Origin of the sequence: Jiella soli (assembly GCF_020615385.1) — a bacterium.
Lineage (GTDB): Bacteria > Pseudomonadota > Alphaproteobacteria > Rhizobiales > Rhizobiaceae > VKMB-3413.
Window position 1 is genome coordinate 1 of the sequence record NZ_JAJAVB010000008.1, and the last position, 102,555, is coordinate 102,555.

Genomic DNA, 102,555 nt, shown 5'->3' on the forward strand with positions numbered 1-102,555 from the left:
GCGACAACGTGACCATGGACGTGACGCTGATCGTTCCGATCGCGATGGAAGAGCGCCTGCGCTTCGCGATCCGCGAGGGCGGCCGCACCGTCGGCGCCGGCATCGTCGCTGCCATCGTCGAGTAAGTCTCGAAACTGACTGGGCGCGTCCCGGCCCGCCGGGACGCGCCTGTTGTTTGGACGATCGCCGACCGGCGGGCGGGAGCCTTCTCCCGCAATCGAATTGGCTGCTTTGAAAGATAAGCGTTCGGACAGGACCGGTTCGCCGGTCGGATCCGACGAGAGGACGAAAGACATGAACGGCCAGAATATCCGGATCCGCCTCAGGGCGTTCGACCACCGGGTCCTCGACGCCTCGACCCGCGAGATCGTGTCGACCGCCAAGCGGACCGGCGCGAATGTGCGGGGCCCGATCCCGCTGCCGACCCGGATCGAGAAATTCACGGTCAACCGCTCGCCGCACATCGACAAGAAGTCGCGCGAGCAGTTCGAAATGCGCACCCACAAGCGGCTTCTCGACATCGTCGATCCGACGCCGCAGACGGTCGATGCGCTGATGAAGCTCGACCTCGCCGCTGGCGTGGACGTCGAGATCAAGCTCTAAGGAGCGGCATGAACCGACCGGGCCACTGTGGCCCCTAAGGTTCCTCTGAAGAGAGAACGAGAAATGCGTTCAGGTGTAATAGCACAGAAGGTCGGCATGACCCGCGTCTACAACGACGCCGGCGAGCATGTTCCGGTCACCGTCCTGAAGGTGGAAAACCTGCAGGTCGTCGCCCAGCGGACCGTCGAGAAGAACGGCTATACCGCCGTCCAGCTCGGTGCGGGTCTCGCGAAGGTGAAGAACACGTCGAAGGCCATGCGCGGCGTCTTCGCTCAGGCCTCGGTCGAGCCGAAGCGCAAGATGGTCGAGTTCCGCGTCTCCGACGACAACATGATCGATGTTGGCGCCGAGATCACGGCCGATCACTTCGTCCCCGGGCAGATGGTCGACGTCACCGGCACGTCCATCGGTAAGGGCTTCGCCGGCGCGATGAAGCGCCACAACTTCGGTGGCCTCAGGGCAACCCACGGCGTGTCGGTCTCGCACCGCTCGCACGGTTCGACCGGACAGCGCCAGGATCCGGGCAAGGTCTTCAAGAACAAGAAGATGGCCGGCCATATGGGTCAGGTTCGCGTGACCACGCAGAACCTCGAGATCGTGCGGACCGATCCTGACAAGGGCCTGATCCTCGTGCGCGGCGCGGTGCCGGGTTCGAAGGGCGGCTGGATCGAGATCCGGGACGCCGTCAAGGCGACGCTTCCGGACAACGCGCCGAAGCCGGCTGCGCTGCGCCAGGCCGCGAACAACGAGACCGCCGATGGGGCCGCGGAAGCTTCCGAGGGAGCGGAATAATGGACATCACCATCAAGAACCTCGACGGCGCCGATGCCGGCACGGTGACACTCGCCGACGAGATCTTCGGTCTCGATCCGCGCGAGGACATCCTGCAGCGCATGGTCCGCTGGCAGCTGGCCAAGCGGCAGCAGGGCACGCATCAGACGCTCGGCCGCGCCGACATCGCGCGCACCGGTGCCAAGATGTACCGCCAGAAGGGCACCGGCCGGGCCCGTCACGGCGCGGCGCGCGCTCCGCAGTTCCGCGGCGGCGGCAAGGCCCACGGCCCGCAGACGCGCAGCCATGCGCATGACCTTCCCAAGAAGGTGCGGGCGCTGGCGCTGAGGCATGCGCTGTCGGCCAAGGCGAAGTCGGGCGGCATCGTCGTCATCGACGAGCTGATCGCGTCGGAAGCCAAGACCAAGGCGACAGTCAAGCGGCTGCAGGGTCTCGGTCTTGCCAACGCGCTGATCATCGGCGGCGCCGAGCTCGATCAGAACTTCGCGCGGTCGGCTCGCAACATTCCGCATATCGACGTTCTGCCGGTGCAGGGCATCAACGTCTACGACATTCTCCGCCGCCAGACACTGGTTCTGTCCAAGGCTGCGGTCGAGGCTCTTGAGGAGCGGTTCAAATGATCGATCTGCGCCATTACGACGTCATCACGAGCCCGGTGATCACCGAGAAGTCGACGCTTCTGTCGGAATCCAACCAGGTGGTCTTCAACGTCCCGAAGACGGCGACCAAGCCGGAGATCAAGGCGGCGGTGGAGAGCCTCTTCGGGGTCAAGGTCACCGCGGTGAACACGCTGGTCCGCAAGGGCAAGGTCAAGCGCTTCAAGGGCCGGGTCGGCCGCCAGAGCGATCAAAAGAAAGCCGTCGTCACGCTGGCCGAGGGCCAGTCGATCGACGTCTCGACCGGCCTTTGATCGGGACCGGAGGAACTTAAGCCATGGCACTGAAGAATTTCAAACCGAACACGCCGAGCCAGCGCCAGCTGGTCATCGTCGATCGCTCGGACCTGTGGAAGGGCAAGCCCATCAAGTCCCTCACCGAGGGCCTGACGCAGAAGGGCGGCCGCAACAACACCGGCCGTGTGACCGCGCGCTACCAGGGCGGCGGCCACAAGCGGACCTACCGGATCGTCGACTTCAAGCGGCGCAAGCTGGACGTGGTCGGTAAGGTCGAGCGGATCGAGTACGACCCGAACCGCACCGCCTTCATCGCGCTGATCAAGTATTCCGACGGTGAGGTCGCCTACGTCCTGGCGCCGCAGCGCCTGTCGGTCGGCGACGAGATCGTGGCAGGCCTGTCCGGCGTCGACGTCAAGCCCGGCAATGCGATGCCGCTCTCGGCGATCCCGGTCGGCACCATCATCCACAATGTGGAGATGAAGCCGGAGAAGGGCGGCCAGATCGCCCGGTCCGCCGGGTCCTACGCCCAGCTCGTCGGCCGCGACGCCGGCATGGCGATCCTGCGCCTCAACTCGGGTGAGCAGCGCCTCGTCCCGGCCTCGTGCTTCGCCACGGTCGGTGCGGTATCGAACCCGGACCACGGCAACATCAATCTCGGCAAGGCCGGCCGGTCGCGTTGGCTCGGCAAGCGCCCGCACGTTCGCGGCGTGGCCATGAACCCGGTCGACCATCCGCATGGCGGCGGTGAGGGCCGGACCTCGGGCGGCCGTCATCCGGTCTCGCCGTGGGGCAAGCCGACCAAGGGCAAGCGGACCCGCCAGAACAAGGCGACCGACAAGTTCATCATGCGCTCGCGCCATCAGCGTAAGAAGTAAGGGGAACTCCAAATGACACGTTCCGTCTGGAAGGGCCCGTTCGTCGATGGCTACCTTCTGAAGAAGGCCGACAAGGCGCGCGAGAGCGGCCGCAACGATGTGATCAAGATCTGGAGCCGGCGCTCGACGATCCTGCCGCAGTTCGTGGGACTGACCTTCGGGGTCTACAACGGCTCCAAGCACATCCCGGTCGCGATCAACGAAGACATGATCGGGCACAAGTTCGGCGAGTTCGCTCCGACGCGGACCTATTACGGCCACGGCGCCGACAAGAAGGCGAAGAGGAAGTAACGATGGGCAAGGCGAAAGCCGAGCGTCAGCTGAAGGATAACGAGGCGAAAGCAGTCGCCCGTACCATCCGCGTCAGCCCGCAAAAACTCAATCTCGTCGCCGCGATGATCCGCGGCAAGAGGGTCGACATGGCGCTTGCCGATCTGACCTTCTCGCGCAAGCGGATCGCCGAGACCGTCAAGAAGACGCTGGAAAGCGCCATTGCGAACGCCGAGAACAACCATGACCTCGACGTCGACGCGCTGTTCGTCGCCGAGGCCTATGTCGGCAAGTCGATCACGATGAAGCGCTTCCACGCTCGCGGTCGAGGCCGTGCCAGCCGGGTCGAGAAGCCGTTCTCGCACCTGACGATCGTGGTGCGCGAGAGGGCCGAAACCGAGGAGGCCGCATAATGGGTCAGAAGATCAATCCGACCGGTTTCCGGCTCGGCATCAACCGCACCTGGGATTCGCGCTGGTACGCAAACACCGGCGAGTACGGCGATCTCCTGCACGAGGATCTGAAGATCCGCGGCTATCTGCTCGAAGAGCTGAAGCAGGCGGCGGTCTCCAAGGTCGTGATCGAGCGTCCGCACAAGAAGTGCCGCATCACCATCCACTCGGCGCGCCCGGGTATCGTGATCGGCAAGAAGGGTGCTGACATCGAGAAGCTTCGCAAGAAGCTCGCCACGATGACCAAGGCCGAGACGCACATCAACATCGTCGAGGTCCGCAAGCCCGAGACCGATGCGACGCTGGTTGCGCAGTCGATCGCCCAGCAGCTGGAGCGCCGTGTGGCCTTCCGCCGTGCGATGAAGCGCGCCGTCCAGTCGGCCATGCGGCTCGGCGCCGAGGGCATCCGCATCAACTGCGGCGGCCGCCTCGGTGGTGCGGAGATCGCCCGCACCGAATGGTACCGCGAGGGCCGGGTGCCGCTACACACGCTGCGCGCCGACATCGACTACGGCACGGCCGAAGCCGTGACGGCCTACGGGATCTGCGGCGTCAAGGTGTGGATCTTCAAGGGCGAGATCCTGGAGCACGACCCGATGGCGTCCGAGCGCCGCCAGATCGAGGGCGACAGCCATGGTGGCGGCGGTGGCCGTCGTCGCGAGCACGCCTGAGCGGCTTTGAGAATTCGGAGTAGACAAGATGCTGCAGCCAAAGCGCACGAAGTACCGGAAGGCGTTCAAGGGACGCATTCACGGTGACGCCAAGGGCGGGACCAGCCTGAATTTCGGCGCGTTCGGCCTCAAGGCGATGGAGCCGGAGCGGGTAACCGCCCGGCAGATCGAGGCGGCCCGCCGCGCGATCACCCGCCAGATGAAGCGCCAGGGGCGCGTGTGGATCCGGATCTTCCCGGACCTGCCGGTAACGTCAAAGCCGACCGAAGTCCGCATGGGTAAGGGCAAGGGCGGCGTTGACTACTGGGCCGCGCGCGTTCATCCCGGGCGCATCATGTTCGAGATCGACGGCGTGCCCGAGGATGTCGCCCGCGAGGCCCTGCGTCTGGGCGCGGCCAAGCTGCCGGTCCGCACGCGCTTCATCCAGCGCATCGCCGAGTAAGGAGAGTTTGACGTGAAAGCTTCCGACGTCACCACTATGACTCAGGACGAACTCACCGATGAGCTCGCCAAGCTGAAGAAAGAGCAGTTCAACCTGCGTTTCCAGCGGGCCACCGGTCAGCTCGAGAACACCGCCCGCGTGCGCCAGGTGCGCCGCGACATCGCGCGGATCAAGACGATTTCCCGCCAGAAGGCGGCGAAGGCCGAGGCCTGAGGACCAAACCATGCCGAAACGCATTCTCCAGGGGACCGTGGTCTCCGATAAGAACGACAAGACGGTGGTCGTGCTGGTGGAGCGCCGCTTCACGCACCCGCTGTTCAAGAAGACGGTCCGTCGCTCCAAGCGCTACAAGGCGCATGACGAGACCAACCAGGTGAAGGTCGGCGACATCGTCTCCATCGAGGAGTCGCGGCCGATCTCCAAGGACAAGAGCTGGGTCGTCGTTTCGAGCGACGCTCAAGCAGCCAGTTAATCTCATGGCCGGTGAGGCGCCCAAGGCGCGCATCCCGGCAGCTAGCTCTGAAGGCGGCCTGACATGATTCAGATGCAAACAAACCTCGACGTCGCCGACAATTCCGGTGCGCGCCGTGTCATGTGCATCAAGGTTCTGGGCGGCTCGAAGCGGAAATATGCCTCCGTCGGCGACATCATCGTCGTCTCGGTCAAGGAGGCCATTCCGCGCGGCCGCGTGAAGAAGGGCGACGTGATGAAGGCCGTGGTGGTCAGGACCGCCAAGGACATCCGTCGCGCCGACGGCTCGGTGATCCGGTTCGACCGGAACGCCGCCGTCCTGATCGACAACAAGAAAGAGCCCGTCGGCACGCGTATCTTCGGCCCGGTTCCCCGCGAGCTTCGCGGCAAGAACCACATGAAGATCGTCTCGCTGGCGCCCGAAGTTCTATAAGAGGAGAGCGGACGATGCAGAAGATCCGCAAGGGCGACACGGTCGTCGTGCTCGCCGGCAAGGACAAGGGCCGGTCGGGCGAAGTCATGAAGATGATGCCGAAGGACGACAAGGCGCTTGTGCGCGGCGTCAACATGGTCAAGCGCCACCAGCGCCAGACGGCTTCGCAGGAAGCCGGCATCATTTCGAAGGAAGCTCCGATCCACCTGTCGAATCTCGCGGTCGCGGACCCGAAGGACGGCAAGGCCACCCGGATCGGCTTCAAGATCCTTGAGGACGGCACCAAGGTGCGCGTCGCCAAGCGCTCCGGGGAAGAGATCAATGGCTGAGACCGCAACCGCCTACGAGCCGCGGCTGAAGCGCGTCTATCGCGACGACATCCGCAAGGCGCTCCAGGAGGAGTTCTCCTACAAGAGCGAGATGCAGATTCCGCGCATCGACAAGGTCGTCATCAACATGGGCGTCGGCGAGGCCACGGGCGATTCCAAGAAGCCTTCGGTTGCCGCCGAGGACCTCGCCCGGATCGCCGGCCAGAAGCCGGTGATCACCAAGGCCACGAAGTCGATCGCCGGCTTCAAGGTCCGCGAGGGCATGCCGATCGGCTGCAAGGTCACGCTGCGGCGCGATCGGATGTACGAATTCCTGGACCGTCTGGTCCAGATCGCACTGCCGCGGGTTCGCGATTTCCGCGGCCTCAATCCCAAGAGCTTCGATGGCTGTGGCAACTTCGCCATGGGCATCAAGGAGCACATCGTGTTCCCCGAGATCAACTACGACAAGGTCGATCAGATGTGGGGCATGGACATCATCGTCTGTACGACGGCGCAGAACGACGACGAAGCGCGCGCCCTTTTGAAGGCGTTCAACTTCCCGTTCCGGCAGTGACCGGTCGCCAGTAACGGCAGACGAGCAAAGGACGACAAAATGGCCAAGAAGGGCATGATCGAGAAGAACAAGCACCGCGAGAAACTGGTGGCGAAATACGCCGCCAAGCGGGCTGCTCTCAAGGCGATCACCAAGAATGCCGACGCTCCGATGGACGAGCGGTTCCGGGCGCAGCTTGCGCTCGCCGAACTGCCGCGCAACGGGTCGAAGGTTCGCATCCGCAACCGCTGCGAGGTGACGGGTCGCCCCCGCGCCTATTATCGCAAGCTCAAGATGAGCCGTATCGCGCTGCGGGAACTCGGCAACAACGGCCAGATCCCCGGCATCGTCAAGTCGAGCTGGTAAGGAGGCATCGTCATGGCATTGTCTGATCCGCTCGGCGATATGCTGACCCGAATCCGCAACGCGGTCATGCGCAACAAGTCGTCGGTGCTCACGCCGGCGTCCAAGCTGCGCGCGCGCGTTCTCGACGTCCTCAAGGAAGAGGGCTACATCCGCGGCTACACCGAGACCGATTTCGGCAACGGGAAGGCGGAGTTCGAGATCGAGCTGAAGTATTACGAGGGCGCGCCGGTCATCCGCGAGATCGCCCGCGTGTCGAAGCCCGGTCGCCGGGTCTACGTTTCGGCGAAGACGATCCCGCAGGTCGCCAACGGCCTCGGCATCTCGGTCCTCTCCACCCCGAAGGGCGTGATGGCCGACCATAGCGCCCGTGAACAGAATGTCGGCGGCGAGGTGCTCTGCCGCGTCTTCTGACGCGGCAGCACGTTCGCCCTACGAACGGACAGGGTTTCGAAATGTCTCGTATTGGTAAGAAGCCGGTCGCCGTCCCCGCCGGCGTGACCGCAACCGTCGAGGGACAGACCGTCAAGGCCAAGGGGCCGAAGGGCGAGCTTTCCTTCGTGGTGAACGACGAAGTCCTGGTCAAGATGCAGGACGACGGGATCATGGTCGATCCTCGCGACCAGTCGAAGGAGGCGCGCTCGAAGTGGGGCATGTCCCGCACGATGATCGCGAACATCCTGGCAGGCGTGACCAAAGGCTTCGAGAAGAAGCTCGAGATCAACGGCGTCGGTTATCGTGCCTCCATGCAGGGCAAGAACCTGCAGCTGGCACTGGGCTTTTCGCACGATGTGATCTATCAGGTGCCGGAAGGCATCCAGATCCAGGTGCCGAAGCCGACCGAGATCGTGGTCTCCGGCATCAACAAGCAGCAGGTCGGCCAGGTCGCGGCGGAAATCCGCGAATATCGTGGTCCCGAGCCCTACAAGGGCAAGGGCGTGAAGTACGCGGATGAGACGATCGTCCGCAAGGAAGGCAAGAAGAAGTAAGGTCCGTCATGGCTACCACCAAGGAAATGCTGCGACGCCGGGCCTCGCGTATCCGCCGCTCGCTGAAGAAGGTGGCGAACGGCCGTCCGCGTCTGTCCGTGCATCGCTCTTCGAAGAACATCTATGCCCAGGTCATCGACGACGATGCCGGCCGCACGCTCGCGGCCGCTTCGACCCTCGATCCGAAGCTGCGCGAAGCGCTGAAGACCGGCGCCGACGTCGCCGCCGCTGCGGCGGTCGGCAAGCTCGTCGCCGAACGTGCGAAGGAAGCGGGCGTCACCGACGTCGTTTTCGATCGCGGCGCGTTCATCTACCACGGTCGGGTCAAGGCCCTGGCCGATTCGGCGCGCGAAGGCGGGCTGAACTTCTAAACCCATCCATGCCGACGGGCGGATCCGGAACACCGGGCCGCCCGTCGGCACGATTTCGCTGCGGGCGCCAAGTGCGCCCGTCAACTTTGGACGCCTCCGGAAAAAAACAAGGAACAGGATATGGCGCCTCGTAACGATCGCAACGATCGCCGCGACGATCACGACGACGGTTTCGTCGATAAGCTCGTCCACATCAATCGCGTCGCCAAGGTGGTCAAGGGTGGCCGTCGCTTCGGCTTTGCCGCTCTCGTCGTCGTTGGCGACCTCAAGGGCCGCGTCGGCTTCGGCCACGGCAAGGCCCGCGAAGTGCCCGAGGCGATCCGCAAGGCGACTGAATCGGCCAAGCGCGACCTGATCTTCGTGCCGCTGCGCGATGGCCGCACGCTGCATCACGACGCTTCCGGGCGCCACGGCGCAGGCAAGGTGCTGCTGCGCACCGCCGAGGCCGGTACCGGCATCATCGCCGGTGGTCCGATGCGCGCCGTGTTCGAAGCGGTCGGCATGCATGACGTCGTCGCCAAGTCGCTCGGCTCCTCGAATCCGTACAACATGGTTCGCGCCACTTTCGACGCGCTGAAGAACGCGACGCATCCCAAGGATGTCGCCGCTCGCCGCGGCATCAAGTACTCGACGCTTCAGGCCCGCCGCCGCGAAGCCGTCGGCGCCGCCGCTTCCTCCGCCGAAGAGTGATCGCCCGCGGGGCCGCGAGACGCGGCCCGCGCCTTGATTGAAGGAGCCAAATCATGGCCAAATCCAAATCCGCGGGCAAGACGGTCACCGTCGAACAGATCGCAAGCCCGCTGCGTCGCCCCGCCGATCAGCGCCAGACGCTTGTCGGCCTCGGGCTGAACAAGATGCATCGCCGCCGGACGCTCGAGGATACGCCGTCGGTTCGCGGCATGATCGCCAAGGTCGCCCATCTCGTTCGGGTGGTCGAAGAGGCGTAAGGGCCTGTCCCGGCCGGTGGCCTGCGCTGCCGATCCGGGTGTCACGGAACACGAATTGCCAGGGCATTCGCCGGCAAGGCCCGATGCAGGCCGGCCGCCGGATGCTTCAGGAGACAAGTCATGAAACTCAACGAGCTTTCCGACAAGGACGGCGCCACCCATTCCCGCAAGCGTCTCGGACGCGGCATCGGTTCGGGCAGCGGCAAGACCGGCGGTCGCGGCGTCAAGGGCCAGAAGGCGCGCTCCGGCGTCGCCATCAACGGCTTCGAGGGCGGCCAAATGCCGCTCTTTCGGCGCCTGCCGAAGCGCGGCTTCGTCAACATCTTCGCCAAGAACTACAATGTCGTTTCGGTTGGCCGCCTTCAGCAGGCCGTCGACGCCGGCAAGCTCGACGCGAAGGCGCCGGTCGATGGCGCGGCGCTCGTCGCCTCCGGCGTCCTGCGCCGCGAGAAGGACGGCGTTCGCCTGCTCGGCGACGGGGAGATCACCGTGAAGCTGACGATCACCGTCGCGGGCGCCTCCAAGTCGGCGATCGAGAAGGTGGAGAAGGCCGGCGGTTCGGTCACGACCACCGTGCCGGCCAAGTCCGAGGCCCCGGCCGAGGCGTAAGCCTCGACTTGCGTGCGACGTCCGCGCCGCTTATCTGACGGGCTCTCGGCAGCGAAGCCCGTCTTCTCAGCCCGAGGCCGGTCGGCCGCGTGACGCGACTCCCGGCTGATCCGCGGGACAACCGGAGACTTCCACGATATGGCATCGGCAGCGGAACAACTTGCCGCCAATCTCAATTTCTCGGCCTTCGGCAAGGCCGAGGACCTCAAGAAGCGCATCTGGTTCACGCTCGGTGCGCTTCTGGTCTACCGGCTCGGCACCTACATTCCGATGCCGGGCATCAATCCCGACGCTCTTGCCCAAGCCTTCGAGCAGCAGTCGACGGGCATCCTCGGCATGTTCAACATGTTCTCGGGCGGTGCCGTCGGTCGCATGGCGATCTTCGCGCTGGGGATCATGCCGTACATCTCGGCTTCGATCATCATTCAGCTGATGACCTCCGTCGTCCCCTCGCTCGAGAACCTCAAGAAGGAGGGCGAGCAGGGCCGCAAGGTCATCAACCAGTACACCCGCTACGGCACGGTTCTTCTCGCCACCGTCCAGGCCTACGGTATCGCCGCCGGCCTCGAGACGCAGGCGGGCATCGTTGTCGATCCGGGCTGGTTCTTCCGCGTCTCAGCCGTCATCACGCTGGTCGGCGGCACGATGTTCCTGATGTGGCTCGGCGAACAGATCACCTCGCGCGGCATCGGCAACGGCATCTCGCTGATCATCTTCGCCGGCATCGTCGCCCATCTGCCGTCTGCGATCGCGAATCTTCTCGAACTCGGCCGTACTGGCGCGCTGTCGACCATGGTGATCCTCCTGGTCGTCGTCGTCGCGATCGCCTGCATCGCGTTCATCGTGTTCTTCGAGCGCGCGCAGCGCCGGTTGCTGATCCAGTACCCGAAGCGCCAGGTCGGCAATCGCATGTTCCAGGGGGACACGTCGCACCTGCCGCTGAAGCCGAATACGTCGGGCGTCATTCCGCCGATCTTCGCGTCCTCGCTGCTTCTCTTGCCGGTGACGGTCGCGAATTTCTCGAACACGGCGAATCTGCCCGACTGGGCGACGGCGGTGATCGCATCGCTCGGCCACGGCCAGCCGCTCTATATGCTGGTCTATGCCGGGCTGATCGCCTTCTTCGCCTTCTTCTACACGGCCGTGGTCTTCAATCCGAAGGACACCGCCGACAATCTGAAGAAGCATGGCGGGTTCATTCCGGGCATCCGGCCAGGCGAGCGCACCGCGGAATATATCGACTACGTTCTCACGCGCATCACGGTCGTCGGCGCGATCTATCTGGTCCTGATCTGTCTATTGCCCGAATTTCTTATTTCGGCCGCTGGCGTTCCGTTCTATCTCGGAGGCACATCGCTACTGATCGTGGTGAGCGTGACGATGGATACGGTCGCGCAGATCCAGGGCCATCTTCTGGCGCATCAGTACGAGGGCCTCGTCAAGAAGGCGAAGCTGAGAGGGGGGAGACGAGGAGCCAGATGAGACTGATTTTACTTGGCCCGCCAGGAGCCGGGAAGGGAACGCAGGCGCAGCGCCTGATCGACCAGTACGCGATTCCGCAACTATCGACCGGCGACATGCTGCGCGCGGCGGTCGCCGCCAAGACGGAAGTCGGGGTGAAGGCCAAGGAGGTGATGGACGCCGGGCATCTCGTTTCCGACGAGATCGTCAACGCGATCGTTGCCGAGCGGATCGCCCAGTCCGACTGCGCCAACGGCTTCATTCTCGACGGCTATCCCCGCACGCTGAAGCAGGCGGATGCGGTCGAGGCGATGCTGAGGGACCGAAACCTGACTCTCGATCATGTCATCGAGATGCGCGTCGATGACGAGGTGCTGATCACGCGCGTCGCCGGCCGCTATTCCTGCGCCAAGTGCGGCAGCGTTTATCACGACACCGATCGCAAGCCCTCGGTCGAGGGCATCTGCGACCAGTGCGGTTCGACGGAGTTCAAGCGCCGGCCGGACGACAATGCCGAGACCATGCGCACGCGGCTGTGGAACTACTACAAGGATACCTCGCCGCTGGTCGGGTATTATCACTGCAAGGGGCTGCTGCGCTCCATCGACGGTATGCAGTCGGTGGAGGAGGTGACGGCGGCGATCGAGGCGATCGTCTCGCGCTGAGGCCGAAGCGGTACGCGAGTGCCGCTCGGTTGACTTGTCAAGCCCTTTTGATTTATAGCCTGCGCCATACGCGAATCCTTTGCGATCGGCGCGGGTCTTCGTTCGAGGAGATCGGCATCGGTCGTTTTTGGCCGTAGCGGCTCCCGATCTTGTATGGCTGGGGCCCTGTGCCCATCTAATTCTAGGAGAACGACGTGGCCCGTATCGCTGGCGTCAATATTCCGTCCAACAAGCGCGTCGTGATCGCGCTCCAGTACATTCACGGCATCGGCCCCGCCTTTGCCAAGCAGATCATGTCGAAGGCGAATCTCGGCGATGAACGCCGGGTCAACGACCTGACCGACGCCGAGGTTCTGCAGATCCGTGAGTTGATCGACCGCGACTATCAGGTCGAGGGCGATCTGCGCCGCGAGACGGCGATGAACATCAAGCGCCTGATGGATCTCGGCTGCTATCGCGGTCTGCGCCATCGACGTGGCCTGCCGGTGCGCGGTCAGCGGACCCACACCAATGCCCGCACCCGCAAGGGTCCGGCAAAGGCGATCGCCGGCAAGAAAAAGTAAGCTCGCGAGACGCCCTGCGCGCCTCTCGGTCCATATCGGGTTTCGCTCGGGTCTGTGCCTGGTTGTCGAATCCTCGATTGGGAATACGGCTGCAGGACGTCAGCGTTCTGGGCCATCGATTTGAATGAGACGTTGCGGCGGGCAGTTCGGTCCGTCGCAGGTGTAGCCGCCGGAATTACGGCGGTGTCGATATCACACAAGGCAGAGTGAATATGGCCAAGGAAACGCAGCGCGTTCGTCGCCGCGAGCGGAAGAACATCTCGTCGGGCGTCGCGCATGTGAACTCGACGTTCAACAACACGCTGATCACGATCACCGACGCGCAGGGCAACACGATTGCCTGGTCGTCGGCCGGTGCGCAGGGCTTCAAGGGCTCGCGCAAGTCGACGCCGTTCGCGGCGCAGATCGCAGCCGAGGATGCCGCCAAGAAGGCGCAGGAGCACGGCATGCGTACGCTGGAAGTCGAGGTCTGCGGGCCCGGTTCGGGCCGCGAGTCGGCTCTGCGCGCGCTGCAGTCGGCGGGCTTTACGATCACCTCGATCCGCGACGTGACCCCGATCCCGCACAACGGCGTTCGTCCGCGCAAGAAGCGCCGCGTCTGACGCGGCGCCGCCGCGGGGAGCGTTCGGCAGGAGCCGAGCTCGGCCGGGCAGGGCGCTCCCGCTGGCATTCACTGCCGGCTGGGCCATTTCGAGCGACGGACGGCCATGATGGCCGGCGTCGCTCTCGGAATTTCCGGGAAACGAGTTACGCTCCGCGCCGTGCCCCGGATTCAGACCTTTCGCCACGATTGGATGGTGGCGAGGAAACTGAGAGGCATTCCTCATGATTGCTAGCAACTGGCAAGATTTGACCAAGCCCAACCAGCTGGTCTTCAAGAACGACGGCAGCCGGTCGAAGGCGACGCTCGTGGCCGAGCCGCTGGAGCGGGGCTTCGGCCTGACGCTCGGCAACGCTCTGCGCCGCGTTCTTCTGTCCTCGCTGCGGGGCGCCTCGGTGACCGCCGTCCAGATCGACGGCGTTCTGCACGAGTTCTCCTCGATCCCTGGCGTGCGCGAGGACGTGACCGACATCGTCCTCAACGTCAAGGAAATCTGCATCTCGATGCAGGGCGAGGGTCCCAAGCGCATGGTCGTGCGCAAGCAGGGACCGGGCGTCGTGCGCGCCGGCGACATTCAGACCGTCGGCGACATCGAGGTCCTGAACCCCGAGCATGAGATCTGCACCCTCGACGAGGGCGCGGAGATCCGGATGGAGTTCACGGTCAACACCGGCAAGGGCTACGTCCCGGCCGACCAGAACCGCGCCGAGGATGCGCCGATCGGCCTGATCCCGGTCGATTCGCTGTTCTCGCCGGTCAAGAAGGTGTCCTACAAGGTCGAGAACACCCGCGAGGGTCAGGACCTGAACAAGGACAAGCTGACCATGACGATCGAGACCGATGGCTCGATCTCCGGCGAGGACGCCGTCGCCTATGCGGCGCGCATCCTGCAGGACCAGCTTTCGGTCTTCATCAACTTCGAGGAGCCGCAGCGCGATCAGCGGGCCGGCGGCGGTGTCGGTGCGGCGGACGAGCAGATCGCCGAACTCGCCTTCAACCCGGCGCTCCTCAAGAAGGTCGACGAGCTGGAGCTTTCGGTCCGCTCGGCGAACTGCCTGAAGAACGACAACATTGTCTATATCGGCGACCTGATCCAGAAGACCGAGGCGGAAATGCTCCGCACCCCGAACTTCGGGCGCAAGTCGCTGAACGAGATCAAGGAGGTCCTGGCCTCCATGGGTCTGCACCTCGGTATGGAAGTGCCGGCCTGGCCGCCGGAGAACATCGACGATCTGGCCAAGCGCTACGAAGACCAGTACTAGGATCTGACGCCTCGCCCGCCCAAGGCGGGCGGGGCGTTCGCATGCACAATCATTCAAAGGCACGGCGGCCTGTCGCCTCGCGGCAGGGACGCAAAGATACCGACCTCCGGCAACGTCCGGCTTCTTATCCGAAGGAAACACCACCATGCGCCACGCCAAACGCGGCCGTAAGCTCAATCGTACCGCCAGTCATCGTAAGGCGATGTTCGCCAACATGGCCGTATCCCTGATCACCCACGAGCAGATCGTGACGACGCTGCCGAAGGCGAAGGACCTGCGTCCGATCGTCGAGAAGCTGATCACGCTCGGCAAGCGCGGCGATCTCCATGCCCGCCGCCTCGCAGCGTCCCGCCTCCAGGACGATGCGGCGACCATCAAGCTGTTCGACACGCTCGCCAGCCGCTATGCCGAGCGCAATGGCGGCTACTGCCGGGTTCTCAAGGCCGGCTTTCGCCGCGGCGATAACGCTCCGCTGGCTGTCATCGAGTTCGTCGACCGTGATCCGAACGCCCGCGGCGCCGTTGATCGTGAGCGGCTCGAGGCCGAAGGCGAGCAGGACGCGGCCTGATCTGGCAGCGCCCGGGCTTTTCTGCCGGCGCGCATCCGATGGACGGACGTTAGCGATTTGGGGGCCCTTGCGGCCCCCTTTGTCGTTTCGGACGATGTCGATTCGAGAGACGTCGTCCCTGCGGCGATGCAGAAGGACGGCCCGCTTCGATTCGCTCCGTCCGCAGATGCCCTAGATTGAGATCGGGTACGGCTTCGAGAGGATCTCCAGCGTGGCGGACGATCGGGTTCTTCTGACCGGAATTTCCGGCTTCATCGGCAAGCATGTGGCCCTCGCCATGCTTGGCGCCGGCTTCCTGGTACGCGGGACGCTGCGCTCGCAGGGCAAGGCGGAGGCTGTGCGCGCCGCCTTGGCGGAGGCGGGCGCCGATCCGGCCCGGGTCGAATTCGCCGTCGCCGACCTGACGCGGGATGAGGGATGGCAGGAGGCGGCCGAAGGCTGCCGCTTCGTCGCCCATACCGCCTCCCCCTTTCCGGCCCGGCAGCCCCGCGATCGACAGGCGCTTGTCCCCATTGCCAAGGGCGGCACGCTGCGTGTCGTGCGCGCTGCCCTTGCCGCCGGCGCGGAGCGGTTGGTGCTGACTTCCTCGGTGGCCTCCGTCTATTACGGCCATCCGAGGCGCACGGAGCCGCGCTTTGGCGAAGAGGACTGGACCGACGTCACCAATGGCTCGGTCACCGCCTATGCCGTCTCCAAGACCGAAGCCGAACGCGCCGCCTGGGGTGCCGTCGACGGGACTGCGCTGCAGATGGCGGCGATCAATCCTGCGCTTGTTCTCGGTCCCTTGCTCGACGGGGAGGCGGGAACGTCGGCCCGGCTCGTCGCAATGATGATGAACGGACGGCTTCCGGCGGTCCCGAATGCCAGCTTCGGGATCGTCGACGTGCGCGATGTCGCGGAGGCCCATGCGTTGGCGCTGACGGTGCCCGGCGCCGCCGGGCACCGGTTCCTGCTGTCGGGCGGATCGATGACGCTGCTTGAGATCGCCAATGTCATGGCGGCGGAATATCCGGATCTCGCGCGACGGCTGCCCCGCTTCGTCCTGCCCGACGCGCTCGTGCGGATCGCGGCGCTGGTCGCGCCGGAGGCGCGCGCCCTGCGGGCCGAGCTTGGCCGGCGCAAGCAACTGGTCACGGATCCCGCCCAGAGAATCCTCGGACTGTCGTTTCGCTCCCCGCGGATTGCGGTGCGCGACATGGCCGAAAGCCTCGGGAAACGCGGACTCGTTAAGGAAGTCTGAACGAGCGATCTCGACGGCGGAACGGGGTTATCTTACTCTACGGAAATCAGGAGCCGTGGCGGATCCGGCCGTTTACCGTCATCCGGCTGAAATCCGGGACTGTGGCTCCGATGTCATCGTATCGGCCGTCGGCCCGTGCGATAGCGCAGCCGACACTGAAGCGGGGGTCTGCGAGAATCTGTTCGCGATGAGGCAACCTTCTGCGCCCTGGACTATTGTAAGGCAAAAAAGGGGCGTGCGGCACGCAGTCGTGCCAGAGTTTACGCGGTTGAAACAACTATAATGAATGATGCAACAATCAAAAACATCACGGGCCGGAGTTCCATGCGTCGTACCCTGTTGACCCTCCTCGGAGCGATCGCCGCTTTCGGGATTCTGACGGCGAGTTATGCGACCGCCGATCTGCCGGAACAGGTCCCGGCCGCGGCGGCTGCCGATCTCGGCTGAGCCCGCCTCAATCCAGTCTATCGAAAAGAGGGGCCCGCAAGGCCCCTTTTTTGCGCCGCACGTCTGCTCTAAAGCCAATACCGATCAAAGGTGACAGACGAAAAGACGGCCCATGCGCTCGATAGTTCTCGTTCTGGTCGCGCTTGTCGGCATCGGCGGTGCCTTCGCGGTGGCCAACCTCACCGACAGCGGGTCCTGGTCGCTGCGCGGCGATTCGCAGAGTTCCTCCGCCACCGCTGCGCCTGATGCAGGATCCACACACGCCCGAAGCGGAATTGCAGAACCCCGGGCCGATCCGGCTGAGCAGATGCAGGCGCAAGCGGGGGGCGGCGAACTCAGCGCCGCCGGCCCCCGGCCTTCGGTGACGCAGCCGGTTCCGGCAGTGCCCGTGCCCGCGACGGCGCCTGCGGAACAAGTTCCCCAGAGCCGGGCCGAGATCAATCTCACCTTCGCACCGCTGGTTCGCGAGACCGCTCCTGCCGTGGTCAATGTCTATGCCGCGCGCGCCGTGCCGCAACAGCGCTCGCCCTTTGCTGGTGATCCGTTCTTCGAGCAGTTCTTCGGCCAGCGCTACCAGAGCCGGCCCCGAATGGAGGCCTCGCTCGGCTCCGGCGTGATCATCGACCAGTCCGGGCTCGTCATCACCAACAATCACGTCGTCGAGAACGCCGACGAGGTGAAGATCGCCTTTTCGGACGGGCGCGAGTTTCAGACCACGGTCCTCTTGAAGGACAAGGACGTCGACCTGGCGGTGTTGAAGATCAAGGGGAAGGGGCCGTTCCCGACGCTTCCCATCGCCGATTCGGACGATCTCCAGATCGGCGATCTCGTACTCGCCATCGGCAATCCGTTCGGAATCGGCCAGACCGTGACCAACGGCATCGTTTCCGCTTTGGCGCGCAGCCATATCGGCGTCGATGACTTCGGCTTCTTCATCCAGACCGACGCGGCCATCAATCCCGGCAATTCCGGCGGCGCGCTGATCGACATGAGCGGGCGCCTCGTCGGCGTCAATTCGGCGATCTTCTCGCGCTCGGGCGGCTCGAACGGCATCGGATTTGCGATCCCGTCGAACATGGTGAAGACCTTCATCGCCGCCGCCAAGGCCGGCCATGGCTTCCAGCGGCCCTATGTCGGAGCGCAGTTCGCTTCCGTCACGCCGGACATCGCCGAGGCGATCGGGTTGAGCACGCCGACCGGGGCGCTGATTCAGGCGGTGACAAAGAAGGGGCCGGCCGCGAATGCCGGTCTGAAGGTCGGCGACGTCGTCCTCGCGGTCGGCGGGCGCACGATCGACAGTCCGGATGCGCTCTCCTACCGGCTCGCAACGACCGGGATCGGCAAGACCGTCGATCTCGAGATCCTGCGCGGCGAAGATCGGCTGCATGTCTCGCTGCCGCTCGAAGCCGCGCCCGAGATTCCGCCGCGAGACGAGCGCACGCTGTCCGGCAACGAACCCTTTTCCGGCGCGACCGTCCTCAACCTGTCGCCTCGGGTGGCGGAGAGCTTCGGGCTTTCGACCGACCAGACAGGGGTAATCGTCTCGGCCATCGCTGCCGGATCGATCGCCCAGCGTGTGGGCCTGCGGCCGGGCGACATCGTCCTCGCGGTGAACGGCCAGAAGGTCGACTCCACCAGCACTCTTGAGGAATTGTCGCGGCACGATTTTTCCGGCTGGCGCTTCGACATAGACCGCGGCGGCCAGCGCCTCACCCAGTACGTTCGCTGACATGGCGGATCTCTTCGGCGACGATCCCAAGCCATCGCGCCAGACCCCGGCGGAGAGCGCGCCGCGCGCCGCGCCGGTCCCCGCCGACGACCGCTCGCGGCCGCTCGCCGACCGGCTGCGACCGCAGACTCTTGCGGACGTCGTCGGCCAGGAGCATCTGACCGGCAAGGGAGGCGTCCTGTCGCGGATGCTGACGGCGGGAAGCCTCGGCTCGCTGATCTTCTGGGGGCCGCCCGGCACCGGCAAGACGACGGCCGCGCGGCTGCTGGCCGGCGAGGTCGATTACGCCTTCGAGCAGATCTCGGCGATCTTTTCCGGCGTCGCGGACCTGAAGAAGGTGTTCGAAGCTGCCCGGCTGCGGCGCTCCAATGGCCGGCGCACGCTGCTCTTCGTCGACGAGATCCATCGCTTCAACCGCGCCCAGCAGGACTCGTTTCTGCCGGTGATGGAGGACGGCACGGTTGTCCTCGTCGGGGCGACGACGGAGAACCCGTCCTTCGAGCTCAACGCTGCGCTTTTGTCGCGAGCAAGGGTTCTGACGTTCCGCCCGCACGGCCCCGAAAGCCTCGCCCGGCTTCTGGAACGGGCCGAGCGCGCGATGGGCCGGCCGCTGCCGGTAGACGAGGGCGGCCGCGCCGTGCTCCTGCGCCTTGCCGACGGCGACGGAAGGGCGATCCTGACGCTTGCCGAAGAAGTCTGGCGCGCCGCCGGATCGGATGAGATCTTCGACGCCGATGGCGTCCAAATCGTGGTCCAGCGCCGCGCGCCGGTCTACGACAAGAGCCAGGACGGCCACTACAATCTGATCTCGGCCCTCCACAAATCGGTGCGGGGATCGGATCCCGACGCCGCGCTCTACTGGCTTTGCCGGATGCTCGATGCCGGCGAGGACCCGCTCTATCTCGGCCGCCGGCTGGTGCGCATGGCGGCGGAAGACATCGGACTTGCCGATCCGCACGCGTTGACGATCGCGCTCGCGGCCAAGGACGCCTACGACTATCTCGGCTCGCCGGAGGGCGAACTCGCGCTCGCCGAGGCGACGGTCTATCTGGCGAGCGCGCCGAAATCCAACGCCGTTTACGTCGCCTACAAGGCGGCGATGCGGGCGGCGAAGGAGCACGGATCGCTGCTGCCACCGAAGCATATCCTGAACGCCCCGACGAAACTGATGAAAAGCGAGGGCTATGGTGGTGGTTACGAATACGACCATGATGCGCCCGGCGGTTTTTCGGGGCAGGATTATTTCCCCGAGGCCATGGGGCGTCACGACTTCTACCGTCCGACCGAGCGCGGAGCCGAAAAGAAACTGGGCGAACGGCTAAGGCATTGGTCCGAAATACGCCGGAACCGGCAGGAGAGGGGTTGAACGGCGGGAATATACGGGTTTTAAGCGGGTTCGATGTTGCCAAGGCGTTTTCGCGCTCCAAAATCATGGCAACAACAGGGCAGCCGTCGGCGCGCCGCTTCCGCTGCCGGACATGCGCAGTTGCCAGAATCCGTTCGCTACCGCGAGGTCCAGATGTCAGAAGACACCAGCCAACTGGCGGAATATTCCGTTACCGACTACGAAGTCGGACAGGACAATCTGCAGAGGTTCGGGCTGGACATTCACAATCCGGTCTTCCCGATCTCCGCCAGCGTGATCATCGCGCTCGTCGCCTTCACGCTTCTCTTCCCCGGCATGGCCGACGGCTTCTTCGGCTGGCTGCGCCCCGCGATCACCTCGACCTTCGACTGGCTCTTCCTGCTGGCGGGTGACGTCTTCGTTCTCTTCTGTCTCGTCCTCGTCGCCTCGCCGCTCGGCAAGATCAGGCTCGGGGGCAAGGACGCGCAGCCGGAATATGGCTATTTCGGCTGGTTCGCCATGCTGTTCGCCGCCGGCATGGGCATCGGCCTGATGTTCTACGGCGTCTCGGAGCCAATCACCCATTTCACCACGTCGATGGCAGGCGGGCCTGACGCGCCGCTGATGGGCGCTGCTGGCGACACCGAGGCGGCCCGCCGCCTCGGCATGGCCGCGACGATCTACCATTGGGCGCTGCATCCCTGGGCGATCTACGCTGTGGTCGCGCTGGCGCTCGCCTTCTTCAGCTACAATTGGGGCCTGCCGCTCACCATGCGGTCCGCCTTCTATCCGCTGCTGAAGGAGCGGGTCTGGGGCTGGCCCGGCCATCTCATCGACATCCTGGCGGTGTTCGCTACGCTGTTCGGCCTTGCCACCTCACTCGGCTTCGGTGCCGAACAGGCGGTGGCCGGCCTCAACTATCTCTTCGGCGTGCCCGACACGATGCTCTCCAACATCGTGCTCATCGTGCTGATCACCGGCGCGGCGTTGACCTCGGTCGTCGCGGGCCTGGACAGCGGCGTGAAGCGGCTGTCGGAGATCAACATGGTGCTGGCGCTCATCCTCCTGCTCTTCGTCTTCTTCGTCGGTCCGACGGTCGACCTTCTGCGGGGCTTCGTCGGCAACACGGTAGCCTATTTCACGAACGTCATCCCGCTGTCGAACCCGTTCGGCCGCATGGATGACGGCTATCGCACCGGCTGGACGACCTTCTACTGGGCCTGGTGGATGAGCTGGTCACCCTTCGTCGGAATGTTCATCGCCCGGGTCTCCCGCGGCCGTTCCGTGCGCGAGTTCATCACCTGCGTCCTGATCATCCCGACGGCGGTCTCGATCATCTGGATGACCGTCTTCGGCGGGACCGCCCTGACCGAGACGATCGGCGGCTTTTCGGGCATCGTCGATGTCGCGCTCGAGGTGAAGCTCTTCGAGATGCTGGCCCAGCTGCCGCTGAACGCGATCACGTCCTTCATCGGCATCGTCCTGGTCATCGTCTTCTTCGTCACCTCCTCGGATTCCGGCTCGCTGGTGATCGACACGATCACCGCCGGCGGGAAGGTCGACGCGCCGGTTCCCCAGCGCATCTTCTGGGCGACCTTCGAGGGGCTGGTCGCGATCACGCTGCTTCTCGGCGGCGGTCTCGGGGCGCTGCAGGCGGCTGCCATCGCGACGGGCTTTCCCTTCGCGATACTCCTGCTGGTCCTCTGCTGGTCGACCTTCCGTGGTCTTCTGGCGGAACGGCGCCATCCCTTCCTGCAGAACGCTCGCGCCGAGGCGCGCGCCGCGGAATAGACGGTGTTCTCCCGCCGCGGCACCGATTCGCCGCGCCGGGAGAGCGACACCGCCCGGCGATCCGGCCGGGTTTGCGTTGCAGCATTCTCTTTGACCGCATCGCGTCAGCGGCTATAGGGAGATTATGCTCAACGTTCTGATCGTCGCGGCGGGCGGGGGCCTCGGGGCCGCGTTCCGTCATCTTTCCGGCCTCGCGGCGCTGCGTCTTCTGGGGCCGGGGTTTCCGTGGGGCACCGCCTTCGTCAATGTCGTCGGCTCGTTCCTGATGGGTGTGCTCGTGGAAGTGCTGGCCCGGCGCACCGGTGCCTCCACCGAACTCCGCCTGTTCCTCGCCACCGGCTTTCTCGGCGGCTTCACGACCTTTTCGTCTTTCTCCCTCGATGCGGCCGTGCTCTACGAGCGCGGCGATCTGATCCTGGCGGCGGTCTATGTCGCCGGGACGCTTCTCCTCGGCATCGCCGCGCTCTTTGCGGGGCTGGCGCTCGTACGCGGCCTCGGGTGAGCGGGGAGGAGAGGGCGGCGATGCTTCTTTTTGGCCGCGAAGGACGATCAGGCGGTGGCACGGGAAGACACGCTGCGGCGGAGAGAATGGCGAAATGACCCGAAACCAGAAGAAGACGATCCGGCGGTTCGCGATCGCGGTCCCGCTGGTGATCCTCGGCTTCTGGCTGATCCCGGTGATAGCGGGGATCTGGATCGTCTGCGGGCTGATCGACATCCTGCGCAACAAGGGCCGGACCGGCCTGATGTTTTCGCGCTATTTCATGGGCAACGGCATTCCGACCTGGCTGTTGTCGCCCTTCAATCTCTTCGTCGACCTGATCAGCCATCGCAATCCCGGCGTCTGGCGGCCGGAGGATTTCCCGCCGGAATGGCGCGCCGAGATCGACACCGTCCTCGACACGTTCCGGGCGCGCAAGGGCGAGATCATCGCCGACATCGATTCGCAGTTCGCCGAGGGACGGCGGGGCATGTATGTCTATCAGTGGTACGGCAAGCGCTTCGTCGACAACGTCCCGGAGTTCAATCGCGACTTCAAATACGTCAAGACGATCGCCGTCTCGGTCTTCTCGGGCAAGGAATCGACGACCTGGCACTTTGGACCGCTGCGGCTGACCCTGCGCGTGCTCCTCAACCTGACGCCGGCCGACAGCGACCGCGTCTTCATCGAGTGCAACGGCCGCCAGCACATGTGGCGCGACGACCCGCTCTATATCTTCGACGACACGCTGTTCCATCGCTCGGTGAACGAGGTCGACGCGCGCCGCTACAACGTCTTCATGGACGTGATCCGGCCGAGCCCTGTCCCGGGGGTCCTGTCGACGCTACTGATCGGCGTTTCGGCCGTGGCGGACAAGCTGAAGGCCGCCTTCTACAAGAACTGGAAGATGATCGACCGGCGCGGCGAGACGGCCAAGACGCCGGCCTGACGTCCTTGCCGGCCGGCTCGTGCGAGCCCGGTGCGGCGAAGAGATCTCCGAGGGGCGAATGCGCGTACTTCTGACTGGCTCGTCCGGCTGGCTCGGCCGCTTCCTTGCGCCGATGCTGCGCGCGGGCGGCCACGAAGTCACCGGACTCGACGTTGCGCCGGGAACGGAAACCGCCATCGTCGGCTCGGTTGCCGACCGGCCCCTGGTCGATCGGATCTTCGGCGAGCACGGCATTGAGGCGGTGATCCATGGCGGGGCGCTGCACAAGCCCGATGTCGCGCGCTATCCGGCGCAGGCCTTCGTCGACGTCAACGTGACCGGCACGCTGAACCTTCTCGATGCGGCGCGGCAGGCGGGGAACGACCGCTTCGTCTTCACCTCGACGACCTCGCTGATGATCTCGCGCGAGATCCGCGAAGAGGCGGGGGAGGCGGCCGTCTTTCTTGACGAGTCGGTCGGACCGCTCGCGCCCCGCAACATCTACGGCGTCACCAAGCTTTCGGCCGAAGGTCTTTGCCGCCTGCATCATCTGGAGCACGGGATGAGCGTTCTCGTGCTGCGGACGGCGAGGTTCTTCCCCGAGGACGACGACACCCATCGCGATCTCTCGGGCGAGAACATGAAGGCGAACGAGTTTCTCAACCGCCGCCTGTCGGTCGAGGATGCCGCCGCGGCCCATGTTGCGGCGCTGGATCGGGCGGCGGAGATCGGCTTCGACATACTCGTCGCCTCGGCGCCGACGCCGTTCCGGCGGGAAGAGGCGCGGGAGCTGAAGACGGATGCTGTCGCCGTGATCGCCCGCCATTTTCCCGATGCGCCGGCGCTCTACCGCGATCGCGGCTGGCAGTTGCCGAAGACGATCGGCCGGGTCTACGACGCCCAGCGCATGGAACGCGTCCTCGGTTTTCGCTGCCGGACGGATTTCAGGGCGGTGCTGGATGCGCTGCGCGACGGTGCGCCGCTGCCGTTCCATTATGATCCGGCCTATGTCTCGCCGAAGGAAGTCGCTGCTTCGAGCTGATCGTAGGTCCCGGCAGGGCAGAGGGGGGCGCGTCAGGGCCGGACGTCCACCGGGTGCGCGCCATGATCCGTCGGCCCGCAGGGGCACCTTCCATGCCCGATGCGAAGGTGCGTCCTCGCCGACGCCGCCCTTCATTGCCCATTGCCCCGGCTTTCTTTAGGAAACGGGCCAAAGCCTGATCTTCACGCGCGCTGCTTCTCCTGTGCTGCCGATCCGGGCCGAAACGACAAGGCAACTATCCCATGGCGAGCGTCGAACAGAAACGGGTCGAGGAGGACGAGGCGGGCTTAAGGCTCGACCGCTGGTTCAAGCTTCATTATCCGGGCCTCGGTTTCGGCCATCTGCAGAAGCTGCTGCGGTCCGGCCAGGTGCGCGTCGACGGCGGCCGGGCGAAGTCGGACACCCGGATCGAGCCCGGCCAGATGATCCGCATTCCGCCGATCGGCGTCGACGCGAGGCAGCCCACCGGCAAGCCGCTCACGCCCAACACCATGCGCGACAAGCACGATGGCGATGTGCTCGCGCAGATGCTGATCTACGAGGACGACAAGGTCTTCGTGTTCAACAAGCCGGCGGGCCTCGCCGTGCAGGGCGGGTCCGGCGTCAATCGCAATGTCGACAAGATGCTGGAGGCCTGGCGCAGCAAGAAGGGAGAGAAGCCGCGGCTGGTCCACCGGCTCGACCGCGATACCTCCGGCGTCCTCGTCGTCGCCCGCACCAGAGGCGCGGCGGTGTCGCTGACCAAGGCGTTCCGCGAGCGCGACACCAAGAAACACTATTGGGCGATCGTCAAAGGCGTTCCGGTGCCGCATGACGGGCGGATCTCCACCTATCTCGTCAAGGAGCAGACGCCGGACGGCGACCGTATGCGCATCGCCAAGCATGGCGATGAGGGCGCCGACCATGCGCTCACGCACTACCGGGTGATCGACCAGGTGGCGCAAAACTTCTCCTGGCTGGAGATGGAGCCCTATACCGGCCGAACCCACCAGTTGCGCGTTCATGCGGTCCATATCGGCACGCCGATCCTCGGCGACCCCAAATATTTCGAGGCGGACACCAATTTCGAGTTTCCCGGCGGCGTCCAGAAGCGACTGCACCTTCACGCCCGTCGGATCGTCATCCCGCATCCCGACGGCGGCTTCGTCGACCAGATCGCGCCGCTGCCGCAGCACATGGTGCAGACCTTCAACCTCTTCGGGTTCGACGAGGCGGAGCTGAACGACTGATGAAGGCGATCCTCTTCGACTGCGACGGCACGATCGCCGATTCCTGCGGAACCATCTGCACGGTCATGCGCCGTGCCTTTCTGGCCGAGGGGCTGCCGGAGCCGGACGACGCCGCCACCCGTGCGATCATCGGCCTGTCGCTGGAGACGGCGATGGCGCGGCTTCATCCGGACGGCGGGCTCGAGCACCATGTGCGCCTGGCCGGCGCCTATCGCGAGGCCTTCCAGGCCATGCGGCGCGAGGCGGAGCATCGCGAGACGCTGTTTCCGGGCATGCGCGATCTCGTCGACCGGCTGGCGACACGCGAGGACGCCCTGCTCGGCATGGTCACCGGCAAGTCGCGCCGCGGCGTCACCGCGATCTGCGAGACGCATGGGCTGACGCGGCATTTCCTTGCCGTGCGCACGGCCGACGACTGCCCCTCCAAGCCGCATCCGGCGATGGTCGAGGAATGCTGCGCCGAACTCGGCGTCGCGGTCTCGGACGCTCTGGTGGTCGGCGACTCCATCTACGATATCGAGATGGCCCGTGCGGCGGGCGCGCATGCCCTCGGCGTCGCCTGGGGCACGCATGAGGCCGGGCCGCTGGTCGCCGCCGGCGCCTTTGCCGTGGCCGGCGACGTCTCGGAACTCGAAGCCCTGATCGCCGATTGGATAGGGGCGGAGGTACCGGCAGCTGCAGCCGTCGGCGGCTGAGACGTGGGTGGCGAGGCTGGGCAGCGGTCGTCCGGCAGGAGAAGCCTCTGCCGGGTCCGATGTGAGTACGACGATCCGCGGGTCCGGCGGCCTTGTGCCGGCAGTGATCGAGGACGGGTCCTGTCGGATCCGGATATGGCCGCACCATCTGGTGGGGCGTTCGAAGGCAGAGACAGACGATGAAATCCGCGATAGCCCGGCCGGAACTCCCCAAGCGCTTCTACAAGACCGCCGAGGTGGTCGCGGCCGATGACGGCGTCTTTTCCGTCACCCTCGACGGCCGCCCGGTGAAGACGCCCGCCCGCAAGCTGCTCGCCATGCCCGCAAAGGCTGTCGCCGAGGCGGTTGCGCAGGAGTGGCGGGCGCAGGGCGAGCATATCGATCCCGCGACCATGCCGATGACCCGGCTGGTCAACACGATCGTCGACGGCATCGTCGGCAATCCGGAGCCGGTGCGCGACGACATTGCGCGCTATGCCGAGACGGACATGCTGTTCTATCGGGCGGGCGAGCCGGAGCGTCTGGTGACTCGCCAGCGCGAGCGCTGGGATCCGATCCTCGACTGGGCGCATGAACGGCTCGGCGCGCGCTTCCTCCTCGCCGAGGGCGTCATGCACGTCGCCCAGCCGGAGGCCTCGCTCGAGGCCGTGCGCCGGCATCTGGCCCGCACCGAGGATCCCTTCGCCATCGCCGCGCTCCATCAGGCGACGACGCTCACCGGCTCCTCGCTGGTCGCGCTGGCGCTGGCGGACGGGCGCCTCTCGGCGGAAGAGGCCTGGGATCTCGCCCATCTCGACGAGGACTGGAACATCGAGCAGTGGGGCGCCGACGAGGAGGCGATGGCCATGCGGGCGAAGCGCTGGGAGGAGATGCGCGTCGCGGCGCTGATCCTCGGCCGTGGCTGACGCTGCTGCAGCCGGCCGGTGAAGCTTCGCCGGCCGTCCCTGCTCTTGCCTCCGGCACGCGCTGGACGGCAAAGTGCGGCGCGTCGAGGTGGCCGGGACGGCCAGGCAGGTGGAGGATGGATCTATGCGCGACATGCTGGCGGAACTGGAAGGGCGGCGGGAGCGGGCGCGGGCCGGCGGCGGCCAGAAGCGCATCGAGGCCCAGCACGCCAAGGGCAAGCTGACCGCGCGCGAGCGCCTCGCGGTCTTCCTCGACCAGGGCTCCTTCGAGGAGTTCGACATGTTCGTCCAGCATCGGGGGACGGATTTCGGCATGGCGGACAGCCATGTTCCGGGCGACGGCGTCGTCACCGGCTGGGGCACCGTCAACGGGCGCACGGTCTTCGTCTTCGCCAAGGACTTCACCGTCTTCGGCGGCTCGCTCTCCGAGGCCCATGCCGAGAAGGTGCAGAAGGTCCAGGACCTCGCGCTGCGCAACCGCGCGCCGATCATCGGCTTCTACGATGCCGGCGGCGCACGCATCCAGGAGGGCGTCGCCGCGCTCGGCGGCTATGCCGAGATCTTCCAGCGCAATGTGCTCGCCTCCGGCGTCATCCCGCAGATCTCGGTGATCATGGGCCCCTGCGCCGGCGGTGACGTCTATTCGCCGGCGATGACCGACTTCATCTTCATGGTCCGCGACACGTCCTACATGTTCGTTACCGGGCCGGACGTGGTGAAGACCGTGACCAACGAGACGGTGACGGCCGAGGAACTCGGCGGCGCCTCCGTCCACACGGTCAAGTCCTCGATTGCCGACGGCGCCTATGACAACGACGTCGACGCGCTCCTGCAGATGCGCCGGCTGATCGACTTCCTGCCGGCCTCCAACACCTCGCCCGTGCCCGAACTCGACTACACGCAGTCGGTCACCGAGGAGGATCCCTCGCTCGACACGCTGGTGCCGGACAACGCCAACAAGCCCTACGACATGAAGGAACTGATCCGGAAGACTGTCGACGAGGCCGACTTCTTCGAGATTCAGGAGAGTTTCGCGAAGAACCTCGTCACCGGCTTCGGCCGGATCGAGGGGCGCACCGTCGGCATCGTCGCGAACCAGCCGATGGTGCTGGCGGGCGTCCTCGATTCCGACGCCTCCCGCAAGGCGGCCCGCTTCGTGCGCTTCTGCGACTGCTTCGGGGTTCCCGTCGTCACCTTCGTCGACGTCCCGGGCTTCCTGCCGGGCACCGCGCAGGAGCAGGGCGGCCTGATCAAGCACGGCGCCAAACTCCTCTTCGCCTATGCCGAGGCGACCGTGCCCAAGGTCACGCTGATCACCCGCAAGGCCTTCGGCGGCGCCTATGACGTGATGGCCTCGAAGCACCTCCGCGGCGACATCAACTATGCCTGGCCGACGGCGCAGATCGCGGTGATGGGCGCCAAGGGCGCGGCCGAGATCATCCACCGCAAGGATGCCGGCGATCCGGACAAGCTCGCCGCCCACACCAGGGCCTATGAGGAGCGGTTCCTCTCCCCCTTCGTCGCCGCCGAGCGCGGCTATGTCGACGAGGTGATCATGCCGCATTCGACCCGCCGTCGCATTGCGCGGGCGCTGGCCATGCTGCGCAACAAGGACCTCGACAACCCCTGGAAGAAGCACGACAACATCCCGTTGTGAGCTGTCCCGATGGCTGCGTTCGATCCGGTCAGCGCAGCGCATATCTTCCGGCGCGCGTCCGGGCATCTGTCGGATACGCCAGTTAATCGCCGACTGCTGATCGACACCGTCGATGAACGCTTCCTGCTCGGCTCCGACCAGTTCGGGTCCGAGTGGTACGCGCGTGTGGTCGGGACTCAGCAGGTTTGGGTTCTGGTGCGGAACGGCTATATTCGAAATGGTGGTGTCAACGAGAGGCACCGCGTTTTCAATCCGCTAACAGGATTGTCAGCCGAGGAGCCAAGCCATGGCCGAACTGACGAATGAGCAAGCCTACCGGGCGATGTTCGAGTTCCTGAAGCGCCATTGGGAGCGGACAGGCTCGGACGACGTCGGAGCCCTTCTCAGCGATCTGCAGCTCTTCGACGACGGCATCCCGGGCGATCCGGCGGCGCTCGATGATTGGAGGGATTGCGTCGCGTCCGTCCTCAAGACCGAGGGCCGCGAAGCCGCGGAATAGGGGCGGCCAACAGCCAAGCTGTGGCCGATGGCGGCTGGGCCTGCTCCTCCGCCGCCATCTATACGCGGGCCGTCTGCCGGAGCCGTCGTCCTCCTCGCTCAGTGCAGTTCGCCCCTCTTGCCCATCTCAATGATCCGGTCGGCGATCCGCAGCGAGTTCGCGACGATGGTCATTGAGGGATTCACTCCCCCGGCGGTCGGGAACAGCGAGCCGTCGCAGACGAAGAGGTTGTCGATGTCCCAGGAGCGGCCGGCGGCATTGACCACGCTCGACCCGGGATCGTCGCCCATGCGGCAGCCGCCCATCAGATGCGCGGTGCTGGAGGTGTTGTAGAGGCTCTTCGCCCCTGCCGCGCGCAGCATCTCGCCCTGGAATTCCCGGGCATGGTTGGCCATCTTCTTGTCGTTGTCGCAGTAGGAGAAGGTGACCTTCGGGATCGGCAGCCCGATCTCGTTGGTCTCGTCCGACAGTTCGACGCGATTTTCCTCCTGCGGCATGGTTTCACCGACCATCTTCAGGCCGGCCATGTGGTTGTAGTGGCTCATCCACTTGCGAAGCTCGTGGCCGAAGACGCCTTCGTTGGAGACGAGCGAGGTGGCGAAGTCGGTCGGCAGCGGCCCCTGGCTCATGAAGGAATAGCCGCCGAAGAAGTCCTTGCCCTCGTCCTCGTAGTTCCAGTGTTCGCAGACGGCGAGGGAGGGCGGGCCTTTGTACCAGCGGATCTCCTCCTCCATGATCCCCCAGACGGCGTCGTTGAGATGGACCATCAGGTTCTTGCCGACCTGGCCGGAGGAATTGGCGAGACCGTCCGGATGCTGCGGCGAGGCGGAATTGAGGAGGAGGCGCGGCGTCTCGATGGAATAGCCGGAGACGACGACGTTCTTGGCCTTCTGGAAGCGCCACTCGCCCTGGCGGTGGTAATGGACGCCGGTCGCGCGCCCGTCCGGTCCCGTCTCGATCTTGCCGACCATTGCGAGGTCGCGGATCTCGGCGCCCTTCTTCAGCGCCTTCGGCACATAGGTGACGAGCATGGACTGCTTGGCATTGGTGGCGCATCCGATCTTGCAGAAGCCGCGATAGACGCAAGGGGGTGCCTCGCCGCGCGGCGCGGAAAGGGAGGCCGTCGGTGTCGCGCACCATTTCACGCCCATCGCCTCGGCCCCGCGGGCGAGGACCAGGGCGGAGGCCGAGAGTTCGTGTTCCCGGTAGGGGTAGCGGCCGCGCTTCGGGCCCCAGGGATAGCGGATCGGGCCGGCGATCTTCATCGCGTCCTCGGCCTTGGCGTAGTAGTGCCACATCTCGCGCCAGTCGACCGGCCAGTCATGGCCATAGCCGAAGTTGGAGCGCGACTTGAACCATTCCGGGCGGAAGCGCAGCGCCACCATCTGGAAGTGGACGGTCGATCCGCCGACGGCCTGACCGGAATTGTTCGAGCCGAGCTCGATCGGGTGCTCGCCGCCGGAGATGCGCTCCTCCAGCCAGTAGAGCTTTTCCTGCTCGCGCTCGTCGGAGGCGAAGTCCTCGAGCGGGCGGTAGAATGCGCCGGCGTCGAAGGCGACGACGGAATAGCCGGCTTCGGCCAGCTGTGCGGCCAGGACGCTGCCGCCGCACCCCGTTCCGACGATCGCGAAATCGACCGGTTCGTTCTCCGGATACTCCTTCATCGGCACCCATTCGCCGTACCGGAAGACGTTGGGCGCACGGCCTCTGGTCGCGCGGATCTTCTCCTGTGCGTCGGAAACGACGGTGCTCATGGCAGTCCTCTCACCTTCTGCGGCGCCCTGTCTTCGCGCGCCTCCCACGGATCGCGATCGTCCGGGCCGAGCCGGAGATAGCCGCGGGGCGCGGCAGGGCCGCCGAAACCCATCTCGTTCCATGCGGCCGGATGGGCGTAGTAGATCTTCACCGCCTCCTTCAGGAGGATCGACCGGAAGAAGCGCTTCGGCTCGAGGCCTTTCCAGGCCGAGCCGTCGACATCGCCCTCGTCGACGCATTTCAGCAGCGCGTGCTGCTCTTGACGGGAGAGGTCGCGGAAGCCCTTGCCGTGGCGGTGGCGCGCCTCGTGGTCGATGCCGGCAAGACCGCGGCGAAAGGCTTCCCGCTGCGTCGGCGTTCCGGCATAGCGCGTGCCGTTGCTCTTGCCGGCTTCGAGCTGCGCGTCGATCCACGCCTCCACCGGGATCCGCTCGTCGTCGCTTCGCTCCGGCTGCGGCAGGATGCAGTCGATGACGCTGCGCAGGAGTGCGTAAGTCTCCTCGTCGAAGAAGCGGCGTTCGGGCACGTTCTCAAGACGGTCCGCCACGACGCGGCGCGTCTGCTCGTTGAAGGAGGGGGAGGCCCATTTCTCGAGCACCCGATAGTCCGGATAGGGTGTCCGGAAGGGGGAGGCCCCGTGTTCGCGGTCAGTCTCGGCCATCGGACGGATGCCTCCCATGCCGGTCGAGGAGATGGAGGGCGGAGAAGCCCATCAGGGCGAGACCGGCTAGGCTCGGCGGCGCGGCGATCGGCGGGCCCTGGAAGAGGTTCTGCGTCCAATTATGGAAGCCGCCCATGTTGCGGCTGACGCCATAGGCGTGCAGGCCGGTGCCGATGAGGCCGAGCGCGGCGGTGGTCTCCAGCGTCGTGCGGGCGAGCCGTCGCTTGTACGGAACGGGGTCGACGGTCGCCGCCAGCATGGCAACGCCGGTCAGCGGCAGGGCGAGCACCGGCGCATACATCAGCTTGTCATGATAGGCGCCGCGAAAGTGGAGGAGGCCGACCTCGCTGGTCAGCCCGAACAGGCCGGCGGCGGTGAAGAGGCCGAGGCCGCGTCCGGCGCGCCGGCCATGACCCACCTGGCCGAAGCGCTCGCGCCACTCCGCCCGCTCGGCCGCCACGGCGCCGACGCCGGCGGCGCCGGCCAGCGCCAGGGCTCCCGGCGCGCCGAAGGGTGCGCGATAGAACAGATTGTTCCAGGAGAGGCCGCCGGCTCGCGACAGGATGTTCCTGATGTGGAAGCTGAAGCCGAACAGGCCGGTGACGATCGTGCCGCCGAACAGCGCGCTCTTGTAGGTGCCGGCGCGGCTGGTGAAGGCGGTCGCCAACGCCGTCGCGACCGTTCCCGCCGCGACGATCGGCGCGATGAACATCTCTTTGCGGCGGAAATTGCCGCGATAGTGCTCCATCGCGCTGTCGGCGAGAACGCTCGCGGCGAGGAGTGCCGAGCCATAGGCCGCGAGCTGCGCCGCGCGTCCCGGCCGGCGTCCGCCGCGGCTCGCAAGTGCCGTCCCGGCGAGACCGGCGGCAAGGAGACCTGCGCCGGTCACGGCGAGAAGCGTCCCGCTCTTCATGTTGGGCTGGTCGCCGGAGGGAGCCGGTCGGGCATCGTGCGACCAGGCGCGGCCGCGTCGCGGCTCCCGGGTTTCGGCTCTGAACAAGGACACGTTCGCGAAGCTCCTTCCGTTCCGGACGGAGGTTCCGAGGATCCACCGTCACCGGAAAGCCAATGCACGAACGTGTGAGCGGTTCGGGAGACGAATGTTAAATATCGGTTAGACGCAACAACGATCGCGCGCCGCAACGGACCTGCGCCCGGCAGCCCGGGCGCCTGATGTGCAGGCGATCCGGCCGCCGACGAGACTGCCGTGGGCGAGGGGACGACCGGCAGGCGCCTAACCGTTTCCGGCTCAGGCGCCCGGAACGATCACGCCTCATGACGATTGCGAGAGCGAGACATCCTGAACGCCCGCGGGCTCAGCGATCGCATGACGCCAGACCGGAACATCGCGCGTTCCCTTCCCTCTGCGATCCGCCTCGCGCGGCCAAAGCTGAAGGGAGCTTTCCATGGCCAAGACTGTCGGTGATTTCATTCTGGAGCGGCTGCGCGGATGGGGCGTATCGCGCATTTTCGGCTTTCCCGGTGACGGGATCGGCGGTCTCGTCGCCGCGCTCGGCCGCAATGACGATATCGAATTCGTCCAGGTGCGCCACGAGGAGAGCGCCGCCTTCATGGCCTGCGCGCATGCCAAGTTCACCGGCGAGGTCGGCGTCTGCATGGCGACATCCGGCCCCGGCGCGATTCATCTCCTGAACGGCCTCTACGACGCCAAGCTCGACCACCAGCCGGTCGTCGCGATCATGGGTCAGCAGTCGCGCTCGGCGATCGGCGGCAACTACCAGCAGGAGGTCGACCTGCAGACCCTTTTCAAGGATGTCGCCAGCGACTACGTCCAGACCTGCATGTCCCCGGCGATGACGCGGCACCTGATCGACCGTGCCTTCCGCATCGCCAAGGCTCGGCGCAACGTCACGGCTCTCGTCTTCCCGAACGATGTGCAGGAGGCGAAGGCCGTCGATGAGGCGCCGCAGGCGCATGGCACCGTCCATACCAGCGACGCCTACAACAAATGGGAGGTCATGCCGGACGAGGCGTCGCTGCGCGAGGCGGCGAAGCTCCTCAACGAGGGCAAGAAAGTCGGCATCCTGATCGGTGCCGGCGCGATCGGTGCTGCCGACGAGGTGACCGAGGTCGCGAACCTCCTCGGCGCGGGCGTTGCCAAGGCGCTGCTCGGCAAGGCGGCACTGCCGGACGATCTGCCCTTCGTCACCGGTTCGATCGGTCTCCTCGGCACCGAGCCGTCCGACTGGATGATGCAGCATTGCGATACGCTGCTGATGATCGGCTCGCGCTTTCCCTACTCGGAATTCCTGCCGAAGATCGGCAAGGCCAAGGGCGTGCAGATCGACCTCGACCCGACCATGCTGTCAATCCGCTATCCGATGGACGTCGCGCTCGCCGGCGATGCCAAGCTGACCCTCAAGGCGCTGATCCCGCTCCTGAAGCGCAAGGAGGACCGCTCCTGGCGCGGCGAGATCGAGAGCCGCGTCTCGCGCTGGTGGCGCGAGGAGGGCGAGCGGGCCATGAAGGAGGCCAAGCCCGTCAACCCGGAGCGGGTCTTCTGGGAACTCTCGCCGAAGCTGCCGGACAACGCCATCATCACCGCCGATTCCGGCTCCTCGGCCAACTGGTTCGCGCGCGCGCTGAAGATCCGGCCGGGCATGCAGGCCTCGCTCTCGGGCACGCTCGCGACGATGTGCCCGGGCCTGCCATATGCGGTGGCGGCGAAGTTCGCTTTCCCGAGCCGGGTCCCGATCGCCTTTGTCGGCGACGGCGCGATGCAGATGCTGGGGATCACCGACCTCATCACCGTGTCCAAATACTGGAAGGAATGGCTCGATCCCCGGCTGATCGTCTGTGTCCTCTCTAACCGGGACCTCAATCAGGTGAGCTGGGAACTGAGGGCGATGGCTAACTCACCGAAGGTTCCGAAGACACAGGACGTGCCGAAATTCGCCTTCGCGCAGTATGCCGAGATGCTCGGCCTCAAGGGCATCACGGTGGACAAGCCGGAGCAGATCAGCCCGGCCTGGGACGAGGCGCTGCGCTCCGACCGGCCTTGCGTAATCGATGCCATCGTCGATCCGGACGTGCCGACACTGCCGCCGCACATCACCTTCTCGCAGGCGGAATCCTACACCGAGGCGCTCCTGTCCGGCGATCCGAACGAGGCCGGGATCATCAAGCAGACCTTCAAGCGGGTCTTCTCTTAAAGGAGGCCGGCGTGACTATCCAAGACAGCCGCGCCCCGATCGCAAAGATCGGGGCGCGGGCCTTCAAGATCCCGACCGACGCGCCGGAATCCGATGGCACGCTCGAATGGGATTCGACCACGCTCGTGCTCGTCACGATCGAGGCGGGCGGTGAGATGGGCATCGGCTACACCTATGCCCATCAGGCGGCGGCGGTGCTGATCGCCGACAAGCTCGCCGGAGTCGTCTCGGGCCGCAACGCGCTCGACATAAATGGCAGCTGGATGGCGATGCTGTCGGCGGTGCGCAATCTCGGCCAGTCCGGGATCGCGGCGGTGGCGATCTCGGCCGTCGACAACGCGCTCTGGGACCTCAAGGGCAAGCTTCTCAGGGTCCCCGTCGCCGACCTGATCGGCAAGGTGCGGCAGACGATCCCCATCTACGGCTCCGGCGGCTTCACCTCCTATGACGACGAACAACTCGCCTCGCAGCTCGGCGGCTGGGCGGAGGAGGGCCTGTTCGCGGTCAAGATGAAGGTCGGCCGCGACCCGGATGCCGATCCGCACCGCATGACGGTCGCGCGGCAGGCGATCGGCCGGGACGTCGAGCTCTTCGTCGACGCCAACGGAGCGCTGAGCGAAAAGCAGGCGCTGGCCTTCGCGGAGGAGGCGGCGCTTGGCTACAGCGTCACCTGGTTCGAGGAGCCGGTGTCGTCGAACGATCTGAAGGGGCTCCGGCTGATGCGCGATCGCGCGCCCGCCGGCATGGCGATCACCACCGGCGAATACGCTTTCACGCTCTGGACCTTCCGCGACCTTCTCGAGGCGCAGACGGTGGACGTGATTCAGGCGGACGCCACCCGCTGCATGGGCCTCACCGGCTTCATGAAGGCGGCGGCGCTCGCCGAGGCGCATCAGGTGACGATGTCGTCCCATTGCGCGCCGGCGCTGCACCTCCACACCTGCCTCTGCGCGCCCGCTGCCGTGCACATGGAGTGGTTCCACGACCATGTGCGGATCGAGCACAGGCTCTTCGACGGCGCACCCGTGCCGGAGAAGGGCGCGGTCGGCACCAACGGCCGGCCGGGACTGGGGCTGGTGTTGAAGGAGGCGGAGGCGGCTCAGTTCGAGATTTAGGCGACGCACCAGCCTCTTCTTGGAAACGTGGCAGAGGCTGCGCTGGGGGCGGCATCGAGCCCGATGCCGCGATGACGATTGCGTTCTCGTGTACCGCACATTCTTGTCGAAGCGAGGGTACCCTTGAAGTGCCGCATACCGGCCCGGGCATGGTGCCGCAAGCCAGCACCTCCCCGACGTCCCTTTCGTGAGCTGCGGACTTGTCTTAATCTAGTAACTTGCAGAGGGGGAGCGGAATGAATGAGGTTGTCATGACCCCGTCGCAGCAGCACGACGCCGATTTTTATCGCTGGACGCAGGATCAGGCTGCCTTGCTGCGTGGGTTGCCGCGCAGTTCCAATCTTCTCGATATCGATAACCTGGCTGAGGAGATCGAGGACATGGGGCGTGCCGAGATCAAGGAAATCTCGAGCCTGCTTCGTCAAACGCTTGTACACCTCGTCAAGTTCGCCTTCGATCCCAAGGCGCCGTCCGTTGCCCATTGGGTCGGAGAAGCGTCCGGATTCCAGGGTGACGCCGTTCTCGCTTATTCACCTGGACTCGGTCAGCGGCTGGACCTGTCGAAAATATGGAAGGTGGCCAAGAGAAACGCGTCCGACTCATTGGCGGAGTACGGCATTTCGGTTCCGCCCTTGCCCGATGAGTGTCCTCTGACGCTAGATCAACTCCTCGACACAGGTTTCAGCCCACGGGAGGCCGCTGCCGCTGTTGCAGGCTCCGCCCGGCCGCACGACCTCGACCATGGCCCCGCTTAACGTCGCTAAAGCTCTCGTCTGGTGCCCGAGGGATTTCGCCCCGCAAGCTGACGTGGTGCCCGGCTACGCGGCAGAACGCTCGCAACGGTCATGATGCTCCGGTGGCAGTTGCGGCTTCCACACGACCTGTCGACTCCGGCCGCAAGCCGTGCCCGTATCACTAGAACATGTCCGGCGAACATGGGTTCACCGGAGATGTTCTAGAGCCCTGTTTTTCGCATTGTCGGGACGTGAAAGCCGGTTCGGCTTTCACTGGAAGATTAGACGTTGAACTTGAAGTTCATCACGTCGCCGTCGACGACGACATATTCCTTGCCCTCGTCGCGGGACTTGCCTGCTTCCTTGGCGCCGGTTTCGCCGCCGAGGGAGACGTAGTCGTCGTAGCCGATGGTCTGGGCGCGGATGAAGCCCTTCTCGAAGTCGGTGTGGATCACGCCCGCCGCCTGAGGGGCCTTGGTGCCCTTGTCGATGGTCCAGGCGCGGGTCTCCTTCGGCCCGGCGGTGAAATAGGTGATGAGGTCGAGCAGTTCGTAGCCGGCGCGGATCAGCCGGTCGAGGCCGGGCTCGGTCAGGCCCATGGCTTCGAGATAGTCCCCGACCTCCTCCTCCGGCAGCTGCGCGATCTCCGCCTCGATCGCGGCGGAGATGATCACCGAGCTGGCGCCCTGCTTTTCCGCCATCGCGGCGACGGCCGCCGAATGGGCGTTGCCGCCGGAGGCGTCGGCTTCGGCGACGTTGCAGACATAGAGGACGGGCTTGGACGTCAAAAGGTTGAGCGCCCGCAGGAGCCGCTTTTCCTCCTCGTCCATTCCGGAAAGGAGCACACGCACCGGCTTGCCCTCGTTGAGGACCGCCAGCGCCTTTTCCATGACGGGGAGGACGGCGATCGCCTCCTTGTCCTTGCCGGTCGCCTTCTTGCGGGTGGCGACGACGCGGCGTTCGAGGCTTTCCAGATCCGAGAGCATCAGCTCGGTCTCGACCGTCTCGGCGTCGGCGACCGGGTCGACCCGCCCCTCGACATGGACGATGTCGTCATCCTCGAAGCAGCGCAGCACGTGGACGATCGCGTCTACCTCGCGGATATTGGCGAGGAACTGGTTGCCGAGCCCTTCGCCCTTGGAGGCACCGCGCACCAGGCCGGCGATGTCGACGAAGGTGATGCGCGTCGGCAGGATGGCGGCCGACTTGGCGATCCTGGCGATGTCCTTCAGCCGCGGATCGGGCACAGGCACGTCGCCGGTGTTCGGCTCGATGGTGCAGAAGGGGTAATTGGCGGCGGCCGCCGCCGCCGTCTTGGTGAGGGCGTTGAACAGCGTCGACTTGCCGACATTCGGCAGGCCGACGATCCCGCATCTGAAACCCATGGGGGTCATCCTTCGGAAATTCTGGTGGTGCGCCCGAGGCGCCGATCATGACGCGCTGTTTGCCGGCTTCGGGGCGAGCGGTCAACAGCGGCGCTCGTCCCGCCGGTGCGCAAGTCCGATATCGAAGAGACAGGCAAGCACCGGGCGACAACGAGCTTCCTGTGCCGGCGGTCCGGTGGCGGAGCGTGTCCCCGCGAGGCCCGCGCCTTTCCCTCTCCCGTCAGCGCTAAGTCTAACGCCGTTCGCGTTTCATCAGCCCTGTGGTATCGTGCTTGCGGGTTTCTCGCGAAGAAGCCGTTCGAGGAAGGATGGGCCCCATGCGCTTTCTCCTGTTCATCGCACTTTTCATTCTCAGTACGCCTGCCCTTGCGGTATGCGGGGATACGACGAGCCCGGCGGCGCAGGTGGTCAAGAACCACTGGCTGTCGGAGACGGGTGACCCGCGCCAGACCTGCATCTTCTATGGCGACTATTCCGGCGACGGCGCGGCCGATGCGCTGGCGCTCTACTACTTTCACAAGCCCGGCGACGGCGTCGTCCTGGAAGCGGCGATGTTCCGCGCGGTGGGCGGCACCTTCCGCTTCGACGGATCGGCCGACATCGACGGCCAGAACCCGCGGGACGTCCGTTTCAAGAAGGGCGGGATCACGCTGGTGACCACGCTGACCGGCCCGGACGATTTGTGGTGCTGCTCGACCCCGCCGCGGGACTGGACGATCAGGACACCGTAGCGCGAACCGGCGCCAAAGACGGCTTTGCGCGGTGCGTGCCGACAGTTCGGCACATTGCCGGCGGGAGAGGAGCCGCCCTGTCGTGACGATCGCTCGCCCGACCTATTCCTTGCCGCCGAACAGCCGCTTCAGCATGTCGGCCATCGGGCCCTTTTCGGGCACCTTGATCTGCGGTCCGGCGCCGCGCGCCTGGCGAATGTGGCTCTGGCCCTTGGCGGGCTTCGGCGCCGGCTTGGCTCCGGAGTTCGCCGAAGCCGAACCCTTGGCCCCGGCCGGCTCCTCGCGGCCGCCGGTCGCCACGCTGACCTTGTTCATGAACAGGGCGTCCTCGCCCTCGGCCAGCGGACCGATATTGCGGGCGATGGCCTCGAGGAATGGGTCCAGCCATTCGCGGTCGACCTTGGCGAAGTCGCCGAGGACGTGCGGATTGACCCTTTCCTTGGAGCCGGGATGGCCGATGCCGAGGCGGACGCGGCGATAGTCCTTGGCGCCAAGATGGGCGTCGATCGACTTCAGGCCGTTGTGGCCGCCATGGCCGCCGCCGGTCTTGACCCTGAGCTTGCCGGGAGACAGGTCGAGCTCGTCATGGATGACGACGATCCGGTCCGGCTCCAGCTTGTAGAAGCGCGCGGCCTCGCCTACCGAGCGGCCGGATTCGTTCATGAAGGTCTGCGGCTTGAGCAGCAGCACCTTTTCGGTGCCGATCTGGCCCTCGCAGATTTCCGCCGAAAACTTCTTCGACCAGGGCGAGAACCGATGCTCCCTGGCGATCTCGTCGACCGCCATGAAGCCGATATTGTGCCGGTTGCCGGCATAGCGGGAGCCGGGATTGCCCAATCCGACGATCAGCAGCATTCCCCGGCTCCCATGGTCCTTGTCGTGTCAGGTCCGAGCGCCCGGCGCGGGCCGGGCGGTCGATCCTACTCCTCGTCCTCGGCGTCGCTCGCCGGGGCGGTCTCGACCTCGGCCTCGTCGGCCTCACCCTCTTCCGAGCGCAGCGCAGCCGGCGCGGCGATGGTCGCGATGGTGAAGTCGCGGTCGGTGATGGTCAGCGACACGTTTGCCGGCAGCGTGAGCGCCGAAGCGTGGATCGAGTCGCCGATATCGATCCCGGTGAGGTCGATGGTGAAGGCCTCGGGGATCGCGTTGGCCGGGCACTCGACCTCGACCTCGTGGCGCACGACGTTGAGGACGCCGCCGCGCTTCAGGCCCGGAGACTTTTCCTCGTTCTCGAAATGCACCGGCACTTCCAGGGTCACGCGGCTCTTCTCCGAGACGCGGAGGAAGTCGACATGCATGAGGAAGTCGCGGACCGGCTCGAGCTGGTAGTCCTTCGGCAGGACCTGGATCTTTTCCCCGTTCAGCTCGATCGTCGCCACATGTGTCATGAAACCGCCAGCGTGCAGCGCCAGGAAGGTTTCCTTGTAGGGCAGGGCGATCGACAGGGGTTCTTTGTTGTCGCCGTAGATGACGGCGGGAATCATCCCGCTGCGGCGCAGATGTCTGGCGGCCCCCTTGCCGACCTTGTCGCGCGCCTCGGCTTTGACCGTGAAGGCCTGGCTCATGGCTTGTTCCTTTTTCGTCGAGGTGGTCGTACGGACCCCATGCCCGGAACGACGAAAAGCGGTCCGCGCAGTCAAAACCGGCGGGAACCGCTCAACTCCGCGCTGCCTCCAAGGGTGTCTGCGCGGACGCCCGGGCTATAGCGCAAGCCTTCGCCGCGGACAAGGCCGCAGCGGCGGGGCACCAAGCGCGGCGCCGGTCAGAACGGCAGCCTGGAACTCACCTCGAACTGCTGCGAGATGCCCGCGCTGGTCTCCCGCGTCCGGCGGTAGCTGAGCTTGACGTCGATGCCGTCGAAGACCGCGACATCGGTGCCGACGCCGATGCTCAGCCGGCGGTTCCCTGTTGCGGGATCGGTAAGTCGGTGGTGGTTGGCCGCGGGGTTTGCGACGAGCGACAGGGCGCTGCTGCTCGCCAGGGTCTGGTCGCGTCCGGCCTCGATTTCCACCCAGGGCGCAAGCCGCAGCCAGTCCGCGATCCTTGTGGCGAGGAGGGAGGCCTTCACGCCGATCGAGGAGCGCAGCGCGACCTGCGACTGGGCGCGCATGGCGACCGCCTCGTTCGCGGACGCTTCCTGGTAGGGCCGCAGATGGATGGCATCGACGGCCAGGCGCCCGTAAGGCCGGAGCGTCACGTCCCCGGCGCGCTCCTCCAGACCGGCAGAGATCTGGCCGAAAGCCACGCCTGCGATGCGGTGGCCGTTGGCGATCGCGCTGCCGTCGCTCGTCGCCCGGCTGTTGTCGAGCTCGACGCCCCCGAGCCCCGCGAGCCCTTCCACGAACTGCGACGACTTCGGATGATAGGAGCCGTAGATCGCCGCACTGACGCCGGTGGCGCCGATGCGGGTTCCGGCTTCGCCGATCTTGGTCTTGTCGGTGTCGAAGCCGACGCCGACACCCACCGACAGATCCGTGCTCTGCCTGAGGTCGAGGCCGGTGCTGATGCCGCTCGCGACATAGTCGAAGCCGAGTCTCGGCTTTTCCGCCTGGAGCGAGCCGAGGGTGATGTGACCATTGGTCCAGGCATGGGTGTTCCAGCCGCCGCACAGCGCCTTGTCCTTCGCACTGGCGTTCGACTGGAGCCGCGGATTGGCACCCTCGGGCGTTGAGTCCTTGTCGGTGATCAGCCTGTCCCACGCGTCGGCGCCGTCGCGCTGCTGCGAGAGCGACAGGTCGACGCTGAGACGCTGGCAGGTGTCGCCGCGCAACTCGCCGAGGCGATCGCCGAAATTGCTGCGCTGTGTGGCAGCCATCCGCCGTGCGATGTCGTTCTGGCCTTCGAAGCTGCCGACCAGATCGGAATTGGTGGCGAGGGCCGGCAGGCCAGCCAGCCCGCCCGCCGAGGCGGCATCGTCATTGCCGAAGCCCGCGAGAAGCGACACGACTGCAAGGCTCGCCAGGACGGCCCGCAGGGCCGGCCGCCGCAGTCGCTGGCGCTCGTCGCCGGCCTGCGAGGGTTTCTGTCTGACGCGGCCGGTGGCGATGCGGTCGCGGCACTCGATCAGTTCGTCACAATGAGGCGTCATCTCGCATTCCCGCGTTCGATCGTCCTCCTCCTGCCGACATCAATCCTTCCTAAACCCTAACGGAATCTGAACACGAGTCGTTATGTGGCAGGAATCGTTGGGAATTTACCTGCTGTTGCAGGTCCGCATCCAACTGACCGAAGGGCAAAACTGTCGGGGGCGATGAGAGGTGCGGCGCCCTGCCGGCGTCAGAGCAGGTGCCCGGCCTCGGGCGACGTCCACCCGTCCGGCAGGTTCGGATTGCGCGTATAGCCGGGTCCGATCGTCAGCGGCTCGGGCGGCAGCACGGCGTCCGAGAGATTGGAGGTGACGGTGAAACTGTCCTTGAACAGCACGGCGCCGTCGCCGTTCTGGATCAGCTGGACCGTCACCTTGTACGGCTTGCCCTTCTCGATGCCGCGCACCGGGGGGGTCTGCAGGCCGTAGCGCGTGGTGCGCGGAGAGAGCCGGTGTTCGACATGGAGCGGCGGCCCCCCGGCGGGGTTCTCGAAATCGGCCGCGATGATCGAGAAATTCTTCACCGGCTTCTGCACGAGGGCGGTGAAGCCGTAGGTCGCGTCGGCGACGCGGTAGTTGAAGATGAAGCCGGAGCCGGCGATCTTCAGATAGGGCGTCTCGGAGAGGTCCTCGCGCAGCGCAAGGCCGATGGCGAAGAGCAGGGCGACGAGACCGAGGCTCGCCGCCACGACATGGCGAAAGGTGATCCGTCCGAGCCTGTCAAGCATCGCCGCCTCCGCTGCCGGTTGCAGCGAAAGGTTACGCCCAGGCTATCGGGGATTCCAGTCTTTTGTGGAGGCCGGCCGGATGGCCCCGTCCGGCGTCAGTCGAACAGGCTCGAGACCGATTCTTCGGAGGCGGTGCGGGCGATGGCTTCGCCGAGGAGGTTCGCCGTCGTCACCACGCGGATGTTCTCGGTCGCGGTGATCGCCTTGGTCGGCTGGATCGAATCGGTGATCACCAGTTCCTTCAGGCGCGAGGCGGCAATGCGCGAGACCGCGCCGCCGGACAGGACGCCATGGGTGATATAGGCGGAGGCGCTGAGCGCGCCGGCCTTCATCAGCGCGTCGGCCGCGTTGCAGAGCGTGCCGCCCGAATCGATGATGTCGTCGATGAGGATGCAGTTGCGGCCGGTGACGTCGCCGATGATGTTCATCACCTCCGACTCGCCCGGCCGGTCGCGCCGCTTGTCGACGATGGCGAGCGGCGCATCGAGCCGCTTGGCGAGCGCACGGGCGCGCACCACGCCGCCGACATCGGGCGAGACCACCATCAGGTTCGACAGGTCCTGATGTTCCTTGACGTCGCGCGCGATCAGCGGGACGGCGAAGAGATTGTCGGTCGGGATGTCGAAGAAGCCCTGGATCTGCCCCGCGTGGAGATCGAGCGTCATGACGCGGTCGGCGCCGGCCTCGGTGATCAGATTGGAGACCAGCTTGGCCGAGATCGGCGTGCGGCCGCCCGCCTTCCGGTCCTGCCGGGCATATCCGAAATAGGGAAGCACCGCCGTGATGCGCCGCGCCGAGGCGCGCCGCATGGCGTCGATCATGATCAGGAGTTCCATCAGATGGTCGTTGGCCGGATAGGACGTCGACTGGATGATGAAGACATCCTCGCCGCGTACGTTCTCCTGGATTTCGACGAAGATCTCCTGGTCGGCGAAACGCCGGACCATCGCCTGGCCGAGCGGCAATTCCAGATACCGCCCGATGGATTCTGCGAGCTGGCGATTGGCGTTGCCGCTGAACAGTTTCATGGCCTTCTTTCCGGTCGGCGATTTTCCTGACGGGATGTCCTGCCGCAAGCCGATGTCCTTCCGGAAATTTCCTGGCGGGGCTGTCGATCGACCGGGTCAATATCACCGTCGGGCGAAACTTCAACCCGGCCATTTTCGCAGGCGCGAAGAATCCCGTGCAAGGGTTGCGCGGGTGCATGGTCCGGCCGGCGCCTCAGCCGGCCGAAAAGCCGAGGCCCGCGGCTTCCTTGAGGGTGCGGCGAGCAACGTCCTTCAGCGTTCCGGCGCTCACCAGCGACCAGGGATCGTCGGCGGTGCCGGCGACGCGCTCTTGCCCCTGGATGCGGTGGACGCGCTTGTCCTCACGATCGAGCACGTCCCAGACATAAATGAGAGTCGTCTTGCCGCCGTCCGAGAAGGCCGAGAAATAGCCCTTCAGCCGCATCGTCGACTTCGGCCCGTTCGCCGGCCGGATCTCCAGCCCTGCGGCCGGCGCCGCTTCGGCGAGGGCGCGCGCCAGAAGCTCGGCCTTGCGCTCGGGCGCACCGACGACGGGCAGGAACTGGATCTCGCCGCCCTGCTGCGGGCCGCCCGACGGCTCGACCGCCGCGACCCTTGCCTCCTGAGCCGGGACTTGCGGCGAGGGCGCCTCAACACGCGCCGCCTCCGCTTCCCGGCGCTGCGGGAGCGCGGCCGGCGATGCCGCGACCTGTGCCGGTCCCGCGGCAGTGACGGGTTCGCTCGAAGCCGTGCTCGGCGGTGCCAGAAGTGGCCCGCCCCCGGCGATGGCCGGCGGCGGCAGCCGCTGCGGTTCGGCGGATGCAGGGGCCGGCGGCAGGCTCTGATAGGTCGGGGCAGGGGATGGCGCGAGCGCCGCGGCCGAGGTGACGGGTGCGCCGCTCGTCATGGTCGCCCCGATCTCGGCCGGCGGAACCGGGCCATTCGGGCCCATACCGATCGTCATGTCGGAGCCCGTGCAGCCCGACAGGGCTGCCACGAGGAAGAAAACAAGCAGAGGCAGGCGTCGGGCGAGACTGGCGGACACGGGGTGCGACCTCCCTTCAGGGATTACCGGCGATCGTTGCTGGAACGATGCTCTGCGGGCAGTCGCAAAAATCCGTTAAAATCCGCCTCAGATGAGGAAGGTTTTCGAAAACCGCGGCGCTCAGACCACGACAAGATCCAAAGACAGACGCGACAAAGGCTCTGGTGCATCCTCGGTCGTCAGATAGGTACGGCCGAGAGTCATCGCGGTACCGGTCTCCGAGTCCATGATGATCATGTGGGCGAACAGCGTCATCGACGGCATGATCATCTCGCCATTGCCTGCGTGGAACATCGGCGTGTCCATCCAGGATGGGGCGAAGCGGGCACCGAGCGAATAGCCGCAGGCCGCCAGTCGGTGGCGGGCGAGGTCGTGCGCTTCCATCACCGCGGCATGCGCGTCGAAGACGGCGCCGAAGCTGTTGCCGGGTCGCATCGCTCCTTCGACAGCATCGAGCGCTTCGCGCGCGGCGGCGTAGAGCTCATGGTGACGTTCGCTCGGCTCACCGATGATGACGGTGCGCATGAGGCAGGCATGGTACTGCGCCTTTACGCCGGCCCATTCGAGGGTCAGCTGGTCCTGCGCATCGAGAACGCGCCGTCCGGACTTGTAGCGGCACAGAAGCGCGTCGCGGCCGGAGCCGACGATGAACGGGTTCGCCGGATAGTCGCCGCCGTGGCGGAAGACGTGCCCCTGCATGGCGGCGAGGATCTCGGCCTCGTCGGTGCCCGGCCCGATCAGCGGCAGCGCAGCCTCGAATGCGCCGTCGGCGAGATCGGAGGCGGCCCGCACCATCTCGATCTCCGCCGGGCTCTTCACCGCGCGCAGCATCGGGATCAGCGTTGAGGCATCCTTCAGCGAGGCGAAGGAGCCGAGTCGTTCCTGAACCTGCAGGCCGACCTGGCCGGTCATTCCGTGGGTCAGCCACTCGACGCCGATGCGGGCGCCGAGGAGGTCCATGTCGTTGAGCATGTCGCGCAGTTCGATCACCGGATCGGCGGTGCCGCGATCACGCCAGATCGTGATCTCTTCGAGGATCGACGTGTGTCGCGCCTGCCTCAGATCGGCCGAGCGGGTGAGAAGGCGCATCCGGCCGTCGGCCGTCACGACGAGGCACTGGAAGAAGCAGAAGCCGAAGGTATCGTAGCCCGTGAGCCAGTACATCGACTCCTGCGCGAAGACGAGCAGGGCGTCGAGCTTTCGCTCGGCCATCTCGACCATCAACCGGCCGTGCCGCGTCTCGAATTCATCTCGCGAAAAATGCAGCATCAGGCGTCAATCCCGTAGGGTGATCGCGGCAAGCTGGCGACCGTAATCGGGCTCGCCGCGATGGGTGGTGCGGCGGAACGAGAAGAAGGCGTCGGCATCGCCATAGGTGCAGTGCCCGACGAATTCGGCCGACACGCCCGTTGCCGAAAGAACCGACAGAATGAAACCGGGCAGGTCGAACTGTCGCCGATCGGGCGTTTCCCCCGGCGCAAAGAAGCGCTCGCGCTGCGGGTCGCCGCGGACGAATTCCCGCATCATGTCGAGGCCGACCTGGTAGTTCGGCTGGGTGATGGTCGGGCCGAGAACGGCGGTGATGCTCTCGCGCCTGGCGCCGGCGTCTTCCATGGCCGCCACCGTCGCCTGGAGGACGCCGCCGAGCGCGCCGCGCCAACCGGCATGGGCGGCTCCGATCACGCCATGCGCGGCGTCTGCGAACAGGACCGGCCCGCAATCGGCGGTCACGACGCCGAGGCCGAGGCCGGGCCGGTTGGTGACGATGCCGTCGACCTTCGGCCGCTCGCCGGCGAACGGCGCCTCCACGACGATCGCCTCGGCGGAATGCACCTGCCAGGGCGTGACGAGGTCGGACGGATCGAGGCCGAGATGGACCATGGCGCGCGCCCGGTTCTCGGTCACGTCGGCCGGATCGTCACTGGAGCCGATCCCCACATTGAGGCCGGCATAAAGACCGCCCGACACCCCGCCCCGCCGGGTGAAGAAAGCATGGCTAAGACGTTCGCTCGCAAGCGAATCGGCGCGAATGACGTCTGCCTCGCCGAGCGCGGGAGCGGTGGATCTCTCGTTCATGGCGCGGATGGTGGTGGAGGGGGCAGGGGAAGTCAACGATCGACCGTCAGCCCGCGGCGGCAAGGCCGAAGGGCGGCAGGGTCATGGGGCGGGAGGCGGCGCAGACGACCTTGAACAGGCGGCCCATCTCCGATTCGCCCGTTCCGGCGAGACGCTGGACCGCGCGGCGAATCTCGGCCCGGCCGGCCTCGTCGAGCGGAGCGCCGAGGGTGCCGGCCCGTTCCAAAAGCCCGAGTTCCAGAAGAAACTCGCCCTGCTCGACCACCGGCGAGACCGCAAGGCCGGCGGCGCGGAACCTCTCGGCCAGCATGGCGAAGTCGACATGGCTGGTGATGTCGCACTCCCCCGGCCGGTCGAGCGGATCGGCGAAGGCATGGCCATGCACCGCCTGCAGCGTGTCGCCATAGCCGGGGAGCGCATGGCCGTAGTCGATGAAGAGGCCCGCACCACCCTCTGCCGCGATCCGCGCGGCGAGTTCGCCGGCCAGCGCCTCGCGCTCCGGCGAGCCTTCGAGGACCGCACCGGCCTTGGCAGGCATCGCTGCGTACCGGCCGGCGGCATCGGGAAGCTGAGAAATGGCGCCGGATAATACGAACTCGAAGCGTCCGCTCTCCGACACCGACACGCACCGTTCGCGCCAGTCGGTGCCATCGAAGACGAACTGGCGGATGGCGAGGGCGTCGAACAGCTCGTTGGCGACGACGATCAGCGGTCCCCGGTCGATCTCGGCCAGCCGGCGCACGCGCTTGATCGGCAGATCGAAGCGTTCGAGCGCCGCCGCCTGCAGGGCGGCGAGGTGCTCGCTCACTTCCACCAGCCGCACCTGCGCCGCGGCGAGGCATGGCGGCGCGACGCGGCGGACCGTGCGCAGGATGTCGGCCATCAGAGTGCCGCGGCCGGGGCCGATCTCGGCAAGGATGAACGGGGAAGGATGCCCGAGCTGCTGCCAGGCCGAGGCCATCCAGGCGCCGATCAGCTCGCCGAAGATCTGGCTGACCTCTGGCGCGGTGATGAAGTCGCCGCCGCGGCCGAACGGATCCTGCGTGGCATAGTAGCCGTGCGACCGGTCGAACAGCGCGGTGTTCCAGAAGCGGTCGAGCCGCATCGGCCCCTGCGTCCGGATCGTCGCGGCGATGGCTTCGGCAAGCGGCGTCACGGGCGGGCGGGGCCGGCCTTCGAACTGCGCGGGTCGCTGGCGTCATCGGCATCCCGGGGCGCATCCACCGGCGCGTAGCTCGTCTTCCTGGCCGTCGCCATCGCCCAGATCCCGACGAGCAGCATCGGGATGGACAGGACCATGCCCATGGTCAGCCAGCCGCCATAGAGATAGCCGAGCTGGACGTCCGGCATGCGGAAGAACTCCACGAAGATGCGGGCGCAGCCATAGCAGAAGATGAACAGGCCGCCGGTGAAGCGCGGGCGCTTGAACATCTTGAAGCCGTGCGTGGCGATTCTCAGGATGATCCAGAGCAGGATGCCCTCGAGCGCCGCCTCGTAGAGCTGGCTGGGATGGCGCGGCAGCGGGCCGGCATCGGGAAACACCATCGCCCAGGGCACGGTCGAGGGCGCGCCCCACAGCTCGCCATTGATGAAATTGGCGATCCGCCCGAAGAATAGGCCGAAGGGGACCGCGGCCGAGACGACATCGACGAGGCTCCAGAGCGGCACCTTGCGGACCCTGCAGAAGATCAGGATGGCGACGGTGACGCCGATCAGTCCGCCATGGAAGGACATGCCGCCCTCCCAGACCCGGAACACGGCGAGCGGATCGGCCGCATAGCGGGCGAAGTCGTAGAAGAAGACCGAGCCGAGCCGCCCGCCGAGCACGATGCCGAGGGTGACGTAGAGGATGAAGTCGTCGATATCGAGCTTGGTGATCGGCGAGACGCCCCCCGGCCAGAGCCGGGGATTGCCGGCGAGGTAACGGCCGTACAACCAGCCGCACAGGATCCCTGCGACATAGGCGAGACCGTACCAGCGCAGCTGGACGATGCCGAGGTCGAGAAAGACCGGATCGATCTGCGGATAGGCGAGCACGCCGAGTGTCGGAAGAGAAAGCATGGGTCCGCCGGGTTTGGATTGACGTCGAAAGACCGCGGCCAGCGAGCCGCCTAAAGGAGCGGCCGGACAGTGGCCTTATGGCCGAACAGGGTCAAGCTATTGCGACAGCCGGTCCTTTGCGCGCGCCGCCGCGCCATTGTCAATTCGCCGGGCTCTCTCTACCTCAGGAGAAATCGCCACAATGGAGTGCCAACATGCCCAACCGAGCCCCCAACCGTATGCTCGACGAATTTGCGCGGATGATGACCGACGCCGCGGGCGCGGCTCAGGGTGTGCGGCGCGAAATGGAGACGGTCTTCCGCGCCCAGGGCGAGCGCTTCCTCAACCAGCTCGATCTCGTCCAGCGCGAGGAATTCGACGCGGTGCGTGAGATGGCGATGAAGGCGCGCATGGAGAACGAAGCGCTGAAGAAGCGCATCGCGGACCTTGAAGCGAAGGTCGCCGGCGGCGCCTCCGACCCCGCCTGAGGCCTTATCCACAGGACGTCAACAGATTTTCCGCGGACCTTCGGCAAAGCTTTTCTGGACGAAACGCCTTTCGCCAGAGTCGCTTATGCAGGTGGCCGACACTCGCCATGCGCGTGCCGAATGGTTCTCAACATGAAAATAAGGTTAACGCCCTTAGCCTGAAGACTCCCCGTCTGTATGCTGATTCATAAGGGTGATTCGTCGTTGGCGGCGATCCTCATCCAACAAGGGGCGAGCGTCGCGGCGGACGATCGCCCCGAATAATCGCAACGGGGATCTAGATGATTTTGGAAGAGCTTTCCGCACTGCGGCAGTCGCATCCGGTGGATGTGATCGAATGGGTGGCGGCATCGCGGGAATGGGCGTTCGAGCGCTCCTGCGAGGACGAGATCGCGGTAGCGGTTGCCGGGGTCTGGGCGGACTATTCGGTCTCCTTTTCCTGGCTCGACGAGATCGAGGCGCTGCATATCGGCTGCGCCTTCGACCTGAAGGTGCCGCAGCATCGGCGGAGCGAAATCCTGGCGCTGATCGCAGCGATCAACGAGAAGCTCGTCATCGGTCATTTCGACCATTGGGAAAAGCAGGGCGCTGTCATGTTCCGGCACGCGCTGCTCCTGTCCGGCGGCGCCGAGGCGACCGGCCAGCAGGCGGAGCGGATGCTGGTGTCTGCTCTGGAGAGCTGCGAGCGCTTCTATCAGGCCTTCCAGTTCGTGATATGGGCCGACAAGAGCGCCGAAGATGCGCTAGCCTGCACGCTGTTCGAGACGGTCGGCGAGGCGTGATCATGGCGGATGTCGGGACGATCCTGCTCCTCGGGGGCGGCAATATGGGCACGGCCCTGCTCGGAGGCTGGCTGGAGTCGGGCCTTCGGCCGGAAAGCGTGCTGGTCGTCGATCCGACGGTCGGGGACGCGCTCCGCCCGCTTCTCGCCAGAGGAGTCCGGCATGCCGAAGCGATTCCGGCGGAGACGTTCGATATCGCCGTCCTGGCGGTGAAGCCGCAGATGATGGATGCGGCCCTGCCGCCCCTGAAGAATGCGCTGAAGCCCCAAAGCTTGGCGATCTCGATCGCGGCCGGCACGACGGTCGGACTGATCGAGCGGCATCTCGGCGAGCGGCCGGTGGTTCGGGCGATGCCCAACACGCCGGCGCTGATCGGTCGCGGCATCACCGGCGCCTATGCCAACACCCGCGTCGCCGACGAGGGACGCGGGACCGCGGACCAGCTCCTGTCGGCCAGCGGCCCGGTCGAATGGGTCGAGACGGAGGCGCTGATCGACGCCGTCACCGGCGTTTCCGGCAGCGGCCCCGCCTATGTCTTCTATCTCGCCGAATGCCTGGCCAAGGCGGGCGAAGCGGCGGGCCTCCCGGCGCACCTTGCCATGCGGCTTGCCCGGCATACGGTGGCCGGGGCGGGCGAACTGATGATCCGATCCGAGGAGACGCCCGCCAAACTCCGCAAGAACGTCACGTCGCCGAACGGCACCACCCAGGCCGCGCTCGACGTTCTGATGGCCGAGGACGGGCTGGCGCCGCTGATGAGCCGCGCGGTGGCGGCGGCGCGGGACCGGGCCGAGGAACTGGCCAAGGGCTAGGACACACTGGCCGCCTCTTGCGGTCGGCCGGATCATCCGGCAGGACCCGGATCCGAACGCAGAATTGTCCGGGCGGCACGGCGACAGGCTGCGGCCGCCCACCGGGAGAGACTTGGCATGGCTTCGCATGACGAACGGGCGCCGGAAATCGGCTTCGACGACTTCCTGAAGGTCGACATCCGCGTCGGCACGATCGTCGAGGCTGCGCCCTTTCCCGAAGCGCGCAAGCCGGCGATCCGGCTGGTCATCGATTTTGGCGAGGAGATCGGCCGCAAGAAGTCCTCGGCCCAGATCACAGTGCACTACGAGCCCGAGGACCTCGTCGGCCGGCAGGTGATCGCTGTCGTCAACTTCCCGCCGCGCCAGATCGGTCCGATGCGCTCGGAAGTGCTGACGCTCGGCGTGCCGGACGAGGCGGGCGAGGTCGTGTTGCTGGGGCCGGGCCACACTGTTCCCAACGGCGGCCGGATGTTCTGAGCGCACCTGCGCGGAACCACCAAGACGTCGTCGCGGATTCGCACGCGAATTGCAGCGTAAAATTGGCGGAAACCCGGAAAATTAACCGAAGATTCATTGCCTGACTGAAAGATCGTCTTGCGAACGATCGGTCCGGGATCATCCTCGAATGGCCGAGGATCGGCGCCCGCTTCGCCCGCAGCCGACGTGGGAGTTGCAAGCGATGAACGTGAACGCCTATTCCGCCGGATCATTGTCCGACCAGGCGGCGCTGGTGCTGATCACTGATCCGAACGCGTATGGTTCTCGGGGAGCCACGGGCGAAGACGGAACGAGCGCGGGAATTTCGACAAGTTCCTTCGATGCCACCCAGTCGCAGGCGCAAAAGGCGATCGCCGCGATCGTTGCCATCGTCATGCAGGGCAATGGCGATACCTCTGTTTCCGTCACGTCCGAAGAGGGAAGCGTGTCGGTGACCACGGGCGAAGGCAATGACGACATCGACGTTCGGGCCGAGACCGCGCGCAAGATCTATTCCGGCGACGGGAACGATCTGATCAATATCGTCACCCGGGGCGGCTATAGCTATGACGGCGAGGGGCGGATGGCGGACGCCGTGGCGCGTGTCCAGGCGGGCGCCGGCGACGACCGGGTCGCCATCGACAGCCACGGCACGGTGGATTTCGTCTCCGGAGGCGCGGGTAATGACGCTCTGACCATCGCCAGCGGCATCGAAGAAGATGCGGATTCCAACCTGTTTCTCGGCGTGACGCGCGTTGACGGCGACGACGGCGACGACATCATCGCCATCTCGTCCAAGGCGGGCGTGTTCGCGGTCTCCGGCGGCACCGGAAATGACGAGATCCGCATTGCGTCACAGGGTATCGTCGCGGGGGTCGAAGGGGGCAGCGGCGATGACGACATCACCATCGCAGGTTCGGCCGCCGGAATCCGGGGCGGCGCCGGCAACGACGTCATCCGGGTGATCGGCTCGCCCCAGTTCGTCGATGGCGGCGCCGGCAACGACCATATCGTCTTCCAGGGCAACGACCGCACCGCCTCCTCGGTCATCTTCGGACAAGGAGACGACCTCGTCGAGACGGACGGCGCCCTGGTCATCAAGGGCTTGATGGGCGGCGATGCGGCATCCCCGACCAATGTGAGCTTCGCCCGGATTTCGGCCGACACGCTGGTGATCGGCGTCGAAGGCCGCGACGATACCATGACCGTCCACCTGACCGGCGCGATGGCCGCGGCCGACAAGCTGGAATTCGAACTGGATTCCGGCGGCGGCCTGCTCATCCGCCAGGCCGGCAGCACGATCGGCTCGAACCTCGTCAAGCAGTTCTCGGTCAATGCCTCGTCCGGCACAATCTCGGAGAATCCCGTGACACGCAGGGTCCTCGACATGCCGGACACCATCGCCGTCAATCGATAGCCGGCCGCGAAACAGCGAGGGGAGGCCGACCCCGCGAGGGGCAGGCGGAGGACGCGTCATCACTCCGCCTGCCGGACCTGGCGTGATTGCGCCATCGTGGACGCCCGGGACGGATGGGGACGGCTCGGGGCCGGGCAGCGGGTATCGCACGCGGCCGATTCCGAGCGGGCGGTGATCGCGGCCGGCGAGTCGCCGTCTTCCTGCTTTCGCGCGAAGTCTCCGGTGACGAGCCGTCATCGGCATTCGCAGGCGCTGAACCGCCAGTTCAAGCTTGGCCTTCGGCTAGAGCATCGGGCGACGAATCGGCATGGCTCGATGCTCTCGATCTCCTTGGTGGCGCGCCGGGTGGCCGAAAAACCGGTTTCCACTTTTTCGCCCGGCGCTCCAGGAGCGGACTGGCAGTTCCCCACCCATCAGCGACGCGCGCTCTCGGACCCCATCCGTCCCGTCCCGGTTCAGCTCACCCCGGCACCCGGATCAGCGCCCTGAGGCCCCCAAGCTTGCTGTCCGACAGGAGGATGTCGCCGCCATGGGCCCGGGCGATGTCGCGGGCGATCGCCAAGCCGAGGCCGGTGCCGCCGGAATCGATGTTGCGGGCGGGGTCCAGCCGCACGAAGGGCTTGAAGACCTCCTCGCGCTTGTCCGCTGCGATGCCCGGACCGTCGTCCTCGACCGCGATCGTCAGCCAGCGGCCTTCGTGGTTGGCCGAGACCTTGACCCTCTCGCCGTGGCGCATGGCGTTGGCGACGAGGTTGGTGATCATCCGGGAGAAGGCGTCGGGCCGCACCGTGATGCGGGGATCGCCGACGATATCGGTGGTCAGGCGCTTGCCCTTCCTCTCGGCCTCGCTGCGGAACTTCTGCAGGAGCGTTTCGAGGTCGAGTTCGCCGACTTCCTCGCCGGCCTCGCCCTTGGCGAAGGCGAGATAGCCTTCGAGCATGCGCTGCATCTCGTCGATGTCGGAGTTTAGTTCGTCCTGGTCCTCGCCCTCGGGAAGCAGAGCGAGCTGAAGGCGAAAGCGCGTGAGCACCGTGCGCAGATCGTGGCTGACGCCGTTCAGCATCTGCGTGCGCTGCTCGATCTGCCGCTCGATGCGGTCGCGCATCTGGATGAAGGCGAGGGAGGCGCGGCGGACCTCGGACGCACCGCGCGGCCGGAACTCGGACGGCATCGGCTGGCCGCGGCCGAAGCCCTCGGCCGCGGCGGCGAGCGCCTGGATCGGCCGGATCTGGTTGCGCAGGAAGAGGACGGCGATGATCAGGAGGACGAGCGAGGTCGAGACCATCCACACCAGGAAGATATGGGTGTTGGACGCATAGGCCGAGTTGCGGGGGGCGAACACGCGCAGGACGCCGTCGTCGAGCTGGATGCGGATTTCCACGATCCGCGAATTGCCGACCGTGTCGATCCAGAACGGCCGGCCGATTTGATCCTTGATCTCGTCGCTCAAGATGCCGTCGAGAATGCTGAAGAAGGGCTTCGGAGCCGGGGCCGGAAGCGGGGTCGGCGGCAGCAGCGCGACGTTGAGATCGAGCCGCTCGCGGGCGATGTCGATGATCCGGTCGAGTTCCTGCGGGCCGCGACGGTCCTGGACGAGATCGGTGACGGCGGCGACGTCCTGGATCACCGCCTTCGACAGGCGCTGGGTGACAAGCTGCCAGTGCCGCTCCATGAAGACGACGGTGACGACGCATTGCAGGAGCACCATCGGCGCGATGATGATGATCAGCGACCGGGCATAGAGGCCCTTCGGCATGAAGCGCTGGACGAAGCGCGGAACCGGGCGGAGCGGCCCGCGCCAGATGTCGATCTTCGGCAAGGACCACCCGCCCCGGCGCCCGGGGAGGCGAAGCCTCAGGCGCTTGCGCCAGGCCTGCCCGGCCGGCCGCTCCGGGCGATGGCGGATGATGCGCTCCAGGATGGTCACGGGACCCTGTGTCCCGCTCAATCGGTGTTCAGGCGGTAGCCGATGCCGCGGACCGTCTGCAGCCACAGGGGATTGGCCGGGTCGCTCTCGATCTTGCGCCGCAGCCGGTTGATCTGGACGTCGACCGTGCGCTCACCGACCTCGCTCTCGTCGCCGAGAAGGTCCTGGCGCGGGATGGTCTCGCCGGGCTTGGCCGCAAACTGGCTCATGATCTCCTGCTCGCGCTCGGTCAGGCGGATCACCTCCTGACCGCGTTTCAGCTCCCGGCGCGACAGGAAGAAGGTGAACGGGCCGAAGCGGATATGTTCGAGCTTCTGGACCGGAGCCGGGGTTCCGCGCCTGAGGATGTTGTTGACGCGCAGGAGAAGCTCGCGCGGATCGAAGGGCTTCGACAGATAGTCGTCGGCGCCGGCCTCCAGGCCCTCGATCCTATGCTCGGTCTCCGAGCGCGCGGTCAGCATCAAGACCGGCGCATCCCGCGTCTTGCGCATGGACCGGACGAGGTCGATGCCGTTCTCGCCGGGCATCATGACGTCGACGACGACGAGGTCGAAGTCGAGTCCTCCGAGGATCCGCCGTGCCTCCATCGCATCGGCCGCGACGGAGACGCGGAAGCGCTTCTCGACCAGGAAGCGCGAGAGCAGGGATCGGATGCGCCGGTCGTCGTCGACGATCAGGATGTGCGGCGCGTCGTCCTCGAGAAGGGGAGGCGTCGAGGGGGTGGCCGAGACGACGTCGGTCATGTCGGGTCTTTCCAATTGATCTCTTTCCTGGCGAACCAGTCCTGGGCCGCACGCCGGTCGGAGGCCATGCGGCCGAGGAAGGCGCCGACTTGCCTGACGTCGAGCGGCGGCGTCATCTGCAGCGCCGCATCGATTCGCCGGACCTGCGCGCGCGACAGTTCGAGCGTCAGTTCGCGGCCTTTTCGCGTCGGATAGAGGCGGCGCTGCCGGCGGTCCTCGTCGCCGGGCAGCTGATGGATGAAACCCTCGTCGATCAGCTGGCGCAGCACGCGCGACAGCGACTGCTTGGTGATCTGCAGGAGGTCGAGCAGGTCGGCGATCGTCATGCCGGGGGCGCGGTTGACGAAATGCAGGATCCGGTGATGGGCCCGTCCGAAGCCGTATTCCGCCAGAATCTCGTCCGCATCGCCGGTGAACTCGCGATAGGCGAAGAAGAAGAGTTCGATGATCCGGAAATCGACCGTGCCGAGCGTCGGCAGCGGTTCATCCACGATTTCGGCGCGGTCCACCCGCAGCATGTCGTCGGAGGTCAGGGCATCATCCATAAAATAGGTCAGCACCATTGACGTAATTGGCTTCTATTGTTACACGCAGTGGAGAAGCTGGGAACAGCCGTAGAGCTGTCGTCCGCTTCGCTGCGATGGAGACGACCGGAGAGGTCCGCGCTTTCGAGCCGAACCCCGTCTCGGCTGCCAGGCCATGGCATACAATCATCATAGGGAGAACGCCCGGAAAAAGGCGTTGCGAACATCATGAGCGCGGTTCCATTCGATCAACTCGACGGCGAAATCTGGTACAATGGCGAGTTCCTGCCGTGGAAGGACGCCAAGATCCACGTCCTCACGCACGGCCTGCATTATGCCAGCGCCGTCTTCGAAGGCGAGCGGGCCTATGGGGGCACGGTGTTCAAGCTGCGCGAGCACACCGAGCGGCTGATCGAGTCCGGCCGGATCCTCGGCTTTAGGGTGCCCTACACCGCGGACGAGATCGACGCGGCGACCGAGGAACTCCTGGAGCGCCAGGGCTTCACCGACGCCTATGTCCGGCCGATCGCCTTCCGCGGCTCGGAGATGATGGGCGTCTCGGCGCAGAAGAACCGGATCAACGTCGCCATCGCGATCTGGCAGTGGCCGAGCTATTTCGATCCCGAGCAGAAGATGAAGGGCATAAGGCTCGACCTCGCCGAATACCGCCGGCCGGACCCGAAGACCGCGCCGTCGAAATCCAAGGCCGCCGGCCTCTACATGATCTGCACGATCTCCAAGCATGCCGCCGAGGAGAAGGGCTATGCCGACGCGCTGATGCTCGACTGGCGCGGCCAGGTGGCCGAGGCAACCGGCGCCAACGTCTTCTTCGTCAAGGACGGCGTCCTTCACACGCCGAAGGCGGACTGCTTCCTCGACGGCATCACGAGGCGCACGGTGATCGATCTCGCGAAACGCCGCGGCATCGAGGTCGTCGAGCGGGCGATCATGCCGGAGGAACTGTCCGGCTTCTCCGAATGCTTCCTCACCGGCACGGCCGCCGAGGTGACCCCGGTCTCCGAGATCGCCGACTGGCGCTTCACCCCCGGCGAGATCTCGCAGCGCCTCGTCGAGGACTATGCGCGAGAAGTCCAGCCGAAGCGCATGGCTGCGGAGTAGGGGGGCGAGCCGCAGTCTCTCTTCACCGAATGAAACGGGCGTCGTCCGAAGGGGCGGCGCCCGCTCTCATTGCCGCGGGGAAACGCATCATCCGGTTGCCGCGCGGTCTCAATGCAGCGTGCGCGGCAGGGTCTTCGGCGGCACGCCGTCGTCGACGACGTTCTGCCGGTGGAAGATGAAGAGGCCGGCCACGATGATGATGACGGCGCCGACGAGCACCTGCGGCGTCGGCCAATTGCCGAAGAAGACGAGACCGAACACCGCCGCCCAGAGGAGCAGCGTGTATTGCAGCGGCGCGAGCAGCGAGGCCGGCGCGAGCTTGACGGAGCGCGTCATCATCAGATGCGCGGCGCAGGAGACGAGCCCGAGGAGGAGCAGCGCGCCGAGTTCGAAGGCGGACGGCGTGATCCATGTCGTCACGGAAAAGGCCGCGCCGGCGAGCAGCGCGGCAAGCGTCTGCCAGCCGACCAGAACCGCGTCACTCGTGCGGCGGAGGACCCGGGCCAGCACCAGCGTCATGGCGAAGGAGAGGCTGCCGAGCACCGCGAAGAGCGAAGGCAGCGACAAGGAGGCGCTGGACGGTCGAAGCGCGACCACGACGCCGGCAAAGCCGACGAGGATGGCGAGCCAGCGCCGCCAGCCGACCCGTTCGCCGAGAAAGACGTGCGACAGGGCGGCGACGTAGATCGGGCCGGCCATGTAGAAGGTCATCACGTCGGCGAGCGGCATGTTGACGACCGCGGCATAGAAGAGGCCGGTATCGGCCGTGGCGAAGAACGCGCGCAGCAGCTGCAGTCCCGGCCGCTCCGCCTTGAGAAGCTTCGCCGTTCCCTGACGGGCGATAAGCGGGCCGAGGATCAGAAAGGCGCCGAGCGAGCGGATCAACAGGACCTGGCCGACCGAAAAGCTCGCGACGAGCCATTTGCCCATCGCGTCGTTGAGCGCGAACATGAAGTCGCCGACGAGCATCAGGGTGATGCCGAGGGCAACCGGGCCGAGGACGGGAAGCGGGACGGCAAAACGGGCGTTCATCTTCGGGCCTGGAGCAGTCGCACCGATCTCCGCCGGGACCAGAGCCCTTCGCCGGCGGCTGTCGCGGCCGGCCGGCTTCAGTCGGAAGACATCGATGCATGACGGGAATTTGCAGAGCGCATTCCCGCGCCGGCGATTCTCGCTTTACGAGGCTTCGCCGGGCTCGGCAACGGAAATTGCCGGCCCCCTTGCCGCAAGCGGATCTCGCAGCGCGCGCCGGGGGCGTCGACCGGTTACGCGACCGACCATCCGGATCGAAGAAGCCGCAGTTGGCCCATGTCCGAACGAGGTTTTTTCGCACCGGGCGCGGATCGGGTCTATGCCGCCTGCCGGGCTGGCATGTCGCGGGCCATCCGCTATGAGACGGGCAGTCCTCTTCACGAGACGGGCACGCCGGTTGGCGGGGGGCGCAGCGTCCCAAGACCTTTCCGCCCCGTCGTCCAGAGTCCTTAAAGGCAGAGCCATGATCCCTTGGGAACATCTCGACACCGGAGAAATCCCCGGAACCTCCGACGAACTGAAGCTCATGCGCCGCGGGTCAGAATATTCGATCATGCTCGGCCAGATCGAACTCATGAACAGCCGGCTCTCGGGGTCGGAAGAGGCGCTGGCGCGGCTTTCCTGGGAACGGGTCGCCGGGCGCGAGCGCCCGCGCATCCTGATCGGCGGCCTCGGCATGGGCTTTACCCTGCGCGCCATGCTCGCGGTGGCGGCCCCCGACGCCGAGATCGTCGTCGCCGAACTGGTTCCGGCCGTCGTCGCCTGGGCGCGCGGACCGATGGTGCACATCTTCGACGGCAGTCTAGACGACGAGCGGGTGAGGGTGGTCGAGGCGGACGTCGCCGAGGTCATGGATGGCGCTCCCGGCGGCTTCGACGCGATCCTTCTCGACGTCGACAACGGGCCGGAAGGTCTGACGCGCGAGAGTAACGACGCGCTCTACAGCTTCGTCGGGCTCGGCCATGCCAAGTCGGCGCTGCGGCCGGGCGGCGTGCTGGCGGTGTGGTCGCAGGGGCCGGACAGCCGCTTCCTCGGCCGGCTGCGCCAGGTCGGCTTCGCGGTCGAGGAGGAACGGGTGAAGGCGCATCGCGGCAAGCGTGGGGCGCGCCACGTGATCTGGCTGGCGGGGCGGCCCTCCTGACGCGTCACGTCTGCCGAAGGGTTCCTGGCCCCGTCGAAGCATAGGCAGACTTCGCCCCCCGCCCGCGGACTCCGGTGCTGCGATACATGCCGCGAGCGGTGAAGCGATCGCGAAGACCCGGCTTCGCCGATCCGGCGGATAGATGGGGGCGTCACACCGGCGACCGTGTCGCCGCCGGCAGCACCCCCTCGAGGTCGGGAGGGCAGCGCAAGGTCAAACCGTGCGCGCCGTTCCGATCCGGTCGAGCTCCGCTGCGAGCCTTCGTCGATTTCATCAAGGAATGCCGATGGTAGGATCGTCGCCGGCGAGGCGGTGCTGCAGGTCCTGACGCGCGTGGCGATCTCGCCATGGGGCTGACTTCCGCTGCGTTCAGGCCATGTTCAGAGGGTCGAGCGCGCGCCGGCAAGGGAGGTGGAAATGCTTTTGGGTTGCATCGGCGACGATTTCACCGGCTCGTCCGATCTCGCCAACACGTTGGCGAAGCGCGGCATGCGGGTCGTCCAATACTGCGGGGTCCCCGGCGGAAATGCCGATGCGACCGTCGAGGCCGGGGTCGTCGCCCTGAAGTCGCGGACGATCCCGGTCGCGGACGCGGTCGCGAAGTCGCTCGACGCTCTCGACTGGCTCGCCGCGCAGGGGTGCCGGCAATTCCTCTTCAAATATTGCTCGACCTTCGATTCCACGTCCGAAGGCAATATCGGACCGGTCATCGACGCATTGATGCAGCGCCTCGGCGCTGAGACGACCATCGTGTGCCCGGCCTTTCCGGCTGCCGGACGCAGCGTCTATCAGGGCCATCTCTTCGTGAATGACAGGCTCCTCAGCGAAAGCGGCATGGAGAACCACCCGCTGACGCCGATGCGGGACGCCGATCTGCGCCGCCTGCTTGCCCCGCAGACCCGGCAGGGGGTCGGCCATGTGGCGATGCAGACGGTTCTTGCCGGTCCGGACGCGATCCGCTCGGCTCTCGGCCGCGAGCAGCAATCCGGGCGGCCCGTCATCGTGGTCGATGCCATCCGCGACGAGGACCTGTTCGCCATCGGAACGGCGGTTCGCGACCTGGTGCTCGTCACCGGCGGTTCGGGGATCGCGCTCGGCCTGCCGGCCAACCTCCTCGATCCCGACACGCTCGCGGCCCGCCGGACCGAGTGGTGCGGCGACGGCGGCCTCGCGGCGATCCTCTCCGGCTCGTGCTCGGCGATGACGCGGGCGCAGGTCCGGCGCTACCGGGCGGATCACCCGGCGCTGGAGATCGAGGCCGCGCGGCTGCTTGCGGGCGACCAGACCGCCGAAACCGTCGCCGACTGGGCCTCGTCGGCGGCATCGAAGGCCGCGCCTCTGATCTATTCCTCCGCCGATCCCGCGCAGGTGAACGCGGCCCAGACGCGTCACGGCAGGGAGCGGGTCGCGACCGCGATCGAAGGATTCTTCGCCGATCTCGCCCGCAAGCTGACCGAAGCGGGCGTGACGCGCCTCGTCGTCGCCGGCGGCGAGACCTCGGGCGCCGTTGTCGAAGGGCTCGGGCTCTCGGCGCTTCAGATCGGCCCGGAGATCGCCCCCGGCGTGCCCGCCGTCAAGGCGAGCGACCGGCCGCTATGGCTCACATTGAAGTCCGGCAATTTCGGAGGCGAGGATTTCTTCGCGGAGGCGCTGGCGGTTCTCAAGCGGAGGCCGCAATGAGCGAGATGGCGCGGCTGCGCGAGGCGATCGTCGAGTTTGCCCGCTCGCTCTTCGAGCGTGGCCTCACGCACGGCGCGACCGGCAACATCTCGGTGCGTCTCGAGGACGGCGGCACGCTGGTGACGCCGACCGGCTCCTCCTTCGGCCGTCTCGATCCCGCCCGTTTGAGCAGGCTCGACGCCGACGGCCGGCTCGTCGAGGGCGACAGGCCGACGAAGGAAGTCTCGCTGCACCGGGCCTTCTACGAGACGCGCTCCACGGCCGGCGCGGTCGTCCATCTCCATTCGGCGCATTCGGTCGCGCTGTCGACCATGCCGGACGTCGATCCAGACGACATGCTGCCGCCGCTGACGCCCTATGCGATCATGCAGCTCGGCAAGGTGAAGCTTCTGCCGTTCTTCGTTCCGGGCGATCCGGGCATGGGCGAGGCGATCCGCGGCCTTGCCGGCAAACGCGCGGCGGTCATGCTCGCAAATCACGGGCCGGTGGTCGCGGGCCGGGATCTGGTCTCGGCCGTCAATGCCGTCGAGGAACTGGAAGCGACCGCGCGGCTGGCGCTCCTGACGCGCGGTCTGGGGGCCCGGCTCTTGACCGGGGAGGAAATCGGCCGCGTGGTTCGCGCATTCGACGTGGAGTGGGAGTGACACATGCGGTTTTCCGCCAATCTCGGCTTTCTCTTTACGGGGATGCCGCTCGCCGAGGCGATCCGGCGGGCCAAGGCAGCTGGGTTCGACGCCGTCGAATGCCACTGGCCCTATGACGAGGACCGGGATGCCGTCCAGGCGGCGCTCCGCGAGACAGGCCTCCCGATGCTCGGCCTCAACACGCGGAAGGGACCGGGGCCTCAGGATTTCGGGCTGTCCGCCCTGCCGGGCCGCGAGGACGAGGCGCGCGCCGCGATCGACGAGGCGTTCGACTATGGCGCGGCGATCGGTGCCGGGGCCGTCCACGTCATGGCCGGCCGGACCAGCGATCCGATGGCAGAAAAAGTGTTCGACGCCAATCTCGCCTATGCCTGCGACCGTGCCCGCGAGGCCGGGATGACCGTGCTGATCGAGCCGCTCAACCCGCGCGATGCGCCGGGCTATTTCCTGATCGGCCTCGAGAAGGCCGCGGCCACGATCGAGCGCCTCGGCCGGCCGGAACTGAAGATCATGTTCGACTGCTATCATCTGCAGATAACCGGCGGCGACCTGATCGAGCGCTTCGCTGCCCATCGCGGCACGATCGGGCACGTGCAGTTCGCCGCCGTTCCGTCGAGAGCGGAGCCGGACGAGGGGGAGGTCGCCTATGACCGCCTGCTGCCGGCGCTGGAGGCGATCGGCTACGACGCACCGTTCGGCGCCGAGTACAAGCCGCGGGGCGCAACCGAAGCCGGTCTTGATTGGATGGCGCATTTTCGCGAGGACAAGACGTCTCGCGGTGCCGTCTGACGCGGGCGGTCGGGGCGGAGCGTTCGCGATGGCTGATCGCGCGTCGCAAGCCCACAAGGGCAGCGAAGTCCGCGTTCCGTCACGTACCCCCGCAGGGTGGTCTGTTTTGACTCTTGCCGCGGCGCGATAGATGAGACGGGACTGCCTTCGAGCGCGAAACCATCAGCGAGCCCGTCTTGACCCGTCTCAATGCCCAGATCGTTCCCGTAACCATCTTTGCGCAGAACTGCTGCATCCTCTTCGACGAGGACGACAAGCTGGGCGTCGTGGTGGACCCGGGCGGAGACGTCGACCGGATCGTCGAGGCGGTGGAGGCGACGGGGGTCTCGATCGAAGCCATCTGGCTCACGCACGGCCATATCGACCATGCCGGCGGGGCGATGGACCTCAAGGAGCGGCTCGGGGTGCCGATCCTCGGTCCGCACAAGGCCGATGCGCCGCTGCTCGCCGCGCTGACCGAGCAGGCGAAGATGTTTCAGGTGACCGGCGCCGTTCGCAACTGCACGCCGGACCGGTTTCTGGAGGAGGGCGAGACCGTCTCCTTCGGCTCCCATATCTTCGAAATTCTCCACACGCCCGGCCATGCGCCGGGCCATGTGGTCTTCTTTCACCGCGAGGCGCGGTTTCTGCATGCCGGCGACGTCCTCTTCTCCGGCTCGATCGGCCGGACCGACCTGCCGGGCGGCGATCATGCGGCGCTAATCGCGTCGATCAAGGAGAAGGTGCTGCCGCTCGGCGACGATGTCGGCTTCCTCTGCGGCCATGGCCCGGGCGGCCGGCTGGGGGACGAACGCCGCACGAACCCGTTCCTGGTCTGAGGGTCCGCAGAAAAGGGGCTGCTGCGCGGCGGCACCAGTCTACCGCCGCCGCTGCGCCTCCTCGTCTTCCTACTGGCCCGTGCAGAAACGGAGCGAGCCGTCATCGCTGCCGTAGGTGCCACGATCGGCGTCGAAGCTCGCATAGTTCCGCTGACACCAGTCGCTCCAGGCCGCGCTCCACGGGATGAGCCGCGGCTCTCTTGCACGCGCCTCGGCTGCCGCGTCGCTGTTGCGGTCGTAGCCCGATGCGATCCGGATGATCTTCGGCCCGCCGCGGGAGATGATGTCGATGCCGGAGGCGGGGATCGGCCGGCGATCGAGGCGCTCGTGCTCGACATCGATGATCCGGGCGCTCGGCCCGGCGATCGACGTGCCGGCGACCCTGCTTGTCGCGGCAGGCACGGTCACGAAGGAGCTGGAGCCGCCGTCGCCGACATCGAACACCGTGAAGGAGTTGCGCGTGACGGCACGTGTCCGCGGTGTCGGGAGGTCGTGCCAGCCCTGAGCGCGCCCACGACGCTCGATGCGGATCTGTCCATTCTCGACACGGCCGAACGAGCCGCCATCCTCCAGGAACTCTTCGTCCTCGCTGGTGGAATGGATGTCCGGACGGGTCGTCGCCCCTCGGCCGCCCAGGAGACGGGGCGGGCGGTCCGGCAGGACGATGTCGGGCTCTTCTCGGATACTGCCGCCCCCTTCCAGGAAGTCCTGCGGTCCGCTGTCGACGCCGATTCCGATCCTCGGCTGAACGCGTACGCTTCCGCCGTCGCGCAGGAAGCCCTCGTCTCCGTTAACGGGGCCAATGTCCGGCGTTCCCGTGATGCTGCCGCCGTTCTGAAGAAAATCTTCGGCGGGCGCGTGCGGTGTGGTCGTCAGGATCGCAATGCCGGCCAGGCCGGCGAGAATCGTCGATCGGTGGTTCCAGAGCATGACGCTTTCCCATCTTGCATGTGCTTTTGGGGTGCGCGGTGCAGGTTCCATGCCACAGGATTGCGTGCCGTTTTGGCACGCAATCCTGTGGCATGGTTGCGGATGCCGGCCTTCCGGCTCGGCGAGAAGCGTTTACAAGACATTAACTATGTTTCGAGCCGTGCCGAGCAAGATGGTCCTCGGGTGATCCACGACGTTTGTTGCGGCTGAAGTATCGTTTCCGCGTGCCGATCGAGGATGACATCCCAGGCGACGGCGGCCCGTCCCGGTGCCGCGGCACCCTGCAGCCGGGACTAACGTCCGTGAGGGGAGGGCGGTGAGCCGTTGCAAGGACGGTTTCCGCGCTGCCGACGACGCCTTGAACCAGTCGCCGGCATGGACGCTGCGGGTCTTCGGCCCGTCAGCTGCAAAGACACGAGCGCGATGCCTTGGAGATCGACGGCGGAGGCATTGACAGGCCTGCCGCGCCACTTCTATATCGCCCGCGTTCTGTCCGGTGCGCCGGAGCGCGAACGGCGGAGTAGCTCAGTTGGTTAGAGCAGCGGAATCATAATCCGCGTGTCGGGGGTTCAAGTCCCTCCTCCGCTACCATCGCGGCAGCCCCTAGTGGCGTGATCATCTCCTGCATGAATGGCGTGAGATTGGCGTCGATGTGGGCAAGCAGACGGCCATCGTCTTCATCGCGGTACAGCGTGATCTGGTGAATTAGCTCGCGGACAATTGAGCCAAGCTCATCCATGTCTCCCAGCATATGGATCGTCATTTCCAGCTCTGCCCTCGTTGATCGGAGCGGGTTGGTTGTCCTTGCTGAAAGCTTCTCTGATAACCGCTTGATGGCTGTCGGTTGGAGAATGGCATTACCACCAGCCGGCAAGCTGCCGAGCTCCTGGACTAGCTGCTGTCGCTCCCGACCCTGAGACTTCATTCTCGCGTCAATGGCGTTCTGGTCGCCGATCTGGTTTAGGAGCATGTCCAGCAAGCGATCATTGTCTCTCGCGATAGCCTGCAATCGGGCTTCGATCACGGCACGACGGCGGTTCTCGTGCGCGTCCTGGTTGGCGCGCGCCCTTATGTAGCGTTCGGCATAGACCTTGATGGTGTCGGGGCTCGCCAACTCCTTTGTCAGACCATCGATAACCAGCTCCTCAACATCCGCCAGATAGAAGGTTTTAGGATCAGGACATGCCCCGCTATTCGTGTGAGCGGAACAGCGGAGCCTAGTGCGCCCCGACTTATCAACGCCTGCGACTGCCATGCCTGATCCGCACGCGCCGCATTTAATTAGGCCCGACAAGAGCCGCTTAGGGCGGTTGTTAGCTCCTATACGGCCGCCTTTTGCGCGGTGCGAACGTACCGCTATCTGGGTCTGAACAGCCTCGAAGAGATCCTCTGGCACGATCTGAAGTTCGCGGACTTCTGCATGATGCCACTCAGTCCGCTGATTGGGCCTTGAAACGCGCTTCCCTGTCGCCGGATCTTTGACCATCCGGACGCGGTTCCAGACGAGGCGGCCGGCATAAAGCGGGTTCCGCAGTATGCCGGTGCCACGCTTCTCAAAGCCGATTAGCGCAGACGGCGTCCAAAACTTGCCGCGAGGCGCCTTCACGCCTTCTGAGTTCAGCTGTCGGCAAATAGTCTTTGGACTGGTGCCTCTGACGTACTCTTGGAATATGCGCAGTACGTTGGCAGCTTCGTCGTCGACGATGCGCGGCTTGCCGCGATTGGCAGGGTTGGGCCTGTATCCATAGGCTTTGCCTCCTGCCGAGAGACCTTGCTTTACGAGGCCTCCCATACCGCGCTTGACCTTATGGACATTGTCCTCGCGGAACAGTTGGGCCACGAGGCCGCGTAAGGCGACATTGATCGTGGTGGCTTCGCCGTCGTTCACGGCAACAATTTTGACGCCTATGAATTCCATCTGCTTGTGGATGTTGGCCATATCGGCAATGTCGCGGGACAGGCGGTCAAGCGCCTCAACCACGATGACTTTGAAGTCCCCCGCGCGAGCAGCTCGAAGCATCTGATCCAAGCCGTTCCGTCCGTGCAACGAAGCGCCTGAGATTGCCTTATCTGCATAGACGCGCACGATGCAGAGGCCCTCACGGTCGGCGAACGCACGGCACACGTCGATCTGGTCTTCAGTGCTCCGCTCGTTTTGCAGCTCGGTGCTGTACCGAGAATAGATGGCTGCGGGGACCCGGAGATCGCTTGGTTGCTCATCCATCACGCGTCTTTTCCGATCAGAAGAAAAGCCGAGCCAAGGTCTTCGGGGTAGCTCCATTCGGGGTCGCGCGCGCGCGCCCACCGTGTACAAGCGTAGCCTTTGTCGGCCTCAGCCATGATCGCTACTCCGAAGGTCGACGCCGATTTCAACCGGCTCGCGCCTGTTCCGCCTGCCTAGCCGCAGCGAGGATTTGTAGGATTTCCGCGTTCATACTGCCGTGATTTGAAGCGGCCTTGGCTGCAAGCCAAGCCTTTACCTCAGGCGGAACTCGGAAGATCATCTTAGGGTGCTCGGATGCGGTCATAACTGCGCCTCTCCACGACGATATGGCTAAGTGCCATCTCACGTATGGCTGCATGCTCAGCACTTGTCAAATGGCTGTGTGCCATACTAGATCGCCGGCGATGACGACGCGCTCTAGCCAGACCCAAGACAAGTTCATCGTGCGGCTGCCCGATGGAATGCGTGACCGGATCAGCGGCGCAGCGAAAGCGAATGGCAGGACGATGACCGCAGAAATCGTCGCCCGGCTGAAGTGGAGCTTCGACGCGACTTCGGGCTTTTCCACGCACGAGCTGGAAACAGAGGCTCGTTCAGAGCAGGCGGCGAAGCGGCTTATGCGGATTGGCTTGATCGAGCCGGATGCTGATCGGCTAGATGCGATCGAAGCGCGCCTTGCTGACCATGAAGCGCGGGTTGCAGCGCTTGAGAGAAAGGTTGGGTGAGGACGCCTTTTTTGGCCAAGCTGATTGCCTAGCATCGGCCCAGAAACCCACATCGCACGTCACTCTTGGGCGTCATCACCCGACTGGCCTCCTTACGCGCGTCATCTCAAGGTCTCCTATGGGAGAGCCTGATTTTGCCATTCCGGAGGTCGAAGGAGGTAGCCGGGTCTCCGAACTCCACAGGTGAGGCGCTGAAGAGTGCTCCCTTGCGGGTTGCAATATGATGGCTTGTCGCTCTAGCTTGCAGCCGGAAAACGTCAACCTGCATGAAGGGTGACTACGTTCCAATTATCTGATCGTGAACCTCGATGTCAGGTTGGCGTCGCAGTGGGATTTAGCATGACTAATCAGCGAGTTGCCAAGTATGCCGCTGCCTAATCCGGTGGCTCGTCAGCGTGAGGTAGTCTGCCTGCCCGCTGTGGGCCATCACGTTGTCCTTGGGACTGCGGGCAGCGGTAAAACGACGATGGCGATACTGCGAGCCGCCTTTTTGGCAGACCAGGAGATGCCCCAGTCAGGCCCTACGCTATTGCTGACATTTAACAAAGCGCTTGCAGCCTATATTCAAAGCATTTCAGGTGACGTGATCTGTAATGTGAAAGTTGAAAATTACCATAAATTCGCTAGAGGATATCTGAATTTTAGAAAGAAGATGGGTTACAACGCGATAATCAGTGGTTGGGCTAGAGCATCTGCTGTAGAGAGTGCTGTTGAGCAGACAAAAGGTCGCTACAAGCCGCATTCATTCTTTCAGAGGCCTCTAGCCTTCTTTGATACCGAAATATCATGGCTTGCCAAGCATGGAATTCAGTCTTCCGATGACTATAAGTCTCGCGATCGGGTTGGAAGAGCTGAAGCGCGCCTTGAGCGGAAGTTGCGGGATGCCATGTGGGACGTCTACCAGACATATATTCGCATTCGGGCTGAAGCGGGATACACTTATGACTTCGATGACCTGGCTACGGCCGTAGCTGATGAGCTGGAAGTGGACCCCACTCCAAGGCGCTATCGTCATATCGTCGTCGATGAGGGCCAAGATCTTTCGCCTGAGATGTTGCGTTCGCTTTCAGTTGCAGCGCCGAACGATGGCTCGCTTACCTTCTTCGGAGACGTCGCACAGCAAATTTACGGACATCGGATGTCTTGGCGCTCGGCTGGGCTGCGCCCACGAGAAGTGTGGGAGTTTCGAGAGAATTATAGAAACACGCGCGAAATTTCTGCTTTGGGACTGGCTATTGCTAAGATGCCTTATTACGAGGGCATCGTTGATATGGTTGAGCCGATGGCCCCTGAAGCTGCTGGTCCAAAGCCAACCTTAGTCCACTTCGCAAGCGCGCCTGATGAAGTTCCGTTCGTACTCGATCAGGCGAAAAGAACAGCACGAACGCGCTCCGTCGCGGTTCTTGCACGTACGGTAAGGCAGGTCGAAACCTTGAGGTGCGCCGCGCCGTTAACAGCCATCAACCTGAGAGATAACTCGGCAAGCTGGCGACCGGGACCCAATTTGTTCATTGGGACCTATCACTCTGCGAAGGGTCTCGAATTTGATGCGGTAATTCTACCCTTTTTATCGGCAGAAACGCTTCCAGACCCGGCATCTGTGGCAGACCTTGGGCAGGATGAGGCCAAGGCTGGAGACGGCCGTATGTTGTACGTCGGCGTCACTCGCGCTCGACGCGCGCTAATTCTAACGTATAGCGGTGAAATCTCTGAGCTGTTGCCGACAGAAAGTTTGTTATACACAAAGGTGGATCGGTGAATAGCGGCATTGAAGCGGCATCTAAAGCGCGCGGCATCACTCGTCTCTGTCATTTCACTCCCTCTCGGAACCTTCAGCATATCGCTGCTGGGAAGCTAGGAATTCTCGCGACAAGCGCTCTAGAAGGCGATGAGCGGCTGGTATTCAACGCAACTGATCTTGCTCGGTTGGATCAGTGTAAAACACACATCTGCACCTCTATCGAATACCCGAATGGCTGGTATTTCGAGCGCGCTCGCGCTCAAGACCGCCTTTTTATGGATTGGGTCGTGTTGCTGATCAATCCGCGATATCTTTGGGAAGAAACGACGCTTTTTTGCCCGCGTAACGCCGCAGCCGAATACGGTCGATATATCATCCAAGGCATCGACGGCTTCGAAAGTCTTTTCGCTGAGAGGGTGACAGGTACTCGGAACACAGTGTTCCGGCGATCGGAAACGCACATTCCCGCGTGTCCGACCGATCAACAGGCTGAAGTCTTGATATTTGATCGGGTGCATCCTGACGACATTATCGCCGTTGCAGTCCGGAACGAGGAGCAGGCTAGGCTGGAGCGTGTTAGGCTGAGGACGAATGGCGTCGATCCGGATCTCTTCCGATTTGTGGTAGCCGAGCATATGTTTCAAAAGCATGCATTGAGCGCGGCAATCAGAGAAGGTCGCCGACCGGCTGAGCCTATGGTAGTTCCACCCAATGCAGTTTGATAGAACGATATTCAGAGAGGGCGTAAGTCGCTCTGGTCCAGAGAGATACGAAGCAGTCCTCTTGGGTGCAGCTTTCGGAGATGCTCTGGGCTGGCCCCATGAACAACGGGCCAATGCGAAAAGTCAGCAGCCGGTGATCGATGACGTGACGTTCCAGGGTTGGACGAAGCGATCTGGCGGACGGTTCCGGCCCCATGAAGAGCGTATCGGTGCAGGGCAGTATAGTGATGATACGCAGCTCACTATAGCTGTCGCGAGGTCACGTATTTACGCTCCCGATTGGTGGAGGCATCTTGCTTATGTCGAGCTGCCGTTCTGGACGGTTTACCAACGTGGAGGTGGAGGCGCCTCCCTGCGCGCGGCCAAACTTTGGGTCAAGGGAACGGCCCCATGGGAAGCGAGCGACAGCGATAGGCGACGCTACCTCGAGGCAGGAGGAAACGGTGTGGCCATGAGAGTGGCGCCGCACGTGCTTTCGGCGTTCGTAGAAGAGAATTTCGCTGACGTAGCTCGCGACATCGTCGGTGATGGAGTGACGACCCACGGACATCCTCGAGCTCTCGTTGGAGCCCTGGCATTCGGGTATGCGCTCTGGAAGGCGCTTCGGGTTGAGGGCACGCTAGAATATGGCGCGATAATTCAGGAGGTACTTCATGGTCAAAGAGTGTGGGGCGCTGTGCCTCGCATCGCTCACCTCTGGCCCACCTGGCAAGATTGCGTGTCGAGCAACCCGCTATTTCAGCAAGCTTGGGATGAGGCCGTAAACGAAGTTCTTCAGCAGCTTCATGTTGCAGAAGTTGCTCTATCCAATGGAGCTCTAGATTTCGATGATGAGGCAATGCAGCGCATCGGCTGTTTTGACAAAAGGCTGTCTGGCGCTGGAACGGTAGCCGCAAGCGCGGCAATCTTCCTGGCTTCCAAGTACGCAGCTTCCCCGATTGAAGGGGTTTGTAGAGCGGCGTATGCCAGAGGAGCCGATACCGATACAATCGCATCAATGACAGGTGCGCTGGCTGGCGCTGTCAGCGGGCTGGACTGGTTGCGCCCCAGCCTCGACCAGCTTCAGGATGCGAGCCTACTCTCGCAGCTGGCGCTAATGCTCCATGCGGGCGAAGTGACAGACAGGCCTGATGTCGAGAGGGTAGGCTCGAGGGAGCTCAAGCGGCTTCTGGCAAAACTTTCGGCGGGGGATTGTGACGTTGTCCTTCCTATTAATACGCACGCGCGTGTTATCGGGGATGGAGGGGTAACGGGAAGGAGCGACAAATTAGTCGCCAATTCATGGCGCATCCTCGATGAACGCAACCAGACATTTTTTATCAAGACGTTTGAAAAGCGTAATGATGCCTCTCCTCTTGAAGGTGTGAGCTCAGAGGGCGGCCTTCGGAATAAACAGGAAGACGAATTTGATGAAGGCGTAAGTGGATCTCACTCGGCCCGGCTCGCGGGTGTAACCTTAAGTACGGGAAATATAGAGGCGATACGAAGATTTTATAAAAATGTTCTGGGTGTCAATCTCGCGCGAGATACCGGTCGGCTGATACAGCTTGGGAGTAATTTGGCATTAAAGCAGCAGGACGGCGTGAACGTCCCTGCTAACAGCTCGGTTATATATGTGGATGTCGATGACATAGTCATCTGCCGGGATCGGGTAGTCCGGAATGAGCTGCGTCCCGTTTCTGATATTGCAAGGCGCGCGGGCCGTCTGTCGTTTATCTGTTCAGACCCTGACGGTCGCACGGTTGAAGTATTTCAGCGATAGCGCTTAGGTCTCAGAGAAGTCGTGCCGCCGCATTGTCGATGAACAGTTCACCATCGCGGATGTATCGCGTTAGCATGGCCTCGGGGGCATGGCCCGTCTGCTGCCTGATCTTCCATGAAGATGCGCCGGCTTGCGCTGCGCTTGTCGCTAATCCAGCTCGGAGGCTATGTCCCGAATATCCTTCGGGGCCGAAGCCGGCAGCAGACAGCCGATTTCGCAAGATGAACGAAACGGCGTCGCCGGAAAGGCGCTGTGGTACGAGGTGCCCGCAACGGGTGATTGGGCGGAACAATGGCCCGTCGTCAATCGAAGCGGTTTTCAGCCATTCAGATAGTGCCGCCACTGGGCACCATCTCGTTCGTCCGAAGAGGATGACAAACTTTCGGCCTTGACCCGATCGTTCGGCCTTTGCTTGCCGCAGACGAACGACGATGCCCTGACGGACCTGCTCAGGTCGACGTCCAGCCCGACTAGCTCCGACCGGGCGGAAGCCGCCAGCGCACCAACCCGCTATACACGGCTACCCTTCACAACGAGGACTGATTGATAGGTCCGCTGAACTCTCTCCCTATTCGAGCGTCCGGCACACCGCCCGTTTCACTCCCACCACATCGACAACCACGTCCTTAAGCGCCTCGCCAGGATTGGCGCCGGACACCGGTGGCACGCCGTCCACGATGAATTCGGTCGAGCCGAGCGGCTGGTTTTTGGACCCGTAGAGGCTGCAGGCCCCATGGATGTTCATGGGCGCGCTGTAAAAATTGCTAGCCCGGACGAGAAGGTCTCCGCCGCCATATTCTGACGGCTTCCAGTGCACTGCCTCGACGATGAGATTGCCATCCGACGCATAGGTGTCGGTTTCGATCGCCATAGACGACGAACTCATTAGGCAGAAGATGAGAGTTAAGCGGATCATTCAGACCTCCGTACCAATCAAATCCCAACGCGACTTCCGATGCTTGCATGTGCTCCCCCCCCCCCGCACCGCGAAGTCGCCGGCATCCGCGGAAAAGGGGAGGCAGCTCACACTGGTGTAACTCAAAGTCGAGGTCGAGATAGCTGGTTTCGGATTGCAGTTGTGTTAAATCACGGTACACGGATTTGGCCTCAAAGCACTACAGCCGCCGCGTTTCCAACGAACAACTCGCCGTCTCGGATGTAGCGCGCGAGCATCGCATCGGACCCGTGACCTGTCTGAGCCCTAATTTTCCATGACGGAGCTCCCGCCTGGGCCGCGCTCGTGGCAAAGCCAGCACGGAGGCTATGGCCCGAATATCCTATTGGATCGAAACCGGCAGCGGACAGTCTTTCGCGCACGATAGTCGAGACGGCCTCACCAGATAAACGCTGCTCGGCCATCCGGTCGTGGCGGTCAATCGGCCGGAACAACGGCCCCTCCTCGAGTACGGCGGTCGTTACCAACTGGCTGAGAGCCGCCACCGGGCACCATCTCGTCCGGCCGAACGGGATGCCGATCTTTCGGCCCTGGCCGAGCTGGTCGGTCTTCGATCGCCGCAGACGAACGACAAAACCTTGACGAACGTGCTCAATGTCGCCGACGTCAAGACCCACCAGTTCCGACCGCCGGAAGCCGCCTGCGAACCCTATTAGGAGGAGCGCGCGATCGCGGATGTCCTTCGGCCTTTCTCCCATCCCTGCTAGCACGGCGAACAGGTCCTCCCGGAGAAGGGGCTTCGCCTGCCGCTGTGTCCCGCTGTGGCGACGGGCAATCCCGCGCATCGTCGCCTTCACCAGAAAGCTGGTCGTGGGGCTCTGCGCACCGACGACGGCGTGAGCCTTGGCGATCGATGCCAATCTGCGGGAAAGGGTCGCTACCGTGTGCTCGTCGGCATGCGCCGAGAGGTACGCGGCCAGAACCTCATCCGAACAGGGAATTGCCCCGCCCCACCGCTCGAAGTGAGCCAAGTCGGACCGGTAAGCTCGCTTGCTGTTGTCGGAGAGCGAGCTGGCGACCAGCTCGGCGACACCGGTAGGAAGATCATGGGTGCGCGGCGATCTCGGTTTGTGCAATCGATTGCACATGAAGCGACAGGCGGTTGCGCAATCAAACACATGCGCTGCCGACCGTTGATCGGGCGTGCAATTAATTGCACTTGTTCTCGCGAGGTCGGCGAGGCGAGGGAATAGGTCTGGGTCACGGGACTGGTGCCGTATGCGCAACCGATTGCACGTGGAGCCGCTCGCAGCCGTGCAATCAATTGCACTCTCCGCTGCCGGATGGTCAGGTGTGCAATCAATTGCACTCACATCCGGCTGGCGGGTAGCTCGTGATAAGTGAAGGTTATCCGGGGTTAGGCCGTCCGTCACGCCCGTCCTCCCGCGAGCAGAACGGCGTGGAGCTCGCGCTCTCGGACCCCGTTCAGGTGGTCGATGCTCTCCAGGATCGCCGCCATGAGCTCTTTAATCCCGATCGAGGGGACGCCCGCCCACTGCATGTCCGTGTCGAGGCCGAGAGCTTCGAGGTTGTCGGCCTGATCCCAGACAAGCCGTCGCGCGACAGGAGCGGCGTCGGCATAGTAGGCTGCGACCCGCGCCGCGTCACGGTGGCGGAACTCGGGCACGTGCCGCTCAAGGACGCGGCGAACAGCGGCGTTCTCGCGGGCGAAGGTCGCGATCGCCGTGCGGCCCGCTCTGGTGTGCTTGTCGAGCGCGTAGGTCGGCACTCCAGCGACGAACCTCGTTGGCGGGACCGCGACCGGCTTCACCACGCTTGCTGATTTCGACCGTCCGACCTCCTGCAGCAGGGGCAGCATCATCAGCACGATCGGCTCCTTGGTCGCTTTCGCAGCCGCTATGACGGCGTCTCCCATGGCGGCTGACATGCCAGAGCCGACGAGGCCATCGACGAGGCCGCGCAGGTCACCGGCGCCGATCCGATGCTCACCGCCGTTCTCGACGCCTGAGGCGAACCATGTCGCCGTGGCGCGCATGGCGATCGGCAGATCGGCGGCGATGGCCGTTTCGATCCTGGCGGCGACATCCTGTCGTCCAGCTGCCTCGCGACATACCTCCCACTCTGCCCGATGGATCGCCGAGCAGATCAGGTAGTCGGCAGAGCGGTCCTTTGGGGCCTCTGTCAACGCCCGCGTTATCCATCGGGCCACCAAGGCAGTGTCGCCGTACGAACGACGGAGGGACGGCTGGGTGCAGAGCGCTGTCATGGCGACCAGCAGATCAGGCGCGCCGATGCCGATGTCCTCGAATGCGATGACGAGCAGTCGGCGGAAGACGCCGCTCCGACGATGCCGGACAAGAGAAAGGATCGCGCGGTCGGCGACCTCGGTTTCGCCACGCCGGATGGCCTTCTGAAGAGCGGAGCTGGCGATCCATGGATCAGCCGGCAGCGGCTCCAGCGGCACCAGATCAGTCTGCGGGATCAGCTGCTCGTAAAGGATTGATGTGGTTTTCGACAATCGTGCCTCCTTGCCTGTCGAGCGAGGAGGGCCAAAGATCGAGAGACCCCGAGTTCACGTTAGCTTTAGGCGGGGCGAAGGCAATGAGAATTTCGAACATCGGTTATAGCAGCGACGCAAGCGATGCCGGGATTATCGGGACAGCAAGACGGGGTCTCTTCTGATGGACAGCGCTCACCATGGAACGCTGAACACCAGATGGGAGCCAGTTCGAGGGAAACCGTCGCATTTCGCAGGGTCTCCTGGCCATCCCCGAAGCTGTCTCAAAGACAGAAAGACTTTCGCTCCGCGCACAATCTGGGAGCCAGTCGAGGACTAGATGGATGTCACGTCTTTAGATGTACCGCAGTTCGCGCGGCCTAGCCTCTTGCTGCTGTCGAACCCCCACGAAATGCGGCAGGATGCTGTGGACGCAGATTGCCCAATCATAATGTCGCAGCCCTTCTGCATCGACGCGTGCCGGTTTCAGGTGCGAGGGGAGCAGTGATCCGAAATCGGTCACGCTCATGTCGAGGAGGTAGGACAGTTCAATATCGGTCATCGTCTGACCGTACCGGCCCAAAAGGAGCTTTTTGGCGAGTAGAGCATATCGACGGTCATCAGCCGACCGAAACTGCCCATTGAGGCGTCGAGGCCTTTGGAGCTCGATCGGAAGATGGACGTGATCGCGCCGATAGCGCGTTAGCTTGCGCCGGATGTTGATGGCGTTCATTGGGTTACCTGCTGTATAGAAGTTCCGTGTTAAATTCAGCCGAACCGTCGAGAAGAATTTCAAAAAGATTTCTGATCAAATCCGCTCGACCAAACTAATTCGTGTAGATGCGGTCTGTCGGGTAATTTTGACGTATTGAGGATCAATTGTCATGAGCCAATCAAGTTGTGCATCTGACAAATTCGCGCCGATTATGTGCGGCTTGATAAGCTTCCAATATGCAGCGCATCGTTCCCTATATGCCTTCTCTGAAGGTATCCGGAAGCCATAGAACTCCTGAGTTATCTCCTGATATGTCATGAAGAAATCCTCTACACCGTACTCTTCTCTATGGCGCTGGCATTGTGAGGCCATCCGTTGCCACAAAACATTAGCAGCGCTAACTCGCGGCTCGGTGGCCTCAGTGCTGATGGAAGGGGGGTGGAAATCGGATGCGCCTGACATCCCGCTCGACCGAACGAACGCCCCGTTCACTGCGCACCCGCGTCTTCCCTCTATTATCTCGTCGTGCGTCCAGCCGCGTTCCAAACGCTTCCTGATGGTTGACGGCGAAACGCCCTGCAGCTTGGCTAGGCGGGAGGCCGTGTAGACGTCGGCAGTACGGGAGTGGTGAAAGATCAACGTGTCGGATTTGTTGTTGTTCTGCGTCCGCCTGTCCGCCCATCGCACCTTGCCTGGGCCATATTCGGGATCGCTGTTGTCGATCCTGTCCAAAGTCGCTCCGGCCGCTGGGACCGGGCCGACGTGCCGCAGGAAGCTCGGGAAGTCAGAAAACGCAGGATGGATGATGGCCCCGCAAGTTTTGGACCGGCTCTTCATGTTCCTATGAGCCGAAGCCTCAGCTCGGTAGCGGGCTCGAAGCTGCATGCGGGTCAGGCTTTCGCAATGCAGGAGGTGACTGCCGGAGGCGCTTCCACGGTCGGCTTTCTCACGGGCGCGACAGGCTTTTTTCTTTTTCTTATGACAGTGACCCGGTCCGCTTCCGGCTGCGCGAAAGGAGCCCGGTTGCTGCGGGTTCTCGGCGATTTTCTCAGTAGACAGCGGTGTCGCGCAGCTGGAGCAAACTGGGTCGGTAATCCTGCTCGCTCTTCGGCCCGTAGCCCGCGAGTTTGCGTGGTCATATCGGGTCTTCGTTCTAACGTGGGTCATGTGCGTCGCTCCTCAGTGTTGCATCGGGGAAGCGCCGTAGGTAGATTTGCAGTGTTTCAGAAAGCTGCGCCTACGTGGCGTTTCCAAAGCCCCGTCGCGTCAACGGCGGGGCTTCCTTGTTCGGGATTTCGAGGGACCTGCTGCTAAGGTGGCTTCGGTCGCTTAAGACATTTGGAGGGGCGGCCATCAGCTTTTGCCGAGAACGCCCAGGTGGGGCCGTTCCGTCTGCTACGGTCCTCCGCTACCAACGCTCAAAGTCTCCGACCCGGACACATCGGCAATGCATCGCGCCCCAGGACGGCTGTCGATCTTGTCCGCGGACCTTCTCTAAGCCTTACATGCCCATATTGTCGGGCCTCTCGCTGCGTGTGACGCCGAAGCCGAGGATCATTTGGCTGGGTCTCGCCGCGGCAGAGGATCCTCCGAGTACGCTGATGCCAGGCCGCCGACCGGCGAATGGGATGACTCTTCGTCGGTATCGTGCTTCGAAACGCGCTGACGGAGCTATGGCGGGAACAGGTCGTCCGAGCTGCCCCATCAGCGCCGCCTCGACCTCCGGACGCCGACGTCGAAATCTTTTTCGGCAGGACTGGCTCGGGCAGGACATGAGCGGGCGACAAGCTCACCGCCGCGAGCGCAGCCGCGGGTCGGCGGTCGGACCGTCTTCGAGAAGGGGAGGAGCAGGTCGGGGCTGGGACCCGCGGCTGCGCTCGACGACGAGGAGCGATCTTGCCCGTGTCCGGTCGCTTGCAGCGATGGAAGGAGCGAGGAGGTGATCTGCGAACTCAGGTTACGCCAAAGCGTCACATGATCCGCCGGCATATTCAGTCGGCGGAGCGACCTGAGCGCGGCATGACGCGCGGATGGTGTCTGAGGCGCGATTGATTCCTGAGGCGCGTCTTCGGCTTGAGCCATCAGGTGCTGGAGGCGTAGCCGCGCTGATGGATGTATCGGAACCCGCGCCAAAAATCCCGCCGGACTTGCCCGGCGAGACGTTCATCATGACCTGCGGCGGCATCACAACGTCCTGCAAGGGCGGGAGCCGCATGTGACGTCCGTTCGGAGATCGGTGCCCACGACGCTTTCGCGTGCAAGGACGCCGAAAACTTCTCAGGCGGTCTGCAGGTTGACGGCCTTGGGGCCCTTGCCACGCTTGTCCGGCTCGGTGTCGAAGGAGACCTTCTGGTTCTCCTGCAGCCCCGGCAGGCCCGAGGCCTGCACGGCGGAGATGTGGACGAAGATGTCCGCCCCGCCATTGTCCGGCTTGATGAAACCGAAACCCTTCTCGGTGTTGAAGAATTTGACCGTTCCGGTCTGTGCCATTCTCGGAATCCTTATCCCGGCATAAACGTGTCGCCCAGAGGCGGTGGCAGGCAAGTCTTGACTAGGATAGGAACCGATACATCGTAAGCCGGACTGACCGACCAACTCGGGAAAGGCGTTCCCGACACGCAATTCGTCCATTACCCGTGTTCGCGAATTTGCCCGAACAGCATAATTCTTGCTATTGTGTGGCAACGTTTGCAAGTAAAACTTTTCTAACGAGCTTCACGTTTCATTACGGGACGAGGAAGCCTTCCGCACTGCCTCGCCTCCTTCTCCTTCACCAACGAACGACACCTAGTCCATGCCGATTCTCGTCGCCGGTTTCTCGGCCTTCCCCGGAATTCCCGCCAGCCCCAGCGGGGATCTTGCGCGCAGCCTGGGGGCGGGCGGCGAGACGGTCGCCGCAGCGTCAGAAGCGGATGCCGCGCCGGTCCATGCCGTCGTGCTGCCGGTCGAGTGGGGGCGAAGCTGGCCGGTGCTGCGGACCGCGATCGAGGCCGTCAGGCCGCAGACCGTGCTCCTGTTCGGGCTTCATCTACGGTCCGAACGCTTCCGCGTGGAAATGCAGGCCCGCAATTTTCGCGAGCTCGGCCGAGGCGATGCGGTGGAAAGTTTTCCTGCCGGTCCCTCCATTCTCGACGGCCCGGCGACGCTGCCGCTGCGGTTGCCATGGACGCGCGTGGCCGAGGCCCTCCGAGGGGCCGGGATTGCGTTCGAATGGTCGACCCATGCCGGCGGCTATGTCGTGAACGACACGCTCTATCGGCTGGCCTTCGCCGCCACCGCGCTCGGCGTCGAGCGCTACGGTCTGTTCCACCTGCCGATGAGCGACGAGCGCGTGGAGGAATGTGCGCAGGCCGGCGGCCTGCCGGAGGTCTTCCTGAGCCTGCCCTTCGCCGACATCGAGCGCGCGGCGTCGGCGCTGGTCGCAACGATCCGCGACCTCGAGGGCGGCCACGAAACCCGCTGACGCCCGGTCCGCGGATCGCTGCCGCTATCCACTTCGCAGGCGCATGCGGCCTGCCAGCACCCTTTCGCCCCGAGGGAGCGCAAACTTTCCGGGATCTCGAGGGATCGGCACCGCCGGCTTCGGCATTGGCTTCGAGGAACGGCCCAAACGGCCGCAGAATCGAAAGGAAGCCGATCATGATCCGCCATATCCTCTCAGCCGCCGCCGTCGCGGTGTTCCTCCCGGCAGCCGCCTGGGCGCAGTCCTCCCCGCCTGCCTCGGCGCCGATTCCGCAGAACGGCACGCTGGTCGATCCCGGCGAGGGGACGCCTGTCTCCAAGAACATCAAGTCTCCTGGTCTGCCGGGGGTCGATTTCGAGGGAGGAGGCGAGGATGTGCGGGGGCCGGGCGGACTGCAGAACAATGTGGGCGCGGCGGGCATGGCGCTGCCCTCGACCTCCAGCGAGAATCCCGTTCCCATCATGACGCCGGACCAGAAGACGCTGGACGGCGTCCCGGTCGGAGCCGGAAGCCCGGAGTGAGGCTCACCGCGCTTCAGGGATGATGATGATGATGGCGCGGGAAGGCGGGGTTCGGCGAGTAGGGGGCGCAGATTGTCTGCCTCCAGCCGGTGCCGGCCCGGCGATGTCTGTGCCCGGACGAAATGGCTGCGCCACCGCCTCGCGCGGTGACGCAGGAAGAAGAGCCATCCTTCGAGCTGGCACCCGAAGGGCGATGCAGCCTTTCGTCCGCGGTGCGACGTCGGTTCACTCCCTGGAGGGACCGCCGGATCTCGGGACCACAGTTCGGCCAGACTTTATCTTGCACACCGCATTCCGGCTCCGAAGAAATAGTGCCGGAGACGGCCAACAGACCGTTGCATCGATGGCTTTTCGGTCGCGGCTCTGCTGCGGGACACGCAAGGTGTTGATGTCGCAGGCAGCGCCATCGCCCATGAAGGAGTTTCCGATAACGGTTTCGTGACGATTTCGTCTGGCTGCGATGAAACCATTCCCGCGGCCAGTCATTATTCGGTCGATGATGCCGAGATTTTTGGAAGAGAAAGATCTCGCGCAACAACGCTTCAGAAGGATTATGTATTATGAAGATGCTGACTGCAGCCGCTGTTATTGCTCTCATGGCCGGTCCGGCTCTCGCCCAGACCGACAACACCAGCAAGATGGTCCCGGGCCAGACCAACAACACCGGTACCGCGACCGTTGACTGCGAGGGCACGCCGGCCGGCTGCGCCGACGCGCAGGGTTCCGCGACGGGCACCGACCAGTCGATGACCACTGGTGCGACGACCACCGACGGCACCATGGGCACCGATACCTCGGGTTCGGCGACCGCCAACCAGAGTGGCGACACGCCTTCCGATGGTATCGTTCCGGGTCAGACCAGCGAAGACGGTTCGACCGAAGTGAAGTAACCGGGACTGACAGTCCCAAGTGACGAGGGGCCCTCCGGCGATTGCCGGAGGGCCCTTTTTTCGTATAGCCGTCGCAAACCCAGCTACGACCCTGGCCAAGCGAAGAGGAAATCCGCAGATGTCGGAAGAAGCGACCCATTCGACGTTCGACGAAGCGGCTCTCGAAGAGGCCTATGCCCGCGCGCTGCGGCACGAGAAGGCCGGGCGGTCGGACGATGCGGCCAAGGCCTACCGGCAGTGCATCGAGATCGACCCCGAGGATCATGCCGGAGCCCGGCTTCGCCTGGCGGCGCTCGGTCATGAAGAGACGCCGCCATCGGCCGGCGATGCCTATGTCGCGACGCTGTTCGACCAGACGGCCGATTCCTTCGAAGATATCCTGGTGGGCCAGCTCGGCTATGGCGTGCCGGGCCTGATCGCGGAGCGGATCGCAGATGTCGCTCCCGGTCCTTACACGCGCATGCTGGATCTCGGATGCGGAACGGGGCTCGCCGGAAGGGCGCTCAGGCCGCGGGTGGACACGATCATCGGCATCGATCTCTCCGAGGGCATGGTCGAAACCTGCTTCGACACGGGCCTCTACGACCACCTCTATATCGGCGAAGCCGTCGGCTTTCTGGAGGATTTCGAGGAGGACGAGCTGTTCGACCTCATCGTGGCGGCCGACATGCTGCCCTATCTCGGCGATCTCGATCCGCTCCTTGCCGGAATCGCGCGCCGCTCGGCCCCCGGGGGGACTCTCGCTCTGTCGACGGAGACTCTTCCCGATCCGGATTTCGGCACGCGCGACATCGTCGTCGGCCGCGACCACCGCTTTCACCACCGCGAAGGATATCTGCGCGATCGGCTGGATGCTTCGGGCTTCGAAGTTCTGGATCTACGGGACATCACCGTGCGCCAGGAGAACGGTCGGCCCGCGCCGGGCCATCTCGTCATCGCCCGCAAGCGCTGAGCGCCGCGGCCGCCAATTGCGGGAGGTTTTCGGGCGGCAATCGCAATGCCGGCCGCCCTCTCGCCCTCCCCGATCCGTCATGTCCCGCGAAAATAGGCCGGGCATGTGAGCAGTGGGTCGGGAGAGCGGCTCTACCGTTTACTCCCGTTGTTGCCTGATTGACTACGACGGCGCGGACGATCTTCGTCAGCTAAACAGCCTCAACGTCCCTGCCGAGCATCCGCATGAATCCGGACCGATCAGTCTCTCACGCAGTGGGAAACGCAGGCGAGCGACCAATTGCTACGCTTCGATTCCCGTTCGAGCGCTGTCCGCAGGGAATCGAGGGCCGTGTTCTGGGCACGCAGGCGCCAGATAAAGCCTTCGTCTTCGAACAGATCCAAAGCGTCGATGCATGGCGCTTCGACGATGCAGGGAACCTTTTTGAAGCTTTCCTGTTCTGTCATGGACCGCCCCCTTCGCCGCGTTGATAAATTCGGCGCTTCCAAGGCATGGGACAGACGATACAGAAAATTCCCGCTCGTGCTAAGGGATTTTTTGCGTGCTGTGGCGTCGAATCAACAAAACTTGACATCAGCCTTTCGTCGGGCGAGGTCATCCGTTCCGGAGCGTGCGGGCGTGGCGGAATGGTAGACGCAAGGGACTTAAAATCCCTGGGCTTGGCCGTGCGGGTTCGAGTCCCGCCGCCCGTACCACCCGTCTCGTCGGGGTTCTCCCTATCATCCGCCTGTCGCTGATGTGTCGGCGTCTCGGGGTTGTTCCGGCAGCCTCTCCCTCGCTGGCCTGCGGGAAGCTGCACGTCTAGACTGCAGGTCTCTGCTCATTCGGAGATCTTAGGTGTTCAGGCGGGCGATCAAGCATCTGACACAAGGTTGGAAACGGCTCTCGGCGGCGCCGGAGGGCATCGACGCGAAGGCTCCGCCAGCCTCCTGTCCGGCCGAGAGCGAGGCGGTGCCGGTTGCGCGTCTGACCGACGAAGAGCGCGCGGCGCGATGGAACCGCCGCGATCCCGGGAGCCCTGGCAATGTGGCGCTGATGCAGGATCTCACGCTCCCCGAGCGGGAGGAGTTCGCCCGCAAGTTCAAGACGATGGTTCTGTATTTCGGGGACGAGGTGCCGGCGGCCCAAGCGGCCGAGGAGGAGGCGGCGCTCCGCGCGCTCCCGAAAGGCTACGATCTCGGCGAACTGAACGGCCTCAATATCGGCTGCGGCAACCGCACGATCCATCCGGCGATCGTGCCCGTCGACATCATGCGCAAGCCACCGGCGGACCAGATCGCAGGCTCCCATCCCCATCTGTCGGAAAACGCCCTCCTGTCGGCGCCGGACGACCTGCCGTTCAAGGAGGGGAGTCTGGACTACATCGTCGCCCTGCACATGCTGGAGCATATCGGCGATCCGGTGTCGCTGGTGCGCTACTGGCTGTCACTTCTGAAGCCGGGCGGCGGTCTCGGCATCGTCTTGCCGGACTGGCACTACACCTGGGACGCCCGGTTCGACCGGAACACGCTCGGCCACAAATGGAACTGCACGCCGGCCCTGGTGAGGCAGCTCTATGAGGAGCACTGGCGCAACTTGGCAGAACTCGAACATCTGGACACGTATCCCTACAGGATCTCGTTCGATTTCGTCCTGCGCAAGCACGGCACCTTCGCGCCGTTCCGGCTTCCGGACGCGAGCACCTTCAAGTCCGGCTTCCAGCTCGAAAAGGAGGGCCGCTTCCTGCACGGCGAGTGAGGTCGCCTGTGTCGCCCAAGGGTCTCCTCGGGGCTGCGGCGGGGAGGCTTCGCGCAAGACGGGTCCTGCATCGTGCGACGCAGCGCTCGGCCTTGCCGCTTGTATCGTCCCGGCCGGCATGTCTCACTTCGCCCATGCCGGCGGAAAGGACGAGGAGGGATCATGACCAAACCCCTGCAATATGAAGAAATTGCCCCGATCCTGGTCGATGTCGCCATGGGGCGGCGCCCGGCCGACCTGGTGATTCGCAATGGGCGATGGGTGAACGTTCATTCCGGCGAGATCATCCCCGGCACGGATTTCGCCGTCGCCGCCGGTCGGTTCGCCTATTGCGGCCCGGATGCCGGCCACGCGGTGGGGCCGGAGACGGTGGTCGTCGACGCCGTGGACCGGTACGTCGTGCCCGGGCTTTGCGACGCGCATATGCATGTCGAGAGCGGCATGGTGACGGTGACCGAGTTCTGCCGAGCGGTGATCCCGCACGGGACGACCTCGATGTTCATCGACCCGCATGAGATCGCCAATGTGCTCGGCTTGGCGGGCGTTCGCCTGATGCATGACGAGGCGCTCGATCAGCCCGTCAATGTCTGGGTGCAGATGCCGTCATGCGTTCCCTCGGCGCCGGGGCTGGAGGAGGGCGGGGCTGTGCTTGGGCCCGCCGAGGTGGCCGAGGCGATGACCTGGCCCGGCATCATCGGTCTCGGCGAGGTGATGAACTTTCCGGGTGTCGCGGCCAACGATCCCACCATGGTCGGCGAGATCGCGGCGACCCGCAGGGCCGGCCGCACGGTGGGCGGCCACTACGCCTCGCCGGATCTCGGCCGCGCCTTCCACGGCTATGTCGCCGGGGGGCCGGAGGACGATCACGAGGGCACGCGCATGGAGGACGCCGCGGCCCGCGTGCGCCAGGGCATGAAGGCGATGCTGCGGCTCGGCTCGGCCTGGTACGACGTGGCGACCCAGGTCCGCGCCATCACCGAGATGGGCCTCGCATCCCGCCACTTCATCCTGTGCACCGACGACTGCCATTCCGGCACGCTGGTGCGCGACGGCCATATGAACCGCGTCGTGCGCCACGCGATCAGCCAAGGCTTGAAGCCGATGACGGCGATCCAGATGGCGACGATTAACACCGCCGAGCATTTCAAGCTGGAGCGTGAGATCGGCTCCGTCACGCCGGGCCGGCGCGCCGACTTCCTCCTCGTCTCCGACCTCGCGGAACTCCGGATCGACGAAGTCTACGGCCGCGGCGTGCGGCTTGCCGCGAAGGGGCGGCTCGAAGCCGATATGCCCGCCCATGCCTATCCGGAGACGGCAAAGAACACCGTGAAGCTCGGCCGCAGGCTGCAAGCCGGCGACTTCACGGTTCCGGCTCCGGCCGGCGCCGGCGACACGGTAAAGGCCCGGGTCATCGGCGTGGTCGAGAACCAGGCCCCCACGCGGGCGCTGACGGCGGATCTGCCGGTCGAGGAGGGCGCCGTCGGTCCCGACCCCGACCAGGACGTGTGCCGGATCGCGCTCGTCGAGCGGCACCGGGCGTCGGGGGAGGTGGTCAACGGCTTCGTCTCCGGCTTCGGCTATCGCGGCCGCTGCGCCATGGCGTCCACGGTCGCGCATGATTCGCATCACATGATCGTGGTCGGAACGAGCGCCGAGGACATGGCCCTTGCGGCCAATCGCCTGGGTGAGACCGGCGGCGGCGTCGTTTTCTTCGCCGACGGAGAGGAGCAGGCGCTGATCGAGATGCCAATCGCGGGACTGATGTCGGACGAGCGCGCGGAGATCGTCGCCGAGAAGGCCGACCGGCTGATTGCCGCGATGCGGGCGGCGGGCTGCACGCTCAACAACGCCTATATGCAGCATTCGCTGCTGGCGCTCGTGGTGATCCCGGCCCTGCGCATCTCCGACAAGGGGATCGTCGACGTCGAGCGATTTGAACTCGTCGACCTCTTCGTTTGACGGCTTGAGCGGCGCTGTGCGCCGCGCAAAGCCGAGACGTCACTCCGGCTCGCTCGCGGTGTTGCGGGCGGCACGCCGCTGCCGCCACTTTCCCCATTTGACATCCATTCGCCGGCGGAACCGCCGAACCGGGGGGAGATCGACCGACAGGACCAGGAGACCCAGCGGCAGCATCCAGAAACCGAGCACGGGCAGGAAGCCCAGGACGCCGCCGGCGGCGAGGCCGGAACCGATCGCGACGCGTCCTGCGCGGCTCGCCGGCAAAGGAAGGCGTCGGCCGAACAGGGTGATTCCCTGCCGGGGCGCCGCGCCGGTGGTCGAGCCGGGTTCGGGCGCGGTGTGCCGGTGGCTGGCCGCCGATCGCTGGTATGTCACCGTCTGTCCTTCTGCCGTAAACTGCCGTCGCATCGCGATGAGATGGGGATCGGGCGGACCTTTCGCAAAGTCCGGCGGCCCCGATGCGCCAGGCGCGGACTTTTTCGCGATCAACCCTTTGCAAGCACGGGACGGCTTTGCTATAGGCACCCCAGCGCGCTTCGGCGGCGCTTTTTCCCCGGTAGCTCAGTGGTAGAGCACTCGACTGTTAATCGATCGGTCGCTGGTTCGAATCCGGCCCGGGGAGCCAGCTTCAAGGCCAGGACGTCGATCCCCCTCGGGACGATCCGTTCTGGCCTTTTGCTTTTGCACGGCATGGCCGAAGTCGGCGGCGAATCTGCGGCCCGCGCCGGCATCCGCCGCGTCAGCGGCCGGATGAGTCGGCCGCAGGATAGAGCGCCCTTGCGTCTTCCATCAGAGCATGGCGTGAATCGCGTCTCAGATACATCATGTGCCCGCCGAGATAGTCTTTCAGCGTGATCGCCCGCGCCCCGGCGAGCGGCGGCAACTGGCTCACGAGGTAGTGCGAGGCGAAATAGGGCGTGACGAGGTCGCTGAGGCCGTGGGCGATCAGGATCTTCAAATCCGGATTGTACGCACGGGCCTCCTGAAGATCCGGCATGGCGTCGGCATAGCCCTGGTCGCTGCCGCTGTTCCCGTAGTCCCAGCGGCGGCTGATCTCGCCCTCGAGGAGCCGGTAGGTGATGTCCGTTCTGTAGCCGAGATCGTGCCGCACATAGTCGACGAAGGCTGCGGTCCAGATCGGCCCCATGCGGTCGAGCACCGCGTCGGGACCGTGCGGGAAGGCGCTGGCCGGATCGATATCGGGGCCGGCGAGCGTGCCGTCATAGCGGCTGAGGACCCTGCCGTCCTCGCTGGCGAACGCCTTGGTGAAGGCCGAGGGCGAGACCTGACCGAATCGGCGCTGGACGAAATCGAGCGGCAGGCCGATCAGATCCGCCACCTTCGCACTGGCCCGCTCCCTCGTCGCGGCCGGGCCGGCGGCGAGATCGACGAGATATTCGCCGAGCGCGTAGTCCTCCACGGGCTGGAGCCGCTCCTCCAGCGCCGCGCGGTCGGTGATGCCCTCGGCGAAGAAATTGACGGCCGCCATCGAGGGGAGGACCACAGCGGAGGGCAGGATCTGCGACGTCTGATGGCCGAAGACGAGCGACAGATCCAGGGCCGGCGAGATCAGGACGAGGCCGCTCGGCGCGACGCCCGACGCGTCCGGCAGCGCCTTGGCGAGAAGCGCCGCGCGAAAGCCGCCATAGCTTTCGCCGGCGAGGAAGACCGGCGACGTCTGCCGCTCCTTGCGCGACAGATAGAGCCGGATGAAGGCCGCCATCGTCTCCCTGTCGGCGTCGACGCCCCAGAAGTCCTTGTCGTTCTTCGGGTCGGCGGCCCGGCTGTAGCCGGTGCCGACCGGGTCGACGAAGACGAGGTCGGTGAAGGCGAGCCAGCTGTCGGGATTGTCGACGAGGCGCGCCGGCGGTGGCGGAATGCTGCCGTCCCTGTCGAGCGCGACGATCCGCGGCCCGATCGCGCCGATATGGAGATAGGCGGAGGCCGCGCCGGGGCCGCCATTGAAGATGAAGGTGACGGGACGGTCGCGGTCGGCCGGCGTCGCCGTGTAGGAAACGTAGAACATCTCCGCATTCGTCGTGCCGCTGCCGTCCCGGATCGGAAGCGTCGCCGCTTCCGCCTGGTAGGACAGCGTGCGGTCGCCGAGCGTGAGGCTGTGCTGGCTGAGCGAGGCTTCCGGCAGGAGCGCCAGAATGCCGGTGCCGGGGCTCTCGGCTTTCTGCGCAGAGGCCGGCATGCCGGATGCGAGCGCGAAGACAACGAGGCAGAGGAGAGGCAGGATGCGGTGGCGAAGACGGGGGATTGGCTTGGTCATCCGCCGATTCTGTCCGACCCGCCGGGCAGGGGTGTGACACCGGCCTGAAGCGCGTCATCACAATGGCGTCACATCGAAGGCGACGGCCGCAATTTCCTCGGCGCGATAGGGCGCGCCGCAGCGGCGGGCCGTAGGAGACATCCAGGCGGATACGAAAAAGCCGCGGGAGACGACCCCCGCGGCTTCGATGTTCGCTTCGTTCGTCCCGGCGCTTAGCGCTTGGAGAACTGGAAGGAGCGGCGGGCCTTCGCCTTGCCGTACTTCTTGCGCTCCACGGTGCGCGAGTCGCGGGTCAGGAAGCCGCCCTTCTTCAAAACCGGACGCAGGCCCGGCTCGTAATAGGTCAGCGCCTTGGAGATGCCGTGGCGAACCGCGCCGGCTTGGCCGGAGAGGCCGCCGCCGGCGACCGTCGCGATGATGTCGAACTGGCCGTCGCGGCTGGCCGCGACGATCGGCTGGCGCAGCACCATCTGCAGGACCGGCCGCGCGAAATAGGCGGTGTAGTCCTTGTCGTTGACGATGATCTTGCCGGAGCCGGGCTTCACCCAGACGCGGGCGACCGCGTCCTTGCGCTTGCCGGTCGCATAGGCACGGCCGTACTGGTCGAGCTTCTGGACGTGGACCGGCGCGTCAGGCTGGGTCGCGACCTCGGCGGTGCCGAGTTCCTCGAGCGAAGAGAGCTGGGACATTATGCGGCCCTCGCATTCTTGGAGTTCATGGCCTTGACGTCGAGCGTCTCGGGGTTCTGCGCCACGTGCGGATGTTCCGCGCCGGCATAGACGCGGAGGTTCTTCAGCTGGCGACGGCCAAGCGGCCCGCGCGGCAGCATGCGCTCCACGGCCTTCTCGACGACGCGCTCCGGGAAGCGCCCCTCGAGGATGGCGCGCGCGGTGCGCTCCTTGATGCCGCCGGCATAGCCGGTGTGCCAGTAATAGGTCTTGTTGTGGTACTTCTTGCCGGTCAGCACGATCTTGTCGGCGTTGACGATGATGATGTTGTCACCGTCGTCGACATGCGGCGTGAAGGTCGGCTTGTGCTTGCCGCGAAGGCGGAGCGCGACGATGGAAGCGAGGCGGCCGACGACGAGCCCTTCGGCGTCGATCAGAATCCACTTCTTCTCCACCGTCTCGACTTTTTGCGAGAAGGTCTTCATGGGTTGCCCCTCAGGTGTCGATGGGTCTCAACGGCGCGCCATCAGGGGCCGCCATACGAAAAGGGCGGCCGACGGCCGCTCTTCCTGAGGGCTCACATACGGGTCGGCGCGCTGTCTGTCAACGCCAAAGAGCCCAAGAACCTTCCGGCGTATCCCCTGTCATGCAGGCGCTCGAGGGCCGTTGGTATCATGCTACCATAAGATTTCCGTCGCCGGGTCAATGCGGCGGGATGGAATAGGTCGCGACCGCATGGGCGACCGTCACGCCGTCGCCCTCGTTCTGGATCGCCACCTCGACCACGGCGAGGCGCTTGCCGAGCTTCAGGATCGTGCCGCGGCCGAGGAGCGGGCCGGGCTCGGGCTTCCTCAGGAAATTGATGGTGAGATTGGTGGTGACGGCCAGCGCCACCGGGCCGATATGGGCGAGGATCGCAATATAGGCGGCGATGTCGGCGAGCGAGAAGAGGCTCGGCCCGGACACGGTGCCCCCCGGCCGAAGATGCCGCTCCTCGGCCAAAAGCTGCATCGTCGCCGCACCGGGGCCGACGGAAACGACGGAATAGCCGTCGGCCTGCGGGAACTCGGCCTTCAGGAACGCGTCCAGTTCGGCGGCGGTCATGATCGGCTGCAACGGCAATGCTCCTTGCGCTTCGAGGGCAGGGCCATCGTGTGGCATCCCGCCTCTTCCTGGCCTATCTTCGGCGACTGAGCTTGCCAAGCCGCCACCGCAGGGGCCGGACTTCATCCCGGCCGCGCTGTGGCCGCGGCCGGCAGTGATTGCCTCCTCGCAAGGGACAGACTCAGTTTCATGGCAGACATACTCCCCATGGCCGACGCGGCTCCGCATCCGATCGACGTCCAGCACGCGCCGGGAATCACCCGGATCGTCCTGTCCAGCCCACCGGCCAACGCCCTGTCGCTGAAGATGATGGACGCGCTTAGGGCCGCGCTCGACGAGGCCGCCGCGGATGCGGACTGCCGGGTGGTCGTCATCGCCGCCGCCGGCAAGATCTTCTCGGCCGGCCACGACCTCAAGGAACTGACCGCCCACCGCAAGGACGCGGACCGGGGCCGGACGTTCTTCGAGACGACGATGGCGCAATGCGCCGAGCTGATGCAGGCGATCGTCAGGCACCGCTGCCCCGTCATCGCCGAGGTGAATGGGCTCGCCACCGCCGCCGGCTGCCAGCTCGTCGCCTCCTGCGACCTCGCCATCGCCTCGGAGGAGGCGCAGTTCTGCACGCCGGGCGTCAATATCGGCCTGTTCTGCTCGACTCCCATGGTGGCGCTGTCGCGCAACCTCTCCCGCAAGCATGCGATGGAGATGCTGCTCACCGGCGAGACGATCGACGCGCGCTCGGCCCGCGAGTTCGGCCTCGTCAACCGGGTCGTGCCGCCGGAATATCTCGGCACCGTCGTCGGCAAATACGCGACCACCATCGCCGGCAAGTCGGCGCTGACGGTGCGGACCGGCAAGGAGGCGTTCTACGCCCAGGCCGAAATGGGCCTGTCGGACGCCTACGACTATGCGGCGCGGGTCATGGTCGAGAACATGCTGGCGCGCGATGCGGAGGAGGGGATCGGCGCCTTCCTCGAAAAGCGCAGGCCGGAATGGACCGGGCAATGAGCGGGCAGCCATCGGCGGATGCCGGCGCGAGGCCGGCGCGGCTCGTCTATGACGACGCGATGATCCGGACGGTCCTGTCGGAGACGAAGACAATCGCCATGGTGGGCGCCAGCGCCAAGGAGATCCGGCCGTCCTATTTCGTCCTGAAATACCTTCTGGCCAAGGGCTTTCATGTCATCCCGATCAATCCGGGACTGGCGGGCGGACAGATCCTCGGCCAGACGGTCTATGCCGATCTTGCGAGCGTGCCGGAAGCGATCGACATGGTCGACATCTTCCGGTCGTCGGATGCCGTGCCCGGCATCGTCGACGAGGCGCTGGCGCTGGAGCCGCTTCCGAAGGTGATCTGGATGCAGCTCTCCGTGCGCCACGATGGGGCGGCGGCGAAGGCGGAGGACGCGGGGCTGACGGTGATCATGGATCGCTGCCCGAAGATCGAATATGCGCGCCTGTCCGGCGAGATCGGCTGGAACGGCGTCAACTCGCGGGTGCTGTCCTCGAAGAAGCCGACGCTCGGCAAGGGGTTTCAGAGCTTCGGACTGAACCCGGCGCGGCGCGGGTGAGCCGCCGGGCTGCGGCAAGGAGGGGGTAAAGCATGGACGGACGCGTGGTCTCGCTGCGACAAACGCTGAGCGGGGGAGGCCGATGACCATCCGGATCGCGCTCTGGTCGGGGCCGCGCAACATCTCGACCGCGATGATGCGCTCCTTCGGCGCGCGGCCGGACACGGCGGTCTCGGACGAGCCCTTCTTCGGCTGCTATCTCAAGGCGTCCGGCGAGCGCCAGCCGATGGCCGACGAGACCATGGCGTCGATGGATTGCGATTTCCGCTCGGTGCTGGCGGCGATGAAAGGCCCGGCGCCCGAAGGCAAGTCGATCTGGTACCAGAAGCACATGCCGCACCACATGGTGGGCGATGTGTCGATCGCCGACATGCCGGACCATCGCCACGCCTTCCTGATCCGCACGCCGGAGCGCGTCGTCGCGAGCTATGCCGCCAAGCACGAGCTCACGCGCCCGGAGGTCCTCGGCTATGGGGTGATGCGGCGCTATTTCGAACACGAGGCGGAGCGCACCGGCCGGACGCCGGCGGTGATCGATTCCGACGACGTCCTCGCCGATCCCGCCGGGACGCTGGAAGCCCTCTGTGACGCGCTCGACATCCCCTGGACCGACGCGATGCTCCGCTGGACGGCCGGTCCCCATCGCGAGGACGGGGTGTGGAGCAAGCACTGGTACGGACAGGTGAACGCCTCGATCGGTTTCGCGCCTCCTCCAAAGCCCGCCGCCGCGCTCCCCCCGTCGCTTGCGGCGATCGCGGAGGCCTGCCGCGACGATTACGAGGCGCTCTTCCGCCACCGTCTGGTCACGACCGCGGGAGATTGAGGACCCAACTCCCCCGAGAAATCGGAGGCTCCTTCCCGGCGTGCGCGGCGCCCCTGATCTGTTGCGTCCGGACAGCCGATCTGCTCTTCTGACGTTAGGGGATCCGGCGCCTGCCGGAGCCTTCGATGTCGGATTTGGTCAGAGGCGCACTTCCCATGAAGAAGAGCACCGCGGTCTGGTCAAGGATGCTCCCGGCGCTTTCATGGATCGTCCTGTCCGTGATGCTGGCGGCGGGCGCGGTTCGGCCGGCCGCCGCGCAGCAGGTGCTGTCGCAATGGCAATCGACGACGCTGATCAACCTTCTCGGGCTCGAGACGCGTTCGCAGTGCTTTTCGGGCTCGAACCGCATCGAGCGCACCCACATTCTCGGCATCACCGGGGACCAGATCAAACTCGACCAGCCGGTGCAGATCGCCATTCTGAACGATTTGTCGAGACTGCTGGAATCCCAGGGCGGCGGCGCCCGCATCACCAAGGCGGGACTCGGGGTGATCGTCAATCCGGACGAGGAGGCCGATCTCGAACGCCCCGCTATCGTCAGCGGCTGATCTCGGACATCCTGGACGGGATCGGACGCTACTGCCGGTAGGAACGGCCGGCAGCGATCGGAAGGGCATTGGGCGGCGATGCCGCCAAAGGAGGAATCGCAGCCATGTCGAAGGTCAGCACCTGTCTCTGGTTCGAGAGGGACGCCGAAACGGCGGTCCGCTTCTACGTCTCTCTCGTGCCCGGCTCCGGCATCGGCCAGATCCTCCGCGCGCCGGGCGACTGGCCCGGCGGCCGGGCCGGGGATGTGATCATGCTAGAATTCGACCTCGGCGGGCAGAGCTTCCAGGCGCTGAACGGCGGCACGACGGTCACCTACGAGACGGCCGCCTCGATCTCGGTGAGCTGCGCCGATCAGGCGGAGGTCGACCGGCTCTGGGCAGCGCTCACCGCCGATGGCGGGGCCGAGATCATGTGCGGCTGGCTCCGCGACAGATGGGGCGTGCCCTGGCAGATCGTGCCAGAGATCCTGCCGCGCCTCCTGGCCGATCCCGATCCGGCGGTCGCGGCCCGCGTCTTCGAGGCGATGACCCAGATGGTGAAGCTCGACATCGCCGCCCTGGAGCGGACGGCGGCCGGCTGACAAGCGGGCGGGCGGACGCCGGGATCGTTCGGCTGGACCTACTCCATCGGCACTTCGGTGTTGACGAAGTCCGGCACCTTGGCGAGCGGCAGTTCGCGCCGCTGCTCCGGCGCGATCCGGCGCGAGCGCGAGCGCGGGTCGAGCCGCTGCGGCGCCCCGGTCTCGATCGCTCGTTCGATCGCTTCGAGAACGACCATGTCGAGGACGCCTTCCTCGCCGTCGGGCTCCGGCTCGCGGCCACCCAGGATGCAGTCGGAGAAATATTCGGTCTCGCCGCCGAAATGATCGACGACCGGCGCCTTGCGTTCCTCGGTCTTGCCGTCCCGGGTCAGCCGGAAGTCGATCGACGTGCCCTCGCCGAAGCCGAAGGCGGGCGAGGCTTCGATCAGCCCTTCCGATCCCACGATGTGGAAGCGATCGATGTTGTCGGCGGAATAGGAGAGGGTGAAGCTCGCCTGCCGCCCTTCGGTGAAGCGCAGGATGACGCTCACCGTGTCGTCGCAGCCGAGCTCGCGGCCGGTTTTCGAGGCGAAGGCCATGGCCTCGATCGGCTCTGCCTCGAAGAGGTTGCGCACGGCATTGATCGGATAGGTCCCCATGTCCGGCACGGGTCCGGCCCAGTAGCCGCTGGTCGCGCGGTGGTTGGACGCCCTGACCACCTGCGAGAAGGTCGAGGTGAAGAAGCGCGGCGTCCCGATCTCGCCCTTGCGGACCGCCTCGACCACGGCGAGCGTGCCGGGCTCGCAGTGCAGGCGATAGGCGACCATCAGTTTGGCGCCCGACGCCCTGGCCGCCGCCGCGATCGCCTCGGCATCCTCGACGCTCGAGGCCATCGGCTTTTCCAAGAGGACGTGGATGCCCGCCTTCAGCGCGGGCTCGGCGAATTCGCGGTGGCGGAAATTCGGCGTCGCGATATAGACCGCGTCCACCGTGCCGCTCTTCAGCATCCTGTCGTATTCGTCATAGCTGTAGCCATCGAGGCCGTAGCGGGTCCCCAGGCCGCGCGCCTTTTCCGGATCGCCGGTGACGACAGCCGTCATGATCGAGTTCGTCGTTTGGCCGATTCCGGGCATGAACGCTCCTTGCGAGATCCAGCCGGCGCCGACGACGCCGTAGCGGATTTTTCCTTCGAGGCTGGGCATTGGGCGTCCTTTCGTGGGAACGATTTCGCTTCGTGAGGGGCGGCCAGCTCCGTTCTAGGCTGCGCCTGCCCGTCGTCCAGCAGGGGAATCCCCGCTGATGGCGGCAAGTCGGTTCAGGAACGCCGGCATTCCGAGCCCCTGCAAGCGCCGGAGCGGGATTGCAAGCTGCACACCGCAGAGAGATTTGCAGAAGTCATGGCGCAGTGCGCAGACTGGATGATGCAGTGCAAAAGGCCACCCCGCCGCCAACTCAGGCGACGTGGCGAGGCCGCAATCGCAGAAAGGATGCCCGGATGGATCTGATCCTGCGCAACGCCCGCCTCGCGGGTGACCCTGCCGGTCTCGTCGACATCGGCATCGAGGCCGGCCGCATTGCCGTGATCGAGCCGGATCTTTCGGCCGAGGGCGAGACGCTGGATGCCGCCGGACGGCTGGTCTCGCCTGGCTTCGTCGAGACGCATCTCCATCTCGACAAATCCTGCATCATGGACCGCTGCCGCCAGGCGCGCGGCGACATCAAGGAAGCCATCGCGGAAGTCGCGCGGGTGAAGGCGGGGTTTACCGCCGAGGACGTCTACGAGCGCGGCCGCAGGACGATCGAGAAATGCATGCTGCAGGGCACGACCCACATGCGCACCCAGCTCGAGGTCGATCCCGGCATCGGGCTGCGCGGTTTCGAGGGCGTCCGGAAACTCGTCGAGGACTTCGCCTTCGCGATCGACATCGAGATCTGCGTCTTCCCGCAGGAGGGGCTCCTCAACAATCCCGGCACCGACGAGCTGATGGTCGAGGCCATGCGGAGCGGCGCCAAGGTGGTCGGCGCCGCACCTTATACCGACAGCGATCCGCACGGTCAGATCGAGCGCGTCTTCGAGATCGCGCGCGAGTTCGACGCCGATATCGACATGCATCTCGACTTCGGCGCCGATCCGTCCGATCTCGACCTCCTCAAGGTCTGCGAGCTTGCCGAGCGCTACGGGCGCGGCGGACGGGTGGCGATCGGCCATGTCACCAAGCTCGCCTATGTGCCGCCGGAGCGTCTCGAAGCGATCGCCCGGCGCATGCGCGACGCGGGCGTGGCGCTGACCGTGCTGCCCTCGACCGATCTCTTCCTGATGGGGCGCGAGCACGACCACGGCCACAGCCGCGGCGTCACGCGGGCGCACGAGATGGTCCGCCACGGGGTGAACTGCTCGCTGTCGACCAACAACGTCCTCAACCCGTTCACGCCCTTCGGCGACTGCTCGCTGATCCGCATGGCCAATCTGAACGCCAATATCTGCCATGTCGGCGCGGCGAGCGACCTCGCCGAATGCTTCTCCATGGTCACGACCCGGGCGGCGAAGCTGATGAACCTTTCCGACTACGGGCTGGAAGTCGGCCGCTCGGCCGATCTCGTGGTGATCGACGCGGAGAGCCCCCAGGCGGCGGTCGCCGAACTCTCGCCCGTCCTCTGCGCCTTCAAGCGGGGTCGCCGAACGATGACGCGCGTGCCGGCGGAACTGCATTATCCCGGCTGACGGCAGACCGCCCGAGAGCGCTTCCCGCTCGCCGGGCCGCTGCTGTTGGCATGGCTCGCGGGCCCTTCGCTCTCGTGCTAAGCGAGGCCGGGGCAGGCACACCCGCGCGGGTCTCCCGCGTCCGGGCGCCGATGACAACGGGAGTAACGACGATGAGCGGACCGAATTTCGAGACCCTGGCGATCCATGCCGGCGCACAGCCCGATCCTTCGACAGGGGCGCGGGCGACCCCGATCTACCAGACCACGTCCTTCGTCTTCGACGATGTCGATCATGCCGCCTCGCTGTTCGGCCTGCAGCAGTTCGGCAATATCTACACCCGCATCATGAACCCCACCCAGGCGGTCCTGGAGGAGCGGGTGGCGGCGCTCGAAGGCGGCACGGCGGCGCTCGCCTGTGCCTCCGGCCATGCGGCCCAGCTTCTCGTCTTCCAGTCGCTGATGATGCCGGGCGAGGAGTTCGTGGCGTCACGCAAGCTCTACGGCGGATCGATCAACCAGTTCGGCCATGCCTTCAAGTCCTTCGACTGGCGGGTGAAGTGGGCCGATCCTGCGGACGTGTCGAGCTTCGAGGCTCAGATCACCGAGAAGACCAAGGCGATCTTCATCGAATCGATCGCCAATCCCGGCGGCGTCGTCGTCGACATCCAGGCGATCGCCGACATCGCGCACAAGCATGGCCTGCCGCTGATCGTCGACAACACCATGGCGACACCGTATCTCTGCCGGCCGATCGAGCACGGCGCCGACATCGTCGTCCATTCGCTGACCAAGTTCATGGGTGGCCACGGCAATTCCATGGGCGGCGTCATCGTCGATGGCGGCACCTTCGACTGGACGGCCTCGGGTCGCTATCCGATGCTGACGGAGCCGCGGCCGGAATATAACGGCATCGTCCTCGCCGAGACCTTCGGCAATTTCGCCTTCGCCATTTCCTGCCGGGTGCTCGGCCTGCGCGATCTCGGTCCCGCGATCTCCCCCTTCAACGCCTTCATGATCCTGACCGGGATCGAGACCCTGCCTTTGAGGATGCAGCGCCACTCCGACAACGCCCGTGAGGTCGCGGCCTGGCTGAAGGGGCACGACAAGGTCTCCTGGGTCTCCTATGCCGGGCTCGAGGGCGATCCGTCCTATGAGATGATGCAGAAATACTGCCCGAAAGGGGCGGGCGCCGTCTTCACCTTTGGCCTGAAGGGCGGGTTCGAGGCCGGCGTCACCTTCGTCGAGGCGCTGGAGCTCTTCTCCCACCTCGCCAATATCGGCGACACCCGCTCGCTGGTGATCCATCCGGCCTCCACCACGCACAAGCAGCTTGCCGACGAGCAGAAGATCGCCGCCGGCGCCGGTCCCGACGTCGTGCGCCTGTCGATCGGCATCGAGAACGCCGCCGACATCATCGCTGACCTCGATCAGGCACTGGCGAAGGTCTGACCCGGAGCGGAAGGCGGGGCGGCGGCGAGGCCGCCCGGCTGTTCATGCTGCGATGCGGAACGAGCCGGGGCGCCACGCATTCCTGGCGCTCCCGATCCTCTTCCAGAAGGCGACACCATGGCCCAGCATTTCGTCAAGTTCGACAAGGATGACGTCGAAGTCGAAACCGGAGCGCCCGACAAGGAGAAGATCAAGAGCGGCCGGCCCGCCTACAAGATGTGGAACTTCGAGGACGACGGCAACGGCCTTTATGCCGGGATCTGGGAGTGCTCGGCCGGCGAATGGGAGATCGACTACACGGAGTGGGAGTTCTTCCACATCCTCGAAGGCGTGTCGGTCCTGACCGAAGAGGGCGGCGAGCCGGTCAAGCTGACGGCCGGCGACAGCTTCGTCATCCGCCCGGGCTTCAAGGGCCGCTGGAAGGTCGTCGAGCCGACCAAGAAGCATTACGTCGTCAAGGTCTGAACCGCCGGAACGGCCGATCCCGGGCCAATGGACGGGGCGAGGGCGTATCGTCAAAGTGGCGCCGAGCCGCCACAGCGACGGCCTGCGTTATGTGCCTTGCGCCGTCACGTCCAACCGCTCCAGCCCGCGAAAATGCCAGGAGTTGCGATAGCGCGGCTCCTCCACCAGCCGAAGGTCCGGCAGCCGCGCAAAGAGCGTCTTCAGCGCGATCTTCAACTCCAGCCGGGCGAGCGGCGCGCCGATGCAGAAATGGATGCCGCCGCCGAAGGCGACATGCGGGTTCGCCGACCGTGCGGGATCGAACCGCTCGGGCGCGGCGAAGACGGCCGGGTCGTGATTGGCGGCGCCGAGGAACAGCGCGACCTTCTCGCCACGCCTGAGCTTCCAGTCCTCGGCGATCTCGACGTCTTCGAGAGCGAAACGCTCGAACAAATGGAGCGGCGTGTCGAACCGCAAGGCCTCCTCGACGGTCGCTTCGGACGCTTCCTCGCTCGCGAAGAGGCGCACCGGATCGAGGCCGGACTGCAGCACCGCCTTCACCGCATTGCCGATCTGGTGGACCGTCGCCTCGTGGCCGGCATTGAGGAGGAGGACCAGCGTCGAGATCATCTCGGCCTCGTCGAGCCGGCCCTCGGTGGATTCCTCCACGATCAGGGCGGAGACGAGATCCTCGCCCGGACGCCGCCGCTTCTGCGCGACGACGTCCCCGAGATAAAGGTGGAAGTCGCGGGCCGCGGCCGCGGCGCCATCCTCTTCGGCGCGGCTCGGCTGCAGGCGGTACATCGCGACCATGCGGTGCGACCAGTCGACCAGCTGCTCGGCATCGGACCTCGGCACGCCGATCAGCGCGGCGATGACCTGGACGGGTAGGGGCGAGGCGAATTGCGAGACCAGTTCGGCCGAGCGGGCCGCGGCGAAACCGTCGATCAATCGATGCGAGAGCGCCTCGATCCGCGGGGCGAGCTTCTCGATCTGCCGCGAGACGAAGGCCCGGGTGACGAGGGCGCGAAGCCGCGTATGCGTCGGCGGCTCGAGATCGAGCAGCGAGTTCGCCTCGATCCGGTAGAAGTCGGCGAGATGGGCGGGCTTTCGCGCATAATCCGGTCGGCCGGAGGCGTCGGCGGGAACGATCCGCCCGAACCGTCGGTCGCGCAGGAGCCGCGACATCAGCGCGTGATCGGCGATTGCAAGCGCTCGTGACGCCGGCCAGCGCATGACGCCGCCCTGGCGGTGGATCGCGCGGTAGAGCGGGTAGGGATCCTGATAGAAGGCAGGGTCGCCGGGATCGAAGGAGAGATCGCCTTCGATCAGCGAAACGGTTTCCGGCAGGCGAGGATGGGGTTCGGCCTCAGGCATGCGCGAGAGATCGCCGATCGACCGGCGCAAGACAAGCCTGTCGCCGAATGCCGCGGCCCGTAATCCTCAGCAGGAGCCGCGCAGATGGACTTGCCGCCAGCCCTGGCGCTCGTCCTGCACCTTCACCCGGCGGTACCGCGTCTCGTATTCGGCCGGCAGGGGATGGGCGATCCTCTGCTCCGGTTCGACCACCACCCTTTCCGTCACCGTTCGCGTCACCGGCGGAATCAGCCTTGTGCGGACCTGCTTGGCCTGGACGAGAACCTGTACGTGCTCGACCCCGTAGCGTGGCGGGATCACATCCGTGTAGGTCCGCTCCGGCGTGACGACGACCTGCCGGGTTTGCGTCGCGTAGCGGGCAGGGACGACAACGCGGCAATAGACCCGCTTGCCGCCGATGACGCGCCATTCCCAGCGCTCGCCGGCCGGCGCGACCATGACGGTCTCGGTGACCGTGCGATAGACCGGCGGCGTCGTCCGGGTGACGAGCCGTTGCGGCTCAAGAACGACCGGGCGCTCGACCGTCTGGTAGCGCGCCGGAGTGATCTCATCGAACGTGCGCGCAGGTTCCACGATCAGTTCGCGGGTCTGGTAGCCATAGCGGGCAGGGATGATCTCGTAGGTCACGGAAGCCGGCCTGACGAGAACGGTCTCGGCGGCTGTGCCCCAGACGGCGGGCTCCTCAACCGGCTCGTAGCAGGCCGTCGCGCGGCCACCCGCGAAGCTCGGCTGACCTGCGAGCAGGAGTGAACTTGCGGCCGTCAGAAACGTCATCAGGCGCTTCAAGAGCATTGGTCTCTCCGGACGTCACACGTTGATACGGAGAAACAGTGACGCTGTGCCAGCAGAAGGCAACCATTGTGCTGCAGGGTTCTCGATCTAGGGTAAATGATAAAATTCGAATGATCTTCGGCGCTGGCCATAGAACATGAAAAAGGGCTCGGATCTTCTCCGAGCCCTTTTCCAGCATTCTTGAAGCGACTTAATCGTCCATCTTGCGGAAGGCGTCGAGCGTCTTGTCGTCCGGCTCGCGCTTCGCATCGGCCTGGGCCTTCCGCTCGTTGCGGACCTCACCCTGGTCTCGCCCCTGCAGGGCGTTGTCGCCCATGCGTTCCGGCGCGATCTGATCCTCGCTCAGGATGTCGGGATCGGTGGTGCCGGCAGGCTTGTCGCCGCCCTTCGGTGCCGTCTCTCTGGCTGAGTTGCCATCCGCCATGGGAACTCCTCCTTTGCTTTTGTGCTGATTGCTGGTTTCGCCGCCTCAGCGCTCGATCTCGATCAGGATCTCGTTGCGCTTCATGAAGCCCGGCGTCCAAGGCGGGTTGTAGAAGGCGTATTCCGGATCGCCCTTCTGCTTCAGATTGCTGTCCGCCAGGTAGTTGTAGAGCGTCATCAGATGCTTGCTGGCGAGAGTCGCGTTGAAATTGCCGGAGAAGCGCACCGCCGCCATGCGCCGGGCCGGCACTTCCTTCAGCTCCACGTCGCTGCTGCCCGGCTGCGGCAGCGTGGCCATGGTGAACTTCTTCGGCATCACGAAACGGACCGCCCAACCCTTGGTGCGCCCGTCGCCCTCGGCGAGCTGCTGGAGCACCGGCGTGGTCATGTGGATCTTCTTGCCCGACCGGTTCTTGGCGAAGATATAGTCGGCAAGGGTCTCGAAGCCGACGCGGCGGGCTTTTTCGTGATAGCCGCTCTTGATCGTCTCGGCGACGATCATCGCGTCGTAATCCCGGATCTGGATCGGACCGTCGTCGCGGACGACGTCGTAATCAGGCTCCTCGGAGTGGTCCTGCAACTTCTTCGTGATGAAATAGGCTGCGCCGACAGCGACCACCACACCGCCGGCGACGATGAGAGCGGTCGTCTCCGGATTGCCGCGAACCCTGTCGATCCCGCGCTGGGTCTGCATCCCGCGACGGAAGCCCATCGTCTGCGGCAGCCGGATATCGGGCAGATGGCTGCGGAGATCGCTGAGATAGCCACGCGCGTCGTCGGCCGTGTGACCGGCACTGTCGCGCAGATGGCGAACGTGGCGCCGGGCCTCGTTCTCGGCCGAACGCGGCCAGTACTGCGACAGATCCGGCATGTAGCGCGAAAGGCCCGTCGGCTCCTCGTGCAGCCCGGGGACCGAACGGACCAGGGCCCGGCGGATGCGCTCGCCGCGCGAGGGGGTGGGGTCGAAGCGCTCGACCACGTGCTCCTCAAGCTCGCCTATGCGCTCTCCCAAAGCCGCGATTGCATCTCTGATGCTGTCGGTGCTGGTGGGCTTGTCCCGAAACATGTCTCACTCCTGGGCAGGTCTGGCCACGCCGGAGGAACGGCCGCCAAGCTCGTCCCCCGCTCGGCGCGGCAATGTTCAGTGCGATAACGCCATCCCGCTTCAATGGTTGCGTTCGCGATGAATATCCGGATGCGTCGGAGCGCAAGCCCCCCGACTTGCGATCGGGATGCAACAGGAGGGGGCCATAACCTGGCGCGTCCGATGCAACCAAGCCCGCGCTTCCGCGTTTGCAGCATATCGGGTTTCTTTTGACCTGATACTCCAGCCAAGCTTGGGCGGCCTCGTGCCGCCCTTTTTTTGGCCGGAGTTTCGGTTGGCCTGCCAACTGAGACCTGGCAGGAGCGGGCGTACACGAGCGAGCTATTTGGATCCGGGAGGCGATCAGTCATGCGGTCACGATTCGAACGCTCGTTGGGACAGGCCGCCGACATGTCCATTCGACACTCATCCGGTTTGCCGAAGTCCCGAACTTCGCTAGCTTGCCTGCGGGCACAGAAGACGCCGCGGCGCTGGCTGCGGCGATGGGAGGATTGATGAAACGGTTTGGAGTGGTCGCCGTCGCGGCCGGATTGATCATGGCGGCATCGCCTGCCTTTGCGCTCGACGTCTCCAAGAGCGTCACCACCAATGCCAAGCCCGCCGCAGTCTGGCAGACGATCGGGGACTTCTGCGGGATCGGCGATTGGCATCCCGCGGTCGAGAAATGCGAGGAGAGCGACGCCGACGGGACGAAGCGCCGGACCCTGACGCTCGCCGGTGGCGGCGGAACGCTGGTCGAGGATCTCGTCTCGCGCGACGACGACAAGATGACCTACACCTACAAGATCGTCGAGGGGCCGCTGCCGGTTCAGAACTACCAGTCGACGATATCCGTGGGCCCGAACGGCGACGGCTCGACGATCTCCTGGACCGGAGAATTCGATGCCAAGGGGGCGCCGGACGCCGACGCCGAGAAGGTGATCGCAGGCATCTATGACGCCGGGCTCAACTCGATCGCGGAAAAAGCCGGCGCGATGTGATGATCAGGGCGGCCGCCGGGTTCTCGCCCGCGGCCGCCTCCACCCTGCGATGCCCGCTCACCGGTCGAGCACGGTTCCAAGGCCGCGGTCGTGTCGGATGGGCTCGATCGGCTCGAAGGGCACGTGCTTTTTCGAGCGATAGAAGGCGAGATCGTCGGTCGCGAGATCGACGACGACGGCCGACAGACTGCCCGTGAAGACGGCGCCGGTGTCCATCGAGACGCGGTTCTCCGTCACAACCGGAAGGCCCTTCTTCTGCGGCGTGTGGCCATGGACGATCACATGGCTGAGCTGCCCGACATGATTCATGAACGGCGCCCTGATCCAGACGCAGTCATGGCGATCCTGCTCTCCGATCGCGCGCTGCGGATCGATCCCGGCATGGACGAAAGCGAAATGGCCCGCGACGAGCAGGACGGGCGCATCCGCCAGGATCTTGTGGTGGCCGGGACGCGTCGCTTCGATGTGCGCGCGCGCCGTAGCTGGCGTCGAATCGGGGTCGCAGCCGTAGGAGCGAAGCGTCTCGGCGCCGCCCTGGCCGAGCCAGCTGAACAACTCGTCGACTTCGAGATCGTCGCTCAGAAAACGCAGCAGCCATTCGTCGTGGTTGCCGAGCACCAGGCGGGATCCGGGAAGCCGTGACAGCGTCTCCGCGACGATGTCGAAGGCCTGCGCGCTCTCTGCTCCCCGGTCGACGATATCGCCGAGGAAATAGATCGGCATCGCCGGGTCGAGCGCGGCAAGGCCGTCGAGGAGGCTTCGCAGCAGATCGGCTTCGCCGTGCACGTCGCCGATCGCGGCGATCTTCGTCGGTGGCTGCTCGGCCATGGTCCTTCCTTCGATCCATTGTCGCCGCACCGCGCGTCGCGCGGGAGCGGACTAGAGCGTCGGGCGATTAATCTGCAACGCAGCCTGCAGCTTTGAAGTAGTTCCAG

The 102,555-nt window shown here is 65.3% G+C and carries 114 protein-coding genes and 3 tRNA genes; 79 read left to right on the top strand and 38 right to left on the bottom strand.

Annotation, left to right across the window (positions count from 1 at the left end):
• From LH400_RS05230 to LH400_RS05430, 42 genes are all read left to right on the top strand, one after another.
• Nucleotides 1-125, top strand: a 125-nt coding sequence (locus LH400_RS05230) for an EF-Tu C-terminal domain-related protein (RefSeq protein WP_491014609.1), incomplete at its 5' end; no start/stop codon positions are given.
• A 169-nt stretch (nt 126-294) separates the two neighbouring features.
• Nucleotides 295-603, top strand: coding sequence for a 30S ribosomal protein S10 (gene rpsJ, locus LH400_RS05235; RefSeq protein ID WP_229151622.1), 309 nt, complete (start codon nt 295-297; stop codon nt 601-603).
• 63 nt (nt 604-666) lie between these two features.
• Entirely contained in the window at nt 667-1,395 is a 729-nt protein-coding gene (gene rplC, locus LH400_RS05240; protein ID WP_229151623.1) for a 50S ribosomal protein L3, read from the top strand.
• Nucleotides 1,395-2,015, top strand: coding sequence for a 50S ribosomal protein L4 (rplD, locus tag LH400_RS05245; RefSeq protein WP_229151624.1), 621 nt, complete (start codon nt 1,395-1,397; stop codon nt 2,013-2,015). The genes rplC and rplD overlap by 1 nt, the downstream gene beginning before the upstream one ends.
• Complete coding sequence (locus LH400_RS05250) at nt 2,012-2,305, top strand: 50S ribosomal protein L23 (protein ID WP_229151625.1); 294 nt, start codon at nt 2,012-2,014, stop codon at nt 2,303-2,305. Before rplD ends, LH400_RS05250 begins: the two co-directional genes overlap by 4 nt.
• A 23-nt stretch (nt 2,306-2,328) precedes the next feature.
• Nucleotides 2,329-3,165, top strand: coding sequence for a 50S ribosomal protein L2 (rplB, locus tag LH400_RS05255; RefSeq protein ID WP_229151626.1), 837 nt, complete (start codon nt 2,329-2,331; stop codon nt 3,163-3,165).
• A 12-nt stretch (nt 3,166-3,177) separates the two neighbouring features.
• Nucleotides 3,178-3,456 carry a 30S ribosomal protein S19 gene (gene rpsS, locus LH400_RS05260; protein ID WP_229151627.1) on the top strand — a complete coding sequence of 93 codons (279 nt, stop codon included), beginning with the start codon at nt 3,178-3,180 and terminating at the stop codon, nt 3,454-3,456.
• Nucleotides 3,457-3,458: 2 nt separating this feature from the next.
• Nucleotides 3,459-3,848 (top strand): 50S ribosomal protein L22, encoded by a 390-nt coding sequence (rplV, locus tag LH400_RS05265; protein ID WP_229151628.1) that lies wholly within the window; start codon nt 3,459-3,461, stop codon nt 3,846-3,848.
• On the top strand, nt 3,848-4,558 hold the full coding sequence (gene rpsC, locus LH400_RS05270) for a 30S ribosomal protein S3 (protein ID WP_229151629.1): 711 nt from the start codon (nt 3,848-3,850) through the stop codon (nt 4,556-4,558). Before rplV ends, rpsC begins: the two co-directional genes overlap by 1 nt.
• A gap of 28 nt (nt 4,559-4,586) precedes the next feature.
• On the top strand, nt 4,587-5,000 hold the full coding sequence (gene rplP, locus LH400_RS05275) for a 50S ribosomal protein L16 (RefSeq protein ID WP_229151630.1): 414 nt from the start codon (nt 4,587-4,589) through the stop codon (nt 4,998-5,000).
• Nucleotides 5,001-5,012: 12 nt separating this feature from the next.
• Nucleotides 5,013-5,213, top strand: coding sequence for a 50S ribosomal protein L29 (rpmC, locus tag LH400_RS05280; protein ID WP_229151631.1), 201 nt, complete (start codon nt 5,013-5,015; stop codon nt 5,211-5,213).
• Between the two features lie 10 nt (nt 5,214-5,223).
• On the top strand, nt 5,224-5,472 hold the full coding sequence (gene rpsQ, locus LH400_RS05285; RefSeq protein ID WP_229151632.1) for a 30S ribosomal protein S17: 249 nt from the start codon (nt 5,224-5,226) through the stop codon (nt 5,470-5,472).
• A gap of 63 nt (nt 5,473-5,535) precedes the next feature.
• Nucleotides 5,536-5,904 (top strand): 50S ribosomal protein L14, encoded by a 369-nt coding sequence (gene rplN / locus LH400_RS05290; RefSeq protein WP_229151633.1) that lies wholly within the window; start codon nt 5,536-5,538, stop codon nt 5,902-5,904.
• Between the two features lie 14 nt (nt 5,905-5,918).
• Nucleotides 5,919-6,233 carry a 50S ribosomal protein L24 gene (gene rplX, locus LH400_RS05295; protein ID WP_229151634.1) on the top strand — a complete coding sequence of 105 codons (315 nt, stop codon included), beginning with the start codon at nt 5,919-5,921 and terminating at the stop codon, nt 6,231-6,233.
• Nucleotides 6,226-6,789, top strand: coding sequence for a 50S ribosomal protein L5 (rplE, locus tag LH400_RS05300; protein WP_229151635.1), 564 nt, complete (start codon nt 6,226-6,228; stop codon nt 6,787-6,789). Before rplX ends, rplE begins: the two co-directional genes overlap by 8 nt.
• Nucleotides 6,790-6,828: 39 nt before the next feature.
• On the top strand, nt 6,829-7,134 hold the full coding sequence (gene rpsN / locus LH400_RS05305; RefSeq protein ID WP_229151636.1) for a 30S ribosomal protein S14: 306 nt from the start codon (nt 6,829-6,831) through the stop codon (nt 7,132-7,134).
• Between the two features lie 12 nt (nt 7,135-7,146).
• A complete protein-coding gene (gene rpsH, locus LH400_RS05310) occupies nt 7,147-7,545 on the top strand; it encodes a 30S ribosomal protein S8 (RefSeq protein WP_229151637.1) in 399 nt (132 codons plus the stop codon).
• Nucleotides 7,546-7,586: 41 nt separating this feature from the next.
• Nucleotides 7,587-8,120, top strand: a complete 534-nt coding sequence (gene rplF / locus LH400_RS05315) for a 50S ribosomal protein L6 (RefSeq protein WP_229151638.1) — start codon at nt 7,587-7,589, stop codon at nt 8,118-8,120.
• Between the two features lie 8 nt (nt 8,121-8,128).
• Entirely contained in the window at nt 8,129-8,491 is a 363-nt protein-coding gene (rplR, locus tag LH400_RS05320; protein WP_229151639.1) for a 50S ribosomal protein L18, read from the top strand.
• Between the two features lie 120 nt (nt 8,492-8,611).
• Nucleotides 8,612-9,181: a 30S ribosomal protein S5 gene (gene rpsE, locus LH400_RS05325; protein WP_229151640.1), complete on the top strand. Its 570-nt coding sequence runs from the start codon at nt 8,612-8,614 to the stop codon at nt 9,179-9,181.
• A 53-nt stretch (nt 9,182-9,234) separates the two neighbouring features.
• Nucleotides 9,235-9,438 carry a 50S ribosomal protein L30 gene (gene rpmD, locus LH400_RS05330; RefSeq protein WP_229151641.1) on the top strand — a complete coding sequence of 68 codons (204 nt, stop codon included), beginning with the start codon at nt 9,235-9,237 and terminating at the stop codon, nt 9,436-9,438.
• Nucleotides 9,439-9,558: 120 nt separating this feature from the next.
• Nucleotides 9,559-10,047: a 50S ribosomal protein L15 gene (rplO, locus tag LH400_RS05335; RefSeq protein WP_229151642.1), complete on the top strand. Its 489-nt coding sequence runs from the start codon at nt 9,559-9,561 to the stop codon at nt 10,045-10,047.
• A 138-nt stretch (nt 10,048-10,185) separates the two neighbouring features.
• Nucleotides 10,186-11,529 (top strand): preprotein translocase subunit SecY, encoded by a 1,344-nt coding sequence (gene secY, locus LH400_RS05340; RefSeq protein WP_229151643.1) that lies wholly within the window; start codon nt 10,186-10,188, stop codon nt 11,527-11,529.
• The gene (locus LH400_RS05345; RefSeq protein WP_229151644.1) at nt 11,526-12,173 is read left to right on the top strand and encodes an adenylate kinase; all 648 of its coding nucleotides are present in this window, start codon (nt 11,526-11,528) and stop codon (nt 12,171-12,173) included. The genes secY and LH400_RS05345 overlap by 4 nt, the downstream gene beginning before the upstream one ends.
• Before the next feature lie 194 nt (nt 12,174-12,367).
• Nucleotides 12,368-12,736: a 30S ribosomal protein S13 gene (gene rpsM, locus LH400_RS05350; protein ID WP_229151645.1), complete on the top strand. Its 369-nt coding sequence runs from the start codon at nt 12,368-12,370 to the stop codon at nt 12,734-12,736.
• 212 nt (nt 12,737-12,948) lie between these two features.
• The gene (rpsK, locus tag LH400_RS05355) at nt 12,949-13,338 is read left to right on the top strand and encodes a 30S ribosomal protein S11 (protein WP_229151646.1); all 390 of its coding nucleotides are present in this window, start codon (nt 12,949-12,951) and stop codon (nt 13,336-13,338) included.
• 223 nt (nt 13,339-13,561) lie between these two features.
• Nucleotides 13,562-14,599 carry a DNA-directed RNA polymerase subunit alpha gene (locus LH400_RS05360; RefSeq protein ID WP_229151647.1) on the top strand — a complete coding sequence of 346 codons (1,038 nt, stop codon included), beginning with the start codon at nt 13,562-13,564 and terminating at the stop codon, nt 14,597-14,599.
• A gap of 145 nt (nt 14,600-14,744) precedes the next feature.
• Nucleotides 14,745-15,167 carry a 50S ribosomal protein L17 gene (rplQ, locus tag LH400_RS05365; protein ID WP_229151648.1) on the top strand — a complete coding sequence of 141 codons (423 nt, stop codon included), beginning with the start codon at nt 14,745-14,747 and terminating at the stop codon, nt 15,165-15,167.
• A 211-nt stretch (nt 15,168-15,378) separates the two neighbouring features.
• Complete coding sequence (locus LH400_RS05370) at nt 15,379-16,407, top strand: NAD-dependent epimerase/dehydratase family protein (protein WP_229151649.1); 1,029 nt, start codon at nt 15,379-15,381, stop codon at nt 16,405-16,407.
• A 324-nt stretch (nt 16,408-16,731) separates the two neighbouring features.
• Entirely contained in the window at nt 16,732-16,854 is a 123-nt protein-coding gene (locus LH400_RS25955) for a hypothetical protein (protein ID WP_255616838.1), read from the top strand.
• A gap of 112 nt (nt 16,855-16,966) precedes the next feature.
• Nucleotides 16,967-18,583, top strand: coding sequence for a DegQ family serine endoprotease (locus LH400_RS05375; protein ID WP_229151650.1), 1,617 nt, complete (start codon nt 16,967-16,969; stop codon nt 18,581-18,583).
• A 1-nt stretch (nt 18,584) separates the two neighbouring features.
• The gene (locus LH400_RS05380; protein WP_229151651.1) at nt 18,585-19,949 is read left to right on the top strand and encodes a replication-associated recombination protein A; all 1,365 of its coding nucleotides are present in this window, start codon (nt 18,585-18,587) and stop codon (nt 19,947-19,949) included.
• Nucleotides 19,950-20,102: 153 nt separating this feature from the next.
• Nucleotides 20,103-21,719, top strand: coding sequence for a BCCT family transporter (locus LH400_RS05385; protein ID WP_229151652.1), 1,617 nt, complete (start codon nt 20,103-20,105; stop codon nt 21,717-21,719).
• 124 nt (nt 21,720-21,843) lie between these two features.
• The gene (crcB, locus tag LH400_RS05390) at nt 21,844-22,221 is read left to right on the top strand and encodes a fluoride efflux transporter CrcB (RefSeq protein ID WP_229151653.1); all 378 of its coding nucleotides are present in this window, start codon (nt 21,844-21,846) and stop codon (nt 22,219-22,221) included.
• A 94-nt stretch (nt 22,222-22,315) separates the two neighbouring features.
• A complete protein-coding gene (locus tag LH400_RS05395) occupies nt 22,316-23,149 on the top strand; it encodes an aspartyl/asparaginyl beta-hydroxylase domain-containing protein (RefSeq protein WP_229151654.1) in 834 nt (277 codons plus the stop codon).
• A 58-nt stretch (nt 23,150-23,207) separates the two neighbouring features.
• Nucleotides 23,208-24,170 carry an NAD-dependent epimerase/dehydratase family protein gene (locus LH400_RS05400; protein WP_229151655.1) on the top strand — a complete coding sequence of 321 codons (963 nt, stop codon included), beginning with the start codon at nt 23,208-23,210 and terminating at the stop codon, nt 24,168-24,170.
• Nucleotides 24,171-24,412: 242 nt separating this feature from the next.
• A complete protein-coding gene (locus tag LH400_RS05405) occupies nt 24,413-25,399 on the top strand; it encodes an RluA family pseudouridine synthase (RefSeq protein WP_229151656.1) in 987 nt (328 codons plus the stop codon).
• Nucleotides 25,399-26,094, top strand: coding sequence for an HAD-IA family hydrolase (locus LH400_RS05410; protein WP_229151657.1), 696 nt, complete (start codon nt 25,399-25,401; stop codon nt 26,092-26,094). The genes LH400_RS05405 and LH400_RS05410 overlap by 1 nt, the downstream gene beginning before the upstream one ends.
• A 179-nt stretch (nt 26,095-26,273) precedes the next feature.
• Nucleotides 26,274-26,999 carry an ATP12 family chaperone protein gene (locus tag LH400_RS05415; RefSeq protein WP_229151658.1) on the top strand — a complete coding sequence of 242 codons (726 nt, stop codon included), beginning with the start codon at nt 26,274-26,276 and terminating at the stop codon, nt 26,997-26,999.
• A 124-nt stretch (nt 27,000-27,123) separates the two neighbouring features.
• On the top strand, nt 27,124-28,656 hold the full coding sequence (locus tag LH400_RS05420; RefSeq protein WP_229151659.1) for an acyl-CoA carboxylase subunit beta: 1,533 nt from the start codon (nt 27,124-27,126) through the stop codon (nt 28,654-28,656).
• Nucleotides 28,657-28,665: 9 nt separating this feature from the next.
• Entirely contained in the window at nt 28,666-28,962 is a 297-nt protein-coding gene (locus LH400_RS05425; protein ID WP_229151660.1) for a hypothetical protein, read from the top strand.
• Complete coding sequence (locus tag LH400_RS05430; RefSeq protein WP_229151661.1) at nt 28,943-29,155, top strand: hypothetical protein; 213 nt, start codon at nt 28,943-28,945, stop codon at nt 29,153-29,155. Before LH400_RS05425 ends, LH400_RS05430 begins: the two co-directional genes overlap by 20 nt.
• A gap of 98 nt (nt 29,156-29,253) precedes the next feature.
• On the opposite strand, the gene LH400_RS05435 is transcribed toward LH400_RS05430, so the two are convergent.
• The 3 genes from LH400_RS05435 to LH400_RS05445 are packed head-to-tail and all read right to left on the bottom strand — an operon-like array spanning nt 29,254 to nt 32,577.
• Entirely contained in the window at nt 29,254-30,909 is a 1,656-nt protein-coding gene (locus tag LH400_RS05435; protein ID WP_229151662.1) for a GMC family oxidoreductase, read from the bottom strand.
• Nucleotides 30,906-31,571 carry a gluconate 2-dehydrogenase subunit 3 family protein gene (locus LH400_RS05440; RefSeq protein WP_229151663.1) on the bottom strand — a complete coding sequence of 222 codons (666 nt, stop codon included), beginning with the start codon at nt 31,569-31,571 and terminating at the stop codon, nt 30,906-30,908. The genes LH400_RS05435 and LH400_RS05440 overlap by 4 nt, the downstream gene beginning before the upstream one ends.
• Nucleotides 31,558-32,577, bottom strand: coding sequence for a hypothetical protein (locus LH400_RS05445; RefSeq protein WP_229151664.1), 1,020 nt, complete (start codon nt 32,575-32,577; stop codon nt 31,558-31,560). The genes LH400_RS05440 and LH400_RS05445 overlap by 14 nt, the downstream gene beginning before the upstream one ends.
• 400 nt (nt 32,578-32,977) lie before the next feature.
• On the opposite strand from LH400_RS05445, the gene LH400_RS05450 reads away from it, so the two are divergent.
• The 3 genes from LH400_RS05450 to LH400_RS05460 all read left to right on the top strand — a co-directional run bounded on the left by LH400_RS05450 (nt 32,978) and on the right by LH400_RS05460 (nt 36,614).
• A complete protein-coding gene (locus LH400_RS05450; protein WP_229151665.1) occupies nt 32,978-34,744 on the top strand; it encodes a thiamine pyrophosphate-requiring protein in 1,767 nt (588 codons plus the stop codon).
• Between the two features lie 11 nt (nt 34,745-34,755).
• Nucleotides 34,756-35,859, top strand: coding sequence for an enolase C-terminal domain-like protein (locus LH400_RS05455; protein ID WP_229151666.1), 1,104 nt, complete (start codon nt 34,756-34,758; stop codon nt 35,857-35,859).
• 236 nt (nt 35,860-36,095) lie between these two features.
• Nucleotides 36,096-36,614, top strand: coding sequence for a DUF29 domain-containing protein (locus LH400_RS05460; protein ID WP_229151667.1), 519 nt, complete (start codon nt 36,096-36,098; stop codon nt 36,612-36,614).
• Nucleotides 36,615-36,874: 260 nt separating this feature from the next.
• Here the strand turns inward: LH400_RS05460 and ychF are convergent, their stop codons facing one another.
• Nucleotides 36,875-37,978 carry a redox-regulated ATPase YchF gene (gene ychF / locus LH400_RS05465; RefSeq protein WP_229151668.1) on the bottom strand — a complete coding sequence of 368 codons (1,104 nt, stop codon included), beginning with the start codon at nt 37,976-37,978 and terminating at the stop codon, nt 36,875-36,877.
• Between the two features lie 317 nt (nt 37,979-38,295).
• Between ychF and LH400_RS05470 the strand changes: the two genes are divergently transcribed.
• Complete coding sequence (locus LH400_RS05470) at nt 38,296-38,709, top strand: hypothetical protein (RefSeq protein WP_229151669.1); 414 nt, start codon at nt 38,296-38,298, stop codon at nt 38,707-38,709.
• Between the two features lie 102 nt (nt 38,710-38,811).
• Here LH400_RS05470 and pth read toward each other — a convergent pair whose 3' ends face one another.
• The 10 genes from pth to lgt form a co-directional block, all read right to left on the bottom strand.
• Nucleotides 38,812-39,564 carry an aminoacyl-tRNA hydrolase gene (pth, locus tag LH400_RS05475; protein WP_229151670.1) on the bottom strand — a complete coding sequence of 251 codons (753 nt, stop codon included), beginning with the start codon at nt 39,562-39,564 and terminating at the stop codon, nt 38,812-38,814.
• Between the two features lie 65 nt (nt 39,565-39,629).
• Nucleotides 39,630-40,274, bottom strand: coding sequence for a 50S ribosomal protein L25/general stress protein Ctc (locus LH400_RS05480; RefSeq protein ID WP_229151671.1), 645 nt, complete (start codon nt 40,272-40,274; stop codon nt 39,630-39,632).
• Nucleotides 40,275-40,471: 197 nt separating this feature from the next.
• The gene (locus LH400_RS05485) at nt 40,472-41,797 is read right to left on the bottom strand and encodes an autotransporter outer membrane beta-barrel domain-containing protein (protein WP_229151672.1); all 1,326 of its coding nucleotides are present in this window, start codon (nt 41,795-41,797) and stop codon (nt 40,472-40,474) included.
• 188 nt (nt 41,798-41,985) lie between these two features.
• Nucleotides 41,986-42,522, bottom strand: a complete 537-nt coding sequence (locus LH400_RS05490; protein WP_229151673.1) for a hypothetical protein — start codon at nt 42,520-42,522, stop codon at nt 41,986-41,988.
• 95 nt (nt 42,523-42,617) lie between these two features.
• A complete protein-coding gene (locus LH400_RS05495; RefSeq protein ID WP_229151674.1) occupies nt 42,618-43,550 on the bottom strand; it encodes a ribose-phosphate pyrophosphokinase in 933 nt (310 codons plus the stop codon).
• 193 nt (nt 43,551-43,743) lie between these two features.
• Nucleotides 43,744-44,574 (bottom strand): hypothetical protein, encoded by an 831-nt coding sequence (locus LH400_RS05500; RefSeq protein ID WP_229151675.1) that lies wholly within the window; start codon nt 44,572-44,574, stop codon nt 43,744-43,746.
• 120 nt (nt 44,575-44,694) lie between these two features.
• On the bottom strand, nt 44,695-45,846 hold the full coding sequence (locus tag LH400_RS05505) for a M24 family metallopeptidase (protein ID WP_229151727.1): 1,152 nt from the start codon (nt 45,844-45,846) through the stop codon (nt 44,695-44,697).
• A gap of 3 nt (nt 45,847-45,849) precedes the next feature.
• Complete coding sequence (gene pgeF / locus LH400_RS05510; protein WP_229151728.1) at nt 45,850-46,650, bottom strand: peptidoglycan editing factor PgeF; 801 nt, start codon at nt 46,648-46,650, stop codon at nt 45,850-45,852.
• Between the two features lie 46 nt (nt 46,651-46,696).
• Nucleotides 46,697-47,806 (bottom strand): class I SAM-dependent methyltransferase, encoded by a 1,110-nt coding sequence (locus tag LH400_RS05515; RefSeq protein WP_229151676.1) that lies wholly within the window; start codon nt 47,804-47,806, stop codon nt 46,697-46,699.
• Nucleotides 47,803-48,711 (bottom strand): prolipoprotein diacylglyceryl transferase, encoded by a 909-nt coding sequence (gene lgt / locus LH400_RS05520; RefSeq protein ID WP_229151677.1) that lies wholly within the window; start codon nt 48,709-48,711, stop codon nt 47,803-47,805. The genes LH400_RS05515 and lgt overlap by 4 nt, the downstream gene beginning before the upstream one ends.
• A 194-nt stretch (nt 48,712-48,905) precedes the next feature.
• On the opposite strand from lgt, the gene LH400_RS05525 reads away from it, so the two are divergent.
• The 5 genes from LH400_RS05525 (at nt 48,906) to LH400_RS05545 (ending at nt 52,666) form a co-directional block, all read left to right on the top strand.
• Nucleotides 48,906-49,178, top strand: a complete 273-nt coding sequence (locus tag LH400_RS05525; RefSeq protein ID WP_229151678.1) for an accessory factor UbiK family protein — start codon at nt 48,906-48,908, stop codon at nt 49,176-49,178.
• Nucleotides 49,179-49,459: 281 nt separating this feature from the next.
• Nucleotides 49,460-49,960, top strand: a complete 501-nt coding sequence (locus LH400_RS05530; protein WP_229151679.1) for a type III secretion system chaperone family protein — start codon at nt 49,460-49,462, stop codon at nt 49,958-49,960.
• Nucleotides 49,957-50,772, top strand: a complete 816-nt coding sequence (gene proC, locus LH400_RS05535; RefSeq protein ID WP_229151680.1) for a pyrroline-5-carboxylate reductase — start codon at nt 49,957-49,959, stop codon at nt 50,770-50,772. Before LH400_RS05530 ends, proC begins: the two co-directional genes overlap by 4 nt.
• Nucleotides 50,773-50,889: 117 nt before the next feature.
• On the top strand, nt 50,890-51,249 hold the full coding sequence (locus tag LH400_RS05540) for a tRNA-binding protein (protein ID WP_229151681.1): 360 nt from the start codon (nt 50,890-50,892) through the stop codon (nt 51,247-51,249).
• Between the two features lie 202 nt (nt 51,250-51,451).
• Nucleotides 51,452-52,666: a calcium-binding protein gene (locus LH400_RS05545; RefSeq protein WP_229151682.1), complete on the top strand. Its 1,215-nt coding sequence runs from the start codon at nt 51,452-51,454 to the stop codon at nt 52,664-52,666.
• 460 nt (nt 52,667-53,126) lie between these two features.
• Here LH400_RS05545 and LH400_RS05550 read toward each other — a convergent pair whose 3' ends face one another.
• The 3 genes from LH400_RS05550 to LH400_RS05560 all read right to left on the bottom strand — a co-directional run bounded on the left by LH400_RS05550 (nt 53,127) and on the right by LH400_RS05560 (nt 55,854).
• The gene (locus LH400_RS05550; RefSeq protein ID WP_229151729.1) at nt 53,127-54,422 is read right to left on the bottom strand and encodes an ATP-binding protein; all 1,296 of its coding nucleotides are present in this window, start codon (nt 54,420-54,422) and stop codon (nt 53,127-53,129) included.
• A gap of 188 nt (nt 54,423-54,610) precedes the next feature.
• Nucleotides 54,611-55,336 carry a response regulator gene (locus LH400_RS05555; RefSeq protein ID WP_229151683.1) on the bottom strand — a complete coding sequence of 242 codons (726 nt, stop codon included), beginning with the start codon at nt 55,334-55,336 and terminating at the stop codon, nt 54,611-54,613.
• Entirely contained in the window at nt 55,333-55,854 is a 522-nt protein-coding gene (locus LH400_RS05560; RefSeq protein ID WP_229151730.1) for a MarR family winged helix-turn-helix transcriptional regulator, read from the bottom strand. Before LH400_RS05560 ends, LH400_RS05555 begins: the two co-directional genes overlap by 4 nt.
• Before the next feature lie 234 nt (nt 55,855-56,088).
• On the opposite strand from LH400_RS05560, the gene LH400_RS05565 reads away from it, so the two are divergent.
• Nucleotides 56,089-56,979 (top strand): branched-chain amino acid aminotransferase, encoded by an 891-nt coding sequence (locus LH400_RS05565; RefSeq protein WP_229151684.1) that lies wholly within the window; start codon nt 56,089-56,091, stop codon nt 56,977-56,979.
• Between the two features lie 108 nt (nt 56,980-57,087).
• Here LH400_RS05565 and LH400_RS05570 read toward each other — a convergent pair whose 3' ends face one another.
• A complete protein-coding gene (locus LH400_RS05570; RefSeq protein ID WP_229151685.1) occupies nt 57,088-58,011 on the bottom strand; it encodes a DMT family transporter in 924 nt (307 codons plus the stop codon).
• A gap of 463 nt (nt 58,012-58,474) precedes the next feature.
• Here LH400_RS05570 and LH400_RS05575 point away from each other — a divergent pair, with 463 nt between their 5' ends.
• The 5 genes from LH400_RS05575 to LH400_RS05595 all read left to right on the top strand — a co-directional run bounded on the left by LH400_RS05575 (nt 58,475) and on the right by LH400_RS05595 (nt 63,083).
• Nucleotides 58,475-59,152 (top strand): spermidine synthase, encoded by a 678-nt coding sequence (locus LH400_RS05575; protein WP_229151686.1) that lies wholly within the window; start codon nt 58,475-58,477, stop codon nt 59,150-59,152.
• Between the two features lie 417 nt (nt 59,153-59,569).
• Complete coding sequence (gene otnK, locus LH400_RS05580) at nt 59,570-60,832, top strand: 3-oxo-tetronate kinase (RefSeq protein WP_229151687.1); 1,263 nt, start codon at nt 59,570-59,572, stop codon at nt 60,830-60,832.
• Nucleotides 60,829-61,476, top strand: a complete 648-nt coding sequence (otnC, locus tag LH400_RS05585) for a 3-oxo-tetronate 4-phosphate decarboxylase (protein ID WP_229151688.1) — start codon at nt 60,829-60,831, stop codon at nt 61,474-61,476. The genes otnK and otnC overlap by 4 nt, the downstream gene beginning before the upstream one ends.
• Nucleotides 61,477-61,479: 3 nt before the next feature.
• On the top strand, nt 61,480-62,265 hold the full coding sequence (locus LH400_RS05590) for a hydroxypyruvate isomerase family protein (protein ID WP_229151689.1): 786 nt from the start codon (nt 61,480-61,482) through the stop codon (nt 62,263-62,265).
• Nucleotides 62,266-62,441: 176 nt separating this feature from the next.
• Nucleotides 62,442-63,083 carry an MBL fold metallo-hydrolase gene (locus tag LH400_RS05595; RefSeq protein WP_229151690.1) on the top strand — a complete coding sequence of 214 codons (642 nt, stop codon included), beginning with the start codon at nt 62,442-62,444 and terminating at the stop codon, nt 63,081-63,083.
• Between the two features lie 69 nt (nt 63,084-63,152).
• On the opposite strand, the gene LH400_RS05600 is transcribed toward LH400_RS05595, so the two are convergent.
• Complete coding sequence (locus LH400_RS05600; protein ID WP_229151691.1) at nt 63,153-64,013, bottom strand: BA14K family protein; 861 nt, start codon at nt 64,011-64,013, stop codon at nt 63,153-63,155.
• Nucleotides 64,014-64,527: 514 nt separating this feature from the next.
• Between LH400_RS05600 and LH400_RS05605 the strand changes: the two genes are divergently transcribed.
• Nucleotides 64,528-64,604 (top strand) — tRNA-Met (locus LH400_RS05605).
• On the opposite strand, the gene LH400_RS26275 is transcribed toward LH400_RS05605, so the two are convergent.
• Nucleotides 64,561-66,294, bottom strand: coding sequence for a recombinase family protein (locus LH400_RS26275; protein WP_370638337.1), 1,734 nt, complete (start codon nt 66,292-66,294; stop codon nt 64,561-64,563). The two genes, LH400_RS05605 and LH400_RS26275, sit on opposite strands and share 44 nt — an antisense overlap.
• 88 nt (nt 66,295-66,382) lie before the next feature.
• Nucleotides 66,383-66,595, bottom strand: coding sequence for an Arc family DNA-binding protein (locus LH400_RS26280; protein WP_370638336.1), 213 nt, complete (start codon nt 66,593-66,595; stop codon nt 66,383-66,385).
• A gap of 46 nt (nt 66,596-66,641) precedes the next feature.
• On the opposite strand from LH400_RS26280, the gene LH400_RS05610 reads away from it, so the two are divergent.
• The 4 genes from LH400_RS05610 to LH400_RS05625 all read left to right on the top strand — a co-directional run bounded on the left by LH400_RS05610 (nt 66,642) and on the right by LH400_RS05625 (nt 71,187).
• Nucleotides 66,642-66,962: an Arc family DNA-binding protein gene (locus LH400_RS05610; protein WP_229151692.1), complete on the top strand. Its 321-nt coding sequence runs from the start codon at nt 66,642-66,644 to the stop codon at nt 66,960-66,962.
• 364 nt (nt 66,963-67,326) lie between these two features.
• Complete coding sequence (locus LH400_RS05615) at nt 67,327-68,721, top strand: UvrD-helicase domain-containing protein (protein ID WP_255616840.1); 1,395 nt, start codon at nt 67,327-67,329, stop codon at nt 68,719-68,721.
• Nucleotides 68,718-69,425, top strand: a complete 708-nt coding sequence (locus LH400_RS05620; protein WP_229151694.1) for a DarT ssDNA thymidine ADP-ribosyltransferase family protein — start codon at nt 68,718-68,720, stop codon at nt 69,423-69,425. Before LH400_RS05615 ends, LH400_RS05620 begins: the two co-directional genes overlap by 4 nt.
• The gene (locus LH400_RS05625) at nt 69,415-71,187 is read left to right on the top strand and encodes an ADP-ribosylglycohydrolase family protein (RefSeq protein WP_229151695.1); all 1,773 of its coding nucleotides are present in this window, start codon (nt 69,415-69,417) and stop codon (nt 71,185-71,187) included. Before LH400_RS05620 ends, LH400_RS05625 begins: the two co-directional genes overlap by 11 nt.
• A 568-nt stretch (nt 71,188-71,755) precedes the next feature.
• Here LH400_RS05625 and LH400_RS05630 read toward each other — a convergent pair.
• The 5 genes from LH400_RS05630 to LH400_RS05650 all read right to left on the bottom strand — a co-directional run bounded on the left by LH400_RS05630 (nt 71,756) and on the right by LH400_RS05650 (nt 77,805).
• Complete coding sequence (locus tag LH400_RS05630) at nt 71,756-72,058, bottom strand: hypothetical protein (RefSeq protein ID WP_229151696.1); 303 nt, start codon at nt 72,056-72,058, stop codon at nt 71,756-71,758.
• Between the two features lie 236 nt (nt 72,059-72,294).
• The gene (locus LH400_RS05635) at nt 72,295-73,218 is read right to left on the bottom strand and encodes a site-specific integrase (protein WP_229151697.1); all 924 of its coding nucleotides are present in this window, start codon (nt 73,216-73,218) and stop codon (nt 72,295-72,297) included.
• Between the two features lie 293 nt (nt 73,219-73,511).
• Nucleotides 73,512-74,621, bottom strand: coding sequence for a hypothetical protein (locus LH400_RS05640; protein ID WP_229151698.1), 1,110 nt, complete (start codon nt 74,619-74,621; stop codon nt 73,512-73,514).
• Between the two features lie 334 nt (nt 74,622-74,955).
• Entirely contained in the window at nt 74,956-75,333 is a 378-nt protein-coding gene (locus tag LH400_RS05645; RefSeq protein WP_229151699.1) for a hypothetical protein, read from the bottom strand.
• A 2,259-nt stretch (nt 75,334-77,592) separates the two neighbouring features.
• The gene (locus LH400_RS05650) at nt 77,593-77,805 is read right to left on the bottom strand and encodes a cold-shock protein (RefSeq protein WP_229151700.1); all 213 of its coding nucleotides are present in this window, start codon (nt 77,803-77,805) and stop codon (nt 77,593-77,595) included.
• A gap of 304 nt (nt 77,806-78,109) precedes the next feature.
• Between LH400_RS05650 and LH400_RS05655 the strand changes: the two genes are divergently transcribed.
• The 4 genes from LH400_RS05655 to LH400_RS05670 all read left to right on the top strand — a co-directional run bounded on the left by LH400_RS05655 (nt 78,110) and on the right by LH400_RS05670 (nt 81,141).
• Nucleotides 78,110-78,778, top strand: a complete 669-nt coding sequence (locus LH400_RS05655) for a pyroglutamyl-peptidase I (RefSeq protein ID WP_229151701.1) — start codon at nt 78,110-78,112, stop codon at nt 78,776-78,778.
• Nucleotides 78,779-78,954: 176 nt separating this feature from the next.
• Nucleotides 78,955-79,299, top strand: coding sequence for a hypothetical protein (locus LH400_RS05660; RefSeq protein WP_229151702.1), 345 nt, complete (start codon nt 78,955-78,957; stop codon nt 79,297-79,299).
• Nucleotides 79,300-79,859: 560 nt separating this feature from the next.
• Complete coding sequence (locus LH400_RS05665; protein ID WP_229151703.1) at nt 79,860-80,189, top strand: hypothetical protein; 330 nt, start codon at nt 79,860-79,862, stop codon at nt 80,187-80,189.
• Nucleotides 80,190-80,307: 118 nt separating this feature from the next.
• Nucleotides 80,308-81,141 (top strand): methyltransferase domain-containing protein, encoded by an 834-nt coding sequence (locus LH400_RS05670; RefSeq protein ID WP_229151704.1) that lies wholly within the window; start codon nt 80,308-80,310, stop codon nt 81,139-81,141.
• A gap of 239 nt (nt 81,142-81,380) precedes the next feature.
• Here the strand turns inward: LH400_RS05670 and LH400_RS05675 are convergent, their stop codons facing one another.
• Complete coding sequence (locus LH400_RS05675) at nt 81,381-81,587, bottom strand: hypothetical protein (protein ID WP_229151705.1); 207 nt, start codon at nt 81,585-81,587, stop codon at nt 81,381-81,383.
• 166 nt (nt 81,588-81,753) lie between these two features.
• Here LH400_RS05675 and LH400_RS05680 point away from each other — a divergent pair.
• The 3 genes from LH400_RS05680 (at nt 81,754) to ade (ending at nt 84,837) form a co-directional block, all read left to right on the top strand.
• Nucleotides 81,754-81,836, top strand: a tRNA-Leu gene (locus tag LH400_RS05680).
• 142 nt (nt 81,837-81,978) lie between these two features.
• A complete protein-coding gene (locus tag LH400_RS05685; protein ID WP_229151706.1) occupies nt 81,979-82,878 on the top strand; it encodes a methyltransferase domain-containing protein in 900 nt (299 codons plus the stop codon).
• A 162-nt stretch (nt 82,879-83,040) separates the two neighbouring features.
• Complete coding sequence (ade, locus tag LH400_RS05690; RefSeq protein ID WP_229151707.1) at nt 83,041-84,837, top strand: adenine deaminase; 1,797 nt, start codon at nt 83,041-83,043, stop codon at nt 84,835-84,837.
• A 39-nt stretch (nt 84,838-84,876) separates the two neighbouring features.
• Here ade and LH400_RS05695 read toward each other — a convergent pair whose 3' ends face one another.
• Nucleotides 84,877-85,128, bottom strand: coding sequence for a hypothetical protein (locus LH400_RS05695; protein ID WP_229151731.1), 252 nt, complete (start codon nt 85,126-85,128; stop codon nt 84,877-84,879).
• A gap of 259 nt (nt 85,129-85,387) precedes the next feature.
• Here LH400_RS05695 and LH400_RS05700 point away from each other — a divergent pair.
• Nucleotides 85,388-85,462: transfer RNA gene (locus tag LH400_RS05700), tRNA-Asn, on the top strand.
• A 114-nt stretch (nt 85,463-85,576) separates the two neighbouring features.
• Here the strand turns inward: LH400_RS05700 and LH400_RS05705 are convergent.
• From LH400_RS05705 to LH400_RS05720, 4 genes are all read right to left on the bottom strand, one after another.
• Nucleotides 85,577-87,112 carry a S10 family peptidase gene (locus LH400_RS05705; protein ID WP_229151708.1) on the bottom strand — a complete coding sequence of 512 codons (1,536 nt, stop codon included), beginning with the start codon at nt 87,110-87,112 and terminating at the stop codon, nt 85,577-85,579.
• 212 nt (nt 87,113-87,324) lie between these two features.
• Nucleotides 87,325-87,801, bottom strand: a complete 477-nt coding sequence (gene rpsI / locus LH400_RS05710; RefSeq protein ID WP_229151709.1) for a 30S ribosomal protein S9 — start codon at nt 87,799-87,801, stop codon at nt 87,325-87,327.
• Nucleotides 87,801-88,265 (bottom strand): 50S ribosomal protein L13, encoded by a 465-nt coding sequence (rplM, locus tag LH400_RS05715; protein WP_229151710.1) that lies wholly within the window; start codon nt 88,263-88,265, stop codon nt 87,801-87,803. Before rplM ends, rpsI begins: the two co-directional genes overlap by 1 nt.
• A 217-nt stretch (nt 88,266-88,482) precedes the next feature.
• The gene (locus tag LH400_RS05720; RefSeq protein WP_229151711.1) at nt 88,483-88,941 is read right to left on the bottom strand and encodes a PaaI family thioesterase; all 459 of its coding nucleotides are present in this window, start codon (nt 88,939-88,941) and stop codon (nt 88,483-88,485) included.
• A gap of 132 nt (nt 88,942-89,073) precedes the next feature.
• On the opposite strand from LH400_RS05720, the gene LH400_RS05725 reads away from it, so the two are divergent.
• The 5 genes from LH400_RS05725 (at nt 89,074) to LH400_RS05745 (ending at nt 92,407) form a co-directional block, all read left to right on the top strand.
• Nucleotides 89,074-89,892, top strand: coding sequence for an enoyl-CoA hydratase (locus tag LH400_RS05725; RefSeq protein WP_229151712.1), 819 nt, complete (start codon nt 89,074-89,076; stop codon nt 89,890-89,892).
• A complete protein-coding gene (locus LH400_RS05730; protein WP_229151713.1) occupies nt 89,889-90,455 on the top strand; it encodes a CoA-binding protein in 567 nt (188 codons plus the stop codon). The genes LH400_RS05725 and LH400_RS05730 overlap by 4 nt, the downstream gene beginning before the upstream one ends.
• Nucleotides 90,456-90,537: 82 nt before the next feature.
• A complete protein-coding gene (locus tag LH400_RS05735) occupies nt 90,538-91,278 on the top strand; it encodes a sulfotransferase (RefSeq protein WP_229151714.1) in 741 nt (246 codons plus the stop codon).
• A gap of 155 nt (nt 91,279-91,433) precedes the next feature.
• Entirely contained in the window at nt 91,434-91,826 is a 393-nt protein-coding gene (locus tag LH400_RS05740; protein WP_229151715.1) for a hypothetical protein, read from the top strand.
• 104 nt (nt 91,827-91,930) lie between these two features.
• On the top strand, nt 91,931-92,407 hold the full coding sequence (locus tag LH400_RS05745; RefSeq protein ID WP_229151716.1) for a VOC family protein: 477 nt from the start codon (nt 91,931-91,933) through the stop codon (nt 92,405-92,407).
• A gap of 38 nt (nt 92,408-92,445) precedes the next feature.
• On the opposite strand, the gene LH400_RS05750 is transcribed toward LH400_RS05745, so the two are convergent.
• Nucleotides 92,446-93,549 carry a Gfo/Idh/MocA family protein gene (locus LH400_RS05750; RefSeq protein ID WP_229151717.1) on the bottom strand — a complete coding sequence of 368 codons (1,104 nt, stop codon included), beginning with the start codon at nt 93,547-93,549 and terminating at the stop codon, nt 92,446-92,448.
• A gap of 293 nt (nt 93,550-93,842) precedes the next feature.
• On the opposite strand from LH400_RS05750, the gene LH400_RS05755 reads away from it, so the two are divergent.
• The 3 genes from LH400_RS05755 to LH400_RS05765 all read left to right on the top strand — a co-directional run bounded on the left by LH400_RS05755 (nt 93,843) and on the right by LH400_RS05765 (nt 96,964).
• Nucleotides 93,843-95,069 carry an amidohydrolase family protein gene (locus tag LH400_RS05755; protein ID WP_229151718.1) on the top strand — a complete coding sequence of 409 codons (1,227 nt, stop codon included), beginning with the start codon at nt 93,843-93,845 and terminating at the stop codon, nt 95,067-95,069.
• 152 nt (nt 95,070-95,221) lie between these two features.
• Entirely contained in the window at nt 95,222-96,499 is a 1,278-nt protein-coding gene (locus LH400_RS05760; protein ID WP_229151719.1) for an O-acetylhomoserine aminocarboxypropyltransferase, read from the top strand.
• A 117-nt stretch (nt 96,500-96,616) separates the two neighbouring features.
• On the top strand, nt 96,617-96,964 hold the full coding sequence (locus LH400_RS05765; RefSeq protein WP_229151720.1) for a cupin domain-containing protein: 348 nt from the start codon (nt 96,617-96,619) through the stop codon (nt 96,962-96,964).
• Nucleotides 96,965-97,051: 87 nt separating this feature from the next.
• On the opposite strand, the gene LH400_RS05770 is transcribed toward LH400_RS05765, so the two are convergent.
• The 4 genes from LH400_RS05770 to LH400_RS05785 form a co-directional block, all read right to left on the bottom strand.
• Nucleotides 97,052-98,320, bottom strand: coding sequence for a cytochrome P450 (locus LH400_RS05770; protein WP_370638338.1), 1,269 nt, complete (start codon nt 98,318-98,320; stop codon nt 97,052-97,054).
• Nucleotides 98,321-98,386: 66 nt separating this feature from the next.
• Complete coding sequence (locus LH400_RS05775; RefSeq protein ID WP_229151722.1) at nt 98,387-99,094, bottom strand: hypothetical protein; 708 nt, start codon at nt 99,092-99,094, stop codon at nt 98,387-98,389.
• A gap of 208 nt (nt 99,095-99,302) precedes the next feature.
• Nucleotides 99,303-99,536: a hypothetical protein gene (locus tag LH400_RS05780; protein WP_229151723.1), complete on the bottom strand. Its 234-nt coding sequence runs from the start codon at nt 99,534-99,536 to the stop codon at nt 99,303-99,305.
• A 45-nt stretch (nt 99,537-99,581) separates the two neighbouring features.
• On the bottom strand, nt 99,582-100,601 hold the full coding sequence (locus LH400_RS05785; RefSeq protein ID WP_229151724.1) for an SOUL family heme-binding protein: 1,020 nt from the start codon (nt 100,599-100,601) through the stop codon (nt 99,582-99,584).
• Between the two features lie 533 nt (nt 100,602-101,134).
• Here LH400_RS05785 and LH400_RS05790 point away from each other — a divergent pair.
• Nucleotides 101,135-101,620 (top strand): SRPBCC family protein, encoded by a 486-nt coding sequence (locus tag LH400_RS05790; protein WP_229151725.1) that lies wholly within the window; start codon nt 101,135-101,137, stop codon nt 101,618-101,620.
• 57 nt (nt 101,621-101,677) lie between these two features.
• Here LH400_RS05790 and LH400_RS05795 read toward each other — a convergent pair whose 3' ends face one another.
• Nucleotides 101,678-102,448, bottom strand: a complete 771-nt coding sequence (locus LH400_RS05795; protein WP_229151726.1) for a metallophosphoesterase — start codon at nt 102,446-102,448, stop codon at nt 101,678-101,680.
• Nucleotides 102,449-102,555: the final 107 nt, after the last annotated feature.

Bases quoted from the DNA above. Each gene is read 5' to 3' on its own strand.
- rpsJ (WP_229151622.1), top strand. From the start codon at position 295: ATGAACGGCCAGAATATCCGGATCCGCCTCAGGGCGTTCGACCACCGG.
- rplC (WP_229151623.1), top strand. From the start codon at position 667: ATGCGTTCAGGTGTAATAGCACAGAAGGTCGGCATGACCCGCGTCTAC.
- rplD (WP_229151624.1), top strand. From the start codon at position 1,395: ATGGACATCACCATCAAGAACCTCGACGGCGCCGATGCCGGCACGGTG.
- LH400_RS05250 (WP_229151625.1), top strand. From the start codon at position 2,012: ATGATCGATCTGCGCCATTACGACGTCATCACGAGCCCGGTGATCACC.
- rplB (WP_229151626.1), top strand. From the start codon at position 2,329: ATGGCACTGAAGAATTTCAAACCGAACACGCCGAGCCAGCGCCAGCTG.
- rpsS (WP_229151627.1), top strand. From the start codon at position 3,178: ATGACACGTTCCGTCTGGAAGGGCCCGTTCGTCGATGGCTACCTTCTG.
- rplV (WP_229151628.1), top strand. From the start codon at position 3,459: ATGGGCAAGGCGAAAGCCGAGCGTCAGCTGAAGGATAACGAGGCGAAA.
- rpsC (WP_229151629.1), top strand. From the start codon at position 3,848: ATGGGTCAGAAGATCAATCCGACCGGTTTCCGGCTCGGCATCAACCGC.
- rplP (WP_229151630.1), top strand. From the start codon at position 4,587: ATGCTGCAGCCAAAGCGCACGAAGTACCGGAAGGCGTTCAAGGGACGC.
- rpsQ (WP_229151632.1), top strand. From the start codon at position 5,224: ATGCCGAAACGCATTCTCCAGGGGACCGTGGTCTCCGATAAGAACGAC.
- rplN (WP_229151633.1), top strand. From the start codon at position 5,536: ATGATTCAGATGCAAACAAACCTCGACGTCGCCGACAATTCCGGTGCG.
- rplX (WP_229151634.1), top strand. From the start codon at position 5,919: ATGCAGAAGATCCGCAAGGGCGACACGGTCGTCGTGCTCGCCGGCAAG.
- rplE (WP_229151635.1), top strand. From the start codon at position 6,226: ATGGCTGAGACCGCAACCGCCTACGAGCCGCGGCTGAAGCGCGTCTAT.
- rpsN (WP_229151636.1), top strand. From the start codon at position 6,829: ATGGCCAAGAAGGGCATGATCGAGAAGAACAAGCACCGCGAGAAACTG.
- rpsH (WP_229151637.1), top strand. From the start codon at position 7,147: ATGGCATTGTCTGATCCGCTCGGCGATATGCTGACCCGAATCCGCAAC.
- rplF (WP_229151638.1), top strand. From the start codon at position 7,587: ATGTCTCGTATTGGTAAGAAGCCGGTCGCCGTCCCCGCCGGCGTGACC.
- rplR (WP_229151639.1), top strand. From the start codon at position 8,129: ATGGCTACCACCAAGGAAATGCTGCGACGCCGGGCCTCGCGTATCCGC.
- rpsE (WP_229151640.1), top strand. From the start codon at position 8,612: ATGGCGCCTCGTAACGATCGCAACGATCGCCGCGACGATCACGACGAC.
- rpmD (WP_229151641.1), top strand. From the start codon at position 9,235: ATGGCCAAATCCAAATCCGCGGGCAAGACGGTCACCGTCGAACAGATC.
- rplO (WP_229151642.1), top strand. From the start codon at position 9,559: ATGAAACTCAACGAGCTTTCCGACAAGGACGGCGCCACCCATTCCCGC.
- secY (WP_229151643.1), top strand. From the start codon at position 10,186: ATGGCATCGGCAGCGGAACAACTTGCCGCCAATCTCAATTTCTCGGCC.
- LH400_RS05345 (WP_229151644.1), top strand. From the start codon at position 11,526: ATGAGACTGATTTTACTTGGCCCGCCAGGAGCCGGGAAGGGAACGCAG.
- rpsK (WP_229151646.1), top strand. From the start codon at position 12,949: ATGGCCAAGGAAACGCAGCGCGTTCGTCGCCGCGAGCGGAAGAACATC.
- LH400_RS05360 (WP_229151647.1), top strand. From the start codon at position 13,562: ATGATTGCTAGCAACTGGCAAGATTTGACCAAGCCCAACCAGCTGGTC.
- rplQ (WP_229151648.1), top strand. From the start codon at position 14,745: ATGCGCCACGCCAAACGCGGCCGTAAGCTCAATCGTACCGCCAGTCAT.
- LH400_RS25955 (WP_255616838.1), top strand. From the start codon at position 16,732: ATGCGTCGTACCCTGTTGACCCTCCTCGGAGCGATCGCCGCTTTCGGG.
- LH400_RS05375 (WP_229151650.1), top strand. From the start codon at position 16,967: ATGCGCTCGATAGTTCTCGTTCTGGTCGCGCTTGTCGGCATCGGCGGT.
- LH400_RS05380 (WP_229151651.1), top strand. From the start codon at position 18,585: ATGGCGGATCTCTTCGGCGACGATCCCAAGCCATCGCGCCAGACCCCG.
- LH400_RS05385 (WP_229151652.1), top strand. From the start codon at position 20,103: ATGTCAGAAGACACCAGCCAACTGGCGGAATATTCCGTTACCGACTAC.
- crcB (WP_229151653.1), top strand. From the start codon at position 21,844: ATGCTCAACGTTCTGATCGTCGCGGCGGGCGGGGGCCTCGGGGCCGCG.
- LH400_RS05395 (WP_229151654.1), top strand. From the start codon at position 22,316: ATGACCCGAAACCAGAAGAAGACGATCCGGCGGTTCGCGATCGCGGTC.
- LH400_RS05400 (WP_229151655.1), top strand. From the start codon at position 23,208: ATGCGCGTACTTCTGACTGGCTCGTCCGGCTGGCTCGGCCGCTTCCTT.
- LH400_RS05405 (WP_229151656.1), top strand. From the start codon at position 24,413: ATGGCGAGCGTCGAACAGAAACGGGTCGAGGAGGACGAGGCGGGCTTA.
- LH400_RS05410 (WP_229151657.1), top strand. From the start codon at position 25,399: ATGAAGGCGATCCTCTTCGACTGCGACGGCACGATCGCCGATTCCTGC.
- LH400_RS05415 (WP_229151658.1), top strand. From the start codon at position 26,274: ATGAAATCCGCGATAGCCCGGCCGGAACTCCCCAAGCGCTTCTACAAG.
- LH400_RS05420 (WP_229151659.1), top strand. From the start codon at position 27,124: ATGCGCGACATGCTGGCGGAACTGGAAGGGCGGCGGGAGCGGGCGCGG.
- LH400_RS05425 (WP_229151660.1), top strand. From the start codon at position 28,666: ATGGCTGCGTTCGATCCGGTCAGCGCAGCGCATATCTTCCGGCGCGCG.
- LH400_RS05430 (WP_229151661.1), top strand. From the start codon at position 28,943: ATGGCCGAACTGACGAATGAGCAAGCCTACCGGGCGATGTTCGAGTTC.
- LH400_RS05435 (WP_229151662.1), bottom strand. From the start codon at position 30,909: ATGAGCACCGTCGTTTCCGACGCACAGGAGAAGATCCGCGCGACCAGA.
- LH400_RS05440 (WP_229151663.1), bottom strand. From the start codon at position 31,571: ATGGCCGAGACTGACCGCGAACACGGGGCCTCCCCCTTCCGGACACCC.
- LH400_RS05450 (WP_229151665.1), top strand. From the start codon at position 32,978: ATGGCCAAGACTGTCGGTGATTTCATTCTGGAGCGGCTGCGCGGATGG.
- LH400_RS05460 (WP_229151667.1), top strand. From the start codon at position 36,096: ATGAATGAGGTTGTCATGACCCCGTCGCAGCAGCACGACGCCGATTTT.
- ychF (WP_229151668.1), bottom strand. From the start codon at position 37,978: ATGGGTTTCAGATGCGGGATCGTCGGCCTGCCGAATGTCGGCAAGTCG.
- LH400_RS05470 (WP_229151669.1), top strand. From the start codon at position 38,296: ATGCGCTTTCTCCTGTTCATCGCACTTTTCATTCTCAGTACGCCTGCC.
- pth (WP_229151670.1), bottom strand. From the start codon at position 39,564: ATGCTGCTGATCGTCGGATTGGGCAATCCCGGCTCCCGCTATGCCGGC.
- LH400_RS05480 (WP_229151671.1), bottom strand. From the start codon at position 40,274: ATGAGCCAGGCCTTCACGGTCAAAGCCGAGGCGCGCGACAAGGTCGGC.
- LH400_RS05485 (WP_229151672.1), bottom strand. From the start codon at position 41,797: ATGACGCCTCATTGTGACGAACTGATCGAGTGCCGCGACCGCATCGCC.
- LH400_RS05490 (WP_229151673.1), bottom strand. From the start codon at position 42,522: ATGCTTGACAGGCTCGGACGGATCACCTTTCGCCATGTCGTGGCGGCG.
- LH400_RS05495 (WP_229151674.1), bottom strand. From the start codon at position 43,550: ATGAAACTGTTCAGCGGCAACGCCAATCGCCAGCTCGCAGAATCCATC.
- pgeF (WP_229151728.1), bottom strand. From the start codon at position 46,650: ATGAACGAGAGATCCACCGCTCCCGCGCTCGGCGAGGCAGACGTCATT.
- lgt (WP_229151677.1), bottom strand. From the start codon at position 48,711: ATGCTTTCTCTTCCGACACTCGGCGTGCTCGCCTATCCGCAGATCGAT.
- LH400_RS05525 (WP_229151678.1), top strand. From the start codon at position 48,906: ATGCCCAACCGAGCCCCCAACCGTATGCTCGACGAATTTGCGCGGATG.
- LH400_RS05530 (WP_229151679.1), top strand. From the start codon at position 49,460: ATGATTTTGGAAGAGCTTTCCGCACTGCGGCAGTCGCATCCGGTGGAT.
- LH400_RS05540 (WP_229151681.1), top strand. From the start codon at position 50,890: ATGGCTTCGCATGACGAACGGGCGCCGGAAATCGGCTTCGACGACTTC.
- LH400_RS05545 (WP_229151682.1), top strand. From the start codon at position 51,452: ATGAACGTGAACGCCTATTCCGCCGGATCATTGTCCGACCAGGCGGCG.
- LH400_RS05550 (WP_229151729.1), bottom strand. From the start codon at position 54,422: ATGCCGAAGGGCCTCTATGCCCGGTCGCTGATCATCATCATCGCGCCG.
- LH400_RS05555 (WP_229151683.1), bottom strand. From the start codon at position 55,336: ATGACCGACGTCGTCTCGGCCACCCCCTCGACGCCTCCCCTTCTCGAG.
- LH400_RS05560 (WP_229151730.1), bottom strand. From the start codon at position 55,854: ATGCTGCGGGTGGACCGCGCCGAAATCGTGGATGAACCGCTGCCGACG.
- LH400_RS05565 (WP_229151684.1), top strand. From the start codon at position 56,089: ATGAGCGCGGTTCCATTCGATCAACTCGACGGCGAAATCTGGTACAAT.
- LH400_RS05570 (WP_229151685.1), bottom strand. From the start codon at position 58,011: ATGAACGCCCGTTTTGCCGTCCCGCTTCCCGTCCTCGGCCCGGTTGCC.
- LH400_RS05575 (WP_229151686.1), top strand. From the start codon at position 58,475: ATGATCCCTTGGGAACATCTCGACACCGGAGAAATCCCCGGAACCTCC.
- otnK (WP_229151687.1), top strand. From the start codon at position 59,570: ATGCTTTTGGGTTGCATCGGCGACGATTTCACCGGCTCGTCCGATCTC.
- otnC (WP_229151688.1), top strand. From the start codon at position 60,829: ATGAGCGAGATGGCGCGGCTGCGCGAGGCGATCGTCGAGTTTGCCCGC.
- LH400_RS05590 (WP_229151689.1), top strand. From the start codon at position 61,480: ATGCGGTTTTCCGCCAATCTCGGCTTTCTCTTTACGGGGATGCCGCTC.
- LH400_RS05600 (WP_229151691.1), bottom strand. From the start codon at position 64,013: ATGCTCTGGAACCACCGATCGACGATTCTCGCCGGCCTGGCCGGCATT.
- LH400_RS26275 (WP_370638337.1), bottom strand. From the start codon at position 66,294: ATGGAGCTACCCCGAAGACCTTGGCTCGGCTTTTCTTCTGATCGGAAA.
- LH400_RS26280 (WP_370638336.1), bottom strand. From the start codon at position 66,595: ATGCAGCCATACGTGAGATGGCACTTAGCCATATCGTCGTGGAGAGGC.
- LH400_RS05610 (WP_229151692.1), top strand. From the start codon at position 66,642: ATGACGACGCGCTCTAGCCAGACCCAAGACAAGTTCATCGTGCGGCTG.
- LH400_RS05615 (WP_255616840.1), top strand. From the start codon at position 67,327: ATGCCGCTGCCTAATCCGGTGGCTCGTCAGCGTGAGGTAGTCTGCCTG.
- LH400_RS05625 (WP_229151695.1), top strand. From the start codon at position 69,415: ATGCAGTTTGATAGAACGATATTCAGAGAGGGCGTAAGTCGCTCTGGT.
- LH400_RS05630 (WP_229151696.1), bottom strand. From the start codon at position 72,058: ATGGCGATCGAAACCGACACCTATGCGTCGGATGGCAATCTCATCGTC.
- LH400_RS05645 (WP_229151699.1), bottom strand. From the start codon at position 75,333: ATGAACGCCATCAACATCCGGCGCAAGCTAACGCGCTATCGGCGCGAT.
- LH400_RS05650 (WP_229151700.1), bottom strand. From the start codon at position 77,805: ATGGCACAGACCGGAACGGTCAAATTCTTCAACACCGAGAAGGGTTTC.
- LH400_RS05655 (WP_229151701.1), top strand. From the start codon at position 78,110: ATGCCGATTCTCGTCGCCGGTTTCTCGGCCTTCCCCGGAATTCCCGCC.
- LH400_RS05660 (WP_229151702.1), top strand. From the start codon at position 78,955: ATGATCCGCCATATCCTCTCAGCCGCCGCCGTCGCGGTGTTCCTCCCG.
- LH400_RS05665 (WP_229151703.1), top strand. From the start codon at position 79,860: ATGAAGATGCTGACTGCAGCCGCTGTTATTGCTCTCATGGCCGGTCCG.
- LH400_RS05670 (WP_229151704.1), top strand. From the start codon at position 80,308: ATGTCGGAAGAAGCGACCCATTCGACGTTCGACGAAGCGGCTCTCGAA.
- LH400_RS05675 (WP_229151705.1), bottom strand. From the start codon at position 81,587: ATGACAGAACAGGAAAGCTTCAAAAAGGTTCCCTGCATCGTCGAAGCG.
- ade (WP_229151707.1), top strand. From the start codon at position 83,041: ATGACCAAACCCCTGCAATATGAAGAAATTGCCCCGATCCTGGTCGAT.
- LH400_RS05705 (WP_229151708.1), bottom strand. From the start codon at position 87,112: ATGACCAAGCCAATCCCCCGTCTTCGCCACCGCATCCTGCCTCTCCTC.
- rpsI (WP_229151709.1), bottom strand. From the start codon at position 87,801: ATGTCCCAGCTCTCTTCGCTCGAGGAACTCGGCACCGCCGAGGTCGCG.
- rplM (WP_229151710.1), bottom strand. From the start codon at position 88,265: ATGAAGACCTTCTCGCAAAAAGTCGAGACGGTGGAGAAGAAGTGGATT.
- LH400_RS05720 (WP_229151711.1), bottom strand. From the start codon at position 88,941: ATGCCACACGATGGCCCTGCCCTCGAAGCGCAAGGAGCATTGCCGTTG.
- LH400_RS05725 (WP_229151712.1), top strand. From the start codon at position 89,074: ATGGCAGACATACTCCCCATGGCCGACGCGGCTCCGCATCCGATCGAC.
- LH400_RS05730 (WP_229151713.1), top strand. From the start codon at position 89,889: ATGAGCGGGCAGCCATCGGCGGATGCCGGCGCGAGGCCGGCGCGGCTC.
- LH400_RS05735 (WP_229151714.1), top strand. From the start codon at position 90,538: ATGACCATCCGGATCGCGCTCTGGTCGGGGCCGCGCAACATCTCGACC.
- LH400_RS05740 (WP_229151715.1), top strand. From the start codon at position 91,434: ATGAAGAAGAGCACCGCGGTCTGGTCAAGGATGCTCCCGGCGCTTTCA.
- LH400_RS05745 (WP_229151716.1), top strand. From the start codon at position 91,931: ATGTCGAAGGTCAGCACCTGTCTCTGGTTCGAGAGGGACGCCGAAACG.
- LH400_RS05750 (WP_229151717.1), bottom strand. From the start codon at position 93,549: ATGCCCAGCCTCGAAGGAAAAATCCGCTACGGCGTCGTCGGCGCCGGC.
- LH400_RS05755 (WP_229151718.1), top strand. From the start codon at position 93,843: ATGGATCTGATCCTGCGCAACGCCCGCCTCGCGGGTGACCCTGCCGGT.
- LH400_RS05760 (WP_229151719.1), top strand. From the start codon at position 95,222: ATGAGCGGACCGAATTTCGAGACCCTGGCGATCCATGCCGGCGCACAG.
- LH400_RS05765 (WP_229151720.1), top strand. From the start codon at position 96,617: ATGGCCCAGCATTTCGTCAAGTTCGACAAGGATGACGTCGAAGTCGAA.
- LH400_RS05770 (WP_370638338.1), bottom strand. From the start codon at position 98,320: ATGCCTGAGGCCGAACCCCATCCTCGCCTGCCGGAAACCGTTTCGCTG.
- LH400_RS05775 (WP_229151722.1), bottom strand. From the start codon at position 99,094: ATGACGTTTCTGACGGCCGCAAGTTCACTCCTGCTCGCAGGTCAGCCG.
- LH400_RS05780 (WP_229151723.1), bottom strand. From the start codon at position 99,536: ATGGCGGATGGCAACTCAGCCAGAGAGACGGCACCGAAGGGCGGCGAC.
- LH400_RS05785 (WP_229151724.1), bottom strand. From the start codon at position 100,601: ATGTTTCGGGACAAGCCCACCAGCACCGACAGCATCAGAGATGCAATC.
- LH400_RS05790 (WP_229151725.1), top strand. From the start codon at position 101,135: ATGAAACGGTTTGGAGTGGTCGCCGTCGCGGCCGGATTGATCATGGCG.
- LH400_RS05795 (WP_229151726.1), bottom strand. From the start codon at position 102,448: ATGGCCGAGCAGCCACCGACGAAGATCGCCGCGATCGGCGACGTGCAC.